The organism is Streptomyces antibioticus (assembly GCF_002019855.1).
Taxonomy (GTDB): domain Bacteria; phylum Actinomycetota; class Actinomycetes; order Streptomycetales; family Streptomycetaceae; genus Streptomyces; species Streptomyces antibioticus_B.
The window spans coordinates 2,617,077-2,732,419 of record NZ_CM007717.1 but is presented as its reverse complement, the minus strand read 5'-3'; the positions used below and the strand labels follow the sequence as shown (position 1 = coordinate 2,732,419).

Genomic DNA, 115,343 nt, shown 5'->3' with positions numbered 1-115,343 from the left:
CGTTCGGCGAGGTCCGCGAGCGCCACCCGGAGGACCTGAACCGCTGGCTCGCCGACCCGGAGGCCGAACCCACCGGCGGCGGCGAGAGCTTCGCGGCCACCGCGGCCCGGATCTCCGCCACCCGCGACAAGCTGACCTCGGCCTACGCGGGCCGCACGGTCCTGCTCGTCACCCACGTGACCCCGATCAAGACCCTGGTGCGGCTGGCCCTGGGCGCGCCGCCGGAGTCGCTGTTCCGGATGGAGCTGTCGGCGGCCTCGCTGTCGGCGGTGGCGTACTACGCCGACGGCAACGCCAGCGTCCGGCTGTTCAACGACACGTCCCATCTGCGGCCCTGACACCAGGAGTTCCGGGAGTTCCTGAGCCCCCGGCCCCGTCGGCGAGCGCGGCGGCACTCCGGGCCAGCTCCTCGACCCGCCCCCAGTCCCGCGCCGCCACGGCCTCCGCCGGGACCATCCAACTGCCGCCGACGCAGCCGACGTTGGGCAGGGACAGATATTCGGGCGCGTTGTCCGGGCCGACCCCGCCGGTCGGGCAGAAGCGGGCCTGGGGCAGGGGCCCGACGAGGGAGCGCAGATAGGCCGTGCCGCCCGCCGCCTGGGCCGGGAAGAACTTCATCTCGCGCACCCCGCGCTCCAGCAGCGCCACCACCTCCGTGGCGGTCGACACCCCCGGCAGGAACGGCACCCCCGAAGCCCGCATCGCCGCCAGCAGACCGTCCGTCCAGCCGGGGCTCACCAGGAACCGCGCGCCCGCCGCCACGCACGCCGTCACCTGCTCCGGCGTGATGACCGTCCCGGCGCCGACCACCGCCTCCGGCACCTCGGCGGAGATCCGCCGTACGGCATCCAGGGCGGCCGGGGTCCGCAGCGTCACCTCGATCGCGGGCAGCCCGCCCGCCACCAGCGCCCGCGCCAGCGGTACGGCGTCGTCGGCGTCCCGGACGACCACCACGGGCAGCACGGGCGCGAGATCCAGCACGGACGCGCCCGCGGCGGACGAGGGCAGGGGAGAGGCCATGCGCCTCATCCTGCCCGCGGCCCGCAGCATGCGCAAAGCTCATTGCGCATGCTGCAACACCCCTGCTCCAGGGGTGTCAGTGCACCTCTGTTCCAAGGGTGTCAGTGGACCTCTGTTCCAGGGGTGTCAGTGCACCTCGTCCACCAGCACGTCCACCGACCACGGAGCCCCCGCCCGTGCCGGCGGCTCCGTCTCCACCACATACCGGAGGTCCCGCAACGCCTCCACCAGCTCCGCCGGGCCCTTCGGCGCGATCCCGGCCGTCAGCAGGCTCCGTACGATCCGCCCCTTCGTCGCCTTGTTGAAGTGGCTGACGACCTTCCGGGTCGGCGCGTGCAGCACCCGCACGGTCGCCGTACGCCCAGCCGTCCCGCCCTTCGGCTTCCACGCCGCCGCGTACGCCGCCGACCGCAGGTCCAGGACCAGCCCGTCCCCGGCGGCCTCGGGCAGCACGGCCGCCATCGGCGCCCGCCAGTGCGCGCCCAGCGCCCCGAGACCGGGCAGCCGCACCCCCATCGAGCAGCGGTACGACGGGATGCGGTCCGTCACCCGGACGGCGCCCCACAGCCCCGAGAACACCAGCAGCGAACGGGCGGCGCGCCTCTTCGCGGCCGCGTCCAGGGAGGCCAGGCCCAGGGCGTCGTACAGGACACCCGTGTAGATCTCGCCGGCCGGACGCGCGCCCGCCGTGCGCAGGGCGGCGTTCTTGCCGACCTCGCCGCGCAGCCCCTCGCTCAGCCCGAGCACCTCGCGCGCCTTGTCCTCGTCGCCCGCGCACAGCTCGACCAGCTCGTCGAGCACCGCCTCGCGCGCGGCGGCCAGCCCCGGCAGCGACAGGGACTCGGGCTTCAACGGGGCACCGCGACCCGAGGCGGCCTTGCCTTCGGACGGGGGCAGCAGGACGAGCACGGGACATCTCCTCAGGACACTCAGGACACGGCTCCACGGCGGGCGACCGGGGCACGGAACAGCGTACGGCGTGCCCCTTCGCCGCCCGCGCCCTACGCTCGCCCTATGCCCCGCCGCCCCCTCCGCGTGACCGGTGCCCCCGAAGCGCCCCTGCGGGTCGCCCTCGCCGCGCTGCGCTCCGGACTCGGCGTGCCCCTCGCCTTCCCGCTCGGCGTACTGGCCGAGGCGGAACGCGCCGCCAAGGCGCCCGCCCTGCCGGAGCGCGACGCGACCGACATCCCGTTCGTCACCGTCGACCCGCCCACCGCCACCGACCTCGACCAGGCGCTGCACCTGTCCCGGCGGGGCACCGGCTACCGCGTCCGGTACGCCGTCGCGGACGTCGCCGCCTTCGTCGTACCCGGAGGCCCGGTGGACGCCGAGGCGCACCGCCGGGTGACGACCCTCTACTTCCCCGACGGCAAGGTCCCGCTGCACCCGGCCGTGCTCAGCGAGGGCGCCGCCAGCCTGCTGCCCGGCCAGGACCGGCCCGCCGCGCTGTGGACCGTCGACCTGGACGCGGACGGCGCCACCGTCGCCGTCGACGTCCACCGCGCGCTCGTCCGCAGCCGCGCCAAGCTCGACTACGCGGGCGTACAGCGGCGGATCGACGACGGGACGGCCGAGGAACCGCTGCGGCTCCTCGCCACCGTCGGACGGCTGCGGGAGCTGAGGGAGGAGGAGCGCGGCGGGATCTCGCTGAACGTGCCCGAGCAGGAGGTCGTGGAGCACGACCACACCTACCGGCTCGACTACCGCGCCCCGCTGCCCGCCGAGGGCTGGAACGCCCAGCTCTCCCTGCTCACCGGGATGGCCGCCGCCGACCTGATGCTGGCCTCCGGCACCGGCGTCCTGCGCACCCTGCCCGCCGCTCCCGACGGCGCCGTCGGCCGGCTGCGGAACACCGCGCGCGCACTGCGCGTCGACTGGCCGCACCACGTCTCGTACGCCACGCTCATCCGCTCCCTCGACCCGCGCGAGCCCCGGCACGCGGCCTTCCTCCAGGAGTGCACGACCCTGCTGCGCGGCGCCGGCTACACCGTCTTCCGGGACGGACGGCTCCCCGCGATCACCACCCACTCCGCGGTCGCCGCCCCGTACACCCACTGCACGGCCCCGCTGCGCCGGCTCGCCGACCGCTACGCCACGGAGCTGTGCCTGGCCGCCGTCGCCGGCGAGACCCCGCCCGACTGGGTGCTCGGCGCGCTGGACGCCCTGCCGGGGGAGATGGCCGAGGGCGGGCGGCGCGCCGCCGCGGTCGAACGGGCCTGCGTCGACACGGTGGAGGCCGCGCTGCTCGCCGACCGGGTGGGCGAGGAGTTCGACGGCTGTGTCGTCGATGTCGACGAACGCCGACCGGCCGTCGGCACCGTCCAGTTGGAGTCCCCGGCGGTCATCGGCCGGATCGACAGCGACGCCCTGCCCCTCGGCGAACGGCTGCGGGTCCGCCTCACCGAGGCCGATCCGGCCGTACCGAGGATCCGCTTCGTGCCCGCGTGACGGCGTCCGCCAGCGCGCGGTCGTCGTCGGCGTGCAGCCGGATCAGGGTGACGTCCCGGCGGCGGCCGAGGAGCGTGAAGTGGGCGATCGGCGCGGTGAGTTGGAGCGTCACGGTGGTCCGCGAGCCGACCGGCAGGTTCAGCTCGCCGTCGGCCCGCTCGTGCGTGGTGCGGGTCTCCCGGCGGACGGCCGCGATCCGGTCCAGCGGGACGCGCAGATCGACATGGGCGGCCTGGCGGACGCGCAGGACGTCGTCGTGGAGGAGATGCGGACGGACCGTCCACGCGGCGTACAGACCGGCCACGAACAGCAGGGTGTAGAGGTCCAGGACGAGCACCACCCGGTGCGCGGTGGGCCAGTTGCGCAGCAGCACGGCCATGGCGAAGGTCTCGACGGCGCAGACGAACCAGAAACCGGCCATCACGGCGCCCTGTCCCTGCGCATACCCGAACACCTGGACGCTGCCCTTCCCGTCGCCGCCGCTGTCCGGCCGCCGGGCCAGCCATCGCAACAGGCTGACCAGCAGGCGCAGTTCGTGCCGGGCGAGGACGGCGGCCGTTCTCACGTCTCCTCCGTGAGGAGGCGCAGCGCCCGGCGGATCGCCTCCGCCTGCGCGGGGGCGAAGTCGGCGTACAGTGCCCGCAGGAAGCTGTGGTCGTGGTCGATCGCGGGCGGATCCGGGAGCAGTTCGCGCGGCGTGCACTCGGCGAGCCGACGGGCGGCCGTCTCCACCCGGGGGTCGGCCGGATCGGCGTCGGCGAGCGCGTCCAGCAGCGCGTACGCCTCGTTGGCGCGGGCCACCGCCTCCGGCGAGGCCACGATCGCGCCGACCGCCGTCAGCAGCCGCTCCCGTTCCTCGGGCGCCGCGGCCGTGTCGATCAGCGCGAGCACCTCGCGGTCCCGGGCGGCCATGGGCGAGTCGGACAGCTCGGCCGAGGTCCGCGCGAACAGAGCGGTCAGCTCCGGCGACACCGGCCCCTCGGCGGGCAGCTCCTCCGCCGCCAGCAGCGCCCGCAGCCGGGCCCGGCGCGCCCGGATCGCCGCCTCCTGCCGGGCGAGGTCCGCGTCCAGCTCGGTCAGCGCCTCCACGAGGTCCTGGCCGGCGTCGTCAGCGAGCACGTCCCGCACCTCGGCCAGGCCGAGACCCAGCTCGGTGAGCCGCCGGATCCGGGCGAGGACGACGGCATGCCGCAGCGAGTAGTCGCGGTAGCCGTTGGCACGCCGCTCGGGCTCGGGCAGCAGCCCCAGGTGGTGGTAGTGCCGGACGGTCCGCGTGGTCACGCCGACGGCCTCGGCGAGTTCTCCGATCCGCATGGCACCAGTAGAAAGGCTGACGTCGGGGAGGGGTCAAGGGTGATGATCGTGGGGGGGAGGGGGAGGGGGAGGGCGGATCGTGCCGGTCGGGGCTGGGGGCGGCCGGGGGGTAAGGGCTGAGGTCGGCCGGGGGGCGAGGGCCTAAGGCCGCCCGGGGGTCGGGGGCGTGGCCCGGAAGGCGTGGCCGGGCCTGGAGCCGGGGCATGAAAGCGGGGTCGACGGTGTTGAACCCGCGAGAACGCGAGACGGAGGGCGGACGGACGATGAACGGTGGGACGGGCCGCACGGACCGCACGGACCGTGAACAGGCGTCGTGGACCCGGGCCCGGCTGGGCCGCTGCGGGCCGCCGCTCGACCTGCTGACCGCCTGCTTCGACCGGCACGTCTACGCCCCGCACGCCCACGACGAGTACACGGTCGGCGTCTGCGTCGGCGGCGCGGAGATCATCGACTACCGGGGCGGCCACATCCGCAACGGCCCCGGCGCCATCGTCGTCCTCGCCCCCGGCGAGATGCACACCGGCGGCCCCGCCAACGACACCGACGGCTACGCCTACCGCGCCCTGTACGCGGGCCCGGCCCTGCTCACCGAAGGCACCCTCGGGGGCCCGCCGCACTTCCGCGAGCCGCTGATCGACGATCCGGAACTCGCCGCCGCACTCCGCGCCGCCCACACCGACCTCAGCACCTGCCCCGACCCGCTGGAGGCCGAGTCCCGGCTGCCCTGGCTGCTCACCGCCCTGGCCCGCCGCCACTCCACCGCTCGCCCGGCCGACGACCCCGTCCCGGGCGCGCGCGGCATCGCCCTCGCGGTCCGTGACCGTCTCGCCGACGAACTCCTCGCCCCGCCCGCCCTCGCCGACCTCGCCGCGGACCTGGGCCTGTCCCGCTACCAACTGCTCCGCGCCTTCCGTACGACGATGGGGATCCCGCCGTACGCCTGGCTGGCCCAGCACCGGGTGGCCCGCGCCCGGGTGCTGCTGGAGTCCGGGCTGCGCCCCGCCGAGGTCGCCTCGCTGGTGGGCTTCGCGGACCAGGCGCATCTGACCCGCTGGTTCCGGAAGGTTCTGGCGGTGACGCCGGCGACGTACCGCAACAGCGTTCAAGACCCGGGGCGCTGACCGGCCCGACACTCGTCGTATGACTGCACGCGGCTGGTTCCTGTTCTCCCTGATGGGAGTGGTCTGGGGCATCCCCTACCTGCTGATCAAGGTGGCGGTGGACGCCGACCTCTCCACGTCCATGGTGGTGTTCACGCGCTGTGCGCTGGGCGCCCTGCTCCTGCTCCCCTTCGCGATCCGCCAGGGCGGCCTGGTACGCACCGTGCGGGCGCACTGGGCGCCGATGCTGGCCTTCGCGTGCATCGAGATCATCGGCCCGTGGTTCACCCTGACCGACGCCGAACGTCACCTCTCCAGCTCGACGGCGGGCCTGCTGATCGCGGGCGTCCCGATCGTCGGCGTCCAGGCGGCCCGGCTCCTCGGCGACACGGAGGCGCTCGGCGTACGCCGGATCGTGGGCCTGGCCCTCGGCCTGGGCGGGGTGGCCGTCCTGACCCTGCCGCACCTCACCGGCGGGGACGCCCGGTCGCTGGCGGAGGTGTTCGTTACGGTCGTCGGCTACGCCACGGCGCCCCTGATCGCGGCGCGCCGCCTCAAGAACGTGCCCACGCTCCAGCTCATCGTCCCCTGCCTGCTCCTGGCGGCCCTGGTCTACGCCCCCTCGGCGGCGGCCACCTGGCCGTCCGAAACCCCCGCCCCCTCCGTCCTGGGGGCCCTCGCCGCCCTCGGCGTCGTCTGCACGGCGGTGGCCTTCGTCGCCTTCCTCGAACTGATCAAGGAGATCGGCCCCACCCGCTCGACGGTCATCACGTACGTCAACCCGGCGGTGGCGGTGGCCGCGGGCGCCCTGTTCCTGGACGAACCCCTGACGGCCGGCATCCTGGCGGCCTTCGCGTTGATCCTGGCGGGCTCGGTCCTGGCGACGGCGGCGACGGGCCCCCGCAAGAAGCTCCACGCCCCTTCCCCTGCGCCCGCCACTTCGGACCTCTGCCCGGACCAGGGCGAGGCACGGACGGGCTGACGCCGGGCCGTGGGAGGGGCACGCGCCCGGTACCATGGTCGACACGGCAGACGAGCCGGGCGGACGGCCGCGTGGAGTCCCCCTGAGGGGCTTCCCGAGGAACGTCCGGACTCCATACGGCAGGGTGGTGGCTAACGGCCACCCGGGGTGACCCGCGGGACAGTGCCACAGAAAACAGACCGCCGGGGACCTCGGTCCTCGGTAAGGGTGAAACGGTGGTGTAAGAGACCACCAGTGCCCAGGGTGACCTGGGCAGCTAGGTAAACCCCACCCGGAGCAAGGTCAAAAGGAGCGCCGTAAAACGTGCTCTGCGCGGACGTTTGAGGGCTGCCCGCCCGAGTCCGCGGGTAGACCGCACGAGGCCAGCGGCAACGCTGGCCCTAGATGGATGGCCGTCTCCCCGGCCGCCGCGAGGCGACCGGGTGACAAAATCCGGCGTACAGCCCGACTCGTCTGCCGCCACCTGCGGCTTTGCCTTGGAAAGGGCCTCCGACCTGTGTCGGAGGCCCTTTCCGTGTGCATGCTGGCGGCCACTTCGACCGGACGACAGCCGGCGGTCATGCCTGCTGCCTGAGGTGTCGGGTGAGGCGTTGGAAGGTGGACCAGGAGCTGGGGTCGGTTCCATCCCCCAGGGGGTAGTGGAGGGCCGGTTCGGCCGGGGGGCCGAGTCGTGTGGGGGTGAGGCCGAGGGGTGGTTGCTCGGCGCGGGGCGGACGGCCGATGCGCCGGGCCTCTTCGTGGCCGAGCGTGAAGGTCATGGGGATCGGAGGGGGTTCGAGCCGTGGGGGGACGGTGAGGTCGCGGCGGGCGGCTCGGAGGGCCGTGAGCAGCGTGACGAGGCCATGCTCGGCGTCGAGTTCGGCCGCGAGAGCCTCGATGGTCTGCAGAGGCGGTGTTTCGTTCCTGCCGTAGCCGAGCGCGAGGGTGATGTCCTCTTCGACGCCGGCCGTCGTCCGGAGCACGCGGATGGTGGCGAGAGCGGGCCGGTCGGAGTGCCCGACGGCGATCAGCCAGCTCGGGCGGGGCGCACGGGCGCGGGCCAGGTCGGTCAACTGGCGGGTGGACCAGGGAAGATTGACCGGTTCGGCGGTGCTCCAGCCTGCTGGTGCGGAGCCGGTCAGATGCCGGAAGGCGGTCTCCAGGGCGCGGCCGAGGACGAGGTCCGCGGCCGCGGGCTGTCGGGTGCGCAGGGTGAGGAGAAGCTGGCGTTCACCGGTCTCGGAGGCTGTCCTGAACGCCTCGGCCACGGAGGCGGTCCCGTCCTGGTCGCGTACGGGGGTGAAGGTGCCGTTCTCCCAGTGGAGCACGGCCCCGGACAGACCGTCGTAGCAGCCGTGCTCGGGGTCCTGGACGACCCAGCGGTTGGGCAGGCCGCGCAGGGCGGTGCGGGTGGGCAGGGTGAGGCGCGCGGTGGGCGGAGTGACGATCTGCAGGGCACGGTCGGCGGCCGTCGCGGTGCGCAGGGCGTCGGACAGCCAGCTGGTCATGGCGACCAGGGGGCGGTCCTGGAGGACGACGGCCGTCGTTGCGGTGAGGACGTCCACCGCGGGGGTGCCGGTGGCCGGGACCGGGATCGCCGGGACGTCGGTGGTGAGGGGCACCACGTCCGTGGTGGCTGCCTCCGGCGGCCAGACCGTGCCGCCCAGCACGGTCACCAGCCGCCCGGCGAACGAGCCGGCCAGCCGTCCGGCCTCGGCCACGGCGGTGGAGGCGCGGGCCTCGGTCCACCACACCGGCCCTTCCCCGACCGCGCCACCCAGCAGACGGGCGGTCTCACCCGGGACCTGGACGAGGAGGGGTGCCTCCACCGAGACCAGGGGGCGGCCGTCGGGGGCGCAGAGCTGGACGACAGCGCCGTCGGCGGTGGTGTTCACGCCGAGGTCGGGGCCGCCGGCGTAGAGGCCCGCGAGGAGGGTGGGCAGATCCGGCATCTCGGGGGTGAGGGCGATGACGTCCTTGGTCACGGGGCCTCGTCGGTGAGGGCGGTCTGGATCAGCTGGTGGGGGCGTGCGCGGCGGACGAGAGTGCCTCGGCCGGGAGGCTGATGGGTGGCGTACAGGCCGGGGAAGAGCTGGCCCTCGGTGCGCTCTCCGCTCATGAGGAGAGTGGTGGCGCCGGTCTCGCGCAGGGCGGTCAGCAGCGGCTCGTACAGGGCACGGGAGGCGCCGGCGGTGCGGCGGGCGAGGACGAAGTGCAGGCCGATGTCCTGGGCGGAGGAGAGGTACGGCAGGAAGGGCGTCAGCGGTTGCTGCCCGGCCGTGGTGAGGATGTCGTAGTCGTCGACCAGGATGACGATCCGCGGTCCGGAGAAGGCGGGCTCGTCGGTCAGCAGCGCATCCGGGTCGGCCGTCTCCGGCAGACGCTTTTTCAGCTCCGTGGCGATGCCGGTGGACAGGGCGACGGCGAGCTTGGCGTTGTGGGCGTAGCCGCCGCGGTAGGGCTCGGGGATCGTGCCGCGCAGGCCGCGGCGCGGGTCGAAGACGCCGAAGACGAGTTCCTTGTCCCCGTAGCGCTCGACGAGCCGGGTGGCGATCAGCTTCAGCAGGTTGGTCTTGCCGCATTCGTTGTCGCCGAGGATCAGCAGGTGCTGGTCGGCGCCGAAGAGGTCGAGCATCACGGGCGAGAGGGTGTCCTGGTCGACGCCGACAGGTGTCCGCGTCGGCTCCGCTGCCGGGGTGGGCAGCTTGGTGACGGAGAGGCGGGTGGGCAGAACCCTTACGGGCGGGGCGAGTTCCCCGTGCCAGGAGGCGCGGACGGTGCGGGCCGTACGTTCCAGGGCCGGGCCCAGATCGTCGGTCGCCGGGTGGTTGTCGATCCGGGGCAGGGCCACCTGCGCGAACAGCTTGCCGTCGGTCAGCGCTCGGCCGGGGGTGTCAGGGGTGAGGGTCTCGGAGAGCTTACGGTCGACGGAGGAGTCGGCCGGGTCGTTCAGGCGCAGCTCGATGCGGGTGCCGAACATCGACTGGGTGGCGATGCGGACGTCGTTCCAGCGCAGCATGCCCGCCACGACGTGGATGCCGTAGCCGCCGCCGCGTCTGAGCAGGTCGGCCACCGCGTCGTCGAGATTGGCGAACTCCTCGCGCAGAGCGCCGAATCCGTCGATGAGCAGCACGATGTCGGTGGCGCCCAGGTCCGGGAGCTTGCCCTGGGCGCGCAGATGGCGCAGTTGGTCGACGGAGTCGATGCCCAGCTCGCGGTACGCCTCCTCGCGCCGGGCGAGCATGGCGCGCACCTCGGCGACGGTGCGGGCGGCGCGTTCGTGGTCGGCGCGGCCGGCGATGCCGCCGACGTGCGGCAGCCCGGCCAGCGCGGACAGGCCGCCGCCGACGAGGTCGAGGCCGTACACGGCGACGTCGTACGGGGTGTGGGTGAGGGCCAGCGACAGGGCGAGGGTGCGCAACAGAGTGGTCTTGCCGGACTGCGGGCCGCCGATGACCGCCGCGTGTCCGCCGGCGGTGGTCAGGTCCAGCAGCCATGGCTGCTGCCGTTGCCGGGCCGGGTCGTCGAGAGTGCCGAGCGGGATGTGCAGCGGGCCTCGGCCGTGGGCGAGGCGGAGACCGTCCGTACCGGCCCGGAGGGGGCCTGCGGCTGTGTCCAGGGTGGTGGCGTCGGGCAGCGGAGGCAGCCAGATCCGGCGTACCGGGGGTGCCGCGGTGGCGAGTTGGCCGACCATGACGGACATGACGCTCGGCCCGGTCTCGCGCCTGGTGGCGATGGGCTCCTCCACCGCCTCGGCTTCGTAGGGGGTGTTGTACGTCGGATACGGCCGGGCGTGCGGGGTGTCGTCCCGCTCCTCGCGCGCAACGGGGCCGTGGTGGGCGCCGGAGACGTACCCGGCCTTGAACCGCTCGTACGTGGACGTGTCGACCTTGAGGTAGCCGAAGCCGGGCAACGGCGGCAGGTTGAAGGCGTCGGTGGTGTCCAGGACGGTGCGGGACTCGTCGGCGGAGAAGGTGCGCAGGCCGAGACGGTAGGACAAGTAGGTGTCCAGGCCCTTGAGTCTGCCGCCCTCGATGCGCTGGCTGGACAGCAGCAGATGAACGCCGATGGAGCGGCCGATGCGGCCGATGGACAGGAACAGGTCGATGAAGTCCGGTTTGGCGGTGATGAGTTCGCCGAACTCGTCGATGACGACGAACAGATGCGGAAGGGGCTCGAGGTCGGGGCGGGTCGTGGCACGCAGCATGGCGTACTGGCCGATGTCGGCGATGTTCCCGGCGTCCTTGAGGACCTGCTGGCGGCGTTTGACCTCGCCGGCCAGGCTGGAATGGACGCGTTCGACGAGCCCGGCCTGGTTCTCCAGGTTGGTGATCACCCCGGCCACGTGCGGGAGTTCGGCGAACGGGGCGAAGGTGGCACCGCCCTTGTAGTCGATCAGGACCAGCGCCAGGTCCTGCGGGGAGTGGGTGGCCGCGAGTGCGAGGACGAGGGTGCGCAGCAGTTCGCTCTTGCCGGAGCCGGTGGCGCCCACGCACAGCCCGTGCGGGCCCATGCCGAGCTGAGAGGACTCCTTGAGGTCCAGCAGCACCGGCTCGTGGCGGTCGGTGAGTCCGATGGGGACGCGCAGGAAGTCGCGCTCACCGCGCGGGGCCCACAGCCGTGCCAGGTCGAGGGCGGCCGGGTCGTCGATCCCGAGCAGGGCGGGGAAGCCGACCGGGCCGGACACCGGCGTGCCCTCGGCCGCGGACTCCGCGGAGAGCCGCAGCGGGGCCAGCATGCGGGCGATGCCCTCCGCGCCGGGGACGGTCACCGGGTCGGAGATCCCGTGCGCCGGGGGCGCGTTCGGCGTGCGCAGGTCGTCGACGACGATCCGGTCGCCGTGGACGGTGATGCGCACACCGACCTGGTCGGGCTCGTGCACCTGCCGCTGAAGCAGGTGCAGCACCGTGACGCCCATGTCCGGCAGGCCGATCGCCGAGTCGGGACGGGGCAGTTCGGCCGCGGTGTCGCCGTAGGTGTCGCTGATCACGAGCATGCGCGACATCAGGCGCAGGGCATCCGCGCCCCGGCCGGACAGGCCACGGCGCACCTCGGCCGCGTACCCGGCGCGCCGGCGCAGTTCGGGGGCGCACAGCCGGGACAGTTCGGCCGGGTCCGGTGCGATCCGGCGGGCGGCGACGGCGCCGTCGTACACCTGGGTGTCGAGGACATGGGGCAGCCACTTCGCCCACGTCCACTCGGACTCGTCGGCCGTGGCGAGAGCGACGGCGACGTCGTCCGGCGCGTGCGTCACGGCCGTGTGCAGCAGGAGTGCGCGGGCGACGCGGAGGACACCGTCGCGGTCACCGACGACGCTGACGTTCCCGGCCCGGTCCAGCGGCACGGTGAGCGGGAAGTCGGTGGCCGTGCCGAAGCGCTTCCGCAGGGCGCGGGCCTCGTTGAGCATGAACGGATCCGGTGGGGTCAGCACCCCGCCCGTACTGTTCAGACCGATGGCCGGCTCCTGCGCCGGCATCTCCCCGGTGCCGGCCCGCACCCGCAGGAAGTCGGCGTCCTGCCGTCGCCGCTCCCACAGCCGGGCGGGATCGCGTACCAGGTCGTACAGAGCCTCCGGCGGGGGGTTGAGCAGCTTCGACCGTTGCCTGCGTTCCCGTTCGACCGCGCCCAGTTCCTCGCGCTGCTCCTCCAGATACTCCAGGTATCGCTCCCGCTGGACACGCCGGGTGCGCTGGGCCTTGCCCCGCTGGGACAGGAACAGCGCCACCGCGCCGAGCAGTGCCACGACGAGCACGATCGCGCCGATCGCGGCGAACCGGCTGTTGCGGACGACCGTCATCAGCACGACCGAGCTGAGCACGCCGGCCATGGGCAGCAGTGCGGTGGCCGCGTTGCCGATCTTGCCCTCGGGCAGGTTCGGGGGCGCCTCGATGGTGCGCGGCTCGGCGGGGACGAGCGGGCGGGAGGATCGTGCGGGCCGATGGACGATCTGCTGGGTCATCGGACGCGAACCGCCGACTGCATCACTTCGGCCGCCAGACGGACGGCCGCATCGCGGGTGGCTCGGCCCAGCATGGCGGTGTGCATGGGGCCTCCTTGGGCGAGATGACGGTCGTAGGGCAGCGGGACCACGGGCACGCCGGGTTCGCGAAGGTGGGCGGCGGCCGTCTTCGCGTCCAGCGTGGTGTCGGGCGAGGCGGCGCTGAGCACCACGACCGTGGAGGCCAGGGCGGAATGCGGCAACCTGCCGAGCCAGTCGAGAACTTGTCGGGTGCCGTGCACGCCCTCCGCGGTCATGGGGGCCACCACGACCCGCGCGTGGGCGGTGTCCATCGCGGTGCGGGCCACCTCGCCGGGCAGCGTCTCGCAGTCCACGACCGTCACCGCGAAATAGCGCCGGAGCGCCGTTGTCACCGTCAAGTAGGTGTGCGTGTCCAGCGGAGCGCCCACCCTGCCCTGGCCTGCGGGCAGCAGCCAGCCGCCGTCGGTCACGGGCACCAGATAGCCGGTGACATCGGTCAGTTGCATGGAGGGGGTGAGGATCCGGGCGAGGTCGGCGCAGGACCAGCGCACGGTGTTCGCGCCCATCCGCACCGGCAGGGTGCCCAGGGCGGCGTCCGCCTCCAGGGTGAGTACCGGGTCGTGCCGGTAGTGGTTGAACGTGCGGCCCAACAGGGCGGACACCGTGGATTTGCCGACCCCGCCGCGGATCGAGGTCACCGCGATCACCCGGCCGGTCGTGACCGGTTGCTGGAGCTCTTGGGCGAAGTGGGTCTGTTCGACGACGTCCTGGCCGGCGGCGGCGGTCAGCCGGCGCAGCGTGCGCCCGGTGCGTCGGCCGAGGGAATCGCCGTGCCGGGGGCTGCCGAGGGCGATGGCGAGGCGAGGGTCGACGGTGGGGAGGGATTCGGGAGGCGGGGCGGACACGGCCGGGCTGTGCACCTGGCGCGGTACCGGACGGGCGGTGGGGGACGGCTCGGGAACCGGTACCGCTTCCGCTCGTGCGGGCGAAGGCGGGAGCGCGTCAGGCTCGGCTGCGGAAGACCGGATCGACGTGTGACCAGGGTCGTCGCCGGGGGCCAGCTCGCGCAGCAGGTCGCGCTGCCAGTCTCCTCCTCCGGTCATGCCGATCCCCACGTTCCTGCGCCTACGCGAAGGTGCCCAGCAGTCGCCCGTACACCCCGAACGCGCCGATGACGAGCGGAAGCATGGCGATCACGGACACCGACTCCAGGACATCGCCGACCCGCCGCAGTCTCACCCGCACATGCTCGGCGGGATCCACGCTCAGCACCACGAGGGGGACGACCGCGAGCAGGGCGAGTGCGACGACGGGCCCAGCCGCCGCGGTCCGTTCCAGCCACACCACGACGAGCCGCACCGCGACGACGGACGCGGCGACGAGCAGCACCACGATCTCGGCGGTGAGCGGAAACGCACGCGCCCGCAGCCCGAGCGCCATCATGACGACGACACCGAGCAGCACCGTCCACACCGACACCGAGCGCAGCACCAGAATCCCGGCGGCGGCCGCGGAACCGGCCAGCACGGCGGTCGCGATCGCCAGCCCGCGATGGGTGGCCGCCAGGGCGGTGGCCACCTGGTACCGGCTCACCGACGCTCCGCCCGATCGGCGGTCGTCCAGCCCGGACAGCCCCGACGCCATCAGCGCGAGCCGCGGCAGCACACCCAGCGCGACGACGCAGACGACGGCGAGCAGCGCGCCGACCCGGGCCTGCCCGGTCGGGCTCCCGGCCCCGCCCTGAAGGGCGACGGCCGATTCCCACAACACCAGGCATCCGCCGACCGCGCCGGCCCCGATCAGAGCCCCGCGTCCCAGCGGCGTGAACCACCCGGCGAGCAACAACGCGACGGTGGCGGGCACCGCGAGCCCCGCCAGCCGCAGCGCGCCGGACCAGTCGTAGGCGTCGGCGCAGGTCCAGGTGGCGAGAACGGCCGTCGCACCGGCGGTGATGATCAACGTGGTGGCAAGCCCTGGCCGCCGCGCGCGTCCGCACAGCACCCCGGCGAGGGCACCCACGCCGGCGACGGCGAGCAGCCCGGCACCGACCGCCGACAGATCGAACTCCCGGCGCGCCACGATCCCGGCCGTCACCGCCCAGAACACCGTGGCGAGCCCGGCGACGACCCTGCGCACCGCGGGCCGCCACCGCCACGCCCGCACGTCCAGATCGTCGGCGACCTCGTCGCTCACGTCATGCACGACCGGGGCCGACGGCGCGTCCTCCACGCGTACCAGCCGCAGCACGGCCCCGTCCGGCACGCCCGCCGACTCCAACGAAGAGTCGTGCGCCAGCGCCGAGCCGTCCGCGGTGACCAGATGCCGTGCCTCGGGGCGCGAACCCACGCGGTCGTCCAACAGCCGCATGATCTCGGGCAGAAGAACCCCGACCGGCTCCCGCGAGGGCAGCACGAGGTCGACCCGGCGCCGCTCGCCGACCAAGGTGACCCGGCTGAGCACCGTACGGTCGCCGGTCGCCGAGCGGCTCAAAGTCCCCGTGGGTATCACGCGTTCGAACCTATCACCGGGTGGAAGAGGCCACGGACGGCGAGGGCGACGGTGATTCGGAGGGCCGGGACGACGTTACGGAAGCTCCGTACGGGCTCTTCCCGATGACCCGATGCGACACGAACGACCATCCCACACACCCCGCGCACACCACCGCCGCGATCACCACACCGACGAGCACCTTCCCCAACCGCTCGTCGAGCGAGCGCCGTTGGCGCTGCGCACCAAACAGGAGAGCGTCCCGCAACCGGCGGCGGCGTACTGACACCGACTCCAGCAGCTGGTCGTCGTAGTCCTGGGCTGTCACGGTTTTCGGCCGCCTGTCCTTGCAGAGAATTCAGCATCCGAGCTCATGCCGGCGTCAGGTCGGGAACTCGCCGAGCCAGCTGTGCTGGACGAGGTGCTCGGGGAGGTAGTCCGACTCCACGCCGAGGGCGACCTGCCCGTCAAAGGCCCAGCAGGCCATCGCCAGCGGGCCCAGCGCGATGCTGCCGTCGATGTCTGCGGCCCGTTCCTCGTTCAGGGTCCAGTACGCCTGGTGGAGCCTCAGTGCCTCGATCAGGCCCGAGGCGAAGCCGTCCCAGTCGTTCGTGATCAGGCGGGAGAAGAGGTGGATCGGCGGATAGAGGACGCCGTCGAGCAGGTCGCGGGGGGTGATACGGGCCACGTCGGGATGCGACATCTGGAGGGTGGTGGTGAGCTTCTCGACCAGCCCGGGCCGCCGGAGCCAGTACGTCTGCAGTGTGTCGACCCAGTGGTAGACGTACTCGTCGTACTGCCCCTGCGGCGACCGCAGGCGCTCCAGCGGGATCTCGCACAGCTGTGTCATGCGCCGGGGTTCGCGGCAGACGACCGCCAGCCAGAAGGCGGTGAGCCAGTTGCCGGCGTCGGCGGTGGAGAGGGGGCCGAGGGCGGAGAGGGCGCGGACCTTGTAATGGATGCGGCATTCGACAGTCCCCTCGCTCACCCCGGTCACGGCGAATAGCGCGGAACCCAACTGCATTGCGGCGACTGCGGCTTCCCAGGTCTCTGCCTTGGCTGCCCGCGGGTCGTTCACACAGTGGGCACGCAGTGCCATGACAGCGGTACTGAAGGCGAAGTCGATCCCGCTTGTCGACTCTTCCAGCCGGTCGATTCGCCTGGCCACCCGCTCGCTGAGCCGACCTGCGTCGGCTTCTGCAGGGAGCCCATGCCGCGGAAACTGTACAGTCATGGAAGAGTCCCTCTAGTAATGTCAAACCGTCGATATCGGTAACCAGTGTACGTTCCGGCGTTTCTCTCTCCCTTGACGACGACGTACTCCAGCCGCTTTTGGGCGAGCGCCTTTTCCAGGTCGTCGACGAGATCGTATTCACCTCGCCTTTCCATGGCGATCAGGATGTCGTCAAAATATTCCCTGCTGCCCTGGGAGACCTGCTTACCGCCTGGAAGGGTTCGTCGGCCCAGCTCGGTACCGGGGCTGCTCTTGGCCTCGATCACTACTATGCGACCGTCCTCATGCTTCCACACCTGGTCGAACTGGTCGTTGCCGTTCTTCGGTCCCAGCAACGTCTGCTTCTCGAAGTCCGGGTAATTCTCGGCTATGTAGTGATATTCGGCGACCGTCTCGCCGAACGCCTCGGTGGCCTCTCCCATGGCCGTATGCGATTCCTTGTACGCCCCCTTGGCCTCCCCCCACTGCGCGGCCGTGTCCACGGTCCCGTGAACCTCGTGGGCCTTGCCCGTTTCCGCCTTCCAGTCCGCGACGAGGTTGTCGTACTGAACAGCGGCATGACGATTCCACGTGGAGTCCTGCAGAACCCGGAGCCTGTCCGGACTCGTCACGGTGTCCGCGCCCACGCGGATGTAGTCGGCGTCGTAGTAATGAGGCGTGGGAGGTTCGGGAACGTCCTTGACGCGAACCCACGGACCGTTCTCCGACAGTCGCGTGAGCTGGGGCGGCGTGTACCCGCTCTCGTCGTGGAGTGCCAGGTCCAGGCGCGTGCCGTTCTTCCGGTAGTGCTGCCTGAGGTACCCGGGCTCGTGGTTGGCCCGGTAGACCTGGATCTCCTCGATCTGCTCCCGCGTGAGCGTTCCGCGGGGTCCGTACGGGTTGACCCCGTCCCGCATGAAGTCGGGGCGCGGGACCTGCGCGTGCCGACCGGGGAGGCCGCTGTCCGGGCCGGTCGCACCGCCCGAGCCGCTGCCGCCGGAGCCGGAACCGACATGACCGTCGCCGGCTGTCCCGACGCCGCCCGGACCGGACGGCTCGGAACCGGCGGCATGGGCACTTCCCGACCCGCCGGACGCCTCCCCCGATGCCCGCGACACTGCGCCGGCCTCGGCGAACTCCCGTTCCCTCGCCGGTGCGGTCCCTTCGGCGAGGGAGTGCTCCTGCCTCGGTGCCTCGCCGACGAGGTCGCCGTGTTTGTCGTAGGCGATGAACTTGCCGTCCTCGATGACGAGTCGGGAACCGTCGGAGAGCTCCAGGACGCTGTGCGGGGCGCGCAGGTCGGGGACGTTGTGCACGCCGCGCAGGTTCTCCGTCACCTGGGCGATGGTGGGTATGACGTGCCCTGTCGCCTTGACCGTGGCGCTGATCGGGTCGATCGCGTCGCCGACCTTCGCGATCGTGGCGGCGACCTTGGCGGCGGCGCCGGCCTTGCCCGCGGATGCGATCTTGAGCGGGCCGGCGCCCAGGGTGAGGCCGTTGAAGACGACGGTGGCGGCGGCGCGGGCCGGGTTTTCCTTCCACATGTCCCAGGCGACGAAGGACTTGCCGAACTCCTTGGCGTACGCCTTGCTTTCCTGGGCGAAGTCGGTCGCGAAGACACCGGTGGGCTTCTGGCCGCCGGACTCCATGAGGTAGGTCTCGGCCCCGACGATCGCCCGCACCACGCCTTCCCAGGCCTGTCCCGCCCTGTCCGAGCCGTGGACGCCGACCAGGGTCGCGAGGCCATCGACGGTGCCCCAGACGTTGTCGACGATGAACCCGTCCCAGACGAAGCTCTTGGTGTAGTAGCCGAGGTCGTTCAGGTCCCACCAGTCGTGGGACTGGGTGACCGGTGTACCCCAGGGGAGTTCCTCGGCCTGGTCCAGTACCTCGGCGCTGTAGCCGTAGAGTTCCGTACCGCGTGGCCTGAACTGCCTGGCGCCGGTGTTCATCACGTACTGGGTGCCGCCCACCAGTGCGGTGATCTTGTTGTTGCAGGCGATCTCGGCGGCCGTGAACGCGGCCTGCGCCACGTTCACGTCATGCATCAGCCCCTGGTGCACTTCGACCTTGTCCGCGTCGTCGGTCCAGTTCTCGTCGAACTCCCCGCCGGGCGTCCTGAGCCCCGCCACGAACGCGGTCGCCGTGCTGTGCAGGTGCTCCAACCGCGCGATGATCGGCGCGACTTCGGTCGCATACGTCGACAAGGCGTCCGCGACCGTGGCGACCTTGTCCGCGAAGGCGTCGGCGCCATCACGTGCCGGCGCGGTGGAAGCGAACAGCGTCTCCGCTTCCGGTGCCTCGTAGAAGGCCGACAGCCCCTGGAACCGGCGGTGGGCCTCCGCGCCGGCCTGGCGGATGCCGTCCGCGTCCACCCGGAGCGCACCGGTGTGCTGCTCCAACTGGCCGAGATCGCCGGTGAACAGCGGAATGGACTCCGGCTGAATCACAGACGGCCCGCCTTCCAGTCGGCCGGCATGTCCGGCATGACCACCCCGGACGCCCGCCGCTGCACCTCGGCCGCCATCTCCAGGTCGCCCTCCCGGTACGCGACGGTGGCCTCCACAGCGCCGTTGACCGTTTTGCCGACGCGTGTGCCGATGAACTGCAACTCGTCGGCCGTGGCCTCGATGAACTCCGCGAGGGCGGCGGCCACCAGACCGGTCTGCCCTTTGTGCTCCCCGGCCGCCCCGCCCGGCGCGAGCGTCCCGGCCGCGGTGGCCGCGCCCTCCACATCCTTGGCGTACGCCTGGACGATGTCGTCCAGGACTCTCATGACCTCTGCGACGTTCGAGACCACACTTCCGACCCCGGACGGAGATATGTCCCACCTCGGCATGCGTCAGCCCCCGCTTCCCTCTCCCCGTTGCCCCTGCTGTTGCCGCACGCCGGGTGTCAGCCGATGCTGTCGACGGCCGCCTTCGCTCTGGCCAGGGTCGACTGCGCGGTTCCGTCGTTCTGTTCCATCGTCGTGCGCACCAGCCGGATGATCTCGCGGACCTCGCCGGCGGCGCGGTGCCAGCGCATCTCCTTGCCGTGGTACTCGTCGGCGACGCCGTCCGCGGCGAAGTCGGCCATCGCGGCCTTCACCGCGCGCTCACGGTCGGTCAGCACGCGCTCCAACTGGCCGATGACGCTTTGCAAGCTGATCTGGACTTCGCCGGAGGCGCCGGTGTCGTAGGAACGGCGATCCTGGTTCTGAGGCATGGTCAAGTTCCCCTGGAAGGACGATGAAAGTGATTCCGGCGGACGAGCGGGTGCGCGCTCGTGCGGTCAGCGTGCGCCGAAGCGGGCCGCGTCGAAGTTGGCGGCACCCATGTTCTGGGTGGCGTTGTCCTCCAACTCCACGTCACCGGTGCCGAATGCGGAGTCCATGCCCGACTGACCGCCCAGGATCGCGCTCAGTGAACTGTTCAGCGCGTCCGTGATCTCATCGGCGTGGATCTTGAAGGTGTCGAACGCGGCCTTGCCCGCCCCGTTGAACTTCCCCTCCAGCGGCTCCGCCGCCTGGATCAGCCACGTGATCAGAGTGCCCAGGTCCTCATTGGACCCGGCGGTGCTCTTCCCCAGATCCGACAGGGTCGTCGACCCCATGTCGAACTTCATTCACCCACCCCCGTAAGTGTGTTGGGTCCTGCGGTTCGCTCGATCGCCACGGAGTCATCGCGTGTCACGCGCGACGTGCAGAACATCGAACATGTTCTCGCATCATGTGTTGCAGGCGCAACGCGGGAAGGGGCCCCTGGGGCGTGATTCAGCTCATGAACGGTCGCGATTCCGCTTCCTCTCCGCGCCGTCGCCGGTGATCCGGCCCGACGCATCCGGTGGCGCGCGTACGCCGTATCGACGACGACATCATCGGCGTCGAGCAACTCACGTGCGAGCCCTGGAGAGTTGCACCATGCAGATGCAATGCCGACGCAGCCCGGCAGTGAGAAGACCCAGAGGGCTGAACCAGCGGCCGGATCTCCGCGCACGGAATCCGGCGTTCATCGTCGTTCGGGTACGGCTGTGTCCAGGTGGCTGAGCAGCACGGTCTCGATCTCCGTGGCGTCACCCGCCGCAGGGAGGGACCAGGGCGTCTCGTCGCCGTTCTCCATGACGAAGCTGCTCAGGAAACGCACACTGCCCGGCGAGGGCACGTACGAGTCACGCAGCCACCGCGCGAACAGGGCCGCCGTGTGTGCGGTCACGTCGACGATGCTGACGTGGGCGTAGTCCGGGGCGGGCATGGCGGCCGTGCCCGCGACGAAGACGTCCGGCTCCACCTGTATCTCGAAGTCCATGACGACGACGGGTACATCGCGCAGCGCGGAGGCGTTGATCTCCAGGAATGCCTCGGGAAAGTCCCGCGTCAGCGCATGCCCGAAGCTCTCGGTACTGGCCTGCCACGCGGTCGGGTCGTCCGGGGGCGGAGCGAAGACGAAGTTCGACCGAAGGTTGTGCTCGACTGCCACAGAAGTCCTTCCCTCTCAGGGCACATACCGTACGGAGCCGGCGACGCCGCTCATGGCCATCGTCGACTCCCAGCAGGCCGCGTTGTCCTTGCCGACTACGCGGAGGGGGCGTCTACTCTCTGGCCTTGACCGAGCGTTCTGTCGCTGAAGGAGTCGTTGGGCGTGATGCGGGCGATGGCAGAGGACTTCGAACGTCGTAAGCCGTCCTACAGCGGCCCTGAAGAGGGGAGTTGCATGGGGTTGCCCGGCGGACACCTGACCGGTGTTCTTGTCCGAGGCTTCAAGTCGAGCTGGGACGTTCAAGCGTGACCCAGACGCGATACGACCAGCGGGTTCGTGTGTTCGTCGAGGTGTGTGGTGGGGAGCACGACTGGGGGGAGGCCGAGCGGGTTTTTGGGCGGCTTGGTTGGCCTGTGCGGGACGCTCATGCCGCGGGGGAAGGGCCGTTGGGGGCGGCGGTGGAGGCCGATCCTGACAGTCGGGTGTACGAGATAGAGGTTCGGCTCTTTGGTGTGGCCAAGGAGTGTGATCGGGGCGCCGCCGACCGGGTGCGGAAGGCGTTGCGTGGGGCCCGGCTGGAGGGGTATGTCCGGCGGGCTGAACACCTGGCGAGGGACCGGGAGTTGTACCCGTACTGGAGGGTCGTCCGGGTGTCCGGGGCGCGTCGTCGGCTCGCTCGTGTCGGGATGGTGTTGGGGCGGCACGACGTCGGGGTGTTCGTCTCCGGTGGGCCCCGGCAGGCGTTGCGGCTCGCGCGTGTGGGTGGGGTCGGTGGTCGGGAGCACGCGGTCAGGCCGTTGGACGGGCGGTGGCGGGAGGCTGCGCCGTACCAGGGGGAGGAGCAAGTCGAGGGGCGGGTGATCCGGCTGGTTCTGTGGGCCTTCCTCGCGGCCGAGGCCGTCGCCCTGGCGTTCGCTGCGTGGCCCTCCGCCTGGTGGTTCTTGATACCCCTCGCCATCGTCGGTGCGGGCGGGGCCCTGCGCGCGGGGTGGGAGTTGGGGGGTGAGGACCGGCGGGTTGTCGGGGTCGGGGCCGCCGGGCTGTGCCTGGTGGCGTTCGGCTGTCTGGGGGTGGGGGTGCTCGGCGAGGCGTGGAGTCCCGGGCAGACCCTCATGACCGCTGCCGTGTGCGCTGTCCTCGCCGGGCTCTGGCTGCTCGTGCGGCAGTGGACCTGGGGGGAGTGGGTCGCCTGGGCGGTTCCGCTGGTGGTGACGCTGGCCGTGTCCGCGTTCCTCGCCGCGGGATCCGTCCTGCACGCCCTGTACGCCGACGGCCTCGGGCTCACCCCGGACGACCTCGGTGTCCCGCCCGTCTGGCAGGCCGTGGCCGCGGTGAAGCTCCTGGTGATGCTGAGCCTGGTCATGGTGGTCCCCGCCTGGTGGGGGTTCGCCAAACACCGGCACCACCGGTACGCCACCCCGGGCGACGGCACCAACGTCCTCCTGAACATCGCGCTCTTCCTGGCGATGCTCCTCGGGGCGGGGATCCAGGCGTGGGACTCCGCCGAGACGGCCGTCAACCGGACGGTCGCGGCGGCCGAGCGCGGTGACGATCCGCCGTCGTACTTCGGTGTCGCGCCGGAGTGGACCTGCGTCCGGCCCGTCGTCCCCGACGGCGATCTGTCGGGGGCGGGTCCGCGGCTGCGGCCGGCCGCCCCCTATCTGCTGTTCGGCGTCTCGGGGGAGACCGCCGTCCTGTGGGACCCGGCGGCGGGGAAGCCGGTGAAGGTGCCGGCCGGGCAGGTGTGGCTGTCGCCCGCCGGGTCGGGTAAATCGGCATGCCCGGAGGGCAGTTAGCGCCGGGGCGGGCGTGAAATTCGCGTGCGGGCGTTCGATGCCCTGAGTTACGGTCCTGGTGTTTTCCAAGGGGGACCAAGTGACAAAGCTGAACCAGATCATCGCCGTTGAGAAGGGCGTCAAGAGCAAGTCGCTCCAGGACGTCACCGCCGCGCACCACAAGGTGCAGAAGCCCGCGCTGCTCGCCGGGATCTCGCGCACCTATCAGCCCAAGGACGAGGAGGGCGAGCAACTGCCGCCCGAGTCCACGCGCGTGCAGGTGCAGGCCGAGGACGTGCTGCGCGAGATGTCCGCGTCGCTGACCCGGCTGTTCGACGTGACCGCGACCAAGGACTGGGCCAACCGCACAGCCTGCGCGGACGTCACCGTCGACGGGCGGACGATCCTCACCGAGGTCCCGGTCGCCTACCTGCTCTTCCTGGAGAAGCAACTCACCGAGCTGCACGCCTTCGTGAAGAAGCTGCCCACGCTCGACGCCGCCGAGTCCTGGTCCCTCGACCCGTCCACGGACTGGTGGAAGACGGACGCGGTCCGCACGATCCGTACCAAGAAGGTGCCGCGCAACCACGTCAAGGCCGAGGCCACCGAGAAGCACCCGGCGCAGGTCGAGGTGTACTACGAGGACGTGCCGATCGGGTACTGGACGACCGTCAAGTTCTCCGGGGCGCTTCCGGCGCGGCGGGTGAACGAGCTGGTGGAGCGGGTCGAGAAGCTCCAGCAGGCGGTCAAGTTCGCCCGCGAGGAGGCCAACGGCGCCGAGGTCACCGACCGGCGCGCCGGGGAAGCGGTGTTCGGCTACCTGTTCGGCTGATGCCGGGCACGGTGGCCCCATGATCGCCCCCGCGTGCGAGCGCGGGGGTGCGCAACAGCGGCGGCCGGATTGAGGACCGGCCCTCGCGAAGGGCGCAAGCTGAAACTGACGTTCAGCCTGAAAGGCGTGGAGCCGCAGAGGATCCGCGCCGTCAAACTCAGACTCTCGCTCAAGCTTCAGCATCGCCGCCGATCGCCGGTGCGACCGGGGACGGACGAACGCCGTCGGATGCGAGTTCGACTCTCGCCTGCACCTCTGCACGGTGCGGTAGTTCAAAGGAAGAACACGACGGCCTGATGACTGATCCGTCCTCTTAAACGCCGTCGGCGTGCGCCATTGGGTGGCATCCCCAGGGGCCCGGGAGCTGGATACGACTCCCGGGCTCCGTCACTCCCGGGAGCGACCCCATTCTCAATGGCACCCTGACCACCTGACACCCCCCGCATGGGCGACCGCGCGGGCGTCCGGCCGTCGCGGTCACCCGCATGGATGTCAGCACCGCCAGGTACCCTCGGACACATCGTCAACGCGGCCCGACGGGCTTCCGCTCCACCCCGGTGGAGTCTCGAAGGACATGCCCCCACCCGCACGAGTCTCTTCGTGCTGCCTGGGGGAAGTCCTTGCTGTTCCGCGCGTCCGCCAAGACGGTCGCCGTCATGGCACTCGACGGTTCGCTGTTCCTGCGTCTCACCGACAAGTTCGTCCACTCGCACGGCTATCGGCCCGGCGCCTCGGAGGTGCGTTCCTGGGAGCGCAGCATCCCCGTCCTGGCCGCAGCGCTCAACGACGCCGGCCTGGGCGACGTGGAAGTCATGCTGGAGTACGCGCTCCCGCTGAACAGCAAGCGCGCGGACGTCGTCCTTGCGGGAGTGCACCCGGTCACGGGAGAGCCGTCCTATGTCGTGGTGGAGCTGAAGCAGTGGAGCCAGGCGCTGCCCCACGAGGACGACCCCACTCTGTGCCATGTCGACGCCTACGCGCAGCCGGTGCTCAACCCCATCGAGCAGGTGCGCCGCTACTGCGAATACCTCATCAACTTCAACGGCGCGGTGGCCGAACACGGGCATCGGGTGGCCGGGGTGGCCTATCTGCACAACGCCACCGAGTTCGGCGTGACCGGGCTGCGGGAGATCGAACGTGACGGCCACGGGCTGCTCTTCACCGAGGAACGTCGCGGCGCCTTCCTCGACCATCTCCGTACGAGGCTGAGCGACAAGCACCCGGGGGCCGCGGCGGCGGACGAGCTCCAGGCAGCCGCCAAGGTGCCGTCGAAGCAGCTCATGTCCGTGGCCGCCGAAGAAGTGCGCGAGCGTACACAGTTCGTCCTTCTGGACGAGCAGCAGGTCGCGTACCGCATGGTGCTCAACGCGGTGGAGAAGGCGAAGCACGCCGATCGCAAGGAGGTCGTCATCGTCACGGGCGGCCCTGGCACCGGCAAGAGCGTGATCGCTCTCCAACTTCTCGGCGAGCTCTACCGGCGCGGGATTCCGGCACTGCACGCCACCGGCTCACAGTCCTTCACGAAGACGATGCGGAAGGTCGCCGGAGCCCGCAAGCGTGAGGTCCAGGACCTGTTCAAGTACTTCAACAGCTTCATGACCGCCGAGAAGAACAGCCTGGGTGCCCTGATCTGCGACGAGGCCCACCGTATCCGGGAGACCTCGGCCAACCGCTTCACGCGCGCCGGGAACCGTACCGGCAAGGCACAGATCGACGAGCTGCTCGACGTCGCCTACGTACCCGTCTTCTTCCTCGACGAACATCAGGTGGTGCGCCCCGGCGAGCTGGGTACCGTGGACGACATCAGGGCAGCGGCGAACAAGCGGGACATTCCCTGCCATGTCGTCCCGCTCGACAGCCAGTTCCGCTGCGGCGGCAGCGACAGCTACCTGCGCTGGGTCGTCCGGCTTCTCGGCCTCGAGTCCGGTGGGCCGGTCGTCTGGGAACCCGACGGCCGGATGCAACTGCTGGTCGCCGACAGCCCGCAGGAGATGGAGGCGTTCCTCCAAGACCGCCGAGCACAGGGCTACGGTGCCCGGATGTCCGCCGGCTACTGCTGGCGTTGGTCCCCGGAGCCCAAGCCCGGTGACCCGCTGCCTCCCGACGTCGTGATCGGCGACTGGGCCCGCCCCTGGAACCTGCGCGGCGACCGCTCCGTCTCTGGCGCGCCCCCGGCCGCCCTGTGGGCCACCGACCCGGCCGGCTTCGGCCAGGTCGGCTGCGTCTACACGGCCCAGGGCTTCGAGTACGACTGGTCCGGCGTCATCATCGGCCCCGACATGGTCTGGCGCGGCGACCGTTGGATCACGGACCGCGCGGCGTCCAAGGACACGGTGTTCAAGAAGTCCACCTCGGACACCGACGTGGACCGCCTGATCCGCAACACCTACAAGGTGCTGCTCACCCGGGGAATGGTCGGCACGATCGTGTATTCGACGGACGCGGAGACACGGGAGAAGCTGAGGGAGCTGACGGGCGGAGTGGCACGGGAGGCCGTGCCGGCCTGACGGACAGGCCGGCTTCCGCGGGAGTGTTCTCCTGCCTACTTGCCCGTCAGCCTGTTGAGGTCGCACAGTGTCCGGTGGTAGCGCAGGTGTTCATCGTCGATCCGATGGCTGGCGTTTCGGTGGAGACGTCCCAAGGACTCGCCTCCGTGCGTCTTCTTCACGTAGCCGTCGACGTCGATGAAGATCTCGAGGCCGTCGAAGAGAACGTGGTGGTTGGGGCACAGGCAGAGCAGGTTCGCCAGCTCGTCCGGCCCGTCGTGCGGGGATCCGAGGCCGCGAATGTGCGCGGCCTCGCTGTAGGGCCTGCGCTTGTACCGCAGACGTGTCGTACACACCTGACAGGCGTTGCCGTAGAGGTCTTTGACCTGGTTGACGATGGCGGGATTGCGTACCGGCCGTGAGGAGTTGGAGGGCCGCCGCGGGACTGGGCCTGCAGCCCGCTCCTGATCGGTGCCTTCCTCGCCGCTGCCGTCCAGGTCGTCTTCGGGCAGGCCGTCGGCCGTCGCGTAGCCGGCGAGGCCCACTCGACTGAGCAACTCACGCTGGTCGACATCGTCGAGGTACGTGCTGCACAGCCTGACCACGGCCTGGAGGCGAGTGAGCGGATTCCGCAGCAACTCGGCGCTTTCGTGAGTGAGACCTGCTACGGGTTGGACCTTGTCGAGGACTCCTGTTCGCGGCGTGTCGCCGGCATCCCCCGGTATTCCGCGCACCTCCCACAGACCACTGCCCTGCAAGTGCCAGAAGGGGTACTCGGGCGTGACTTTGGAACTGGGCAATCCGAACTCGGCCAGGAGCGGACCGACTTCAGCACGGAAACAGGACCACGGTGCCAGTCGCGGCTTGTCCGCGGCTATGCGGGACACCGCCCACAGCAAGGCCAGTGGTTGGTGGCGGCTGGGAGCGTCACCCCCGGCACGGCGATGAGTCTTGAGGGAGCCGAAACGATCCAGCAGATCCGCTGGACGGAGCTGCGGCGACGCGACCGGATGAGAGGCGGGAGATGGTGCCGCAATCGGCTGCCGCTTCCTGGGCAGGAGTTGGGTCACATGACGGTAGTCCTCGGCGGACCGCAGGGTGAGGCTCCGGAGCGGCGCCCGAACGTTCAGACGCTGCAGGATGGGAGCCGCGAGCACGGGGGTGGAGAACTCTTCGACTTCACCCAGCGCCATGATGTGTTCCCACGTGGAGCCGTTCGCGTCGGTTCCCCAGACGGCCTGCGCCACCGCCGAACTCTCCAGCAGATGAAGAATGCGGGCGCGTGCGATGAAATGATTCTCCGCGTAGAAAAGAACATTGTCGCCGATACGGCGCTGCCGCAGGGCTCTGACTTTCTCGTTGTTGGACTGTGCCGTGGGAATGGACCCCCACAGGCGAGCCGTCCCATCGGGATACAAGGCGGTGAGCGCGTCCGCCTGCTCACCGAGCACATCTTTGATGTCCGCGATGCGGATGCCCTGTCGTATCGACCTGGCGAAGTTCTGCGGGCCGCGATCCCGAGCCCCGCCGCGAGGCTGAAGGACCACCTGCGGCGCCACCTGCTCCACCCCGTCCGTGGCGACGGATGCGGCCGTCACCGTGAAGCCGAGCGCACTCAGGCGACGTACCACTGTGTGCGCGCCCCCGCTGAAGTCGGCGGCCGACAATGGGCTGCCGACCGAGTACAGGTGCGCGACGCCCGCGATGGCCTTCGAGTCGAAGCGGTTCCCGTCCAGAACAAGCTCGTACGTGGTGGCCCGACCGAAGCCGTACCGGCGGCGAAATGCTTCACGCCCCAGGTGCTGACACTCCTCGACCGCGGCCAGCACTCCTGCGCGTGTGATGTCCCCAAGTCCCATGCTCGCGAGATTAGTACGACGGTATGACAAGACCGTTCTCCTCGACCCGGCGCATCGAGCGTGCAGTGCAGGTGCTGGAGGCGTTCGGTTTGCTCCGGGCCATGGCCCAGCATGCAGACCGGCAGCGCGGCCCGGCGGTGCGGGTTCGGGAGTGAGTACAGATGGAGGCAGCGGCGGTCGCCCTGTCGACGTGATCCATCTCCACGCGATCACGAGTACTGATTCCGATCGTGTAGGCCGTATGTCCTATAGTTCCGTCCTTCACTGCCTCTTTTCACGCCGTGGGTAGCCACTAGGATCTGCCTCAAGGGGCTGACCATGGGGAAGGGCGGTCCCTGAGGTACACGAGGAGCGGGGAACAGGCATGCGGGAAGGCCGGTGGGTCACGGTCACCGAGTCCGAGTTCGATCACGAACGCCGTGGCCTGGACGCGATCCGGGAGAAGCTGCCGGACTCCGATCCCTGGCGCGCCTGGTCGAACTTCACCTTCACCGCGAATACAGGCCACGTCCGTGAGGTGGACCTGCTGGTCGTCGCCCCCGGCGGCGTCTGCATGATCGAGCTGAAGGACTGGCACGGCTCGGTCACCTCCGAGAACGGCACCTGGGTGCAGACCACTCCTGGTGGCCGCCGCCGTACGCACGGCAACCCGCTGCACCTGGTCAACCGCAAGGCCAAGGAACTGGCCGGCCTGCTAGCCCTGCCCGGCAACAAGCGGGTCTGGGTCGCCGAGGCCGTCTGCTTCACGGACAACAGCCTCCGAGTACGCCTGCCCGCCCACGACCAGAACGGCGTATACACCGTCCACCAACTGGTCGAGATGCTCAAGCAGCCCCCGCGTGACGAGCGGCGCCGCATCACCGCGATCGGCTCGCGCGAGATCGAGGCGGCCCTCAAGCACATCGGCATCCGCAAGAGCGACGCGCAGTACAAGGTCGGCCCGTACGAGCTGGAGCGGAAGTCCTTCGACTCCGGCCCCACCTGGGCGGACTACCTCGCTCGGCACAGCGACCTGCCCGAGGCCGCCCGCGTCCGCATCTACCTCAGCGAGCGCGGCTCCGACGCCTCCCTGCGCCAGTCCGTCGAGAATGCCGCCCGGCGCGAGGCCGCGGTGCTGGGCCGCTTCAAGCACCCGGGTGCAGTCGAACTCAAGCAGTACTTCCCTTCCGGGCACGCCGCCGGCCCCGCGCTGATCTTCGACTACCACCCGGACACCCTGAAGCTGGACGAGTACCTGGTCCAGTACGGCGAGAAGCTCGACATCCTCGGCCGGATGGCGCTGGTCCGCCAACTCGCCGAGACCATGCGCTCCGCGCACTCCAGCCGCATCCACCACCGGGCACTCGCCGCCCGCTCCGTGCTTGTTGTCCCCCGGGCGCGCGGAAGGAAGGGCCGGGCCGTGGGGGAGGAGGCCGCGTGGCTCAGCCCGCACCTCCAGATCTCCGACTGGCAGATCGCCACCCAGCGCAGCGGCGACTCCTCCCAGGGCCAGGGCCAGGGCATGACCCGCTTCGCGCCGACCGCCCTGTCCGCGATGCACCTGGCCGACGACGCCGACGCCTACCTGGCCCCCGAGCTGACCGCCCTCAACCCCGACCCGGTCCACCTCGACGTGTACGGGCTCGGCGTCCTCACCTACCTGCTGGTCACCGGCAAGGCCCCCGCCGCCAGCCAGGCCGAGCTGCTGGCCCGCCTGGAGGCGGGGGAGGGACTGCGCCCCAGCTCCCTGGTGGACGGCCTGTCGGAGGACGTGGACGAGCTGGTGCAGGCCGCCACCGCCTACCGGCCCGGTCAGCGCCTCTCCAGCGTGGACGAGTTCCTGGAGCTGCTGGAGGTCGTCGAGGACTCCCTCACCGCCCCGGCCCCGGCGGCCACCGCCACGGAGGCGCCGGGCGACGGGGACGACGACACCGCCGCCGACAAGGACCCGCTGGAAGCCGTCGCCGGTGACGTGCTCGCCGACCGGTGGGAGATCCGTCGCCGCCTCGGCACTGGCTCCACCAGCCGCGCCTTCCTCGTCCGCGACCTTCAGGCCGAAGCCCGCAGGACCCGCCCGCTGGCCGTGCTGAAGGTAGCCCTCTCCGACAGCCGCAGCGAGATCCTCGCCCGCGAGGCCGAGGCCATGGGACGCCTGCGCCCCCACTCCGGCATCATCCGCCTCGTCGAACCCGAGCCGCTGCACCTCGGCGGCCGTACCGTCCTGGCCCTGGAGTACGTCGGCGACGAGCGCGACGACGGCGGACCGGGCACCGAGGGCGGCGCACGCCCGCGCCGCCGCGAGGAGACCGTCGCCCGCCAGCTCCGCGAGAACGGCCGCCTCCAGGTCGACCAGCTCGAGGCGTACGGCGACTACCTCTTCGGAGCCGTCGACTTCCTCGAGGGCGAGGGCGTCTGGCACCGCGACATCAAGCCCGACAACATCGCCATCCGCATCCGCCCCAACCGCACCCGCGAACTCGTCCTCATCGACTTCTCCCTCGCCGGCTACCCGGCGAGCAGCACCAACGCGGGCACCGACGGCTACCTCGACCCCTTCGTCGACGTCATCACCCGCGGCTCCTACGACTCGCACGCCGAGCGGTACGCCGTCGCCGTCACCCTGCACCAGATGGCCTCCGGCGAGCTGCCCAAGTGGGGCGACGGCAGCGTCCTGCCGCGCATGACCGACGCGAAGGAGTGGCCGTACCCGACCATCGCGGCCGAGGCCTTCGACCCGGCCGTCCGGGACGGGCTCGTCGCCTTCTTCCAGAAGGCCCTGCACCGTGACGCGGCCACCCGCTTCCCCGAGCTGAAGCCGATGCGGGACGCCTGGCGCAAGGTCTTCCTCGACGCCTCGCAGACCGTCCCGTCCAGCCACCGCTCCCGCCACCCGGCCGCCGAGACCACGGGAGCTGCTGAGCAGGCGCTGCCTGCCGGGGGGATCGCGGACGCCGAGCCGGAGACCGCCGAGCAGCAGCGCGACCGCCTGGCCGCCGAGGTCACCCGGGACACTCCACTGACGGTCTCCGGGCTCACGCCCGCCGCCCAGTCGTTCCTGTACGGCTTGGGCATCACGACGGTCGGTGGACTGCTCGACTACAGCCGCCGCAAGCTCGTCAACGCCCCCGGCCTCGGCGCCAAGACCCGCAACGAGGTCCAGCAGCGGCAGCGTGAATGGGGCGAGCGGCTGCGCGAGATCCCCGTCTCGCCGCTCACACCGAAGGGCCGCGCGGAGGCCAAGGAGGAGCTGGAGCAGCTGACGGCTGCCGAGTCGGCCCTCGTCGGGGAGCTGGCGACGGGCGAATCGGCGGGCGCACTGTCCCCGCGCACCCTCCGCTCCGTCAGCCTCGACACCCTCGCCACCGTCTTCGTGCCCGCCGTCAACAACAACGGCTCCAACCGCAACAAGGCGGAGATGGTCCGGCTGCTGCTGCGCCTGCCCGACGAGCATGGGGTCCTGCCGGACATCGGCGTCTGGCCGAAGCAGAAGGACGTCGCGGACGGCCTCGGGCTGAGCCACGGCCGCATCCCGCAGCTGCTCAAGGACGAGCGCAAGCGCTGGAAGGCGGAGCCCGCCGTCCAGGCCCTGCGCGCGGAGATCATCGACCTTTTGGTGAGCATGGGCCGGGTCGCCTCGGCCGTGGAGATCGCGGACGCCCTGGCGGTCCGGCGCGGCACCCACCTCGCGGGGCGCGAGCAGCGGCGCGCGATGGCGCTGGCGGCCGTACGGGCCGTGGTCGAGGTCGAGCAACTGCTGCCGCAGGAAGCCGAGTTCCAGCACCAGCCGAACCGCAAGGCCACGGATGAGTCCCTCGGCGCCGGCCTGCTCGCCCTCGACGTGCGGGAGAACGATGGCCCGGACACCCCCACCGCGCCGGGCCTGCTGGAGTACGCGACCCGTCTCGGCAAGACGGCCGACCGGCTGGCCAAGCTGGACACCCTGCCGACGGCGGCGACCGTGCTCGCCGACCTGGGCGCGCTGCCGCTGCCGCCGGGCACGGTCGACTGGGACGAGCGGCGCATGGTGGAACTGGCGGCGGCCGCGTCCGTGAACGCCGCCGCCACGCCGCGCCTGGAGATCTACCCGCGCGACCTGTCGCTGGTCAGGGCGCTGCGCCTCACCCAGGCCGGTCTCGTCCGCTGGATCCCGGGCATGCCGGGGGGGCAGCAGCCGGGCCTGACCGGCGAGGCCGTGCACGAGCGGGTCCGCGCCCGCTTCCCGGAGATGGTCGTTCCCGACGGGCGTGGCGGCACGCACCACGACCTGCCGACGGGCGGCCCTCTCACCAAGGCGTTGCGCGACGCCGGCTTCGAACTGTCGCTCAGCATGCGCGAGCGCGAGGGCGTGCTGCGCTATCTGCCGACGCGGGTGGACGACGCGTCGAGCTACTTGACGACGGGTGCGTGGCGGCAGTCGACGCGTACGGGCGCGGTGACGCGGTACGCCGACGACCCGCAGCTCGCGGGCGCGGTGCGCGCGGAGGAACGGCTGCTCGCCTCGGCCCGCCGGGACGGGTTCCGGGTGCTGACCGTCGGGCAGCGGTCGGTGCGCGAGGCGGTGGCCGGGCTGGGCGGCGAACGGCTGGGAGCGGAAGCGGTCTCGGTGACCGAGCTGTTCCTGGAGGCTCTGCACGCGCAGGTCACGCCGGGCACCAAGCCGACCTGGGAGACCCTGCTCAAGGCGGACGCCGCCGAGCCGGGCTCCAAGGGCGCGGTGCGGTTCGCGGAGTACGCGCGCACGGCGTGGGGCGCGGTGGAGCCCCGGATCGCGGAGCTGCTGGGCAACGGTGGCGGCGGTGACGAGGCCGGTCCTGTGCTGCTGACGGAGGCCGGGGCGTTCGCGCGGTACGACGCGATGGGAGTCCTGCACCGGCTGGCGTCGGCGGCCCGGCGGGGCGGGCGGGGGCTGTGGCTCCTGGTCCCGCAGGCCGACCCGTCGCGCGAGCCCCGGCTCGGGCAGGTGGCCGTGCCGTACCAGGCCGGCCTGGGGGAGTGGATTCAGCTTCCGGACACGTGGGTGGGCAACGCCCATCGTGGGTCCGGCGAGGGTATGGCTAGTGCCAGTGGTGTCGAGGGAGACGCGAAGTGATCGACCGCAAGGCTCTGTTGAACGACCTGAAGCAGCAGGTCAAGGCGGTCGAGACCGACCTCGGGCGCCAGGTGAAGGCGCTGGGGGATGTCAACGCGCGGCTCAGGGCCGAGTACGACCAGGCGCGCAAGCTGGGGCGTACGGCGGCGACGTGGACCTCGTGGCTGGACGAGCGGGTCACGCAGGTCGCGGTGGCGTGGGTGCTGGGGACCGTGTTCGTGCGGTTCTGCGAGGACAACCGGCTGATCCCCGAGCCTTACCTGACGGGGCCGGACGGGGACCGGCGGGAGTTGGCGGAGTCCCGGTACGACGCGTACGTGGAGTCGGACGAGGACCCGACGTACCGGGGCTGGTTGGAGAAGGCGTTCGAGGAACTGGGGCAGGGGCAGGCGGGGCGGCTGCTCTTCGACCAGCGGCACAACCCGCTGTACCAGGTTCCGCTGTCGCATGACGGTGCGCGGGAGTTGGTCGAGTTCTGGCGGGGGAGGGATGAGGCGGGCGTCCTCGTCCACGACTTCACCGACCCGCTGAACGAGGACGGCACGGAGGGCTGGGACACGCGGTTCCTGGGTGATCTGTACCAGGACCTGAGCGAGGCCGCTCGGAAGACGTATGCGCTGCTTCAGACGCCGGAGTTCGTGGAGGAGTTCATCCTCGACCGGACGATGAATCCGGCTGTGCGGGAGTTCGGGTACGAGGAACTGAAGATGATCGACCCTACGTGTGGGTCGGGGCACTTTGTGCTGGGGGCGTTTCGGCGGTTGGTGCGGCTTTGGGGAGAGGGACAGCCGGGGCGGGATGTGCATGAGCGGGTCCGGGCAGCGCTGGACTCGGTGCACGGGGTGGACATCAATCCGTTTGCGGTGGCTATTGCGCGGTTCCGGCTGTTGGTTGCAGCTATGGCTGCCAGTGGCACGCTGACCTTGGTGGAAGCTGCGAAGTACGAGTGGCCGGTGCATTTGGCGGTGGGTGACTCGCTCATCAAGGCTCGACAGTTGGAGCTGACGCTGGGTGGGGACGAGGATGACGTGGATGACCCACTGGCGTCGTTCGCTTACGCCACGGAGGACGTTCACGAGCATCCGGGAATCTTGGAGCAGGGGAGCTACCACGTGGTGGTGGGGAACCCGCCGTACATCACGGTCAAAGACAAGATGTTGAATGATCTATATCGGGAGCTATACGACGCCTGCGGCGGTACGTACGCGTTGTCGGTTCCGTTTGCTCAGCGTTTCTTCGGTCTCGCCAAGCGGGGGGACGCTGAGGGGCGTGGATATGGAATGGTTGGCCAGATCACGGCGAATTCTTTTATGAAGCGTGAGTTCGGCACGAAGCTAATTGAAAGCTACTTTGCCCATCAAGTTGAACTGACTGAGGTTATCGACACCTCGGGAGCTTATATTCCCGGGCATGGCACGCCCACAGTGATCTTGGTGGGTAAGCGACGTTCTGGGAGTGATCGTTCAGCCGTCATCCGCACGGTGCGGAGTGTTCAGGGGGAACCGTCGGCGCCCGAGAATGCTGAGGATGGTCTCGTATGGAGGGCAATTCAAAGCCAAATTGACGAACCTGGCTCGTATAGTCAGTGGGTTTCGACTGATGATCTAGAACGCAATCGGTATTTCGGCTCTCATCCCTGGATTTTGACAGCAGGAAGCCTTGAGCTTGTTGAGCAGATTGAAGGTGCCGCATCTCGCAAGTTGCGCTCTGTCGTTGAACCGCCTATCGGTCGAGGCGTTCGTGTGGGGGCAGATGAAGCATATATTCGGCCGCTCCGTGCAACTCTTCGCACTACGGCAGACAAGCGTGCATTGCGGCCACTCATGGTAGGCGAAGTGGTGCGTGATTGGCAGGGGAACCCCTCGGATGCGATTTGGTATCCCTACGCCAAAGAGGCTGATGACGTTAGGCTCTCGCAAGAGCTGTGGTTTCTGCGGAGGTTTCTGGAGGTTCGGCGTACCTTCCAGGGGAGCATGGCGGATGCTGGGCTTCGCTGGTGGGACTACATGCAGCACACGGCATCTGCGTATGAAGCGCCACTGTCGATCACGTTCGCGGATGTGACAACGCACAATCACTTTGCCATGGACTCTGGTAGCAGTGTGTACAACCGTACCGCGCCAGTTATCAAGCTTGCCACTTCTGCTACCCGAGAAGATCACCTGCCTTTGGTGGCGTTGCTGAACAGTTCAACGGCTGGCTTCTGGCTGAAGCAGGTGTGTTTCGACAAGGGGAACGGCGGGATCGGGGGTGGCATCTCTGACGAACTATGGGAGCATCGTTTCGCGTTCAACGGGACGAACGTTGAACAGTTCCCGCTTCCTGCTCGGTATCCCACTATGCTCGCCGCTACCCTCGACAGCCTCACTCAACGGCTATCTTCCGCTGCCCCCTCCGCCATGGCCAAAGCCTGCACTCCCACGGCTTCAACACTTCACGAGGCTCGCAAGACGTGGGAATTTACGCGCACCCGGATGGTCGCCTTGCAGGAGGAGTTGGACTGGCAGGTCTACTCTCTTTACAGCCTTCACCACGAAAGTCTCCGAGTCTCCGAAGACCCCGACGACCCGAACCTTCCCGAACTTTCCCTCGGTGAGCGGGCCTTCGAGATTGTCCTCGCCCGCCGTGTGGCCGCAGGCGAGGCCAGTGGCGAGTGGTTCAAGCGGCACAACTCCACCCCCGTCACGGAGATCCCAGCCCACTGGCCCACCCCCTACCGCGAGATCGTCCAAAAGCGAATCGACGCAATCGAGTCGAACCGCGCCATCGGCATGATCGAGCGCCCCGAGTACAAGCGGCGCTGGGCCACTGAAGGTTGGGATGCGCTCCAGGAGAAGGCGCTCCGGGCCTGGCTGCTCGACCGGATGGAGAGCCGCGACCACTGGTTCGACGAGAACGGGCAGCCCGCCATTCTCACCCTGGCCCGGCTCACCGACGCGCTCTCCCGCGACGAGGACTTCGTCTCCGTTGCCAAGCTCTACGCGCCCCGCAAGGAACTTGCGAAGGTTGTTGCCGAGCTGGTCACCGACGAGCACGTGCCATTCCTCTCCGCCCTGCGCTACAAGCCATCCGGCCTGAAGAAGCGCGCCGACTGGGAAGAGGTGTGGGACCTCCAGCGCAAGGAGGATGCCGCGCCTGACGAGCCCGCCAAGCGGAAGATCCGGGACTCCATCCCCGTGCCGCCGAAGTACACCTCGGCCGACTTCCTCCGCCCCTCCTACTGGCGGGCGCGCGGCAAGCTTGACGTGCCCAAGGAGCGGTTCGTCTCCTACGGACAGACCAACGCCGCCACCCCCGAGCTGTACGGGTGGGCCGGCTGGGACCATCGGGAGCAGGCGCAGGCCCTCGCCACGTACTTCACCAACACCGCGCTGTCCACCGAGGAGATCACGCCCTTCCTCGCTGGCCTGCTGGAACTCCAGCCGTGGCTGTCCCAGTGGCACAACGAGTTCGACATGCTCTACAGCGGCTCCCCGGCGGACTTCTTCGCTGGTTATCGCCAGCAGAAGCAGGGCGAGCACGGCCTCACGGACGACGATCTCCGTAACTGGCAGCCTCCGGCCGCAATCCGAGGTCGCCGCGCCGCAGTGAAGAAGTAGTCGGAAACGGCTCGGTGTCGTGCTTGTGCGCCGATGCCGAGTCCGCTGGACCGGGGGTCGCCGCGTGCGTGTGCGGGCGGCCTCCGGTCGGTACGCGCAGCTCCGCCCAGACCATCTTGCCGGGGGCGGTCGGACGAGGGGTGACGCCCCAGTCGTCCGCGAGGGCAGCGACGAGGAGCAGGCCACGGCCGGACTCGGATGCGAAGTCGGGGGCCGGGGGAGTCGACGGGGGCAGTTTCTCGGCCCGGGTGTCGGTCACCTCGATGCGGAACACGCCCTCGGTCAGGGTGAGTTGCACGTGGAAGTCCCGGCCGGGCACGTGACCGTGGCGTACGGCGTTAGCGGTGAACTCCGCCGCGATGAGGGTGAGTGTCTCGTTGACCGGCGTCGTGTACGGGTGACCCCAGTCGTTCAGTCGGTGTGAGACGAATCGGCGGGCGAGGCGGGCACCGCGCGGCGTTGAGGTGAAGCGCATGGTGAACTCGCGTTCGGGTGCGAGGTGCCGTGGCATATGCCCGTTCGGGGGAGTTGCTGCATTCATACGGTCAACGGTTGCGGACTCTGCGTAGCGTTGAACAGGAGCGACGCCCTGACGGGTACGGGCTGTACACGTCGGCTGTGCGCTTGTAAGAGGTGTCGGGCGTGACCGGTTTCCGGGCTGCGTGTTGGGCGGGTGGAGTCCGGTGGCCGTGGTGGTCGTACGGGAGGAGTCGCGGCGTGGACGACGAGGTTCAGCAGCCGGAGTACGAGGTCGGGACGGGCATTCTGTGTGTGTTCGGGCGGCAATTGAAGCTGTTCCGGGAACGGGCGGGGATGGACCGGGCGAGGTTCGGTTCGCTGACCGGATACTCGGCCTCGACGATCGCGGCGTTCGAGCAGGCGAGACGTATTCCGCCACCGAGGTTCATCGAGCAGGCTGATGAAGTGCTTGACGCGAGTGGGGTGTTGAGCGCGGGCAAGGAGGAGGTCGCTCGGGCTCAGTATCCGGCGTTCTTCCGGGACGCGGCAAAGCTGGAGACCGAGGCGGTTGTACTGCACGTGTACGCCACTCAGGCTATGCCAGGACTCCTGCAGACCGAAGGTTACGGGCGAGCGGTGTTCGCCATGTGGCGCCCGCAACTGGACGAACAAGTCATCGAGCAGCGGTTGGTCGCCAGGTTGGCGAGACAGGAGATCTTCGACCGGCGGCCCGCTCCGCACCTGAGCTTTGTGATCGAGGAGGCCGTACTCCTGCGTCCGCTGGGTGGTGAGGCGGTATGGCGGGGGCAGTTGGAGCAACTCCTGCTCGTCGAGGAGAAGCGGAACGTGGAGATTCAGGTGATGCCGCTCTCCCGTCAGGAACATGCGGGATTGGCCGGCCCGTTCACCTTGATGGAGATGAGGGATGGGCGCAGGATCGCCTATGCCGAGGTACAAGGCGACAGCCGGGTCCATACGGAGCGTCAGAGAGTCCGAGAGCTTGAGCGTACGTACGGGTCCCTGCGCGCACAGGCCCACACTCCGGCAGAATCACGTGCGTTGATCGAGAAGCTGTTGGGAGAGAGATGAGCGGGGAGAACGCCGGGCTTGGCCTGGACGGACTGGCGTGGTTCAAGAGCAGTTACAGCGCTGGTGACGGCGGCGAATGTGTAGAGGTCGCCACCTGCCCCGACAGGGTCCGCGTCCGCGACTCAAAGGACGCAACCCGAGTCGCGCTGGCCGTACAACCCAGGGCGTGGACCGCTTTCATCGAGTTCGCGGCACTCTGACAGTGGCGGCCCCGATGGCAGGGCCTTCCGGCGAGCGTGTGCTTGTCGAGGGCCCTGTGCATTCCGCCTCCGCAGCACCTTCAGCGGTCTCGGCGTCTTGCCCGCCGGGCGCCATGCCGGTGTCGGCTGTCATGACGGTCAACATCCGGCCAGAGGGCGCAGGTTCCCAGCGGAGGTCGCCTTCCCAGGGGCGATCGGCACCGTGATGGATCCAACCCGCACCCCACCGTCACGCATGTAACGAGGTCTCAACGGAGCAGGTCCGATCAGGCCCTTGGAGCCCGGAGCTACTGTAAGTTCTTGCCATGAAACCGGGTAAAGGGATCGAGAACCCCGAGTCGCGCTTCTCTACGGTGTTGGTGAGCGCAGCCAAGCTTCCGGGTGTGCGTATCAACAGGGAGGCGTACCTCCGAAGTGCGCTGGCTCGCCGCTGCTCGGAGGAGGAGATCCGGAAGGCGGTAGAGGAGACCCCCGCTGCGGCAGGCATATCCGTCGAGATTCTCGACAAGGTGGCCGGCGACTCCATTCGCTACGAGACCGCCAAGGTCAGTGCTCTCTCCGCCGCCGCCGGGATACCCGGTGCCCTCGCCCTTCCCGCCACCGTGCCCGCCGACCTGGCTCAGTATGTCGGCCATATGCTGCGTATCGCGCAGAAACTCGCGTACCTCTACAGTTGGCCCGATCTGTTCTCCGACGAGGGCGACGACGTCGACGACGCGACCATGGCGGTGCTCACGCTGTTCTTCGGTGTGATGTTCGGTACCCAGTCGGCGAACGCCGCCGTGGGGAAGGTCGCGGCGATGATGTCGGAGCAGGCCGTCAAGAAGCTGCCTCAGAAGGCGCTCACCAAGGGCCTCATCTATCCCATCGTCAAAAAGGTCGCAGCCTACCTCGGCGTCAAGATGACAAAGGATTCCTTCGCGAAGAGCGTCTCGAAGGCCATCCCCCTCGTCGGTGCCGCCGTCTCCGGCACCCTCACCTTCGCGACCTACCTTCCGATGGCCAAGAGGCTCAAGAAGCACCTTGCCGGCCTGTCGCTGGCAGATCCGTCGCATCGTATGGCGGACGGGGACGTCGTGGACGGCGAAGTAGTGGAAGACCACGAGGAACCTGTTGCCGCAGCACACGCTGACCAGCTCGACGCGGACACCACTGCCGTCAAGGTGGAGGAACCCCAGCATTGACGCTGCGAGCGCCCTACTGACTGCCGATGGTCAGCGTGCTGACATCCGCCGGAGTGGCACGTCGTGGGCACCGCCGCCTACCTGTATTTCGGGATTCTCCCCTACGATCTGGACCGGTGGCCGACCTCGGGCCGGGGCGGCGAACCGCCCCCCCGTGGGCCGGGCCTGCGTGGCACGTCCGAGCACTAAGGGGAGCGCGGGCACACCGAAGGAAGCGAGCTGCGAAGGGGGACGAGCCGTGATCGGCTCAGAGCTTCACGACCAGCACGCGGTCGGCGCACAGCTTGCGCATGTCGTCCTCGTCCGACGTGAACACGGTGACCGGGCCGGGCTGCCGCAGCGCGACGGCGGCGAGGGCCGCGTCGATGGCGTACTTGTGGCCGTGCAGGCCCGTCGCCTTCAAGAGGCCGGTCGCCTCCTTGGCGATCTCCTCGGTCACCGGCTCGATACGGATCTTGGAGAGGGCCCAGTGCCATTTGGGGAGCTGGCGCGTGGGGTCGTATGCCTCGATGAGAGTCATCGAGGTGGTGACGACCGGGATACCCGCGTCGTCGGCGTGCCTCAGGTAGGCGCCCATGCGGCGCTCCCCACGCACCCACTGCGAAAGCCCCTCGCTGTCGAGTACGTAGACCCGGTTTCCGGTCACGCGGCATCCCGCTTCGGCCCGCGCGGCTGCTCACCGGTCTCGGAGGCGCCGGTCCGCTCGGCGTGCTGCCGTTCCAGGTCGCGGTGCTCGGCCTCGACCTCGGCCAGTTCCGCCTCGGTGATCTCCCCGTACTCGGACTCCCACCACCCCACCGCCTCGTGCAGACGCTCCCGCTCCCGCTGGCGCTCTATGGCGTGCGTGACGTAGCGGCTGAAGCCGCCGGGGCCGACCTCGGCCCGGATGGCCTCGGCGAGCTCCTCGGGAAGCGTCACGGTGTACTTCTTGGTTGCCATACCATCGACCATACCGAGGGTCTGATCAGGCAGCCAACCAGCAGCAGACATCTCCACACGATTGAGTACGACCGGCGGCCGAGGCCGCCAGAAGGAGAGCGAGACAGGTAATGGCCCAGCCGCCCCTCCTCCGCGATGTCATCGACATCAAGAAGAAGATCTCCACTTCCGACTTCGTGCTGTCGCTCGCCGAGGCGACGACCCCGGAAGGCGCCCAGAACGCGCTCAAGGACTACGTCGTCACCGAGCGGCTGCTGGAGAACTTCGACGAGGCGCTGGCGCTCATCAAGTCCTCGCTCGACGGACACCGGTCCAAGGCGGCCTACCTGCACGGCTCGTTCGGTTCCGGTAAGTCGCACTTCATGGCGGTGCTCTACGCGCTGCTCAGCGGCGACTCGGCCGCCCGTGCCCGTACCGAGTTCGACCCGGTGCTGACCAAGCACGAGTGGCTCACCACGGACGGCAAGAAGTTCCTGCTCGTGCCGTACCACATGCTCGGCGCGAAGGCCCTCGAACAGCGAGTGCTCGGCGGGTACGTCACGCACGTCAAGAAGCTGCACCCGGACGCCCCGACCCCGCAGGTGTACCGGACCGACTCCCTCTTCGCTGACATCCGGGCCAACCGCTCCAACTTCGGCGACGAGGCAGTCATCCGCCGCCTGGGTGGCGGTGACGCGGGCGACGACGAGACGGACGAATGGGGCGAGGGCTTCGCCTGGACCCCGCAGCTCCTGGACACCGCCCTCGCCGCCGAGGAGGACCACGAGGGGGGCACCCCGCTCGACCTCCGCAACCCCTCCACCCCGGCCGAGCTGCGCGCCAAGCTGGTCAACGACGCCGCGACGAACCTCTTCCCCGGCTTCGCCCAGAACGCCGCCGAGAACGAGCACGGCTTCATCTCCCTGGACGCCGGGCTGTCCGTCATCGCCGAGCACGCCAAGTCGCTCGGCTACGACGGGCTGATCCTGTTCCTGGACGAGCTGATCCTCTGGCTCGCGACCCTCATCCACGAGCAGAAGTTCGTGGCCCGCGAGGCCAGCAAGATCACGAACTTCGTGGAGGGCGGCGACGCCCGACGCGCCATCCCCGTCGTGTCGTTCATCGCCCGCCAGCGCGACCTGCGCGAACTCGTCGGCGAGGAGGTGTCCGGCGCGGCGGAAGCCTCCATCCAGGACACCCTGAACCTGGCCTCCGGCCGCTTCGACAAGATCACCCTGGAGGACCGCAACCTCCCGCAGATCGCCCACGCGCGCATCCTCAAGCCGAAGGACGCCGAGGCGGAGCGGCTCGTCGACGCGGCCTTCGAGCAGACCAGGCGGGTCGGCACCCAGGTCTGGGACACCCTCCTCGGCTCGGAGAAGGGCACGACCGGCGCGGACGCGGAGTCGTTCCGCCTGACGTACCCCTTCTCGCCGGCGTTCATGGACACCCTCGTCCACATCTCGTCCGCGCTGCAGCGCTCCCGTACCGGTCTCAAGCTGATGGGCCAGCTGCTCGCCGACCACCGCGACGAGATCCGGCTCGGACAGCTCATCCCCGTCGGCGACCTCTACCCGGTGATCGCGGAGGGCGGCGACAAGCCGTTCACCGACAGCCTGAAGGTCGTCTTCGAGGCCGCCGACAAGCTCTACAAGACCAAACTGCGGCCCTACCTCCTCAGCTCGTACGACATCACCGAGGACGACGTCAGGCAGTACCGCACCAGCCCCGAGACCGTCACCGACCCGCAGCGCGCCAACCGCTGCCGCATGTTCATCGGCGACAACCGGCTCGTGTGCACGCTGCTGCTTTCGGCGCTCGCGCCCAGCGTGCCCTCGCTGGCCGAGCTGACCATCCGGCGGCTCGGCGCGCTCAACCACGGGTCCGTGCTCGCGCCCATCCCGGGCGCCGAGGTCGGCATCATCAAGAACAAGGTCGCCGAGTGGGCGGCCAGGTTCCCCGAGATCAAGGAGACCGGCACCGACGCCAACCCCGGCGTACGGCTGGAGCTGTCCGGCGTCGACGTCGACTCCGTCATCGCCAACGCCCAGGTCAACGACAACCCCGGCAACCGGGTCGCCCTCGCCCGGCGCCTGCTGTCCGAGGAACTGGGCGTCGAGCACGGGCAGTTGAGCGACCAGCTCGGCTTCGTGTGGCGCGGTACCACCCGCACCGCCGAGATCGTGTTCGGCAACGTCGCCGACGAGGACGAGCTGCCCGACCACGACCTGATGCCGCAGGAGGACGGCCGCTGGCGGATCGCCATAGACCTCCCCTTCGACGAGGGCGAGTGGGGGCCGGTCGACGACGTCAACCGGATCCAGCGACTGCGCGAGCGCCAGCAGGGCGAGCGGTCCCGGGTCGTCGCCTGGCTGCCCGCGCACCTGTCCGCCCAGCGCTTCGCCGACTTCAGGCGGCTCGTCGTCATCGACAAGGCCCTCGCCGACGAGCACCGCTTCGACACCCAGTACGCCGGCCACCTCAACGCCGACAACCGCAGCCGCGCCAAGGGCCTCCTCGAAACCCAGCGCGAGGCCCTGCTCAAGCAGATCAAGGGCGCCTTCAAGCAGGCATACGGGCTCGCTCAGAAGCAGCCGGCCGACGTCGTACCCGACTTCGACGACCACCTCGTCCCGCTGCCCGACGTGGATGGCCTCACCCTGGCCTTCGGGCAGAGTCTGCACGACGGCATCCGGCACGTGGCGGGCAAACTGCTCGCCCACCAGTACCCGGCGCACCCCGACCTCGACCCCGACGGGAGCGGTGTCGCCGTCAAGGCCGTCGACACCAAGAAGGTGTTCGGCCACGTCCGGGCCGCCGCCGAGGCTCGTGACGGGCGGGTGGAGGTCCCGGCCGCCGACCGCAAGCTCATGCAGCGGATCGCGGGGCCTCTACGCCTCGGGCAGCAGAAGGAGGCGTACTTCGAGCTGTCCCGTTACTGGGCCGACCACTTCCGGCAGCTCGCCAGCGCCCAGGGCGTCACCGGGGACCTGTCCCTGATCACCCTGACCGACTGGACGGACAAGCCCGACCCGCGCGGCCTGCCCGACTTCCTCGCCCGGCTCGTCGTCGCCGCGTTCGCCGAGATGGACGACCGGGTGTGGGTGCGCGGCGGCACCGTCCTCGACCCCGCGCCCGAAGTGTCCGCGATCAAGGACCACGACGCGCTGCGCAGCCAGCCGCTGCCCACCGAGACGGACTGGGACACCGCACGGCAGCGCTTCGAGACGGTCTTCGGGGCGAAGCCGCCGGCCCTGCGGCGCGGCCGGATGGTCAACCAGTTCGCCCGCCAGATCATCGAGGCCGCCCGTGCCCACCGCGACCACGCGGCCGACCTGGTGCACCAACTGGGCGCCCACGCCTCCTTCCTCGGCCTCGACCAGACCGCCGACACCGGACGCCTCGCCCTCGCCCGCCGCTCCCTGCAACTGCTGGACGCCGTCACGGCGGAGGCCGGCAAGGGCGCGGCCGGGGCGAAGAAGACCGTGGAGGCCCTCGCCTCCTTCGACCTGGGCCACACGAGTGCCGACCGATTTGGGACCTCCATCAAGCAGGCCCGCAGCGTTGCGGAAGCGGTCGCCTCCGCCCCCTGGAGCACCCTCGAACTCGCCGCCGGACTCGGCCCCGAGGGCGCGGCGCTGCTCGACTCGCTGCGCAACGTCGCCCGCGACGACCAGCGCACCGCGGACCTGCGCGACGCCCTGGCCCGCACCCAGCGTGAGGTCGTCGCCCTGGTGAAGCGCGCCCAGGCCGCCAGCACCCCGCCGCCCGCGCCTGCCGCGCCGCAGCCCACGGCCGACGACCTGTCCCTGAACACACCGACCAGCGACCCGCGCGTCCCGTACACCCCGCAGGGGCCCGCCGCCCCGGCCTCCTCCGGCAGCGGTTCCGCGCGAACGGCCGGTGGCCGCCGTACGACCGTGGCACGCGCCGCCGCCGACCTCCAGGCGGAACTGTCCGAACTGGCCGCCCGCCACCCCGACGCGACCATCGAGATCACCTGGAAGGTCGTCGAATGACGGACACCGTCGCCGCCGCGCCAGGCGCCGTCCGGCTGAACACCGCGACCGTCACCCAGTACCTGTCCTCGCAGTCCTCCCTCGCCGCCTCCCTGACCGGTGACGGCGGGGGCAGGCGCAGGGTGGTGCTGCTGCGGTCCGCGCCCCAGTGGGACGGGCCGGCCGAACCCGCCTGGGGCGAGGGCCGCACGGCCGGTGTCGCGGTGGCGTCCTCACCGCTGGCCGTCCATGAACTCGTCCTCGACCATCTGGGAGGACGCCGTCCCGGCCCCGCCGTACTGGTCGTCCTCACCGACCGGGAACAGAGCGAACTCGACCCGGCGATCCTCGCCCGCGTCCACAAGCTGCGTATCGACACCGTCGACAGCTGGGACGTCGTCCGCGAGGCGTTCGGCGCCCGGCAGATCGACCCCCGGCTCAAGGACGTCAACTGGGCCGCCGAGGCGCTCCTCGACGCCACCCCGCCCGGCGGCTGGCCGGCCGTTCCAGGCGGCTGGCTGTCCCGCCAGTACGCCCTCACCGCGCTCGCCCAGCGCCGCCTGCGCCTGGGCCGCTACGACACCGAGGACGGCCCGCGCCGCCCGGGCGACGACCGGCTCGATGCCGGGGCCCTGTTGCACTGGTCGACCAGGCCCGGCGCGCCCGAACGGTTCCTCGCCCTGCGCGGTCCCGAACGCGCCGGACTGGCCGCCTTCCTCGGTGAGGAGGACCAGGCCGGCCTCGCCGGACGCGCCTTGCTCGCCCTCGTCGACGCCGAACGCGGTGCGGACGCCGCCGCCTTCGGCCTGGTGTGCACGGCCCTGTGGCAGCATGCCGCCCCCGTCCCCGAGACGTACCAGGCCCGGGGGCGCGCCGAACGCTACTTCGGGGACCGGCCCCCGGCACTCGGTGAACAGCTCGATGCCCTGGTGACCGTCTTCGGGCAGACCGCTGAGGAGTACGTCACCGCGCTGCTGGCGACCGGACACCGTACCGCTGGCACCGAAGCTGACCGGGCCCGCGAGGCCCGCCGCACCACCGGCACCGTGCTGGACCGTGCGGCCGTGCTGGCCCGCCAGTTCGGCGCGGAACACGCCGTCGCGGCGAGCCCCGTCCTGCGTGGTGGTCTCGATGCCCGGTTCACCGCGGTCGGCCAGGCCCTCGCGGCGGGTGACACGCCCGCGGTCGCGGACGCCGTACGACTGCTCCAGGACCATCGGCTCGCGGTGGAACCCGAAGAGTCGGCTCGTGTCGAACGCGCCCGCATGGGAGAGCGCCTCGCCCGCTGGCTGGCCACCGACCCGTCCGCCGACGCCCCCACCGTCGCCGATGCCATACAGCGGCACGTCCACGAGACCGGCTGGGTGGATCTCGCCCTGGAGCACATCGAAGCGGGCGGCGACCGGGACCCCGTCCTCAAGGCCGCTTACGACACGCTCGGCACCCGCGTCAGGGACCGCCGTCGGCAGATCGACGCGTCCTTCGCCGTGAACCTGGCCTCCTGGACGCAGGCAGGTACCCAGCCGGGCAGCATGCTCACAGTGGAGACCTTCCTCCACCGTGTCGTCGGACCGCTCGTCACGCGCGGCGAAGAACGCCGGGTGCTGCTGCTCGTGCTCGACGGCATGAGCGCGGCCATAGCGAACGAACTCGGCGAGGAACTGCGCCGTTCCTGGGCGGAGTTCGACCCGCTTCCCACAGAGGGTGCACCGCTGCGGCGGGCCATGGCCGCCGCCCTGCCCACCGTGACGGCCGTGTCCCGCACCTCGCTCTTCGCGGGCACGCTGATGAAGGGCACCCAGGCCGACGAGAAGCGACTCTTCCCCACGCTGAAGCTGTGGGGCGGAGCCCCCGCCGCCGTCTTCCACAAGGACGACCTGCGCACCGAGACCGCGGGCGACACCTTCGGACCGGCGCTCACGGAGGCGCTTGCCGACGGCAGGACACATGTCGCCGTCGTCCTCAACGCCATCGACGACCGGCTCGCCAAGGAGCAGAAGCTCGGCGACGGCGCATGGCGGGTCGATGACGTACCCGGTCTGCGCGACCTGCTCCGGGTAGCGGCGGCTCAGGGCATGGCGGTCATCGTCACCAGCGACCATGGCCATGTTGTCGACCGACACGGGACCAAGGCCGACGCAGCCACCGAGCCGGCGTCCGCCCGGCACCGCTTGCCCGGCGGCCCGCTCGGCGAACGGGAGATCTCCCTGTCCGGGCCGCGCGTGGTCTGGCCCGAGTCCGGCGCGTCCATCGTTGCGCTCTGGGACGCGGACTCCCGCTACACCGCCCTCAAGGCCGGCTACCACGGCGGGGCCTCCCTCGCCGAGTTCACCATCCCGGTGCTCGCATTCCTGCCGTTCGGGGCGGAGCCGCCAAGGGGATGGCGGGAGTTGGGAGACCAGAGGCCGGTTTGGTGGGCTCCGGAGGAGGCTGGGAAGCCGGGATCGGGCGAGCGTCCGGCTCAGCCGGCGGACGCGGCCCTCAAGAAGGCGACGGCGAAAACCCGGAAGAAGCAACCCGACCCGGTCACGCTGCCCGACGCGCTCTTCGACGTGGCGCTGACTGCCGGAGGAGACGACGCATTGCTCACGCCTGTCGTTGTCTCCCGGACAGAGTCGCTCGTTACGGCGCTACTCGACTCGGAGATGTATGGGGTGCAGCTCGACGGCCTCGCCCGCAAGCCCCAGAAGGAGCAGGTCCACAGAGCCCTGGCTGCCCTGCTCGATGCAGGAGGTACCTTGCCCGTGACCGCGCTCGCCCAGCGCGCGGGCATGCCCACCACTCGCGGTGACGGCTTCGCCGCGGTCCTGCGCCAGCTCCTCAACTACGACGGTGTACAGGTGCTGGAGAACCTGCCGGACGGGCGCACGGTACGGATCCACGAGGGACTACTGCGCGAACAGTTCGCTCTTGGCGGGAGCTGACACGACAGGCACGCATGCGTCTGCGCGCAGGAAGTGTAGGTCGCAGGCGCTTTTGGGGGAGACAGACCGGGGGGCGGCCCTTCGCTTTGAAGCGGGGCCGCCCCCGAGACGCTAGGAGCCGCGCTTGACGTGCTGGAGCACGTTCATGCCCGCCGTGAGAACAGCCATGAACGTGGCACCACTGGACGTCAGAACTGCGAAGGGGCTCGCCTGAAGCGCCATGGTCACGACGGCAGTACCGAGGGAAACCAATCCGGACGCAAGCGTGACGATGGTGATGTCACGCGCCGGGTGGTGACAGGTCTGCTGGGCCGAGTTGGTCGACACCGTTCCTCCTGGAGAAACTCGCTCGCTGGAAACGGGCATGCCCGACCGAGGTCAGTCATGCCTCCAGCGCTGCGTGCACAGGCACTATGGAGCCCGCAACCAGCTGGTCGCTGATTGGTCCGCATGCAGCGAGAACGTCAAGGAGGTTCCTCCAGAAGCTCAGGGGTACACAACAGTATCCCCCAACTCGCTTACACAGCAAAGCCGTTCCCGGCTATCTGTCGCAGTTTCGGCGATCCCGTTCCAGCGCCCTCACGCATCCCCTACGACACGAACGCTCGCAACAGTTTCGCGAACGTCGTCAGCTCGTCGGTCATCTCCTGCGGAAGCGGCTTCTCGTCGAAGTGGGCGATCCGGTTGCGGATGTCCTTCACTCGTTTCAGACGGCCGATGAACTGTTCCCTGGGCATGTTGGGCCACTTCAGAGCTTCCCAGTTTGCGTTGGCGCGTTCGGCCATCGCTGTTTTGGTCTGGTTACCGTCCAGGAGTCTCAGATAGTCGCCGAACATGAGGTCGGAGACCTGGCCGGTGCGGTCCTCAGCCCTCTTGTTCGTCTGCACGGCCTTGATGGTCTCCCGGTCCAGTGCCGCGCCCAGGCAGCGCCGCAGCAGGGACTCGATCTCCCCGACGATGAAGAAGGGCCGTGCGGCGCCCTCGAAGCGTTCCGTGACGTCCGCGGCAGTGACGAGGCCGGAGAGACAGCCGTCGTCGCCGCGGACCAGGAGGTAGCCGTGTTCGCGGATGACCGGCAGGGCGGAGAAGAACTCCTGGCGGGTGTCCGCAACCGGCAGGGAGTCCTTCTCCATCGCGTTGTCCAGAGTCGGCTGCTTGCCGGCCTCGTACATCTTGGCTACGGACCCCCAGGTGACCACTCCATGGATCTGCGCCATGCCGGTGGTCACCGGGACCTGCGAGACGCCCTTCGTACGCATCAGAAACGTGGTCTGCGCGAGGGGAGTACCGGGACCGACGGACACCAGACCACGCCGCGCTGACGGAATGTCCCCGAGCAGCAGCCGCTGCGGAAGGGCGGCCGACGGCAGTGCCTCTTCCGTCTCGTCCTCCTCCGCGTCGGCGGGGGCGGCCTGTGCGGGGATGGACGCCAGCGGTACCACGTCGACATTGCTGCGCTGGCCGCAGACGGCGAAGTCCGGCAGTGTCGTCAGCCCGGCATCCGTGAGTGCCTGCGAGATGCGGTGCACCGTCCGGTGATCGCGGACCCTGACCTGGAACAGATCGAGGATGTCCTGCACGGGCACGGTTCTGCCCTTGAGCGCGGCGAGGTCCTGCCCAGTGGGTGCGGTCGTCATCGTGCGTCGCCCTCCGTGAGGTCACGGAGCATGGTCCGCTTGCCCATAGCAGCATGCACGAGGTCCTGCAACTGCCTGGAGCGGTCGTTGTAGAACCGTTCGTAGTCGTTGCCGCGGAGCGCTTCCGGATCCAAGAGGTGAGTGGCGAGTACGTCGTCGAACCACTCGGGACGCATGTCGGAGGCGGCAACCATCGTGGTCAGGTACGACGCCGGAGCCCCGGTCATGTCCATCGCCGCCCGGTAGGACAAGGGGGTCTTGTTCACGATGGAGTTCGTGGGCAGGCCGTTGCTGCTGCCTCGCCGGAACCAGGTCTTGGGGAAGATCTGCCGGACGTCTACGCCGTACTCGTCCAACCTGCCAGGGCTGAGTGGGGAGTCCGTGTGGTGCCAGTCCACCGCCCCCTGCTTGATCAGCAGGGCATAAATGCCCTTGTAGGCAGCGCTGTTGCGAGTGGTGAGACTGTCGAGGCGGTCGGTGAAGAAGAACGCGTCCGTGACAGTGTCGGGCGCCCGTTCGTCCTGCGCGATCCAGGGAACGAACTGCTCGACGTCCCGGGTGAAGCGGGTTTCGGTGGAGCCGCCGTACATCTCACCGAGAACTCCGCACCAGTACCACTGCTCGGTCTTCTCCTCCGCCTCCAGGCTGTCCAACGCCGTGTCGAGAATGGCGCGGACGGCTGCGAGCGGGACGAGTTGCGTCTTGTACGGCAGGTCGTTCGGGCGGACGATGCATTGCCGTTCCAGGAAGTCGCCCACCCAGGCGAAGGCGTCGGCGAGTTTCGGCGCCAGGCGGACGAAATCGGCCAACGGGAGGTCGAGCAGATCCCGACGCTTGCACGACACCGTTGCCCCGGTGCCTGCCTGCTTCCGTTCCCAGGTGCGCACCAGGGCGATGGCCTGCAGGAAGTCGATGCTGCTCAGGCCGTTCTCGATGCCGCTGTCCAAACGGCCGAAGACCGGGAACTTGCCGGCCAGTCCCTGCTTGATCTCCCGCCACACTTGCGGGAGTTGGTAGTAGTCCCCGGTGCGTTCCACGTACTCGCGGTCCCCGGCGTAGGTCGCGGTGAGCAGTTCGAAGACGTTCAGGGGCACCCCGCCCGTGTTGACACGCTCGAAGACCGCGCAGACGGCGTCCATGGAGGTGGCGGCCGCCAGCCGGATCATCGGGACCTGGAAGGCGCGAACCTGTTGGAGGACCGACTCGTCGAACTGGCCCCACAGGTCCCAGTTCCGGTCCTCGTCCGTCTTGACGTACGCCATCATCCACTGGTTTACACGCTGGGCGTCGAACACGAGGTGCAGAGGGAAGAGACCAGCCGCGCACTCGTTCTCCGTGGTGCTCAGGTCCAGCACCACCGTGCGGTTGAAGTCGGTGCGAAGGACTTTGTCCGCCGGGACGGACAGGATGGCCTCATCGCGGTCCGCGGACGGGCCGACGGCTTTCGCGATGTCGACGTAGTACCACCGTTCGATGGGCTTGCCGCGGGCATCTGCCGTTTCCACGGGTGCGTCCAACCACAGGGCCTGGAACAAGGAGGTCAGGCGCTGCTGTCCGTCCAGCAGCAGGAGGTCCGCGGACGGGTCCCCGTCAGGACGTGCCCCGGTGAGCGTCCGGGAACGGAACCGGGTGGCGCCGCCTGTCTGCAGTGTCATCACCACACCGAGCGGATAGTCCAGCGTGACCGTCGCGATGATCGCGCGGATACGGTCGTCGTCCCATTTCCAGTTTCGCTGGAAGTCAGGCAACTGTAGGGAGCCGGACGACACATCCGCGAGTACGTCCTTCAGCTTCACATTGTCGAGTGCCGCCACGTTTGTCCTACTCTCCACCTCGCTGTTTGTACGGAGAGTGATTCCAGCAGTGCCTCCGGGTGACCGTCAACCGATTCAACGAACTACGAGGGCTCGCCCGTACGAGCGCGCCTGTCGAATGGAAGACTGGTCCTTGTGAGCACCACCGGTTCCCAGCGCCCCGCACAGGTGAGCGCCGCCCGCCGGCGTACGGTCATTGACGCGCTGCGTCGCGGTGCCGTGCCCGACAGCGGGCTTGACCTGCTGGCCACCGGACTCGACCGCTTTGAGGCGGCCCTGGACGCGGAGCTGGACGCCGTGGCGTCCGGCGGTTCCGTGTTCAAGGCCGTGCGAGGCGAATACGGGTCCGGCAAGACGTTCTTCACCCGCTGGCTGGGGGAGCGGGTGAAGCGCCGCAACTTCGCCGTTGCCGAGATTCAGGTCTCGGAGAACGAGACCCCGCTGCACCGGCTGGAGACGGTCTACCGACGGCTCACCGAGCGGCTCACCACCTCCAGCTTCCCACCCAGTGCGCTACGGCCCGTGGTCGACGCCTGGTTCTACGCTTTGGAGGAAGACGCCCTCGCTGCCGGCGCGACCGAGGATGAGCTTCCGGGCAAGGTAGAGAAGTTGCTCGTCGCACGGCTCGCCGAGGTCTCTCGTCACGCTCCGTCCTTCGCCACCGCGCTACGCGGCTATCGGGCGGCCCTCAAGGAGGGTGACGAGGCGACCGCCGCTGCCGTTCTGGCGTGGCTCGGAGGCCAGCCGCACGTTGCGGCCTCCGCTCGCCGGGCCGCCGGGGTACGCGGCGACCTTGACCACTTCGGTGCCCTTGGCTTCTTGCAGGGGCTCCTCACCGTGCTGCGCGACTCGGGGCACACCGGACTGTTTGTCGTCCTCGACGAGGTGGAGACACTGCAGCGGGTCAGGTCGGACGCCCGTGACAAGGCACTCAACGCGTTGCGGCAGCTCATCGACGAGGTGCACTCCGGCCGTTTCCCCGGTCTCTACCTGGTCATCACAGGCACGCCGGCCTTCTACGACGGTCAACAGGGCGTGCAGCGTCTCGCTCCGCTTGCTCAGCGGCTGGCCACCGATTTCACCACCGACCCGCGCTTTGACAACCCTCGCGCCGTGCAGATCAGGCTCCCTGGCTTCGATCAGAAGTCGCTGGTCGGACTCGGCATCACCATCCGTGACCTGTATGCCGATGGCGCAGAGGCGCCCGGGCGGGTGCGGGACGTCGTCGACGACGCGTATGTCGCGGACCTCGCGCTGGCTGTCGGCGGGGCGCTGGGTGGGAAGGTCGGGGTCGCTCCTCGGCTGTTCCTGAAAAAGCTCGTCGGGGACGTGCTCGACCGTGTGGACCAGTTCGACGACTTCGACCCTCGGCAGCACTATCGACTCACTGTTGCCAGCAGCGAACTCACTGATGTCGAGCGGAATTTGGCCGCTGCTGCCTCCGGGGGAGCTGTGTCCGCCGACGACATCGACCTGGAGTTCTGATGGCGAACGCGGGATCTCCGGCAGGGCAGGACCAACCGGGTGGCGAGAGCACCGACGCACTCGATCGGCTCGACCCTGTCGTCCTGCACCACATCGTCAACACTCTCGGCTGGCCTGATCTGCGTCCTCTCCAACGCGCCGCGATTGCCCCACTCATGGACGGACAGGACGCCGTCCTGCTGGCTCCGACGGCTGGCGGCAAGACCGAGGCGGCTTGCTTCCCCCTGTTGTCGGCGATGACTGAGCAGAAGTGGGTCGGCACATCCGTGCTGTACCTGTGCCCGCTCAAGGCGCTGCTCAACAACCTCGTCGGCCGCGTCGACTCCTACGCCCAGTGGCTGGGGCGGAGCGCAGCGCTCTGGCACGGTGACACCAAGGAATCGCAACGGCAGCGCATCCGGACCGAAGCGCCGGACATCCTGCTGACCACGCCCGAGTCGCTCGAAGCGATGCTGATCGGTGTCAAGACCGACCACGCCCGCCTGTTGGGAAGCGTGCGGGCCGTCGTCGTCGACGAAGTGCACGCGTTCGCCGGGGATGACCGGGGATGGCACCTGCTGGCTGTGCTGGAACGGTTGGAGCGGGTCACCGGTCGGCCCATACAGCGCGTCGGACTCTCGGCGACCGTCGGCAACCCTGCCGAGTTGCTGCACTGGCTGCAGGGCGCGGGCGTCGGCAGTCGCACAGGGCAGGTCATTGCTCCGGGAGTTGGAGTACACCTGCCTGCTCCCCACGGAGACAGAGCGAGTCCTGAGCCGTCCCACATGCCTGCGGGTGAAGTGGAACTCGACTACGTCGGCTCCCTCGACAACGCGGCCAAACTCATTGCGGCGCTGCACAGGGGAGAGAAGCGGCTCGTCTTCTGCGATTCGCGCCGCCAGGTCGAGGAGTTGGGCGCGGCGCTTCGGGCGCGCGAGGTCACTGTCTTCCTGTCCCACGCCTCGCTCTCGGTCGATGAACGCACCCGCTCCGAGCGGGCGTTCGCCGAAGCGCGCGACTGTGTCATCGTCTCCACGTCAACCCTCGAGCTCGGCATTGACGTCGGTGACCTGGACCGCGTCATTCAGATCGACTCACCGGCCACCGTCGCCTCGTTCCTTCAACGCATCGGACGCACCGGGCGGCGGCACGGCACGGTACGAAACTGCCTGTTCCTGACCACCCGCAAGGACGCCCTGCTCCAGGCGGCAGGGTTGCTGCTGCTGTGGTCGCGCAGCTGGGTGGAACCAGTCGTCCCCCCACCCGAGCCTCGTCACCTGGTGGCCCAGCAACTACTCGCCGTCACCCTGCAACAACACAAGCTCGGTGACCAGTTGTGGGACCGGCAATGGAACGGACTCGCCCCCTTCGACAAGTCGGCTGCACCCATCCTGCGCTTCCTCACGGAGGAGGGCTTCCTGGAGTGCGACGGCGGGATGCTGTTCGTCGGCCCTGAGGCGGAACGCCGCTTCGGCAAAAGGCACTTCATCGAACTCACCGCCTCCTTCACTGCACCTCCGCAGTTCACCGTCCTGTCCGGACGTATGGAGATCGGCCGTACCGATCCGAGCGTGCTCACAGAGGAACGCCCAGGTCCCAGGAGGCTGCTTCTCGGCGGACGCAGTTGGCAGGTCACATACATCGACTGGCTGCGCAAACGCGTCTTTGTCGAGCCGGCCGACGGTGGTGGCATCGCCAAGTGGATGAACGGCGGCGTCGCCGGTCTTTCGCACACCCTGACGCGTGCCATGCGCGAGGTGCTGCTGGGCGCGGCCCCGCCGGTCTCCCTCACGCGGCGTGCGGAGGCGTGTCTGGCCGAACAGCGCGAAACCGACGCACCCGGCACTGTCCACCCGGGTGGCACACTGATCACGCGCGTCGGCTCCGACGTCCGTTGGTGGACCTGGGCCGGTTACCGCGCCAACGCCACGCTGGCGGCGACCCTCCAGTCGGTCACCGACCCCCTGCAGCGGCCCACCGACAGCTGGCTGCGCCTGCGCGAGAACCTCACCCCGGCCGACTGGCGGGCGGCCCGTGCGAGCGTCGGCGCGAACCTCGTCCTGCCTGATGTCGATCGCCGGGCCGTACGCGGCCTGAAGTTCTCCGCCGCGCTCCCAGAACGCCTCGCAGTGGCCACAGTGGCGTCGCGCTTGGCCGACTTCGAGGGCGCCCGCTCGGTACTCGGCGAGCCGACGCGCTTTCAGTACGACGGCTCCTGAGTGGGTCGGGACTTGGCCACGCATCTGGGGTGGAGGCGTGCTAGGCCTGCTCCAGCCCAATCTTGGGCAGCTAGGAACACCTCAGGCTGAGCCGTCCAGATTCGAGGCTCTCGCGCGTGATGCCCTGGAGCGGCTCTGTCGGTTGACGTGCGGCGTTCCCCGACTGCGAACCTCCTGCGGCCGTGCATATTGTGCGGTTGGTCAGAGCTCGGAGGGCTGGTCCTCGCCGGTAAGACAGGAGGCCCGCGCAAGCCTGCCGCGTGAATGGTGTCAGCGCCTACTGCCACCATGCTCCCATGGACATAAAACACACCTACTTGCGGTTGGTCTTCAACCTCTGGTTTCTCATCACGCCGCCCACGCTGATTGGCTACTACTTTCCCTGGGTGAGCGGCACACGGATACCGGGCAGGCGCTTCGGGCAGGTGCCTCTGTTGAAAGGATTCGGACGACGCACCGCTGAAAAACGCCTCGATGCAATCACTGACTCGTTCAACTCTCGGTTGGACGCCCACTCGGATCTGGAGGTATGGGCTAGGAAATTCTTGGTGGACCAGGTGCAAGCGCACGCCACCTGGGCGCGTCTCAGTCGGCTCTTCTTGGCTGCACCCGGCATGCTTGCCACCGTTGCGCTGGCCCTCGTCGTCAGCCCCTTGACCTGGCGTACCTCGTCGCTCTGGGCGATCTGCGTATACCTCACGTTTGTCTATGTGTCGGCCACGCTGACCTGCATTGACATCTGGGCCGTCCGCAATGCCGATTCAGCAGGTGCGGTCTCCGTTGCCGCGGTGGGTGTCGCGGAATCCTTTACCACGCGTGCCGGAAAGGGGCCTGCCAAATTGACTCCTGTTGTCTGGCAGAGCGAGTTGATCGAGCAGCTCTGTACGGCCCTAGTACGCCGCGCATACAGGCAATCGGCCAAGGCTGTCCCGGGTAGCCGGATCACCATGATGCAGGAGACCGCAACTGTCGTACGTGCCCTGCGTTACCGTGCTGCCCTGGTCCATGGCCATGCTGAAGGCGAAGAACGGCAAGCTCACGAGCGTGAACTGTTCCTGCTCATCAGCAACATCGTCAAGTACAGCAGTCGTCCGCGAGCGCAGATCATCGACTTCCGCGTGATCGACACCGATAGACTCGGCCATGTGCCGGACGCTGTTCCCGACGTGACGGACATCCCCTCCTCGAAAGCTCTTGTGCTCGTTCCGCTCCTTTTCGTGTGTGTGCTTGTCGCCGTGTCTGTCGCACTCGGTATGACTGGGGCTGCAGGTGAGATCACCCAACCGATCGTTATCGGGCTGGCCTTGGCCGGCATACCTCTCATACGCCCGTTCGGGGTGACTGTGCTCGACGCCTTCATGCAACCCTCGGCATCGGCTTCCCGGCAGGCAGATCCATTGCCGATGCCCGAACCTGCCCAGTGAGCTGTATCGGGGACACATGGTTGGGGATGCAGTGGCCGGATGGGCGCCATTACGCAAGCGCGCTCGAAATCCGTCGACATGAGCAGGCCACTATCGGGGTGGTCGACAGCCGGGCTGTGCTCACAGCCCGGCACGAGCTTCCCGCGGACGACAACCCTCAAGTTCGGCAACAGACTTGGGTGATCTAGGCCTCGCGGAGGTTGTCTCCGTTGGTGACCGCACCGTTTCGGCTCCGCCCAGCGAGCGTTCCGCCACCCTCGCCAAATGCTCCGCGAACACCCGCTCCGGTTCCGGCGTCAGGGTGCGGAGAGCCACCAGCGCCGTGATCGCCGTGTCGCAGAGTTCGGACTGGACGTCGTCCCAGGTGTGGGTCGTGCCCTTGCGGGGGTTCTGGCCGGTGGCGCCGATGATCGCCTGGGCGACCTCGCCGACCTCCTCCGACAGTTTCAGCACGCGCAGCAGCAGGCCCTCGCGGCCGGAGACCGGCTGGTCGGACTCCAGCCAGGTCCACAGGGCGTCGATCGTGAGCCAGAGGTGGGTGTCAGGGGTGGCGGTCATGGGGCGCAGCCTGCCATGACCGACTGACACCTCCCCTTGTCGCCTACGTCCCGCCCACCCTCAGTCGAACAACGCCTCCTGCTCCCCCTCCTCCCGCTTCCGGAGCCTCCTGTTCCGCATGCCCACCACCGTCGCCGTGACCGCCGCCGTCACGCCGAGGGCGGTCGGGACCATCCAGTTCTGGTTGACCGTGTGGCCGAGGGCGTGGTCGAGGGAGAGGCGGCCCGGGCCCGTGATGGCGAGGCCGGCGGCGGTCAGGCCCAGGGTGGCGGCGTACTCGTAGCCGCCGCCCTGGTTGAAGAAGCCGTTCGGGGCGTGGACCGCGGAGGCGCCCGCCATCGCGCCGGCCGCCGCCGCGCCCGCCGCCGGGGTCGCCAGGCCCAGCGCCAGCAGGACGCCGCCGCCCGCCTCCGCGAGGCCCGCCGCGGTGGCGCTGGCCTTGCCGGGGGCGTAGCCGACGGACTCCATGAACTGGCCGGTCCCCTCCAGACCGTGTCCGCCGAACCAGCCGAACAGCTTCTGTGCGCCGTGCGCGGCCAGGACACCCCCGGCGCCCAGCCGGAGCAGCAGCAGGCCCAGATCACGTCGGTCGTAACAGGTCACGGTGACTCCCTGGCAGAGGTACGGACCCCCCACGTGTCCCCACCGTCCCACTCCCCACACCGGACCAGCCCCTTCTGGGCGCCGTTCGGGTGGCGGGCGCCGGGGCGCGGTGTGACGCTGGCCCGTATGACGATCCAGACCGGAAAACTCACCGACCCGGCCGTCCGGGCCTTCGTCAGTGCCGTCAACGCCCATGACGAGAGCGGCTTCAAGGAGCTGCTGACGCCGGACGCGACCATGTCGGACGACGGTTCCGACCGTGACCTCGACCAGTGGATCGACCGGGAGATCTTCGCCTCCCGGGGCCACATGGACGTCGTCAAGGAGTCCAACGCCGGCCGCGACCTGGTCGTGGACTACCGCAACGACACCTGGGGCGAGATGCGGACCCGGTGGCACTTCGACATCACGGACGACGGGCACATCTCCCGGTTCGAGACCGGGCAGGCGTAGCCACCGTCAGTGGTGCCGGGCGGCGCCGTACTCCGCGTACGGCTGCCGCCCCTGCTCGGTCAGGGTGATCCGGCCCGCCTCGATGGTGGCCAGCCGCGGCGCCCGCCGGGCGATCGACGAGTCGTGCGTGACCATGACGAACGTCAGCCGGTACTCGTGCCACAGGCCCTCCAGCAGGGCCATGATGTCGTCCCGGGTGCCCTCGTCGAGGTTGCCGGTGGGCTCGTCGGCGAGGAGCACCTTCGGCTTCTTCACCAGCGCGCGGGCGATCGCGACGCGCTGCTGCTGGCCGCCGGAGAGTTCGGCGGGGGCGTGGCCCAGGCGCTCGCCCAGGCCCACCGAGCGCAGCGCCTCCGCCGCCCGCTCGCGCCGTTCCGTCGGCTTCACGCCGAGCGGGACGAGGGCGGTCTCGACGTTCTCCTGCGCGGTGAGCGTCGGGATGAGGTTGAACGACTGGAAGATGATGCCGATCTTCTCGGCGCGCAGCCGGGTCAGCCTCGCCTCGCCGATCCGGGCCAGATCGACGCCGTCCAGCTCGACGCTGCCCTCGGTGGGGCGGTCCAGGCCGCCGATCATCTGGAGCAGGGTCGACTTGCCGCCGCCGGTGGGGCCCTGGATGACGAGCTGGTCACCGTCCTCGATGGTCAGGTCGACGCCGCGCAGCGCCTCGACGGTCTCCTTGCCGCGCGTGTAGCGCTTGGTGACGCCGGTCAGTCTGTACATAGGGGACTCCGTGGAGAGGTGAGGTAAAAAGACGCGGGGCAGGCGAGGTGTTACGACACGCTGCGCAGCGCGTCCGCCGGGCGCATCCGGGACGCCCGCCAGCCGCCCATCGCACCGGCGATCAGCCCGCCGGCCACCGCGAGGCCGACCGCGAGGGCGATGGTGGTGACGGAGACCGGCGCGGAGAGGGCGATCTCCATGGCGCCGGACGTCGACCGGCCGCCGCCGCCCGGACCGCCGCCCCCGCCGGGACCGCCGCCCATGCCGCCCCCGCCACCGCCGCCGGTGTTGCCGAGCTGGGCCGTGAGGGTGGGGCTGATCGCGGTCACCGTGTAGGCGGCCGCCAGGCCGAGGGCGATGCCGAGGGCGCCGCCGAGCAGGCCGTTGACCATGGACTCGCCGACGACCTGCCGGGTCACCCGGCGGCTCGGCCAGCCCAGCGCCTTCAGCGTGCCGAACTCGCGCACCCGGCGGGACACCGCGGAGGAGGTGAGCAGCGCGGCCACCAGGAACGCGGCGGCGAGCACGGCGACCGACAGCCACTTGCCAACGCTGGTGGCGAGGTTGGAGGCGGTGGACAGGGAGCCGGAGACGGTCTCGGCGAGGTCGGCGGAGGTCGTCACCGTCGTACCGGAGATGTTGTTCTGGATGGTCGCCTTGACGGTGTCGATCTGCTGGGAGTCGGTCGCCTTGACGTAGATCGTGGTGACCTTGTTCTTGGCGTCGGCGAGGGTCTGCGCCTGCTTCAGCGGCAGGTAGACGTCGGTGGTGGACTCGCTGCTGTCGGGCGTCGCGATGCCGATGACCTTGTACTTGGTGCCGGAGATCTTCAGGGTCGAGCCGACCTTGTACTCGTTCTCCTTGGCGTACGACGTGGAGACGACCGCGACCTTCGCGTTGGTTTGCGCGGAGGTGAAGGTCTCACCGGAGGTGATCTTCGAGCCGGCCAGCGGGCCGAGGTCCTGGTCGGTGACGTCGACGCCGGCGACGGAGTACGAGTTCACGTCGAAGGAGGCGCCGCCGCCCTGCACCTGCGGGGGTGCGGAGGAGCCGCCTCCGCCGGGGCCGCCGCCCTGGCCGCTGTCGCCGTTGCCGCTTCCGCTGCCGCTTCCGCTGGTGGAGCTTTCCGCGCGGCCCTGGGTGAAGGAGCCGTCGACCTTGGTGACGTTGAGGGTGAGGGCGCCGACCGCGTTCGCCACGCCCTTCTGCGCGCCGACCTGTGTCACCAGCGAGGACTTGAGGGTCTGGCCGCCCTGGGTCATCACCCGGTCCGAACTCTGCTCGGTGTCGTCGTCCTCCGCGGAGGCGTCGAACTCGAACCTCGGGCCGCCGGAGCTGTCGCCCGTGGGGGCCGTGCGGGCCTTGGTCACGGTCATGTCGGTGCCGAGGCCGTACAGCGACTGGAGGACCTTGTCCTGCGCCTGTGTCATGCCGGCCGACACCGAGTTGACGGTGATGACCAGGGCGATACCGAGCGCCAGACCCAGTGCGATGACCAGGGCCGCCTTCTTGCGCCGGCCCAGCTCGCGCTTGAGATAGATGCCAAACATCCCGTTCCTCGAAGGTTCTTGGCGCCCGCTGTGGGCGCGGCCCAAAACTAGGGATGAACCTTTGAACGGGACTGGGTAAGGGATGTGCGCGAACTGAGAATGTGAACGCCGGTGCGCGGATGCGCCGGTGTGGTGTGCGGCAGCCGTCCCACGGTCCCGGTGCGTACCCCGCGGTTCCTTGCGGTCCCGGCGAGGTCCACCCCCACCCGGTGCCGTGGGACGGCTGCCCCTCCCCCCTCGGTGTGGTCCGGTGGCCCGGTGGTCCGTTCAGCGGGGCTGAGCGGGCGCTTCCACTCCAAGTGTGAAGTTCTTGTGGAGAGAGTTGAGCATAAGTCCGCTACCGGCTGCAATGGTGCGGATGGGAAAATTCCGGTTGTGCAGGTTGAGCAGTTGACGACCTGTGGGCGCGGGACGGGTCCGGCTAGCCCCGGCCGACGTACGGCATCCCCGTCGCCAGCACCGTCGCGAACTGCACGTTCGCCTCCAACGGCAGCTCCGCCATGTGCCGTACCGTGCGCGCCACATCGGCGACGTCCATCACCGGTTCCGGGGCGATCTCGCCGTTGGCCTGGAGCGCGCCGGTCCGCATCCCGGCCGTCATCCCGGTGGCCGCGTTGCCGATGTCGATCTGCCCGACCGCGATGCCGTACGGCCGCCCGTCCAGGGAGAGGGCCTTGGTGAGGCCGGTCAGGGCGTGCTTGGTCGCGGTGTACGGCGCCGAGTGCGGGCGGGGCGTGTGGGCGGAGACGGAGCCGTTGTTGATGATGCGTCCGCCGCGCGGGTCCTGCTCCTTCATCTGCCGGAACGCCGCCTGCGCGCACAGGAACGCGCCGTTGAGGTTGGTGTCCACCACGTGCCGCCAGGCGTCGTAGGGGAGTTCCTCGAAGGGCACGCCGCCGGGTCCGAACGTCCCGGCGTTGTTGAACAGCAGGTCCAGCCGCCCGAACCGGTCGCGTACGGCGGTGAAGAGCGCGGTGACGTCGTCGGGCCGTGAGACGTCCGTCCGTACGACGAGACACGCGTCCTCGGGCGCGGTCGCGGCCGTCTCCTCCAGGGGCCCGGTGCGCCGGCCCGCGAGCGCCACCGACCAGCCCGTGCGCAGCAGTTCGGCGGCCACGGCGCGGCCGATGCCGGAACCCGCGCCGGTGACGACCGCGACCTTCGTTGTCCTCAAGGCATCCATGGGCCGCAGCGTAGAACCGACGCCGGTCTTCACATGGTGTCCGGCGGTGGCCAGGCGTCGCCCCAGTCCGCGTCCCGGGCGGCCCGGTACAGCAGGCCGTGCTTCTTCGTCACCGTCGTCCGCTCCAGCCGTTCGCCGGCCTCGCACAGGTCGAGCAGGACCTGCCCCTTGCGGATCTGCGGCCGCCGCACGACGCGGGACGCGGCGGGGGAGACGGGGAAGCGGGCGGCGGCGACGTAGGAGAACTTCTCGTCCTCGTACGGCAGGGAGCCGCCCTTGACCTGCCGGTGCAGGGACGAACGGCTGACCCGCGCCGAGAAGTGGCACCAGTCCGTGCCGGGCACGATCGGGCAGGCCGCGCTGTGCGGACAGGGCGCGGCGATTCGGAAGCCGGCCGCGATCAGCCGGTCGCGGGCCTCGATGATCCGGGCGTAGCCGTCCGGGGTACCGGGCTCCACGATCACCACGGCCCGGGCTGCGGCCGCCGCCGTGTCGACGAGGGCGGCGCGGTCGGGGGCGGCGAGTTCGTTGAGCACGTAGGAGACGGTGACGAGGTCGGTGCTCTCCAGGGCCAGGGCCGAGCCGATCCGGGCCCGCTGCCAGCGGACGTCCGCCAGGGCCGGGTTCGCGGCGGCGATCTCACGGCCCAGGGCCAGCGCGGGTTCCGCCCAGTCCAGGACCGTCACGGGGCGCGTCCCCGGCCAGGTCGCGCCGGCCGCCCAGGTCGCCGCGCCGGTCCCGCCGCCCACGTCCACATGGCTGCCCGGCGTCCACTCCGGCACCGCGTCCGCGAACGCCTCCAGCGCCGCCCGCACCGCCTCGAAGGTCGCCGGCATCCGGTACGCGGCGTACGCGGCCACGTCGGCGCGGTCGCGCAGGATCGGGGCGTCGGTCGGCGTCGCCCCCCGGTAGTTGGCGATGAGCCGCTCGACAGCCTGCGCGGCCTGCCGCGACGGCAGCCCGTCGAGCAACTCCGCCAGGGCGGCACGGAGGATCTCGGCGGCGGATACGGAGACGTTCACCTGGCGATTTTACGAGGCCCGCACCCCGGCTCGACGCCGACGGCGGCACCGCCCTCCGACGCACCCCTCACCGCACCCCCATGGCCACCCGAGTCCCCGCCAACGCCCGCGGGGCGCTGTCCGGGGCCCTGCGGACCGGGTGGACCGTGTTGGCCAGGAGGATCAGGAAGGTGTCCGTGGCCGGGTCGAGGACCAGGGATGTTCCCGTGAAGCCCGTGTGGCCTGCCGCGCCCTCGCCCGCCAGCTCGCCCATGAACCACGGCTGGTCCACCGCGAAGCCCAGGCCCGGGGCCGTCAGGAGGAGTTCCACGAAGTCGGGGCCGAGGATGCGGGCGGGGCCGTAGGAGCCGCCGGCGAGCAGGGTGCGGCAGAACACCGCGAGGTCGCGGCCGGTGGAGAACAGGCCCGCGTGCCCGGCGACGCCGCCCAGTGCCCAGGCGTTCTCGTCGTGCACCTCGCCCCGCAGCATCCCCCGGTCCGCCTTGGCCCACGGCCGCCGCTGGTCCTCGGTGGCCGCCGCGCCGGGGCAGGGGCCGAAGTCGGTGGCCGTCATGCCGAGCGGCCGGGTGATGCCGTCGTGCACCAGGACGTCCAGGGTGCGGCCCGTGAGGCGTTCCAGGAGCTGCTGGAGCAGGAGCATGTTCAGGTCCGAGTACCGGTAGGTGCCCGGGGCGGACTCCGGTGCCTCCGCGCGCAGCGCGTCCAGGCGTTCCGTGTCGTCCGCGTACGTGTAGAGGGGCAGCTCGGGGCGGAGTCCGGAGGTGTGGGTCAGGAGCTGCCGTACGGTGATGCCGGCGGCGGCCGCGGCCCGGAAGTCCGGCAGATACGCGCCGATCCGCGCGTCGATGCCGAGCGTGCCGCGCTCGATCTGCTGCACCGCCGCGACCGACGTGAACAGCTTGGTGAGGGAGGCCAGGTCGAACGGGGTGTCGACGGTCATCGGCACCCACTCCTCCTTCGGCAGCTCCACACCGGCGTCGGCCTCCGGGTCGTAGGCCGAATACCGCACGGCCCAGCCCACCGCCTCGCGCACGGCGATCACCGGGCCGCGCCCGGCCACCACCACGGCGCCCGGCGCCCAGGGCCGGTCGCCGGTCGTCAGGTCCGTCACGTCGCGCACCAGGAGGCGCATTTCCTCGGGGTCGAGCCCGGCCCGTTCCGGGGTGTCGACCCGTAGTTTCGGTGCGCTCAGTTCCCTGCTCCTTCCGCCCCCGACGCTGTCCAGGGACGGCACATAACCACGAAGAAGGCCAGCGCCACCAGTGCGGCCACCAGTTGGACCACGGCCATCGGCACGGCGGTGTGCTCCCCGGCGATCCCGACGAGCGGCGAGGCGATCGCGCCGACGAGGAACGACGACGTCCCGAGGAGCGCGGACGCGGACCCGGCCGAGTGCCGCACCCGCATCAGGGCGAGCGTCTGCGCGTTGGGCAGCGTCACGCCCATCGCGGACATCAGCACGAACAGCGCGACCGCCACCGGCGCCAGCCCCACCTCGCCGAACACCCCCGCCGACATCAGCAGCAGTGCCGCCGCGGCCAGCGTCACCACGGTCAGGCCCGCCGCCAGCACCCGGTCCAGGCGGACCCGGCCCACCAGCACCTTGCCGTTGATCTGCCCGACCACGACCAGCCCGACCGAGTTCGCGGCGAACAGCAGGCCGAACGTCTGCGGGGAGGCGCCGTAGATCTCCTGCACCACGAACGGCGAGGCCGAGATGTACGCGAAGAGCGCCGCGAAGGAGAAGCCGCCGGTCAGCATGTACCCGGTGAACCGGGCGTCGGACAGCAGGCGGCGCATCGCGCGCAGCGTCTCGCCGAACCCGCCCGCGTGCCGCTCCCCGGCGTCCAGGGTCTCCGGCAGCCGCGCCCACACCAGGGCGGCCAGCGCCAGCCCCACCGCCGTGAGCACCACGAACACGCCCCGCCAGTCCGTCGCCCGAAGGATCTGCGCGCCGATCAGCGGGGCCACGACGGGCGCGACGCCGGAGATCAGCATCAGCGTGGAGAAGAAGCGGGCCATCGCCACACCGTCGTAGAGATCACGGACGACGGCCCGCGCGATCACGATGCCCGCCGCGCCCGCGAGGCCCTGCACCAGCCGGCACGCGACGAGCAGCTCGACGGTCGGGGCGAGGGCGCACAGGGCGGTCGCCAGGACGTACACCAGCAGCCCGGCGAGCAGCGGCCGTCTGCGCCCCCACCGGTCGCTCAGCGGGCCCACCACGAGCTGGCCCAGCGCCATCCCGGCCAGACAGGCGGTCAGGGTGAGCTGGACGGTCGCGGCGGGGGCGTGCAGATGGCGGGTGACCTCGGGGAGCGCCGGGAGGTACATGTCCATCGACAGCGGGGGAGTGGCGGTCAGGCCGCCGAGGATCAGGGTGACCAGCAGCCCCGTCCGGCGTACGGCACGCGCGGGCGGTGCCACGGCGGCGCGGGTCGCGTCGCTCGCACCGGCCGTACCGGCCGTACCGGTCGCCTCGGGTATCACCCCACCGCCCTCGGGCATCCGCTCGCCCCTCCCTCTCTCTCCCTCTCCGACATCAGCGGCACCTATGCTCTCAGCTCGGACAGGGTGCTGGTACGGGCGGGAGGACGGGCGGGACATGACGACGGACACGGTGCGGTGGGGGATCCTGGCGACCGGCGGGATCGCCGCCGCGTTCACGGCGGACCTGGTCGACCTGCCGGACGCGGAGGTCGTCGCGGTCGCCTCGCGCACCGAGACCTCCGCGCGGGCGTTCGCCGAGCGGTTCGGGATACCCCGCGCGTACGGCGGCTGGGAGGCGCTGGCCGAGGACCCGGACATCGATGTCGTCTACGTCGCCACCCCGCACTCCGCGCACCGGGCCGCCGCCGGGCTCTGTCTGAAGGCCGGGCGGGGCGTGCTGTGCGAGAAGCCGTTCACGCTGAACGTGCGCGAGGCCGAGGAACTCGTCGCGCTGGCCCGGCAGGAGGGCCGCTTCCTGATGGAGGCGATGTGGATGTACTGCAACCCGGTCGTCCGTCGCCTCAAGTCCCTGATCGACGACGGCGCCATCGGCGACGTCCGCACCGTCCAGGCCGACTTCGGTCTGGAGGGCCCCTTCCCGCCCTCGCACCGCCTGCGCGACCCGGCGCAGGGCGGCGGCGCCCTCCTCGACCTGGGCGTCTACCCGGTGTCCTTCGCCCATCTGCTGCTCGGCGAGCCCGACCGGATCTCCGCGCAGGCCGTGCTCTCCGCCGAGGGTGTCGACCTCCAGACCGCGCTCGCCCTGTCCTGGGACTCCGGCGCGCTGGCCGCCCTGCACTGCTCGGTGACCGGCGGCACGGGCACCACGGCCTCCGTGACCGGCTCCCGCGGCCGTATCGACATCCCGGCCGGGTTCTTCCACCCCGACCGCTTCGTCCTGCACCGCACCGGCCACGACCCCGAAGAGTTCACCGCCGACCCGGCCGACGGCCCCCGCACCACCCTGCGCCACGAGGCCCACGAGGTCATGCGAGCCCTCCGCGCCGGCGAGACGGAGTCCCGCCTCGTCCCCCTGAACGGCACCCTCGCCGTCATGCGCACCCTCGACACGGCCCGCCACCAGACCGGCGTCCACTACCCGGGCGAACCGACCTGAGGTCAGGCGGGCGCCGCGGAGCAGCCCGGCTTCACCTGAGCCTGCCTGCCGAGCCCCGCCCAACCGAGCCTGTCGGGGGCCGATCCGACCTGGGCCCCGGGGGCAGGCGAGCGGACCTGAGCTCACTCAATCCTTCCGGCCCGGCCCGACCCCGTCGCCTGCTTCTCTCCGCCGAACCGGCCCTGCGTAGCGGCTGGTTCGTCCCGCCCCGCCACAACGGCCCGCCCCGCCACAACGGCCCGCCCCGCCACAACGGCCCGCCCCGCCACAACGGCCCGCCTCGCCGCACCGGCCTGCGGCCGGGCGCCTGCCGCGTGCCCGGTCGCGCTCACCCGGGATCACCCGATCCACCCGGGTCGGCGCCCTCCCCCCGAGCCTGCGGACCGCCTTCGACCTGCCGGTCCGGCCCGAGCCTTCGTCAAGGCTTCGACCTGGCGAGCCGGGATAGCGCCGCGGCGGCTTGCCCGTCCCGCCGAAGCGGTGCGCGCGCCCCCGCCCACCAGCCTTCTCACCCGAGCGCACCTGGGCCGCCCCGAGCCCGCGGACCGCCTCCGCCTGCCGGACCAGCCCGAGCCCGCGTCGGCTGTTTCGCCCTGCTGAGCCGGACCCCGCGTCGCCGCCGGTCTGCCCGCCCTGCCGAACGGGCCTGCGGCGTGCCAGGCCCGCCGTGCTCACCCGGGGTCGCCCGACCCACGCGAGCCCCGAGTCAGCCCCCCGCGGCCGGCTTGCCCACGCCCGCCGGACCGGCCTGCGAGCCCCGCCCCCCCCAGCTCCGCCCGAGGCGCCGCCTCCGCGAGACCCCGCGACACGCCTCGCACGCCAGGCAACGCATCGCGCGCGACATCGCACCCCACCGCCCGGACAGCCACCCCACGCGAGACGCCCCGTCTCATTCGCTTGGTACCGTCCTCCTATGGTCACCAAGCCGGCCAAGGCCGCCCCCGATACCGCGCGTCGTAGTGAGAGGTCACGGCGTGCGATCTACGACGCCGCGCTCGCTCTCGTGGGGGAGGTGGGGTATCCGCGGACCACCATCGAGGGGATCGCCGCGCGGGCCGGGGTCGGGAAGCAGACCATCTACCGGTGGTGGGGGTCCAAGGCCGACGTCCTGCTGGAGGCGTTCCTCGATCTCGCCGCCGCGCCCGCGGCGGAGCCGTACGCGATCCCGGACACCGGGGACCTCGCCGCCGACATCAAGGGCGTGCTGCGGGCCACCGTCGACCAGATGACGGACCCGCGGTTCGACGCGCCCGCGCGGGCCCTGGCCGCCGAGGGCGTGGTCGACGCCGAGGCCGGACGCAGATTCACCGCCGCGCTCATGGAACCGAACATCCAGCTCTACGTCGACCGGCTGCGCGCTGCCCAGGAGGCCGGCCAGGTCCGCGCCGGCATCGATCCGCGGATCGCCCTGGAGTTCTTCATCTCCCCGCTCGCCCAGCGCTGGCTCCAGCACACCGGGCCGATCTCCTACGAGTACACCGACACCCTCGTCGACTACGCGCTGTACGGGCTGGCTCCTCGGTGACCCGACCCGACCCGGCCCGGCCTCGTCCCGCCTGAGTGTTCCGTCCCACCTGCCCCGATTGGGTGCTCCCCACCCCCGATGCGCAGGAAGGTGGGACGATGAGGCATGCTGGCCGCATGACGGCGGGACGAGGGACAAGAGGGGACCGAGGGGACAGATGAGCGCGGAGTTCGGCGGCCCGAAAGACCCGAGCGGCCCGAGCGGCCATGGCGGCCCGACCGGTCCCGGTGGTCTGCGCGGCAGACTCACCCGGTGGCTGCGCGGCGGCGACCCGGCCGGACCCACCGCCGAGGACGACCGCGTGACCCTGCTCCTCGCCGCCGCCGAGGCCGGACTGCCGCTGGCGCCCGCCGCCCACCCGGCCGCCGGCTACGGCTGCTCCTGCGACCGGGTCGGCTGTCCGACCCCCGCCCGGCACCCGGTGTCGTTCGCCTGGCAGACGCAGTCCACCACCGACCGCGCCCAGATCGAGCGCTGGGCCCGCCACCAGCCGGGGGCCAACTTCATCACCGCGACCGGCATGACCCACGACGTCCTGGACGTGCCGCTGGAGGCCGGCCGTGAGGCCCTGGAGCGGCTCCTCGCCGCCGGTGTCGAGGTCGGCCCGGTCGCCGAGAGCGACGACGGCCGCATGCTGTTCTTCACCCTCACCCGGGGCACCCCCGAGGACGAGGACGAGTGGTGGCCCTGCGAGCTGGACTGCCACCCCGAGACCATGGACGAGCATCCCGGCCTGCGCTGGCACTGCCGGGGCTCCTACGTCCTCGTCCCCCCGGCCCGGCTCCCCGGCGGCGACGGCGACCGCCAGGTGCGCTGGGTACGCGGCCCCGAGCACCCCTTCCCCGAGCCCCTGACCCTCCTGGAGTCCCTCACCGACGCCTGCGCGCGGCACGCGGCCGAGCAGGGGCACGACCAGGACCACGCCACCGGTCCCGCCTGGCCCAGCCGCCGCTGAGGGGCCGGGTCACAGCCACAGGGACCCGCTGGCCACAGGGACCCGCTACTCGCCCTTCGCGCCCGTGAGCCCTTCGAGCCGGCTCAGGACCGTCACCTTGCCGCCCACCGTCGCCGGGTCCAGCGCGATGCCGTTCGCGACGAACTCCATCGTCAGCGACTGCTTGATCTCCCCGGTCGTCAGCGCCCGCACGCTCTGGTTCGGGGCCGGCACCGACGCCCCCGCCGCGGCCGTCTGCTTGACGTAGTGGTGCGTGGAGAAGAACACCAGCGCCCCGCCGTCCGCCGTGCGCAGCGCCAGCGGCGCGAAGTCGCCGTCGGTCAGCGACTCGTCGATGTACTGCTGCACCAGCCCCGGCTTCGTGGAGTTCTTCGCCCGGGTGGTCCGCAGCGTCGTGGTGTACGCGCCGTCCTTGAACGTGTCGCCGCCGGACTTGAGATAGGTGGCGTACTCCTTGCTCATGTCCCGCGGGGGAACGGCGAGTTCGGGGGCGTCGGCGGGCACGTCCCGCGCCCAGCCGTCGGCGTCCTCGGAGAACTCCGGCAGCGCGCCCGGCGCCACCAGCGTCAGATACGCCGCCTGCCACGGCTCGGACAGGTCGTCGCGGGTGAAGACCAGCACCCAGCGCGCCGAACCGCCCTTGTTGGACTTGGCGTCGGCGACGAACCAGCGCGGCCAGCCCGCCTTCTTCGGGATCGTGTACGTCACGTCCGACAGCACCAGCGGGGTGTGCTGGGGGTTGCCGCCGGGGTTGTTGGCCTTCCCGGCCTTCAGCCGCGCCGCGTCGATCGCCCCGAGGGCACCGGTGGTGTGCTCGGCGTCGAGCGAACCGTCGTACGCCGCGTCCGCCTCGTTGTACGCGGCGGTGAACTGCTCCAGCGCCTTCGCCGCCTCGGCCCGGGTCGCCGAGGGCAGCACCTCGCGCTCCCCGTGGACCACCACGCACCCGCTCGCCGTCAACGACAGGACGGCGGCCGCCGAGACGGCCAGCAGCGCGCCCCGGTCACGGCCGCGGAGTGTCCGAGGGCCGCGCCGCCCCCTGCTCCCCGGATGCGTCTCCACGTGCCTCATCAGGTGTCTTCACCTTCCCCTTCCCGGAGCCGAACCCTACCGGGGCGAGGAACAGGGCGAGTGTCGGGACCAGGTACAGCAGCCACACCGTGACCTGGACGACGGTCGGGTCGGGCTGGAAGTTGAACACGCCCTTGAGGAGCGTCCCGTACCAACTGTCGGGCGGGATCGTGCCGCTGACGTCGAACGCCTTGTCCGTCAGCCCCGGCACCCAGTCGGCCTCCTGGAGGTCGTGGACGCCGTACGCCAGCACGCCCGCGGCCACGACGACGAGCATGCCGCCCGTCCAGGTGAAGAACTTCGCCAGGTTGATCCGCAGGGCGCCGCGGTAGAACAGCCAGCCCAGCAGCACCGCCGTCGCGAGGCCGAGCGCCACGCCGATCAGCGGGCGCGGGGTGCCGTCGCCGGCCGCGTGCACGGACGCCCACACGAACAGGGCGGTCTCCAGCCCCTCCCGGCCGACGGCGAGGAAGGCGGTGGCCACCAGTGCGCCGGTGCCCATCGCGAGGGCCGCGTCGAGCCTGCCGTGCAGCTCGGACTTCAGATGCCGGGCGGTGCGCCGCATCCAGAACACCATCCACGTCACCAGGCCGACCGCGAGGATCGACAGCGAGCCGCCGAGCGCCTCCTGGGCCTTGAACGTCAGTTCCTGGGAGCCGAATTCGAGGACGGAGCCGAAGCCCAGCGCGAGCAGCACCGCGATGGCGATACCGCCCCACACGGGCCCCAGGGCGTCCCTGCGGTCGGTCTTGACCAGATAGGCGATGAGGATGCAGACGACGAGCGAGGCCTCCAGGCCCTCCCGCAGTCCGATCAGGTAGTTGGAGAACACGGGCTACGCCTCCTCGGAGAACAGCGTCCGGCCCCACCAGTCGTCCTGGTCGCGGACGCCGGGCGGGATCGCGAAGACCGCCGAACCCACGTGCTGGATGTACTCGTTGAGCGCGTCGGTGGCGAGGTTGCGCTGCACGCGCACGAACCCCTCGCGCACATCGCGCTGGTAGGCCAGGAAGAACAGGCCCGCCTCCAGCCTGCCGAGGCCGTCGGTGCCGTCGGTGAAGGAGTAGCCGCGCCGCAGGAGGGTGGCGCCGCCGTTGGAGTCGGGGTGGGCGAGCCGGACGTGCGCGTCGGGCAGCATGGCCTTCAGGAACGGCTCGTCGCGTTCCTTCGCCTTGCCGACCGGGGCGCCTTCGCCCTTGTCCCGGCCGAAGATGTCCTCCTGCTCCTGGAGCGAGGTGCGGTCCCAGGTCTCGATGTGCATCCGGATCCGCCGGGCGACCAGGTACGAGCCGCCGGTCATCCACGCCGGGCCGTCCTTCTCGCCGACCCACACGAACTTCTCCAGCCGGCCGGTCTCGGTGCCCGCGATGTTGCGGGTGCCGTCCTTGAAGCCCATGAGATTGCGGGGGGTCTGCGCGTCGGGCGTCGTGGACGAGGTCTTGCCGAAGCCGAGCTGCGACCAGCGGATGACGACCTTGCCCATGCCGATCCGGGCCAGGTTGCGGATCGCGTGCACGGCGACCTGCGGATCGTCCGCGCACGCCTGGACGCACAGATCGCCGTCGGAGCGGGTCGCGTCGAGCGCGTCCCCGGCGAACCGGGGCAGGTCGATCAGCGCGTCCGGCCGCCGCGCGTCGAGCCCGAACTTCCGGAACAGGGACGGTCCGAAGCCCACCGTCAGCGTCAGCCGGGACGGCTTGAGACCGAGCGCCTCGCCGGTGTCGTCCGGCGGGGCCTCGGGCAGACCGCCGAACGCGCCCTCTCCGACGGCCTTTCCGGCCGTCATCCGCCGGGCCGCGTCCGTCCAGTCCTTCAACAGCCGTACGAACTCGGCGCGATCGGTGGTCGTCACGTCGAACGCGGCGAAGTGCAGCCGGTCCTGGACCGGGGTGGCGATCCCGGCCTGGTGCGGGCCGTGGAAGGCGACGGCGGCGCCCGCCCCGGCGTCCGGGGGACCGGAGTCCTCGCCGCCGCGGGTCACCGCGACCGCGCCGCCCGCCGCGGCGGCACCGAGCGCGAGCCCGGCACCGCCCCAGCCGATCAGCGCCCGCCGCGACGGCCCGTCGCCCTGACTCTGCGTCATGTCGCTCATCCCTCGCTGCCCTTCGCCGCTTCTCGTCCCCGTCCCGCGCTACTTCGCGACGGCGGCGGCGAGCTTCGACAGCGGCTCCGCGAGCGCGTTGACCGCGTCCGACAGCTCCTTGCGGTCGGCCGCGCCGACCTTGTCGTAGGAGGTGAACTCGTACGACGTCGTGTTCGGGCGGTACTTGTCCAGCAGCGTGTTCAGCGCGGCGAACTGCTTGTCCAGCTCGGTGACCAGGGCCGCGTCGTTCTCCTTGGCGACCGGCTTGAGCAGCTCGTACGACTTCTGCGCGCCCTCGACGTTGGCCTTGAAGTCGACCAGGTCGGTGTGCGAGTAGCGCTCCTCCTCGCCGGTGACCTTGCCGGTGGCGACCTCGTCGAGCAGCTCCTTGGCGCCGTTGGCCATGGAGGTCGGGGTGATCTCGGCCTTGCCGACCCGGTTCTGCCAGTCGGTCAGGTCGGTGATGAGCTGGTCGGCGAGCTGCTTGTCCCGGTCGGTGATCTTCTTGTCCTGCCAGAGGGACTTCTCCAGCCGGTGCCAGCCGGTCCAGTCGGTGGCCGGGTCCTGGCCCTCCTCCAGACCGTCCGCGCGGACGTCGACCTTCGGGTCGATGTCACCGAAGGACTCGGCGACCGGCTCGGTGCGCTCCCAGCCGATCCGGGAGGGCGCGTACGCCTTCTTGGCGGCCTCCAGGTCACCGGCCTTGACCGCCTCGGCGAAGGTCTTGGCCAGCGGCAGGGTGGCGTCGGCCTGCTCCTGCGCGTACTTGCGGTAGGCGGCGACGGCCGCGTCGAGCCGCGGGTCGCGCGCGGCGGCCTTGCCGCCGGTGACCTTGAGGTCCTGGCGGATGCCGTCGCCCTTCATACCGGGCTTGCAGGCGATCTGGTAGGAACCGGCCTTCACCTCGGCGGTGACCCGCTGCTTGGTGCCGGGGCCGATGTTCTCGCGCTCGGTGACGACCCGGTCGTCCGGGAAGAGGATGTAGACCTCGGTGACCTTGGAACCCTTGTTCTCGATGGCCAGTTCGACGTGCCCGGCGGAGATCTCCTTCGCCGAGGTCTCGCACTCGCTGTCGGTCGCGGTCACCGTGATCACCCGGTCGCCGCTTTTCGCGTCGCTCTTCTCGGTGCAGCCGGTGACGGCGGTGAGGGCCGACACGACGGCGACGGCGGTGACGGCGGACAGTCTGGCGGCTCGCATGCGCGCTCCCGGCTGGCTGAAAATCGAGTGACAGGGCCCACCCGGGGTGAGTGAGGCTTGCCTAACTTATCCAAGCCTTACCTGCGAAGTACCCTGCCGTGCAGTGATTCAGCTCTCATAGACACCCGTATGGGAACGACCCGATCACGGTGACCGAAAGCGGACCCCAAGGGCAGGTCAAAGGAGATTCAAAGGTTCCGTTCGAGGTCCCTGTCGGGGTCCCTGTCGAGATCCTTGTCGGGGTCCCGTTCGGGGGTCACCAGGAGCGCTCCGGTCCGCGGGTGCGGAAGCACCTCCACCGGCTGGTCGTACACCTCCGACAGCAGCCGTCCGGTGAACACCTCGGCCGGCGGCCCGTCCGCCGCGACCCGTCCCTCGTGCAGGACGGCGACCCGGTGCGCGTAGGCGGCCGCGAGCCCCAGATCGTGCAGGACGACCACGACTGCGTCGCCCTCCCGGGCGCGTTCCCGGCACAGCCGCAGCACCAGCTCCTGGTGCTTGAGGTCGAGCGCGGCGGTCGGCTCGTCCAGCAGGAGCAGCGGCGCGCGCTGGGCGAGCACCCGGGCGAGGGCCACCCGGGCCCGCTCGCCGCCGCTCAGCGCGGAGAACGGCCGTGCGGCGAAGTCGGTCACCTCGGTCGCCGCCATCGCCTCGGCGATCACCGCCTCGTCCTCGGCGGGCGAGGAGTCGTGCGGCGCGCGTCCCATCCGGACCACGTCCGCCACGGTGAACGGGAACGACAGCACCGCCGCCTGAGGCAACACGGCCCGCCGCAGAGCGAGTTCCGGCGCGGACCACCCCCCGGCGGGCCGCCCGTGGATCCGCACGGTACCGCTCGACGCCGGCAGATCGGCCGCGAGCGCGGCGAGCAGCGTCGACTTCCCGGCCCCGTTGGGCCCGACGAGCGCAAGCACCTCCCCGGCCCGCACCCGCACATCGACCCCCCGCAACACCTCCCGCCCCCCGAGCCGCACCCACACCCCATCGGCCTCAGCGACGACATCCCCCCGGGCAACACCCTCCGGAGGCAGGGCCCGACCACGAAGAACTCTCATACAAGGACTCCTGAAAAGAGGGGGAGGGAGGGGACATCGGCAGATGGGGGCCAGGGCCCGAAGGGCCCGCCCCCCAGGGGCGCGGGGAACTGCGCGCCCGGCCACGACGCACCCGCACCCGCCGCCTGCCCCCGGGTGGCACCCCGTTCCGCGTGGCCCCGACGGATGGCTGGGGGCCGGAGGTCCCCTAGGGGCGCGGGGAACTGCGCGACCAGCCACCACGCACCCGCACCCGCCGTCCCACCCCCCGCCGCACGGCGAACCGCGCGAACCTGGACCGGGGTCACGCCCAACCCCCCTGCCGCCGCCGCGTCCTCCGCAGCAGCCAGAAGAAGAACGGGCTCCCCAGCAGCGCCGTGAGAACACCCAGCGGCAACTCCGCCGGAACGGCAACCGTCCGCGCCGCCAGATCCGCCGCCAACAGCACCAGCGCCCCCAGCAGCGCACTCCCCGGCACCAGGAACCGATGCCCCGGCCCCGCCGCCATCCGCAGCAGATGCGGGATCACCAGCCCCACGAAGCTGATGATCCCGGACACGCTCACCGCCGCCGCCGTCAGCAGAGCGATCACCAGGATCAGCACGATCCGCAGCCGCTCCACCTCGACCCCCAGATGCCGCGCCGGCCGCTCGCCGAGCGCCAGCAGGTCCAGCCGCCGGGAGTACAGCGGCGCCAGCCCGAGCCCGATCGCCGCGCACGGCAGCACCGCGAGGACCTTGGGCCAGGTCGCCTGGGAGAGCGAGCCGAGCTGCCAGAAGGTGATCTGCTGGATCGCCGCCGCGTCCGCGAAGAACAGGCACAGCCCGATCAACGCCCCCGCGAACGCGTTGACGGCGATCCCGGTGAGGATCAGCGTCACCACCTCCGACCGCCCCCCGGACCGCGACAGCGCGTACACGAGCAGCACCGTCCCGAGCCCGCTGAGAAACGCAAACGCGGGCACGCTCCAGTTGCCGAGGAAGGTGAAGCCGAACGCGATCGAGGCGACCGCCCCCACCGCCGCGCCCGAGGAGATGCCGATGACCCCCGGCTCGGCGAGCGGATTGCCGAACACGCCCTGCATGAGCGCCCCCGCACACCCCAGCGACGCGCCCACCAGCAGCGCGAGCACGATCCGCGGGAAGCGCACGTTCCACAGCACCGACTCGGCGACCCGGTCCAGCTCGCCGCCGCCCAGCCCGATCCGGTGCTGCACCGAGGACAGCACGTCCCCGACCGGGATCGGATACGCGCCCAGCGCACCGGCCACCGGCACCAGCACGGCCAGCGCCACCACCAGCCCGGCGGTGAGCAGCCAGGCGGTGCCGCGCGAGCCGCGGGGCACCGTCGCACGGGCCACGGATTCGACTTGCTTGTCCAGGACGGTCACGAGGGAACCTTAGGTGAGGCTTACCTACATCAAGACAGGTGGGCGGGCGGTGTTTCAATGCCCGGGTGACTGATTACGACGTGCTCCGCGTGTTCTGCGCGCCGAACCGGGGCTACGGCAACGAACTGGCCGTGGTCCGCGACGGTTCCGTCCTGCCCGACCGCCGGGACCGCCAGGAGTTCGCGGCGAAGCTCGGCTTCAGCGAGACGGTGTTCGTCGACGACCCCGAGCGGGGCGTCATCGACATCTACACGCCCACCCTGCGGCTGCCCTTCGCCGGCCACCCCTGCGTGGGCACGGCCTGGCTGCTCGACGTGCCCGAACTGGTCACCCCGGCCGGGGTGGTCGGCGTCCGGCTGGACGGCGAGTTCAGCTGGATCGAGGCGCGGGCGGAGTGGGCCCCGCCGCGCACCCTGCGCCAGTACGGCAGTGCCGCCGAGGTCGACGACCTGGCGGTGCCGCCGCCCGGCGAGTGGATCTACGCGTGGGCCTGGGAGGACGAGCCGGCCGGCCGGATCCGCGCCCGCGGCTTCCCCGGCCGCGACGACGGCGTCGAGGAGGACGAGGCGACCGGCGCGGCCGCCCTGCTGCTCACCGAGCGACTGGGCCGCGCCCTGAACATCACCCAGGGCGCCGGCTCCCAGATCCTCACCGCCCCGCAGCCGTACGGATGGGTGGAGATCGGCGGCCGCGTCTTCCTGGAACGCTGATCACGCCGACCACGCTGGTCACGCGGAGAGCGGGAACTCCTCGCCCAGCGCTCGGAAGACGGCCGTGTTCAGCGCGAAGGCGCGCTTGCACTCGGTCACGATCCGCTGCTTCTCCAGGTCGTCCGCCCGTACCCCGTCCAGCAGTTCGCGGTAGTCGCGCTTGAACGCGGCCGGGTTGCCGATCTCCTCGAAGACGTAGAAGCGGACGCCGTCGCCCTTCTTCTCGAACCCCCAGGTCTTCTCCGCCTTGTCGCGGATGATCTGGCCGCCGGAGAGGTCGCCGAGGTAGCGGGTGTAGTGGTGGGCTATGTAACCGGCGGGCCACTGCTCGGCGCACTCGCGCACCCGGTCGGCGTAGACCCGGGTGGCGGGCAGCGCCGACAGGCCCGCGCGCCAGTCGGGGCCCCGCAGATGGGCCAGGTCCCGTTCCAGCGCGGGCAGCCGGTACAGCCGGGGCTGGACGAAGGGGCCCGCCACCGGGTCCGACGCCAGCCGGCCGGCGCCGGCCTCCAGTGCCTCGTACACGAACCAGAGCTGCTCGGTGTAGCGCGCGTACGCGTCCACGCCGAGTCTGCCGCCGAGCAGGTCGCTCATGAACGTCGAGGTCTCCGCCTCCACGTGCTGTTCGTGGGACGCGGTGCGGATGAGTGTCGAGAACGAGTCCATGGGGCAGATTTTCTATGGTTAGGCTTACCTAAGTCAATGCCTTGCCGACCTTCTGTCGGTAACCTTTCCGACAAGCGGTCGGTAAAAACGTACCCGGACGCCGAAAGGCCCGCCCTCCGAGTGGAGAGCGGGCCTTCTTGCGGCAGGGGAGTGGGGTCAGGGCAGCGTGAGGATCTCCGCGCCGGTCTCCGTCACCACCAGCGTGTGCTCGAACTGGGCGGTCCGCCTGCGGTCCTTGGTGACCACGGTCCAGCCGTCGTCCCACATGTCGTACTCGTGCGTGCCCAGCGTCAGCATCGGCTCGATCGTGAACGTCATCCCGGGCTGGATGACCGTGGTCGCGTGCGGGCTGTCGTAGTGCGGGATGATCAGGCCCGAGTGGAACGACGAGTTGATGCCGTGACCGGTGAAGTCCCGCACCACGCCGTACCCGAAGCGCTTGGCGTACGACTCGATGACCCGCCCGATGATGTTGATCTGGCGGCCCGGCTTGACCGCCTTGATCGCACGGTCCAGGGACTCCCGGGTCCGCTCGACCAGCAGCCGGCTCTCCTCGTCGACGTCCCCCACGAGATACGTGGCGTTGTTGTCGCCGTGCACCCCGCCGATGTACGCGGTCACGTCCAGGTTGACGATGTCGCCGTCCCGCAGCACCGTCGAGTCCGGGATGCCGTGGCAGATCACCTCGTTGACGCTCGTGCACAGGGACTTCGGGAAGCCGCGGTAGCCGAGCGTGGAGGGGTAGGCGCCGTGGTCGCACATGTACGCGTGCGCCACCTTGTCCAGCTCGTCGGTGGTCACCCCCGGCGCGATCAGCTTCGCGGCCTCCGCCATGGCGCGCGCCGCGATCCGCCCGGCGCGGCGCATCGCCTCGATCGTCTCGGGCGTCTGCACCTCCGGACCGGTGTACGGCGTCGGCGCGGGCTTGCCCACGTACTCGGGACGGCGGATGTTTCCGGGCACGGAACGGGTGGGGGACAGCTCCCCTGGAACGAGCAGCGACTGGCCAGACATGCCGGCGAGTCTATCGAGCGGCGGTGGGGGAACATGTGGGGTGGCGAGAGGAGCAGGTCATGCCGCTGTTCAAGAAGCGCGTCACGGGAAAGCCGGGCGAGTGGTTCTACTGCCTGGAGCACAAGAAGGTGGAGGAGGGTCCGGACTGCCCCGGCAAGGACCGCTTCGGCCCCTACGCGTCCCGCGAGGAGGCCCAGCACGCGATGGACACCGCCCGCGAACGCAACCTCCAGTGGGAGAACGACCCCAAGTGGCACGACACCCCGACGGGCACCCAGGAGGAGGACTAGCCCCTTACCGGGGGCGAGGCGGCCCGCCAGGGCGGCGCGGCTGCCGGGCAGGGTCCGGCGGGCGCGGCCTGGCCCGGACGGGCACGGAGCCCCGCCGGGGCGCGGGGTGCGGTGCGCGGTCGGACTGTGGGGTTTCCACCGGCCGCCTCGCCGGTGGGTGGGGCCCCGGACAGGGGGAGTCCCGCCGGGGGCGCCCGGGGCGGCGTGTGGCTGGGTTGTGGGGTTCCTGTAGGCCGCCTCGGCGGTGGGCGGTGGACCCTGACAGGGGCTGAGCCCCCGCCGGGGCACTAGCCCTTTGACTGGGGCGCGGTGAGTCCGCCAGGGCGGTGCGGCTGCCGGGCAGGGTCTAGCGGGCGCGGCTGGGCCCGGACGGGCACTGAGCCCCGCCGGGGGCGTGCGGCGCGGCGCGCGGTCGGGCTGTGGGCCACTCGCCGGTCGCTTCGCCGATGGGCGGGGGCCCGGGGCTGAGCCCCGCCGGGGGCGTCCGGTGCGCGCGTGGCTGGGTTGTGGGTTCCCGTCGGCCGCCTCGGCGGTGGGCGGGGGACTCCGGCGGGGGCTGAGTCCCCGCGGCCGCCGCGGACGGAGAGCACCAGCTCCGCGCGCGGCCCGTCGTCGAGGGGGCGTCCGCCTGGCCTCCGTGTCGGTCGACCCGAACTGTCACCAGGGCGGTGGCGGTGGGGCCGTCAGGGATTCTGCCAGGGCGGCCAGGCGGGTGCGCAGGGTGTGGCGGGGGCGGCCGGGGTGGCCGGGGTGGGGGTTCTCGCCCGTTGCCGCGCTGACCAGGTGCTGGACCGTGTCCAGGTCCAGTTCCGAGCCGTCCGGCACCGGGAGCGACTCGTGGGCCAGGGACGTCAGGTCGGGCTCGGGCGGGCCGAGGGCGAGGACTGTCACGCCGGCGCGACGGGCGTCCGCCACCCGGTCCAGGAGCGGCGCGTCCGCGGCCGGTGAGGCCACCAGCAGGGTCTCGCCGCGCCGGGCCGCGCCGATCCGGCCGAGGCCCACCGCCAGGTGCGGGGGGTCCGAGGGGCGCGCGTGATGGCGTACCAGGGTCGGCGCCAGTTCCGGCGTACCGGACCAGGCCGCCTCGTCCACCAGATGCGCCGCGAGATGCCACGGCTCGTACTCCGCCGTGCCCACCAGCAGCAGCCCGCCCCCGTGCGAGACCACCGAGCCCCGCAGCACCGCGGCGAACCCGCGGGTGGCCCCCAGCCACTCGGTCCCGGCGAGCACCTCGCGCAGCAGCGCGACCCGTACGGCGTCCATGCCGCCGCATCCTGCCCCAATCGGACACCGGCCGTGGGCGGTTCGCCGCACCTTCACCCGGCACGGCGAAAGCGGCCCCGCGCGCCCCACGTAAAGTCGGCCCATGACCTCTACCGACAGTGCACAGAACGCTCCCGCGAAGGCCCCCGCCAAGGACCCCTGGGACCTGCCCGACGTCTCCGGACTGGTCGTCGGCGTGCTCGGCGGCACCGGCCCGCAGGGCAAGGGGCTCGCCTACCGCCTCGCCAAGGCCGGCCAGAAGGTGATCATCGGCTCGCGGGCCGCCGACCGCGCGCAGGCCGCCGCCGAGGAGATCGGTCACGGGGTCGAGGGCGCCGACAACGCCGAGACCGCCCGCCGCAGCGACGTCGTGATCGTCGCCGTACCGTGGGACGGGCACGGCAAGACGCTGGAGTCGCTGCGCGAGGAACTCACCGGCAAGATCGTCGTCGACTGCGTCAACCCGCTCGGCTTCGACAAGCAGGGCGCCTACGCCCTGAAGCCCGAGGAGGGCAGCGCCGCCCAGCAGGCCGCCGCCCTGCTCCCCGGCTCCCGGGTCACCGCCGCCTTCCACCACCTCTCGGCGGTCCTGCTCCAGGACCCGGAGATCGACGCGATCGACACCGATGTGATGGTGCTCGGCGAGGAGCGCGCGGACGTCGAGATCGTCCAGGCGCTCGCCGGCCGCATCCCCGGCATGCGCGGCGTCTTCGCGGGCCGGCTGCGCAACGCCCACCAGGTGGAGTCCCTGGTCGCCAACCTGATCTCCGTCAACCGCCGCTACAAGGCGCACGCGGGACTGCGCGTCACCGACGTCTGAGCGGACGGGGCGGATGGGGGACACTGGACGGCACCACCCAGTGTCCCCAGCAGGCACGACCGACAGGAGAGACCCCCATGCCCCGCCTCGCCCTCTTCACCCTCGTCGTCTGTCTCCTCGCCGTGACCGCCGCCGTGATCTCCTTCGCGCGGGGCAGCCTCCTGGGGATCGTGTGGGTGCTGCTGGCGGGCCTGTCGTCCAACATGACCTGGTACTACCTCAAGCGCGAGAAGGCCCGGAAGTCCGTCACCGGATGACCGCGCAGTACTCGTTCGACTCCTCCCAGAACCGGTAGAGGTTCTCGCCGCAGTAGCGGTGGACGTCGTCCACCCCCAGGCCGTCGAGGAGGGCGTAGATCGCCTGGAAGAACTCCCGGTTCACCGCCGGCACCATCAGCAGCGCGAACACGAACAGCAGCCCGAACGGCGCGAACGGCGCCACCTGACGGCGCACCGAGTACGACAGCCAGGGCTCGATCACGCCGTAGCCGTCCAGCCCCGGCACCGGCAGGAAGTTCAGCAGCGCCGCCGTCACCTGGAGCAGCGCGAGGAACGCGAGCGCGTACCGGAAGTCGCGCGGGACGCCGTCCAGCGCGTCCAGCCAGAACGGGGCCGTGCACACCGCCGCGAACAGCACGTTCGTCAGCGGGCCCGCCGCCGAGACCAGGCTCTGCCGCCAGCGGCCCTTGATCCGCCCGCGCTCGATGAACACCGCGCCGCCCGGCAGACCGATCCCGCCCATGATCACGAACACCACCGGTAGCACGATGCTCAGCAGCGCGTGCGTGTACTTCAGCGGGTTCAGCGTGAGATACCCCTTCGCGCCCACCGAGATGTCCCCGCTGTGCAGGGCGGTGCGCGCGTGCGCGTACTCGTGCAGACAGAGCGAGACGATCCAGGCGGCCGTCACGAACAGGAACACGGCGACCCCGGGCTGCTCGGCGAAGCCGGTCCAGGTCGCCCAGCCGGTGACCGCCGTGACGGCCAGGATCCCGAGGAAGACGGGACTGATCCGTCGCTCGCCGCGGCGGGTGATGGCGGTGGTCATGGGGCTCCCCCGGGGACTCGTGCGCACGCTCCGAACGGCCCGACCGTACCGGGCACCGGGCGCACCGGGAAAACGTCTCGCGGTGCCCCCCGGGTTCCATGGAAGGCTGGGGGACCGCCCGCACCGCACCGAACCGCTCGCCCCACCGGCGGATCCCCGTGACCGCCCGCCACGCCACCGGACAGAATGGACCCCGTGCGCTACCGCATCCTCGGCACCACCCAGGCGCTCCGCCCGGACGGCACCCCCGTCGCCGTCGGCGGGGCGCGGCTGCGTGCCCTGCTGACCGTGCTGGCGCTGCGGGCCGGACGCACCGTGCCCGCCGGCACCCTGGTGGACGAGGTGTGGGCCGGCGACCCGCCCGCCGACGCCACGGGCGCGCTCCAGGCCCTGGTCGGACGGCTGCGCCGGGCGCTGGGCCCGGACGCCGTGGACTCCACGGCCGGCGGCTACCGGCTCACCGCCGCGCCCGACGCGGTCGACCTGCACCGCTTCGAACGGCTCACCGCGGACGGGCTGCGCGCCCTCGCCGACGGCGACCCCGCCAAGGCGGCCGGCCTCCTCGACGACGCGCTCGCCCTCTGGCAGGGCCCGGCCCTCGCCGACCTGCCCGACCGCGCCGCGGAGGCGGCCCGCCACGAGACGCGCCGCCTCGACGCGGTACGGGCCCGGCACACCGCGGCGCTCGCCCTCGGCCACGCCGCGCAGTCGCTCCCCGAACTCACCGCCCTGTGCGACGCCCACCCCCTGGACGAGCCGCTCCAGACCCTGCGGCTGCGCGCCCTGCGCGACACCGGCCGCCCCGCCGAGGCCCTCGCCGCCTACGACGAGGTCCGCCGCCTCCTCGCCGACCGCCTGGGCTCCGACCCCGGCCCCGCACTCCGCGCCCTGCACGCGGAACTCCTCAGCCCCGAGGAACGGCCGCCGGCCGACACGAACGCCGGGACCGACACCGGCCTCACGGAGTCCGCCGCGGCCGTCGCCGTACGGGTCGATGCGCCCTCGGGGGAGCGGACCCCGGACCCGGCCGCGGACCTCCGGGTGCCGTCGGCCCCCGCCCCCGACGCCACCCCCGCCCCCGACACCACCCCCACCCCCGGCAACCTCCGTGCCCGGCTCACCTCCTTCGTCGGCCGGGAGGCCGATATCGAGGTGATCCAGGGTGATCTGGCGGGAGCCCGGCTCGTCACCCTGCTCGGCCCCGGCGGCGCGGGCAAGACGCGGCTGTCGCAGGAGGTCGGCGAGGCCGTGCGGCGGCATCTGCGGGACGGGGTGTGGCTCGCCGAGCTGGCCCCCGTGTCCGACCCGGACGCCGTGCCGCAGGCCGTCCTGACCGCCGTCGGAGCGCGCGAGACCGTGCTGTACGGCGCCGGTGCCGAGGAGATGCGGGCGGTGGCCGAGCGCCACGACGACCCCGTGGAACGGCTCGTGGAGCACTGCGCGCGCCGCCGCATGCTGATCGTCCTCGACAACTGCGAGCACGTCATCGAGGCCGCCGCCCGGCTCGTCGCCCGGCTCCTCGAACGCTGCCCCGGTCTCGTCGTCCTCGCCACCAGCCGCGAACCCCTCGGTGTGCCGGGCGAGTTGGTACGGCCCGTGGAGCCGCTCCCTGAGCCGGTCGCGCTGCGGCTGCTCGCCGACCGGGGCGCCGCCGCCCGGCCGGGGTTCCGTACCGAGGACGACCCGGAGGCGTGCGCCGAGATCTGCCGGCGGCTCGACGGTCTGCCGCTCGCCATCGAACTGGCCGCCGCCCGACTGCGGATACTGACCCCGCGGCAGATCGCCGACCGGCTGGACGACCGCTTCCGGCTGCTCACCTCCGGCAGCCGTACCGTCCTGCCCCGCCAGCAGACCCTGCGCGCGGTCGTCGACTGGTCCTGGGACCTGCTGGACGAGGACGAACGCGACGTCCTGGCCCGGCTGTCGGTCTTCGCCCGCGGCTGCGACCTCGCCGCCGTCGAGGCGGTCTGCGGCGGCGGCGACGCCCTCGACCCGCTCTCCTCCCTCGCCTCCCTGGTCGACAAGTCCCTGGTCGTCGCCGCACCCGCGGCCGACGGCGCCATGCGCTACCGGCTCCTGGAGACCGTCGCCGAGTACGCCGCCGAACGGCTCGACGAACGCGGCCACCGGATCGCCGCCGAGCGCGCCCATCTCACGTACTACCGTGAACTCGCCCGCACCACCGAGCCGTTGCTGCGCGGCTCCCGGCAACTCGAGGCCATCGAACGCTTCCAGGCCGAGTACGAGAACCTGCGCACCGCGCTGCGCCGGGCCGTCGACGCGCGCGACGAGCAGGAGGCGCTGGTGCTCGCGCTGTCCCTGGTCGGCTACTGGCAGATGCGTGATCTGCGCATCGAGGCCCGCAACTGGTCCCGCGCGGTGATGGAGCTGGGGCCCGACCCCTTCACCGATCCGGTCCGCCCCGCCGCCCCCGTGCGTGAACCCGTCATCGCCACCCCGCCGCCGCTGACCGGCGAGATCCTGCTGGAGGCCCGGCGCGGTATCCACCTCTCCCATCTGGCCTGTATGGACATGGAGTTGGACGCCTGGGACAACCCGGCCGCGCAGAACAAACTGCGGGTCGTCGGCGAGACCTACGCCCCCGGCCTGCCGCAGACCTGCCGCGCCCCCGGCCTGCTCTGGTTCTACGCCGTGATGCTGACCGGCGACATGGACCGCATCCGCGTCATCGTCGACGCCAACGTCGAGACCTGCCGCGCCACTCCCGGCTACGAGCACGAGCTGGCCACCTGCCTCCAGATGCGCGCCAACCTCCTCGCCAACCGGTCCGACTGGGCCGGGGACGCGGGCCGGGACGCCGACGAGGCCCTGGAGATCTTCGGCCGGCTGGGCGACTCCTGGGGCGCGGCCGAGGCGTACTCGGCGCGCGCCGAGGCGAGCGAGCGGCTCGGCGCCTACCGGGAGGCCGCCGTCGACTATCAGGCGGCCATGGACCACGCCGAACAGCTCGGCGCCCGCCACCAGTTGGCGGTCCTCGGCGCCCGGCTGGGCAGCGCGCTGGTCGAGGCGGGGGACACCGAGCGGGGCGAGCGGATGCTGCGCGATGTCATCGACAGCCGGTGGGGCATGGCCAACGAGGCGATGCCGGTCGCCCGGCTCTTCCTCGCCGGCTGGCTCGGCCTCACCGGCCGCCGGGCCGAGGCCCGCGAGCAACTCCTGCTGCTGCGGGAGGAGTTCGGCATCGCGCACTTCGTCGTCTTCGACGCCTTCATCCTCGGCGCGGAGGCATGGCTGGACGTCCTCGACGGCCGGTACGAGAGCGCGCTGGCCGCCGTCCGCAAGGCCCTGGAACGGGCGGCCGACAAGCTGTCCATGAACATCGCCCCGCATATGCGCGCCTTCTACCTCGTCATCGCCGCGGCCGCCCTCGCCGGGGCCGACGGCGGCCGCCGGGCCGTGGACGCCGCCCGCTGCCTGGGCACCGCCGACACCCTGCTCCCGCCCCACCACGTCGCCGTACGGCTGGAGCGCGAGGCGCACCGGCTGGCCACCGAGCGGGCCAGGACCGCGCTCGGCGATCCGGCGTTCGACGCCGCGTACGCCGAGGGCGGTGGCCTCTCGTACGAAGAGGCCACCGCCCTGGTGTGAGCGCGGAAGGGCACAACCGGCCCCGGACACTCAGGTCTTGGTGCGGAACTTGTGGATCGCGACCGGCGCCATCACCGCGGTGAGCCCCACCGACCAGGCCAGGGTCACCCACAGGCCGTGCGCGACCGGACCGCCGACCATCAGTCCGCGCGCCGCGTCGGCGAGCGAGGACAGCGGGTTGTACTCGGTGAAGTTCTGGAGCCAGCCCGGCATCGACGCGGTCGGCGCGAAGATCGACGAGCCGAACTGGAGCGGCATCAGCACCAGGAAGCCCATCGCCTGCACCGACTGCGCGTTCTTCATCGTCACACCGAGGGTGAGGAACACCCACATCAGCGCCGAGCCGAACACGGTCGCCAGGCCCACGGCGGCGAACAGCCCCGGCCAGTGGGTGATGTCGAAGCCCACCAGCACGCCCACGATCATGAGGATCACGCAGGCGACCAGCATGCGCATCAGCTCGACCACGATCTTGGCGAACAGCACCGAGCCGCGCCCGATCGGCAGCGACCGGAAGCGGTCCATCACACCGGAGTTGAAGTCGGTGTTGAAGCCGGTGCCCACGCCCTGGGCCATGTTCATCCCCATCATGGCCAGCAGACCGGGCACGACGTACTGCACGTACGCCTCCTGGCCGCCGCCCAGCGACTGCCCGATGGAGCCGCCGAAGACGTACACGAACAGCAGGGTGAAGATCACCGGGAACAGCACGGCGTCGAACATCGACTCCGGGTCCTGCCGTATCCACAGCAGGTTGCGGCGGATCAGCGCGCCGGTGTGGCGCAGATGGCTGCGCAGCGTGATGCGCGAGTCGGCGAGGGCGGTGGTCTCGGCGCCGGCGTCCGCGGGGGCGCTCGCGGGGGTGATCGTGGGGGCGCTCATACGGCGACCTCCTCGCGGGTCTCGGAGGGGACGGTGTCCTGCGGACCACTGGCGCGGTGGCCGGTCAGCGACAGGAACACCTCGTCCAGGCTGGGCAGTTCGGTGGTGAGGGAGGAGAGCGTGATGCCGCGCGCGGTGACCGCGCCGACGACGGCCGTCAACTGCTCGTCGCTGAGCACCGGCACCAGCACCGAGGCCCGCTCGGTGTCCACGACGGTCGCGGCCAGGCCCGTGATGCCCAGGTCGTCCAGCGCGCGGGCCAGCGGGCGGAGCTGGAGCGGGTCCGCCGGGCGGATGCGCAGCGTGCGGCCGCCGACCTTCGCCTTCAGCTCCTCGATGCCGCCCTTGGCGATGACCCGGCCGCGGTCCACGACGGTCAGCTCGGAGGCGAGCTGCTCGGCCTCCTCCATGTACTGGGTGGTGAGCAGGACGGTCACGCCGTCCCCGACCATCGCCTTGACCTCGTTCCACACCTCGTTGCGGGTGCGGGGGTCGAGGCCGGTGGTCGGCTCGTCCAGGAACAGCACGGCGGGCCGGCCGATCATGGAGGCGGCGAGGTCCAGCCGGCGCCGCATACCGCCGGAGTAGGTGCCGGCGGGACGGCGGGCCGCCTCGGTCAGCGAGAACCGCTCCAGCAGCTCGTCGGCGCGGGCCCGCGCGTCCTTGCGGGACAGGTCGAGCAGCCGCCCGATGAGGTACAGGTTCTCCCAGCCGGGGAGCTTCTCGTCGACGGAGGCGTACTGGCCGGTCAGGCCGATCACCCGGCGGAGCTGGCGGGGCTGGCGTACGACGTCGTAGCCGACGACGGTGGCCTGGCCCGAGGTGGGGGCGAGGAGGGTGGACAGGATGCGCACCAGGGTGGTCTTGCCGGCGCCGTTCGGGCCGAGCACGCCCATCACGGTGCCCTCCCGCACATCGAGGTCGACACCGTCCAGTGCCCTGGTCTCGCCGTAGTGCTTGACCAGCCCCCGAACGGTCACGGCGCTTCCGGCGCCACTGGGGTTCGTGTCGATTCGCTTCATGCCGACAACGATGCGGGGCCCCGCCGACAAACCACCGACATGCCGCCGACAGCCTCACCTACAGCCTGCCGACAGGCGGTGTCGGCGGGATGTCGGCGGGATGTCGGTGGAACGCGCGGCAGCCCGCCGACGGGGGAAGATCGGCGGGCTGCCCTGTGCGCGGAAAATGGCTCAGTGGGACGGGAACATCGGGGTACGGCTCAGTGGACGGAGTGCTCGTCCAGCGGGAACGTGCCGCCGACGACGTCCTCGGCGAACGCCTTCGCCGCGTCGCCCATGACCCGGCGCAGGTCGGCGTACTGCTTGACGAACTTCGGGACCCGCCCGCCGGTCAGACCGAGCATGTCGGTCCACACCAGCACCTGCGCGTCCGTCTCGGGCCCGGCGCCGATCCCGACCGTCGGGATGTGCAGCACCCGGGTGACCTCGGCGGCCAGCTCGGCCGGCACCAGCTCCAGGACCACCGCGAACGCGCCCGCGTCCTGCACGGCCTTGGCGTCCCGCAGAAGCTGCGCGGCCGCCTCCTCGCCCCGCCCCTGCACGCGGTAGCCCATCGCGTTCACGGACTGCGGGGTCAGACCGATGTGGGCCATGACCGGGATCCCGGACTCGACGAGCAGCTCGATCTGGCGGTGCGAGCGCTCCCCGCCCTCCAGCTTCACGGCGCCGACCCCGGCCTCCTTGACCAGCCGGGTCGCCGAGCGCAGCGCCTGCACCGGGCCCTCCTGGTAGGAGCCGAACGGCAGGTCGCCGACGATCAGGGCGCGCTGGGTGCCGCGCACGACGGCCGCCGCGAGCATGGTCATCTCGTCGAGGGTGACGGGGACGGTCGTCTCGTACCCCAGATGGCAGTTGCCCGCCGAGTCGCCGACGAGCATGACCGGGATCCCGGCCTCGTCGAACACGGACGCGGTCATCGCGTCGTAGGCGGTGAGCATGGGCCACTTCTCGCCGCGCTCCTTGGCGAGGGCGATGTCCCGGACGGTGATACGGCGTGTGCCCTTCCCCCCGTACAGCGCCTTGCTGCCGTCGGTGGGCGTCTGCGGTGCAGTCTGGGCAGCCGAAAGCTGCGTCATGGCAACGGCTCCTTCGTCATCTCGAGGCGCCCTCACGGCGTCCCCGGACCACCTCCCATGGTGGCACCTCGTGCCACCGGGGACCAGACCGCCCCCTGTGGCCAAGGTCTCGCCGGTCCCGCCCTCCGTGCGTCCGCACGGGTAAGGTCTCCGTAAAGGATTCCGATACGAGACGGTTCCGTATCGGAAGTGGCCTAGGCTCGCTGCCATGACTACTCCTGCCGTCCACCGGATCCCGGAAGAGGTGCACCGGCGCCGCTGGGCCATCCTCGGTGTGCTGATGCTGAGCCTGCTGATCGTGGTGCTGGACAACTCGATCCTGAACGTCGCGATCAAGACGATCTCCACCCCGGCTCCCACCGGCCTCGGCGCCACGCAGAGCGAGCTGGAGTGGGCCATAAACTCCTACACCCTCGTCTTCGCGGGCCTGCTGTTCTCCGCCGGTCTGCTCGGCGACCGCCTCGGCCGCAAGAAGGTGCTCCTCGGCGGTCTGGTCGTCTTCGGCATCGGCTCCGCGCTCGCCGCCGAGTCCGGCTCCCCGGCCCAGCTCATCGCCTTCCGCGCGCTGATGGCCGTCGGCGCCGCGTTCGTGATGCCGGCCACCCTCGCCGTCCTGATGAACGTCTTCGAGCGCGAGGAGCAGCCCAAGGCGATCGGCGTCTGGGCGGGCGGTGTGGGCATCGCCATCGCGATCGGCCCGATCACCGGCGGTCTGCTCCTGGACCACTTCTGGTGGGGCTCGGTCTTCCTGGTCAACGTCCCGATCGTGCTCATCGCCATCGCGCTGATGATCTGGCTGGTCCCCGACTCCCGCGACCCCAAGCCCGGCCGGATCGACCCGATCGGCGTCGTCCTGTCCGTCGTCGGCCTGGTCCTGCTGGTCTACGGCATCATCAAGGGCGGCGAGCTGGCCGACTTCACCGACCCGACGGTGCTGGTGACCATCGGCGCCGGTCTCGCGGTGCTCGCCGCGTTCGTCGTCTTCGAGGCGCGCAGCGACCATCCGTCCATCGACGTCACCTACTTCAAGAACAAGGTGTTCTCGGCCGCCATGGCCGTCATCACCCTGGTCTTCTTCGCGCTGATGGGCGTGACGTTCTTCTCGGTCTTCTACACCCAGAGCGTGCGCGGCTACTCGCCGCTGGAGACCGGTCTGCTCCTGCTGCCGCTGGCCATCGCCCAGATGATCTTCGCTCCGCGGGCCCGGCTGGTCGTCGACCGGATCGGCGTCCGGGCCACGACCACGGTCGCGATGCTGGTGCTGGCCGCGAGCCTGCTGGCGTTCGCCCTGTTCGACCGGGACACCCCGCTGTGGGTCCTGGAGATCGTCTTCTTCGCCATGGGCGCCGGCATGGCCCATGTGATGACGCCGACCAGCGTCGTCATCATGCAGGCGCTGCCCCGCGAGAAGGCCGGTTCCGCCTCCGCGCTCAGCAACACCTTCCGCCAGGTCGGCGGCGCGCTCGGCATCGCCGTCCTCGGCTCGGTGCTCTCCACGGCCTACCGCAACGGCATCGAGGACAAGCTCGGCGGTCTGCCGCCCGGTCTGCGGGACACCGCGGGCGAGTCCATCGAGGCCACCCTCGGGGTCGCGGCGAAGCTCGGCGACCGGGGCAAGGCCCTCGTCGGGCCCGCCGACGACGCGTTCCTGCACGCCATGCACATCACCGCCGTCTGGGGCGCCGCGATCGCGCTCGTCGGCGCGGTCGTCGTCGCCCTGTTCCTGCCGGGCCGCCCGAAGACCGGCCCGGAGACCGCAGGGGACACCGGGGACGCGGGGGAGGAGGAGGCGCTGGCGCGCGTGGAGTCGTAGCCGGAGCCGACGAAGGCCGCCGGCCGGCGTGGAGCCGCGGCGGCGGCCGGGCGACAATCACACCAGGGGACGACGGCGCGACGGCCGGTGTGCCGCGCCGACCGACGAAAGGACCGATGGACGTGAGCCTCGCCGACCGTGGAACCGCCGCGGAGCCCCCCACCCGGGGCCGCCCCCGCAGCGAGGCCGTGGAACGGGCCATCATCGAGGGCACGATGAAGCTCCTCGAGGACGGCGTCCCGCTCGCCGAGATCTCCATCGAGCGCATCGCCCGCACCGCCGGCGTCGGCAAGGCCACCATCTACCGGCGCTGGAGCGGCAAGGAGGAACTCTTCGTCGACGTCCTGCGCGCCGCCGAGCCCGACGACCCCGAACTCCCCGGCACCTCCCTGCGCGACGACCTCGTCGTCCTGCTGGAGGCCCTGCGGGTGCGCGGCCTCGCCAACCGTTCCTCGGCGATCCTGCACAACGTCCACGCCCAGATGAAGTCCAGCCCCAAGATCTGGGCGGCGTACGACAGTTCGGTGATAGCGCCCCGGCGCAGGATGGGCCTCGAAGTCCTGCGCCGCGGCCGGGAGAACGGCGAACTGCGCGCCGACGTCGACCTGGAGCTGGTCAACGACATCGTCGTCGGCCCCATGCTGGTGCGCAGCGTGCTGCGCCCCGACGCCGACCTCACCGACGACCGGCTCGCCGAGCGCATCGTCGACACGCTCCTCGAAGGGCTGCGGCCCGCCGACGGAACGGCCGGCCGCACCACGGCTTGAACGTGCGTGACCGGCCGTCCCGTCGGCGGGTCGCGCCACCGTCCGAATGTGCGCGTTCCGTCACAGAGCGCCCCTCCGCCGCCGGGGCCGGAACCCCCTGCGCCGCACCGCTCGTCCTCGTGCCCGTACGGCCGTCACGCGACGGCGAGAACCGAGCCGTTCATCCCCTAGGGTCGTACCCGCGGAGGACGTACGGTGTGCACGGCAGGCAGTGAGGCGACGGTATGGCGCAGCAGGCGTACATGACGGAGACGGACGGCGACGGCGGCTCGGGACCCGAGCGCCAAAGAGCCCGGCTCCGGCGCCTGGTGGGACGCCTGACCGCCCGGCTGTCGGCGGGCTGGCGCGGCGACCCGCGGATCTGGCGGCGCGGGCTGGTCCTGGCCGCCCTGGCGCTGCTGTTCTCGCTGGTGATGCTGGTGCACTCCCGCATCCCCAACCGGTTCGGCAACCTCGGCTCCCTGACCGAGACGTTCCTGCCCTGGATCGGGCTGTTCATCCCGCTGCTGCTTGTGCTCGCGCTGGTGCGTAAATCGGCGACGGCGCTGATCGCGGTCGTGCTGCCCGCGGTGGTGTGGCTGAACCTCTTCGGTGGGCTGCTCACCGAGAAGACCGGCGGCGGCGGGGACCTCACCGTCGCCACGCACAACGTCAACGCCGACAACCCCGACCCGTCCGGCACCGCCCGGGACGTGGCCGCGTCCGGCGCGGACGTGGTGGCGCTGGAGGAACTCACCGCGTCGGCCGTGCCGGTGTACGAGAAGGCACTCGCGACGACGTACCGGTACCACTCGGTGCAGGGCACGGTGGGGCTGTGGAGCAAGTACCCGCTGAGCGGCGTGAAGCCCGTCGACATCAAGCTCGGCTGGACGCGCGCGATGCGCGCCACGGCGGCCACGCCCGAGGGCGACGTCGCCTTCTACGTCGCGCATCTGCCGTCGGTCCGGGTCAAGCTCCAGGCCGGCTTCACCGCCCGCCAGCGGGACAAGAGCGCGGACGCGCTGGGCGAGGCCATCGCCGACGAGCGGATCGACCAGGTGGTGCTGCTCGGCGACCTCAACGGCACGATGAACGACCGCTCGCTCAACGCCGTGACGTCCCAGATGCGTTCCACGCAGGGCGCGGCGGGCCACGGCTTCGGTTTCAGCTGGCCGGCGTCGTTCCCGATGGCGCGGATCGACCAGATCATGGTGAAGGGCGTGGAGCCGGTCACCTCGTGGACCCTGCCGCAGACGGCCAGTGACCATCTGCCGGTCGCGGCGCGTGTGAAAGTCGCCACAACGGACTCCTGAACGAGGGCTCGGGCCGAGTTTGTTTCGCCAGTGAACATATGCTGGGGGACCCTCGACCCGAAAGCTGAGCCCCTCATGCCTCTGGCCCTGCTCGCCCTCGCCGTGGGCGCCTTCGGCATCGGCACCACCGAGTTCGTCATGATGGGCCTGCTGCCCGACGTGGCGGCCGACCTGCACACCTCGATCCCCACCGCCGGGCATCTGGTCTCCGCGTACGCGCTCGGCGTCGTCATCGGCGCCCCCGTACTGGCCGCGGTGACGGCACGCCGGTCCCGCCGTGCGGTCCTGATGGCGCTGATGGGCCTGTTCGTGGCCGGCAACGCCCTGTCGGCGCTGGCCCCCGACCACGGCTGGCTGCTCGCCGCCCGCTTCCTCAGCGGGCTGCCGCACGGCGCGTTCTTCGGCGTGGGCGCGGTCGTGGCCACCAACCTGGTGGCGCCGGAACGCAAGGCGCGGTCGGTGTCGCTGATGTTCCTCGGCCTGACCGTCGCCAACATCGCGGGCGTCCCCGCCGCCACGCTCGTGGGCCAGCACCTCGGCTGGCGGGCCGCCTTCCTCGGCGTGAGCGTGATCGGCGTCGCGGCGATCGTCTCGCTCGCCCTGCTGATCCCCCGCACCCTGCCGGGCGCGGCGGCCCCCGGCGGACTCCGCGGCGAACTGTCCGCCCTGCGCTCCCTCCCCGTCTGGCTGGCCCTGGGCACGACGGTCGCGGGCTTCGGCGCACTCTTCTCGGCGTACAGCTACATCGCGCCGATGCTGACAGACGCCGCCGGGTACGCCGACTCCAGCGTGACGCTGCTGCTCGCCCTGTTCGGCGTCGGCGCGACGGTCGGCAACCTGCTGGGCGGCCGCCTCGCCGACCACGCGATGCGCGCGACGCTCTTCGGCGGGCTCACCTCGCTGGCGGCGGTCCTCGCCCTCTTCCCGCTGCTGATGCGCACCCAGACGGGCGGCGCGCTCGCGGTCGTCCTCCTCGGCGTCGCGGCGTTCGTCGCGGGCAGCCCGCTCAACCTGATGGTCATGGAACGCGCCACCGCGGGCCCGTCCCTGGCCTCCTCCGCCAACCAGGCCGCCTTCAACCTCGCCAACGCGGGCGGCGCGTGGATCGGCGGCCTGGCCCTCGCAGCGGGCCTGGGCGCGACGTCGCCGGCCCTGGCGGGTGCGGGCCTCGCCCTCCTGGGCGTGGCGGTGGCGACGACGGCGTACGTCGTGGACCGCCGCCGGGTCGCGCCGTTGCCGGCGACACACGACCGCGTCATCGCGACGCACGTCCCGTCGATTCCGCAGCATCAGCCACAGGCCTGACGGGGGGCATGTGCGGGCCGGTGGGGGTTGATCGCGCAGTTCCCCGCGCCCCTGGTGGGCAGAGCGGAACGGCGCGATCAGCTCCCCCCCGGCCCCACGGGCTTATGGCCTGGGCGCAGACCAGCCGTCCAGGGGCGTGGGGTGCTGCGCGATCGGCCCTGCTGCGGGCGTGGTTGACGACTCTGCACCTGACGCCTCTTGACGGGCCGACCGATCCGATAGCCGACCAGGTAGCCCCGGTCGATGCAGTTGCACGAGCCTGCTGAGCCGGTCAGTCGAACTCGCGTAGGGCGGCGACGAGTTGATGTACCTCCGGAGCGCCCCGGCGCAGCAGCAAGGCGGCCGTGGAGTGGAGTTCGTTCCAGGCGTGCGGGCGGCCGACCGCGGAGGCGTCCGGGACGGCCTCCAACGCGACGGTGAGGGCTGGCGCCGCCTCGCCCGCTCCGGCGTACGCGTGCGCCAAGCACGCCCGGTACCAGGTCCGGTCGCGCCGGTACTCGTCCGGCAGGGCGGCCAGGCCGATGGTGAGATGGTCGACGGCGGCCCGCCAGTCCTTGAGATGCAGAGCGGCCATGCCCCGCTGGAGCGTGAACCAGGTCTCGCCGTAGAAGTACATCCAGACCGGCTCGTCCTCGGGATGGTCGGCGGCGGTGCTGATGAGCCCCTGCGCCTCGTCCAGGAGCCGCGCGGCGGAGTCACCGTCACCGTTCAGGGCGTGGCCCCGGGCGGCCATCTGCGCCGCCATGCCCTGCACCCCCAGCGAGGCGCCCGGCGCCGACCAGCGGGCAGCCTCGGCCAGCCGGACGGCCCGGTCACCCCGGCCGCCCGACCAGGCCATGTGCGCCTTCATGCTCAGCGTGGTGGCGGCCATGTTGGCGTCGCCGGCCTCCAACGCCCACTCGTGGCTGCGGTCGTACCAGGCGAGCGCGGCGGCCGTCTGCCCCTGGTCCTGCGACATCCAGGCCAGAAACTGCGCGTGCTCGGAGGCGAGCCGGACGACACGGTCGGCCAGCGGCCCCCGGGCCCCGGCGTAGAGATCGACCACGGTGCGCAGTTGCTGCCTCATCACGCCGACCAGCGGGCGGGAGCCGATCTCGTCCTCGGCACGGCGGTGCTCGGCGAGGAGCCGGTCGAGCCAGTCGAGCGTGGGGGTGTCGACACGGTGCTCGGACTCGATCACGCTCGTGACGCGGGTCAGGAGATCGTCGTCAGGGCCGGGGCCGGGGAGCACTAACCCGGCGACCGGAGCGGCCGGAGCCTCCGTGTGCCCCTGGAGGAGCCCGGCCGGGATACCGAGACCGGTCACGATGCGCTGGCGGACCTCGGTGGAAGTCACCTTGCGCTGGCCCCGTTCGATGGCGGACACGTCGGGCTGGACGAGGCCGACGCGCTCACCGAGCTTGGTCTGACTCAGTCCTGTGATCTTGCGGTACGCACGGAGAACCGCGCCCCAGTCCTCGGCGGCGACGGCGGCGATGAGCTGCGGATGAGACCAGAGGTCCGGTGCCAAATCCCCCACGTCATAAACGATATAGGGCCTCCCCATAGGGCGGCCCAATTGTGACGGATCGGGCGGCGCACAAGGGTTGACGCGTAAGGACCCCGGCGGCCTGGCAGGGCCCCGGGGCGTGGCCGACGCTTCAAGGGAGCGACGACATGACCGAGCGTACGACCCACCCGCCGACCGGGGCAGGGGCACTGCCGTTGGACCTGGACACGATGAGGGCCAGCGCGCGGAGACTGCTGGCGGAGGACGCGGAACCGCCCCGCCAGGAGGAGTTGGAGACGCTGACGCTCACCCTGCGGGGGCACATGATGCTGCTCATCCCGGCAGTGGAGGACGCGGCCAGGAAGTTCCCGAGGGACGACATCCCGGCCACATGCGCACGGGCGTGTGTGGGCGAGGCGCGCATGCGGCTCGGCCTGGAGCCGAGGAACGGGCTTCCCGCCGGGATCGCCCACGCCCAGCGGCTCTCGCGGTCGGTGAACGCCCTGTGCGACCACGTGATCAACCTGGTGGGGGAGAGCCGGTGACCGCCCGCGTCTGCCGTGCCTGCGACGAGCCGATCACCGACCCCGACCTGCTGAGGATCCTGCTGCGGATCTGGGCGACGCACACGGAGGTGTAGTCCCAACAGTACGAAGCCCGGCCAGTGTTGATACCCGGCCGGGCTTTGCCTCGCTGTCGTCGGTGCGCTCCGAGGGGTGGCCTAGTAAACCGAGGGCGGGGAAGCGGGCTCACCTGCGCGTGCCCCCACCAATGCGCAAGTGGAAGGAGATTCACGCACCAGACCCAGTCCGGCCGTGACCTGCCCGGGCAGACCCTTGTTCGTCGGGCAGCCGGGTGGATGAAGCGCCACCGCCTCCTTCTCGGCCCAGCCGCACGGCTGACGGGAGTTGGGGGCTTGGGCGCAGCCCAGCCATCCAGGAGCGCGGGGAACTGCGCGACCCACGCTCCCTACCCCCACCCCCCTCACACCTCGACCCGCTCCAGATCCCGCAACCACGCCTCCGCCGAGCTGTCCGACGGCGCCCGCCAATCCCCCCGAGGGGACAACGAACCCCCCGCCGACACCTTCGGCCCGTTCGGCATCGCGGAGCGTTTGAACTGGGCGAACGCGAAGAAGCGGCGGCAGAAGACCTCCAGCCAGCGTCGGATCTCCGGCAGGTCGTACGCCACCCGCTCCCCTTCGGGGAAGTTCGGCGGCCAGGCGCCGAGCTTCGGGTCGTGCCACGCGTGCCACGCCAGGAACGCGATCTTCGACGGGCGGAACCCGTACCGCAGCACATGGAACAGCGTGAAGTCGTGCAGCGCGTACGGCCCGATCCGCGACTCCGTGGACTGCATCTCCTCACCCGGCACCAGCTCGGGACTGATCTCCGTGTCGAGGATCGCCGCCAGCGTCCGCCCGGTCTCCGCGTCGAACTGCCCGCTGCTGATGACCCACCGGATCAGATGCTGCATCAGCGTCTTCGGCACACCGGAGTTGACGTTGTAGTGGCTCATCTGGTCGCCCACGCCGTACGTCGACCACCCGAGCGCCAGCTCGGACAGATCCCCCGTGCCGAGCACGATCCCGCCCCGCTGGTTGGCGAGCCGGAACAGATAGTCGGTGCGCAGCCCGGCCTGGACGTTCTCGAAGGTGACGTCGTACACCGGCTCGCCGGAGGCGAAGGGGTGGCCCATCTCCTGGAGCATCAGCCGCGCGGTCGGCGTGATGTCCAGCTCGGCCGCAGTGACCCCGAGGGAGTTCATCAGCTTGTGGGCGTTGCCCTTGGTGTGGTCGCTGGTGGCGAAGCCGGGCAGCGTCCAGGCCAGGATGTCGCTGCGCGGCCGCCCCGCCCGGTCCATCGCCCGCGCGGCGACGATCAGCGCGTGCGTGGAGTCCAGCCCGCCGGACACCCCGATGACCACCTTGGGCCCGCCGATCGCCGCCAGCCGCTGCTGAAGGCCCTCGACCTGGATGTTGTACGCCTCGAAGCAGTCCTGGGCGAGCCGCTCGGCGTCCGCCGGTACGAACGGGAAGCGTTCAAGGCGGCGTCGCAGCCCCAGATCCGTGGACGGCGGGGCGAGTTCGAAGGACACCGTCCGGAAGTCATCGGTGCGTGCCTTGTGCGTACGGCGGTTGTCGTCGAACGTGCCCATCCGCATCCGCTCCTGCCGCAGCAGGTCGAGGTCCACGTCGGCCACCGCGCGCTCGTCGTCCAGCGGGAAACGCTCGGTCTCCGCCAGCAGCGCGCCGTTCTCGTAGATCATGGCCTGCCCGTCCCAGGACAGGTCGGTCGTCGACTCGCCCAGCCCGGCCGCCGCGTACACGTACGCCGCGAGACAGCGCGAGGACGCCGAACGGCACAGCAGCTTGCGGTCCTCGGCCCGCCCGACGGTGATCGGACTGCCGGAGAGGTTGACCAGGACGGTCGCCCCGGCGAGCGCGGCCTCCGCGCTGGGCGGCACCGGCACCCACATGTCCTCGCAGATCTCGGCGTGCAGCACGAGACCCGGCACGTCGTCCGCGGCGAACAGCAGATCCACCCCGAACGGCACGGACGTACCGCCGACCCGGATCGACCCGCCGCGCTCGTCGGCGCCGTCGCCGATCTGCCGGCGCTCGTAGAACTCCCGGTAGTTCGGCGGATACGACTTGGGCACGACCCCGAGGATCCGGCCGCGGTGCACGATCACCGCGCAGTTGTAGAGCCGGTTGCGATGGCGCAGCGGGGCGCCGACGACCAGCACCGGCAGCAGGTCCGCCGAGCCGGCCACGACCTCCCGCAGCGCTGTCTCGACGTCGTCCAGGAGCGCGTCCTGGAGCAGCAGGTCCTCGATGGAGTAGCCGCACAGCCCCAGCTCCGGGAAGACGGCGACGGCCACCCCCTCCTCGGCGCACCGGCGCGCCTGGCGCAGGACCGCCTCGGCGTTGGCGGGCGGATCGGCGATGACGGTGTGACCGGTGCAGGCGGCGACGCGCGCGAAGCCGTGCTGATAGACCGACCAGAAGTTCGACGGAGGCACGCGCCCATTGTAATCGTCAGAGCGACGCGATGGGGGGCGCGGGGCTGCCGCGCCCCCCCCCACGCCCCCCCACGCCCCCCCACGCCCCCCACACCCAGCTCTACGGCTGCTCAGCGCCGCCGGTACGACTCGACATAACCGTTCCCCGGTGTCCCCACGCCGGTGACGTCGTCGTACCCCTTCACCGCGGACAGCGAACTGTCCTTGCCGAGGCCCCGGACGGAGGTCAGCAGACCCTCGGAGGCGTCGACGCCGTTGGCGAAGTCGACGCGGGCGACCGCGAGGCCGGACGCGCGCGTCGGACGGTCCGTGACGTCGTGGTAGACCCGCGAGCCCGCCTTCGCGTAGATCGCCGGGTTGGCGAACCCGATCGCCCTGCCGCCGCGCGCCTCCTGCGCCAGCGCCTGGACGGCCGCGATGACCGGCGCGGCCAGCGAGGTGCCGCCGATGCGGTACTCGGAGTACCGCTCGACCCCGTCCGGGAAGGTCTGGGTCTGGCCCACCCGGAACCCGGTGTTGGGGTCGGCGATCGCCGCGATGTCGGGCACGACCCGGTTGCCGGCCTTGCCGTTGGCCGTGGCCAGCGCCTTGGGGACGACACCCTTCTGGTAGTACGGCGCGGGCACGGTCCTGCTGGTGCCGCCGCCCGCACCGGAGGTGAACGCGCCGGGGAAGCCGGTCCAGCTCTTCCCGTCGTCCGACAGCGACGCCTTCTCGGTGCCCCAGCCGGTCTCCCACAGGTACCTGTCGCCCTTGCCGACCGCCAGCGAGGTGCCGCCGACCGCCGTCACCCACGCCGAGTTCGCCGGGGTGTCGACCTGCTTGGTGCCGGTGGCCGCGACCTCGTCGCCGTCGTCGCCGGAGGAGAAGTAGAAGCCGATGCCCTCGACCGCGCCGAACTGGAAGACCTGGTCGTAGGCGGCCGCGAGGTCCGGCGTCTGGTTGGCCTCGATGTCGCCCCAGGAGTTGGAGACGATGTCGGCCAGATGCCGGTCGACGATCTTGCTCAGCGCGTCGAGCAGATCGTCGTCGTAGCAGGAGGCGCCGCCCACGTACGTGACGTTCGCGTCCGGCGCGACCGCGTGCACGGCCTCGATGTCGAGAGTCTCCTCGCCGTACCAGCCGGCCGCCCCGCACTCCTCGGTCCTGGTGTACTCCGAGGGCAGCACCTGGGTGAGCTGGCCGGTCTTCCACGCCTTGTCGCCGTGCGCCTTGGCGTAGGTGGCCGCGTCGAAGGCGATCGTCGGCGAGGCGTACGCGTCGGTGATCGCGATGCGCACGCCCTTGCCGGTGCGCTTGCCGGCGCCGTAGGCGGCGCGGAGCTGCTTGCCGGTGTACCCCCGCACGGCGTACGGGATCTTCGCGCCGTACGCGGACGGCAGGGTCCGCGCGACGTTCGATCCGTAGTACGAGGAGAACGGCCCGGCATTCTTGAACACCGCATCCGGCGGCGGGAGTTGGTCCTTGGAGGCCGCCTTGTGCGGCGCGTTGTCCAGACCGGTCACGGTGAGGACGGCGCCGTCGAGACTCGCCGGTGCGGAGGCGGTCTTGGCGGGGGCGCGGTAAGTCCGGCCACCCTTGGCGTAGTTGTGGAGCTGGGTGCCGAACGCCCGCTCGGCGGAGGTCACATCACCGCTGACGGACACGTAGTGCGTCGTCGTGGCGGTGACCTTCAGCCCGGCCGCCGTCAGCCAGGACTTCACCGCCGCCACCTGGGCCGCGGTGGCGCCGAAGCGGGCCTGTGCCTGGCGCGCGGAGAGGTACTTCCCGTACGCGGCGGACCCCGGGTCGGAGACCGCCTTGGCGTAGGCGGCGAGGCCGGTGGCGTCCCGGCCCGCGAGGTAGACCCGGGCCCGTACCTGGGCGCCGTCCGCGGTCGCGCCCCGGTCCGCCGCGGCCGTGGCCCAGGCCGGCCGGGTCCCGGCCAGCGTGTCCCGGGCCGGGCCGTCCGCGGCGTGCGCCGCGGGTATGCCGAGCGCCAGCGCGCCGGCGATCATGGGCAGTGTCGCCGCCATGCTCACCGAGGCGCGCAATGCGGCACGGTTGGATCTCATAGGGCCCCCTGTGATTCGGCCTGTGAGTGATGTCGACGCGAGTGGATCACTCGCCCCGGCCACTCTGGCCCTGAACCGTTCATGTCAGGGGAATGGGGACCTCAAGAGGCCGCCAAGTAACTTCTAGGAATGGTGAACTGAGGATCCGTCACCGGGCCTCGGCCTGGCTCATGGCCTCGGCGCGGCACCCCGCTCCTTCAACATGTCCGTCATCAGCAGGATTTCGGACTCCTGCGCCTCGACCATCCCCTGCGCGAGCCGCTTCTCCACACCGACCGTGCACTTCTCGACGCACCCCTGGGCCATGTGGACGCCGCCCTTGTGATGGTCCGTCATCAACTGGAGGAAGAAGACCTCCGCCTGCTTGCCGTTGAGCGTGCCGAGCTTCTTCATCTCGGCATCGGTCGCCATACCGGGCATCAGCGCGCCGTCCTCGCCGCCGGCCATCCCGGCCATGCCCATCCAGCTCATGGGCCCGTCGGACGACACCTTCGGCAGCCCCCACAGATCGAGCCAACCCAGCATCATGCCGCGCTGGTTGGCCTGCGTCTGCGCGATGTCGTAGGCGAGCCGGCGGACGTCCTCGTCGTCGGTGCGGTCGCGCACGATGTACGCCATCTCCACGGCCTGCTGGTGGTGGACCGCCATGTCCCGGGCGAACCCGGCGTCGGCCGAGCCGGCGGCGGGCGGTTCGGTGCCCGACCGGCCGTCCTCGGCGACGGAGTACGTGACCGCCCCGGCCGCGACCAGCACTCCGGCCACGGCCACGGCGACGCCCGCATACCTCACTGCGGCAGACCGCCCGTGCAGGTCGCGCCCATCTCGGGCGTCTGCTCGCCCTGCACGAACTTCTCGAAGAACGCGTCCACGGCCGGGTCGTCGGCCCCGGTCACCGTCCGCTGGTGCCCCCAGGCGGTCAGCATGATCGGATCGGCCTGCCCGTCGTCGGGGCTCATCAGCGTGTACGGCGTCTTCTTCACCTTCGCCGCGAGCGCCTCGACGTCCGCCTTGGGGGCCTTGTCGGTGTACGTCACCCAGACCGCGCCGTGCTCCAGGGAGTGCACGGCGTTCATGTTGTTCAGGGGCTCGGTGTAGACGTCGCCGTCGCAGTTCATCCAGGCACGGTCGTGGTCGCCGCCGACCGGGGGCTCCACCGGGTAGTCCACGGTCTTGGTGACATGGGTGCGGCCCAGCGTGCCCTTCCAGGTCTTCACCCCGTCCGCGCCGGTGACGAACTTCCCCGCGGTCTTGCCGTCGGCCGCGGTGGACTTGTCGTCCGACTGCGACTTCACGACGAACACACCGCCGGCGACGAGTGCGGCCACGGCGACGACACTGCCGGTGATCACGAGGATCCGGTTGCGCCGCTCACGGGCCTTCTCGGTCCGTCGCATCTCCTCTATGCGCGCCTTGCGCGCCGCACTGCTGGTCCGGTCGGCGGAACCCATGGGGCCTGTCCTTCTGGGGAAAAGGTCGGAACGGTCGGGACGTTCGGGGTGTTCGGGTCCGCTGATCGTAATGGGGGAGAAGGGGAAGTCGTAGGCGGGTCACAGCCAAGGCCGTCGTCCTGGCCAAATTTGAAGGACAGATGCGTATTATCTACGCTTCTCCCATGCGGCTGCTGCGATCCACCGACCTGGCCCTGCGCGTCCTCATGCGGCTCGCGGTGGCGGACGGGACCACGCCCACGACGCGGGACGTGGCCGCCGCGATGGAGGTCCCCTACACGCACACGGCCAAGGTCGTCGCCGAGCTCCAGCACCTGGGCCTGCTGGAGGCCCGCCGGGGCCGGGGCGGCGGCCTCGCCCTGACCGAGAAGGGCCGTACGGCCTCCGTGGGCGGCATCGTCCGCACCTTCGAGGGCGACGGCGACGTGGTCGACTGCGAGGGCCCCACCCCCTGCCCCCTGAACTCCGCCTGCCGCCTGCGCGGAGCCCTCCGCCGGGCCCAGGAGGCGTTCTTCGCCACCCTGGACCCGATCACGGTCACCGACATCGCGGCCGCCCCGACGGGCCCGCTCCTCCTGGGCATCTCGAAACTCCCCTGACTCCGGGGACGGGCGAGCCGCTTCGCGCGCCGCCCCGGCAACACTGGGCGCGCCTGCCCCCGACGCAGGGCGGATCGGGTGGCCCTGCTCTGCAGGCGGCCCGTGTGGTCCCGCCCGGCCTGGCGTCCCCGTGCGGCTCTGCCCGGCGCCGCGCGCCCGCGCGTAGGGGGCGTGCGCCGTCGCGCCTCGGCCCGGTCCTTGCCTCGCTCCTGCCTGCCGCGCCTCGGCCCACGCCCGCCCGCCCGGCCTGCTTCGGCGCCGCTCGGTCCGCCCGCCCCGCCCTGGCTCGGCCCCCTCCTCCTGGGCATCCCCAAGCTGTCCTGACCCGGAAGCTTCCCTGACCCGGGGGACGGCCGCTGTCGGTCAGGCCGAGGCCAGCCACAGGTCCGGGCCGAAGACCTCGTAGTGAATGTCGGCCGGGGCGACGCCCTTGGTGAGGAGTTGGGCGCGGACCGCGCGCATGAAGGGCAGCGGGCCGCACAGGTACGCGCGCGTGCCGGGCCGTACCGGTACGTCGGTGAGGTCGGCGAGGCCCGTCGCCGCGCCCTCCGGGGCCTCACGTTCGTACCAGAGGTGGACGGACGCCTCCGGGAGCTTCGCCGCGTACGCCTCGTGGTCGGCCCGCAGGGCGTGGTCGGCGGGCGAGCGGTCGGCGTGCACGACGGTCACCGGGGTGCCGTGGCCGCGGTCCGCGAGGTGGGCCAGCATCGCGACGATCGGCGTGACACCGATGCCCGCCGAGGCCAGCAGCAGGGGCGCGCCGTCGGAGTCGTCGAGGACGAGGTCGCCGTAGGGCTCGGAGAGCTGGACCCTGTCGCCCACCCGTACGCGCGTGTGCAGGTGGTGCGAGACCTCGCCCGCCGGTGTGGCCGCGTCGCCGGGGATCCGCTTGACGCTGATCTGCCGTACGTCCGAACCCGGCGCCGCGGACAGGCTGTACTGGCGTGACTGGCGGGCGCCGTCGGGGAGTTCCACGCGTACGGAGACGTACTGCCCGGCCCGGAAGTCCCCTACGGGGAGGGGGTCGCCGTCGAGCGGGCGCAGCCGCAGGGTGACGACGTCCGCGGTCTCCGGGACGCGCTCCACGACCTGCCAGGTCCGCCAGCGCGGGCCGCCGCTCTCCTCGTAGAGCCGCCGCTCGATCGCGATGAGGGCGTTGGCCATCAGCCAGTAGACCTCCGTCCAGGCGGCCGCGACCTCGGGGGTGACCGCGTCGCCGAGGACGTCGGCGATGGCGGCGAAGAGGTGCTCGTGCACGACGCCGTACTGCTCGGGCGTGATGCCCAGGGAGGCGTGTTTGTGGGCGATGCGGCCGAGCATCGCGTCGGGCCGGGTGTCCGGGTGGTCGAGGAGGTGGACGGCGAACGCGGCGATGGAGCCGGCCAGGGCCTGCCGCTGGGTGCCGGCGGCCTGGTTGCCGCGGTTGAAGAGGTCCCGCAGCAGCTCGGGGTGGGCGGCGAAGAGACCGGCGTAGAAGCGCTCGGTGATCTCGCCGATGGCCGCGCCCACGGCGGGCAGCGTGGCGCGGACGGTGGCTGCGGACTGCTCGGACAGCATCGTGCCTCCTCAGGCTCGTCGGCGCACTCGGGCCGACGCTCGACTGGGCGGCACGCTAATAAAACTTGCATCTGAGATGCAAATTAAGTGGGCGAGAACGAGACGGAGGGGGGTCGGGCATTACGGATGTCAGTCCGAGCAGGCAAGATGGGCGCAGAGCTGTACATCGGCCGGACGCGATGCGTTCAGGCCGAGGTCGCAGAGGCGATCATGGTCCGCAACGCGCACGAAACGGTGTTGTGGTGGGATGCTCAGGTGCCCGACCGCCTCTCCGTGGGACGGGAAGCAGGCGGCCTGACCAGCAAGGATGGGGAAGCGGAAGATGGACAAGCAGCAGGAGTTCGTGCTCCGGACGTTGGAGGAGCGCGACATCCGGTTCGTACGCCTGTGGTTCACGGACGTGCTGGGCTTCCTGAAGTCCGTCGCCGTGGCCCCGGCCGAGCTTGAACAGGCGTTCGACGAGGGCATCGGCTTCGACGGCTCCGCGATCGAGGGCTTCGCCCGTGTCTACGAGTCCGACATGATCGCCAAGCCGGACCCGTCCACCTTCCAGGTCCTGCCCTGGCGCGCGGAGGCCCCCGGCACCGCCCGCATGTTCTGCGACATCCTCATGCCGGACGGCTCCCCGTCCTTCGCGGACCCGCGCTACGTCCTCAAGCGCGCCCTCGCCCGCGCCTCCGACCTGGGCTTCACCTTCTACACCCACCCCGAGATCGAGTTCTTCCTGCTGAAGGACAAGCCGGTCGACGGCTCCCGCCCCACCCCGGCCGACAACTCCGGCTACTTCGACCACACCCCGCACAACGTCGGCATGGACTTCCGCCGCCAGGCGATCACCATGCTGGAGTCCATGGGCATCTCGGTCGAGTTCTCCCACCACGAGGGCGCCCCCGGCCAGCAGGAGATCGACCTGCGCTACGCCGACGCGCTCTCCACCGCCGACAACATCATGACGTTCCGGCTGGTCATGAAGCAGGTCGCGCTGGAGCAGGGGGTCCAGGCGACCTTCATGCCCAAGCCGTTCTCCGAGCACCCCGGCTCCGGCATGCACACCCACCTCTCCCTCTTCGAGGGCGACCGCAACGCGTTCTACGAGTCGGGCTCGGAGTACCAGCTCTCCAAGGTCGGCCGCTCCTTCATCGCGGGCCTGCTCAAGCACGCCGCGGAGATCTCGGCCGTCACCAACCAGTGGGTCAACTCCTACAAGCGCATCTGGGGCGGCTCCGAGCGCACAGCGGGCGCCGGCGGCGAGGCCCCCTCGTACATCTGCTGGGGCCACAACAACCGCTCGGCCCTGGTCCGCGTCCCGATGTACAAGCCCGGCAAGACCGGCTCGGCCCGTATCGAGGTCCGCTCCCTCGACTCCGGCGCCAACCCCTACCTGGCCTACGCCATGCTCCTCGCCGCCGGCCTCAAGGGCGTCGAGGAGGGCTACGAGCTTCCCCCGGGCGCCGAGGACGACGTCTGGGCCCTCTCCGACGCCGAGCGCCGCGCCATGGGCATCGAGCCCCTCCCGCAGAACCTCGGCGAGGCCCTCACCCTCATGGAACGCAGCGACCTCGTCGCCGAGACCCTCGGCGAACACGTCTTCGACTTCTTCCTCCGCAACAAGCGCAGCGAGTGGGAGGAGTACCGCTCCGAGGTGACCGCCTTCGAGCTGCGGAAGAATCTGCCGGTGCTGTAGCGCGCGGCCGGGCCGTCACACCCCCGTGGGGGACGTGACGGCCCAGGTCGTTCACTGCGCCGCGAGGTCCGCCAGGACCTGGTGGAGCGGCTCTGTCGCGCGGCGGCGGTACTCCTGGACGGCCCAGCCGTTGCCGTCGGGGTCCTTGAAGTACATGAAGGTGGCGCCGTCGTCCGGGGTGTACTGGACCGGCTCGGAGACCTCCAGGCCGCGTTCGACCAGTTCGGCGTGGGCCGCCTTGATGTCGGTGACGCACAGTTGCAGGCCCTGGTAGGAGCCCGGGGCCGGGCGGGGGCCGTCCATCGCGTCCCAGATCGTGTCGCCGAGCGCGATCGAACAGCCGGAGCCCGGGGGCGTGAGCTGGACGATGCGCATGCCCGGCATGACCTCCTGGTCGATGTCCACATGGAAACCGACCCGGTCGCGGTAGAAGTCCCGCGCCCGGTCGATGTCGCTCACGGGCAGCGGGATCACTTCGAGCGTGTAGAGCATGTGCCGGTCCTCCCGGTCGTCTCCGAACCTGCCGAATCTGCTGAACCTACCGACCCACCGAAGCGGAAAACCGGCTGCGGCGCCACCGCGTGGACCCGGGTGTCGCCGGGCGAACTCGTCGGCGGCGCCCGCTCAGGAGCCGCACCCCCGTACTCCGGTTAGGCTCGGTCAGTACGACCTTGATCCGATGGGCCGACGGGAGGCCGGGGATGATGGCTCCGGGGCGCAGGAGCAGTACCTTCACACGGCTGCTGCGGCACGGCTTCACCGATCCCTCGGCCGCCGAGCGCCTCCTCGACGGGCCCGAGCTGTCCCTGGTCCGCGACGACCCCTTCCTGCTGGAGGCGCTGGGCGCCACCGCCGACCCCGACCTCGCGCTGCACGGACTCGTACGGCTCCTGGAGGCCCAGCCCGGCCCCACCACCGCCCGCCGTGAACTCCTCGACACGCTGATAGCGGCCAAGCCCCTGCGCGACCGGCTGCTCGGCGTCCTCGGGGCGTCGGCCGCGCTCGCCGACCATCTGGCCCGCCACCCCCGCGACTGGGAGGCGCTCGTCATGTACGAGCCCCGGGACCTCCACCCCGGGGTGGAGGAGTTCGAGCGGGGGCTCGCCGAGGCCGACGACCCGGTCGCGCTGCGGGTCGCCTACCGGCGCTGCCTGCTGTCCATCGCGGCCCGGGACGTGTGCGGCACCACCGACGTCGCCGACACCGCCGCAGAACTGGCCGACCTCGCCACCGCGACCCTGCGCGCCGCGCTCCGGCTGGCCGCCGCGGCCGCGCCGGACGACGCCGCGCTGTGCCGGCTCGCCGTCGTCGCCATGGGCAAGTGCGGCGGCCATGAACTCAACTACGTGTCCGACGTCGACGTCATCTTCGTCGCCGAGCCCGCCGACGGCGCCGACGAGGGGAAGGCGCTGCGCGCCGCCACCAAGCTGGCCTCGCACATGATGCGGGTCTGCTCGGAGACCACCGTCGAGGGCTCGATCTGGCCCGTCGACGCCAATCTGCGGCCCGAGGGACGCAACGGCCCGCTCGTGCGGACCCTGAGCAGCCATCTCGCCTACTACCAGCGGTGGGCCAAGACCTGGGAGTTCCAGGCGCTGCTCAAGGCGCGGCCGGTGGCCGGCGACCTGGAGCTGGGCGCCGCGTACATCGAGGCGGTGGAGCCGCTGGTCTGGCAGGCCGCCGAGCGCGAGAACTTCGTCGCCGACGTGCAGAAGATGCGGCGCCGCGTGGTGGAGAACATCCCCGTCTCCGAGGTCGAACGGGAGCTGAAGCTCGGGCCCGGCGGACTGCGGGACGTCGAATTCGCCGTACAGCTCCTCCAGTTGGTGCACGGGCGCACGGACGCCTCGCTGCGGAGCGGGACCACGCTCAACGCGCTCCAGGCGCTCGCCGCCGGCGGATACGTGGGCCGGGTCGACGCCGTCCAGCTCGACGACGCCTACCGCTTCCTGCGGTCCATGGAGCACCGCATCCAGCTCTACCGGCTGCGGCGCACGCATCTCGTGCCCGTCGCCGAGGAGGACCAGCGGCGCCTGGGACGGTCGTTGGGCCTGCGGGCCGATCCGATCACCGAGCTGAACCGCGAGTGGAAACGGCACGCGGCCGTCGTACGACGACTGCACGAGAAGATCTTCTACCGGCCGCTGCTCGACGCCGTCGCCCAACTCGCCCCCGGCGAAGCCCGGTTGAGCGCGAAGGCGGCCCGGGAACGGCTCGTCGCCCTCGGGTACGCCGACCCCGCCTCCGCGCTGCGCCACCTGGAGGCGCTCGCCTCCGGCGTCACCCGCAAGGCCGCCATCCAACGCACCCTGCTGCCCGTGCTGTTGGGCTGGTTCGCCGACTCCGCCGATCCGGACGCCGGACTGCTCAACTTCCGCAAGGTCTCCGACGCCCTCGGCAAGACCCCTTGGTACCTACGGCTGTTGAGGGACGAGGGGGCCGCCGCCGAGAACCTCGCCCGCGTGCTCTCCGCCGGACGCCTCGCCCCCGATCTGCTGCTGCGCGCCCCCGAGGCGGTCGCTCTCCTCGGCGACGGCGACGGCGGCGGTGACGGCGGCACCGGCGGAGGCGGCAGCGGCGGCCTCCAGCCGCGCGGCCGCGCCCAGCTCGAACAGGAGATCCTCGCCGCCGTCGGCCGGGCCGAGAGCGTGGAGAAGGCCGTCACCGCGGTGCGCGGCGTGCGGCGCCGCGAACTGTTCCGTACGGCCGCCGGGGACATCGTCGGCTCCTACGGCACCGAGGCGCGGCCCGCCGAGGCCGACCAGGGGGCGCTGGTGGACCGGGTGGGCGCCGCGGTGTCCGACCTGACCGCGGCGACCCTCGCCGGGACGCTGCGCGCCGTGGTGCGCGACGGATGGGGCGAGACGCTCCCGACCCGGTTCGCCGTGATCGCCATGGGCCGCTTCGGCGGGCACGAGCTGGGCTACGGCTCCGACGCGGACGTGCTCTTCGTCCACGAACCGCGCGACGGCGTGGACGAGCGGGAGGCCGCGCAGGCGGCCAACCGGGTCGTCAGCGAGATGCGGCGGCTGCTCCAGATCCCGAGCGCCGACCCACCGCTGCTGATCGACGCGGACCTGCGGCCCGAGGGGAAGTCCGGGCCACTGGTGCGGACCCTGAACTCGTACGCGGCCTACTACCGGCGGTGGTCGCTGGGATGGGAGTCGCAGGCGCTGCTGCGGGCCGAGGCGGTCGCCGGGGACGAGGAGCTGGGGCGCCGGTTCATCGAGCTGATCGACCCCCTGCGGTACCCGGCGGACGGGCTCGGCGAGGACGCCGTACGGGAGATCCGGCGGCTGAAGGCGCGGATGGAGTCGGAGCGGATGCCCCGCGGCGCCGATCCCAAGCTGCACACCAAGCTCGGGCCGGGCGGGCTGTCCGACGTCGAGTGGACCGTGCAGCTCCTCCAGCTCCGGCACGGGGCGGCGGAGCCGGGGCTGCGCACCACCCGCACCCGCGAGGCGCTGGCCGCGGCGCGAGAGGCCGGGCTGATTTCCGAGGAGGACGCGGCGACGCTGGACGAGGCGTGGGTGCTGGCCACCCGCGTGCGCAACGCGGTGATGCTGGTGCGCGGGCGGGCGGGGGACACGTTCCCCTCCGAGAGCCGGGAGCTGGCGGCGGTGGGCCGCTATCTCGGGTACGGCCCCGGACACGTCGGCGAGCTGCTCGACGGTTACCGGCGGACGGCCCGGCTGGCCCGGGGAGTCGTGGACGAGCTGTTCTACGGAGGGTGACAGCACCGAAGGCCACAAGGGCCAGAAAGATCTACGTCTTCCCAGGCACCGTCCGCGGCAACGCATACGGCTGCACCCCGTACCAGAGCCGCGCCACCGCGAAGCCGAAGGCGAGGCAGAGCAGACCGCCCACCGCGTCCAGCCAGAAGTGGTTGGCCGTGGCGACGATCACCACCAGCGTCGCCACCGGGTACAGCAGGCCCAGGATCCGCACCCACGGCAGACTGGCCAGCGCGAAGATCGTCAGACCGCACCACACCGACCAGCCGATGTGCATGGACGGCATCGCCGCGTACTGGTTCGACATGTGCTTCAGATCGCCCGAGGCCATCGAGCCCCAGGTCTGGTGGACCATCACGGTGTCGACGAAGTCGCCGCCGGTCATCAGGCGGGGTGGCGCGAGGGGATAGAGGTAGTAGCCGAGCAGGGCCACCGCCGTCGTCGCGAACAGGACAAGACGGGTGGCCGCGTACCGGCCCGGATGACTGCGGAAGAGCCACACCAGGACACCCAGTGTCACCACGAAGTGCAGGGTCGCGTAGTAGTAGTTCATGCCGACGATCAGCCAGGTCACCGAGTTCACGGCGTGGTTGACGGACTCCTCGAAGGCCATCCCGAGGTGGTGTTCCATCCGCCAGAGCCAGTCGGCGTTGTTCAGCGCGGCGGTGCGCTGCTCCGGGACCGCGTTGCGGACGAGGGAGTACGTCCAGTAACTCACCGCGATCAGCAGGATCTCGAACCACAGGCGCGGCCGGCGGGGGGTCCGCAGCCGGCCGAGGCGACGCGGGCGGGGCGGTGGAGCGACGTCCGCCCCGGCCGTGACGGAGGGCCGAACGACCTGGTCACGGCCTTCCCTCGGCGTCACGGTCTGCTCACCCATAGGCACAGAGTTTGCCAGAAAAGCCATCTCCCCCCGATCATCCCCCGGGCGGGTTCACCCCGCACGTTCTCCACCGGGTGGAGTCCATCGTCTCCTACCGGCGGTGGGGAGGAAAGCCCTGCTTCTCCGCCTCAGGGACGATTTCGGTCCCCGGGGGCCGAAGCGGTCGAACCGCGCACCACCAGTTCGGGCATGAACACGAACTCGCTGTGCGGGGCCGGGGTGCCGCCGATCTCCTCCAGCAGCGTGCGCACCGCGGCCTGGCCCATCGCCGGGACCGGCTTGCGGACGGTGGTCAGCGGCGGGTCGGTGAAGGCGATCAGCGGGGAGTCGTCGAAGCCCACGACCGAGATGTCCCGCGGGACGTCGAGGTCGCGCTGCCGGGCCGCCCTTATCGCGCCGAGCGCCATCATGTCGCTGGCGCACACGATCGCCGTGCAGCCGCGGTCGATCAGCGCGTTGGTGGCCGCCTGGCCGCCCTCCAGCGTGTACAGCGAGTGCTGGACCAGCTCGGACTCGATCACCTCCGCGCTCAGCCCGAGCTGCTCCTGCATGGTGCGCACGAAGCCCTCGATCTTGCGCTGCACGGGCACGAACCGCTTCGGACCGAGCGCGAGGCCGATCCGGGTGTGCCCCAGCGAGGAGAGGTGGGTCACCGCCAGGGTCATCGCGGCGCGGTCGTCCGGGGAGATGAAGGGCGCCTGGACCTTGGGGGAGAAGCCGTCGACGAGGACGAAGGGGACGCCCTGCGCGCGGAGCTGGTCGTAGCGCTGCATGTCGGCGGTGGTGTCCGCGTGCAGCCCGGAGACGTAGATGATGCCGGCGACCCCGCGGTCCACCAGCATCTCGGTCAGCTCGTCCTCCGTGGAGCCGCCCGGGGTCTGGGTGGCGAGGACCGGCGTATAGCCCTGGCGGGTCAGCGCCTGCCCGATGACCTGCGCCAGGGCGGGGAATATCGGGTTCTCCAGCTCGGGCGTGATGAGCCCGACGAGGCCCGCGCTGCGCTGGCGCAGACGGACGGGGCGCTCGTACCCGAGGACGTCCAGCGCGGCGAGCACGGACTGACGGGTGGTGGCGGCGACGCCAGGCTTGCCGTTGAGGACGCGGCTGACGGTCGCTTCGCTCACCCCCGCCTGGGCGGCGATGTCGGCAAGCCGTGTGGTCACAGGGGTGGACTGTACCGGCCAGGTCGCGCCTTGCACACCAATCGGGCGTCGTGGACGATTCTTCGGCCTGCCGCGCCCGGTCTGCTGTGTCATCGCGCTCCCTCGTGATCCCTCATGAAAGTGATGGCAAGAGCTTGCAGAGTCTTGCACAGGCGGTCGCCCCGTGTTCGACGGGCGTAAACAAGCGTCTCATGGCGGTCGCCTTCCGGTCACGCGCGGGTAACACCGGAGACCTCTTTCACTTTTTTTCTGCAAGGTCTTTCGCAACGCTTACATGGCTGTTACGTTCACGTCGCCCGGCGGCGGCAACGGCGCAGTCGGCACAAGTCGACAGGAACGGCGGACGGGGCCGTCTCCTGTAGCTATACGGGCTTTCACCCTCAAGGAGAAACTCATGCGGCGTGGCATAGCGGCCACTGCGCTGGTGGCGTCCCTCGCCCTCGCGGCGACGGCCTGCGGCGGAGACGACAGCGGCAGTGACAAGTCTGACGGCCCGGTGACCATCACCTGGTGGGACACCTCCAACGCCACGAATGAGGCGCCGACCTACCAGGCTCTGGTCAAGGAGTTCGAGGCCGCCAACAAGGACGTCAAGGTCAAGTACGTCAACGTCCCGTTCGACCAGGCGCAGAACAAGTTCGACACGGCCGCCGGTGCCTCCGGCGCCCCGGACATCCTGCGCTCCGAGGTCGGCTGGACGCCCGCCTTCGCCAAGAAGGGCTACTTCCTGCCGCTGGACGGCACCGAGGCCCTCGCCGACCAGGACAAGTTCAAGTCCAACCTGATCGAGCAGGCGAAGTACGAGGGCAAGACGTACGGCGTGCCGATCGTCACCGACACCCTCGCGCTCGTCTACAACAAGGCGCTCTTCGAGAAGGCCGGCATCGCCGAGGCCCCGAAGACCTGGGAGGACCTGAAGTCCGCCGCCGCCACCATCAAGGCGAAGACCGGCGTCGACGGCTACTGGGGCTCGACCCAGGCCTACTACGCCCAGTCCTTCCTCTACGGCGAGGGCACCGACACCGTCGACGCCGACGCCAAGAAGATCACGGTCAACTCGCCCGAGGCCAAGAAGGCGTACGGCACCTGGCTGGGGCTCTTCGACGGCAAGGGCCTGCACAAGGCCGACACCACCGCCGACGCGTACGCCCACATCCAGGACGCGTTCGTCAACGGCAAGGTCGCCGCGATCATCCAGGGTCCCTGGGAGATCACGAACTTCTACAAGGGCTCGGCCTTCGCCGACAAGAACAACCTCGGCATCGCCACCGTCCCGGCCGGCTCCGCCGGCACGGCGGGCGCCCCGACCGGCGGCCACAACCTCTCGGTCTACGCCGGCTCGGACAAGGCCCACCAGGCCGCCGCGCTGAAGTTCGTCAACTTCATGACCTCCGCGAAGTCCCAGGCCACGATCGCGCAGAAGAACTCCACCCTGCCGACCCGTGACGACGCCTACACCGACGCCGTCAAGGCCGACCCGGGCATCGCCGGCTACGGCACCGTCCTGGCCGCCGCGCAGCCGCGCCCCGCGCTGCCCGAGTACAGCTCCCTGTGGGGTCCGCTGGACACCGAACTGCCCAAGATCGCGGGCGGCAAGGTCTCCCTCGACAAGGGCCTGAGCACCGCTGAGACGTCCATCGCCAAGCTGGTGCCGGACTTCAGCAAGTAAGCCCGGTGTGGCCGTCGGATCTCCCTGATCATGGGGGGTGAGATCCGACGGCCACCCCGCTGTACCCCCTCAGCCCACCCTCGGTCTCCCTGATCTTCCAGAAGGTGTCGAACCATGACAGTCGCCATCGACCGCGCGACCGGCAAGCGCCGCGGTGACCGCGCGCCCCGGCCCGGGCTGGGGCAGCGCCTGAAGCACGGCTACCACAAGCACTGGTACGCGTACGCGATGATCGCCCCGGTGATCGTCGTGCTCGGCGTCCTCGTGCTGTACCCCCTGGCCTACGGCTTCTACCTCACCCTCACCGACGCCAACAGCCTCAACACCGCGCGCACGATCGGCGTCAACGAGATCGAGGCCACCTACAAGTTCATCGGTCTCGACAACTACGCGGACATCCTCTTCGGCGAGACCGCCTACGACCGCTTCTGGTCGCACTTCATCTGGACGATCGTCTGGACGGTCGCCTGTGTCGCCCTGCACTACACCATCGGCCTCGGCCTCGCCCTGCTGCTCAACCAGAAGCTGCGCGGCCGCACCTTCTACCGGCTGATCCTGGTCCTGCCCTGGGCGGTCCCCACCTTCGTCACCGTCTTCGGCTGGCGGTTCATGCTCGCCGACGGCGGCCTGATCAACTCCATGCTGGAGACCCTGCATCTGCCGACACCGCTGTGGCTGGAGGACACCTTCTGGCAGCGGTTCGCGGCGATCATGGTCAACACCTGGTGCGGTGTGCCGTTCATGATGGTCTCGCTCCTGGGCGGCCTGCAGTCCATCGACTCCTCGCTCTACGAGGCAGCCGAGATGGACGGCGCCAACGCCTGGCAGCGGTTCCGGTTCGTCACCCTGCCGGGTCTGCGGTCCGTCAGCTCCACCGTCGTGCTGCTCGGCATCATCTGGACCTTCAACCAGTTCGCCATCATCTTCCTGCTGTTCGGCGACACCGCCCCCGATGCCCAGATCCTGGTCACCTGGGCGTACTACCTCGGCTTCGGACAGCAACCGCGTGACTTCGCCCAGTCGGCGGCCTACGGCATCCTGCTGCTGGCCATCCTGATCGTCTTCACCTCGTTCTACCGCCGCTGGCTGAACCGCAACGAGCAGCAGCTCGCGATCTGAGGCAGGAGTTCCCATGAGTACGAGCACCGTCGAGACCTCCGCCGCAGTGACCGAGCCCGGCACCGCCGGCCCCCGCAAGAGCAAGGGCCGGCGCGGCCTGGCCACCGCCCTCGCCTCCCACGGCCTGCTGAGCGTCGCCAGCCTGATCGCGCTGTTCCCGATCGCCTGGCTGGTCTACCTCTCCCTCGGCCCCGACAAGGACGACTACCTCCACCCCGGACGCATCTGGTCCAAGATGACGTTCGACAACTACGCGTTCGTCCTCCAGAACACGAACTTCTTCGACTGGCTGAAGAGTTCGCTGATCGTCTCGCTGGGCACCACGGTCATCGGCGTACTGATCGCCGCGACCACCGGCTACGCGGTCTCCCGTATGCGCTTCCCGGGCTACCGGAAGTTCATGTGGGTGCTGCTGGTCACCCAGATGTTCCCGATCGCCGTCCTCATCGTGCCGATGTACCAGATCCTGTCGGAGCTCCAGCTCATCGACACCTACTTCGGCCTGATCCTCGTCTACTGCTCGACCGCGGTGCCGTACTGCGCCTGGCTGCTCAAGGGCTACTTCGACACCATCCCGTTCGAGATCGACGAGGCCGGACGCGTCGACGGCCTCACCCCCTTCGGCACCTTCGCGCGGCTGATCCTGCCGCTCGCCAAGCCGGGCCTCGCGGTCGCCGCGTTCTACAGCTTCATCACCGCCTTCGGTGAGGTCGCCTTCGCCACCACGTTCCTGCTGGACGACCAGAAGTACACGCTCGCCGTCGGCCTCCAGAGCTTCGTCAGCGAGCACGACGCCCAGCGCAACCTGATGGCCGCCACGGCGGTGCTCATCGCCATACCGGTCTCGGCGTTCTTCTACCTCGTGCAGAAGAACCTGGTCACCGGACTCACCGCCGGCGGCACCAAGGGGTGACCCCGGTGATCCGGTGACAACGACTCCCGCGCGCCTGACCGCGCGGGTGGCGGCCGCGGGTCCATCCGACCCCGCCGGCCCGCGGCCGCCTCGTCACTCCCCTCCGGACCCCATGAGCCCGGCCCCACCCGACAGCCCCCGAACACCACCTCGTCACGTATCAAGGACGCCATGAGCCAGCAGCACTCCGCAGCCCCGGCCCCGACCCCCACCTCCGCGTCGGCCGTCGCCACCGTCGCCAAGCGGCGCGACTGGTGGCGGGACGCGGTGATCTACCAGGTCTATCCGCGCAGCTTCGCCGACAGCAACGGCGACGGCATGGGCGACCTGGAAGGCGTGCGCTCCAGACTCCCCTACCTCCGGGACCTGGGCGTGGACGCCGTGTGGCTCAGCCCCTTCTACGCCTCCCCGCAGGCCGACGCCGGCTACGACGTCGCCGACTACCGGGCCGTCGACCCCATGTTCGGCAACCTGCTGGACGCCGACGCCCTGATCCGCGACGCCCGCGAACTGGGCCTGCGGATCATCGTCGACCTCGTCCCCAACCACTCCTCCGACCAGCACGAGTGGTTCAAGCGGGCGCTCGCCGACGGCCCCGGCTCGCCGCTCCGGGAGCGCTACCACTTCCGCCCCGGCAAGGGCGACGACGGCGAACTCCCGCCCAACGACTGGGAGTCCATCTTCGGCGGCCCCGCCTGGACCCGGGTCACCGAGCCCGACGGCACCCCCGGCGAGTGGTACCTGCACCTCTTCGCCCCCGAGCAGCCCGACTTCAATTGGGAACACCCGGCGGTCGGCGACGAGTTCCGCTCCATCCTGCGCTTCTGGCTGGACATGGGCGTCGACGGCTTCCGCATCGACGTGGCCCACGGCCTGGTCAAGGCGCCCGGTCTGCCCGACCTCGGCTCCCACGAACAGCTCAAACTGCTGGGCAACGATGTCATGCCGTTCTTCGACCAGGACGGCGTCCACGACATCTACCGCCAGTGGCGGCTCATCCTCGACGAGTACTCCGGCGAGCGCATCTTCGTCGCCGAGGCGTGGACCCCCACCGTCGAGCGCACCGCCAACTACGTCCGCCCCGACGAGCTGCACCAGGCGTTCAACTTCCAGTACCTGGGCACCGCGTGGGACGCCGAGGAGCTGCGCGCGGTCGTCGACCGCACCCTGGAGGCGATGCGCCCGGTGAACGCGCCCGCGACCTGGGTGCTGTCCAACCACGACGTCACCCGGCACGCCACCCGCTTCGCCAACCCGGCCGGCCTCGGCACCCAGATCCGCACCGCGGGCGACGTCGCACTCGGCCTGCGCCGGGCCCGCGCCGCCACCCTGCTGATGCTCGCCCTGCCCGGCTCGGCCTACGTCTACCAGGGCGAGGAACTCGGTCTGCCGGACGTCGTCGACCTGCCCGACGAGGTGCGCCAGGACCCGGCGTACTTCCGCGGCGCGGGCCAGGACGGCTTCCGCGACGGCTGCCGGGTGCCGATCCCGTGGACCCGCGAGGGTTCGTCGTACGGCTTCGGCGACGGCGGAAGCTGGCTGCCG

At 70.9% G+C, this 115,343-nt stretch carries 90 protein-coding genes and 1 other RNA gene (2 of these 91 cut by a window edge); 39 read left to right on the top strand and 52 right to left on the bottom strand.

Annotation, left to right across the window (positions count from 1 at the left end; all coding sequences use genetic code 11):
• On the top strand, positions 1–338 hold the end of the coding sequence (locus AFM16_RS12120) for a bifunctional RNase H/acid phosphatase (protein WP_078633308.1). The gene continues 1,045 nt to the left of window position 1, outside the view; only the last 338 of its 1,383 coding nucleotides appear in the window; its start codon lies beyond the left edge, outside the window; its stop codon occupies positions 336–338.
• Here the strand turns inward: AFM16_RS12120 and eda are convergent.
• Complete coding sequence (eda, locus tag AFM16_RS12115; protein ID WP_078636913.1) at positions 310–1,020, bottom strand: bifunctional 4-hydroxy-2-oxoglutarate aldolase/2-dehydro-3-deoxy-phosphogluconate aldolase; 711 nt, start codon at positions 1,018–1,020, stop codon at positions 310–312. The genes AFM16_RS12120 and eda overlap by 29 nt on opposite strands.
• 126 nt (positions 1,021–1,146) lie before the next feature.
• Positions 1,147–1,929, bottom strand: a complete 783-nt coding sequence (gene yaaA, locus AFM16_RS12110; protein ID WP_078633307.1) for a peroxide stress protein YaaA — start codon at positions 1,927–1,929, stop codon at positions 1,147–1,149.
• A gap of 105 nt (positions 1,930–2,034) precedes the next feature.
• Between yaaA and AFM16_RS12105 the strand changes: the two genes are divergently transcribed.
• Positions 2,035–3,468 carry an RNB domain-containing ribonuclease gene (locus AFM16_RS12105; RefSeq protein WP_078633306.1) on the top strand — a complete coding sequence of 478 codons (1,434 nt, stop codon included), beginning with the start codon at positions 2,035–2,037 and terminating at the stop codon, positions 3,466–3,468.
• Here AFM16_RS12105 and AFM16_RS12100 read toward each other — a convergent pair.
• Together AFM16_RS12100 and AFM16_RS12095 are read right to left on the bottom strand one after the other, a co-directional pair.
• Positions 3,419–4,033 carry a hypothetical protein gene (locus AFM16_RS12100; protein WP_078633305.1) on the bottom strand — a complete coding sequence of 205 codons (615 nt, stop codon included), beginning with the start codon at positions 4,031–4,033 and terminating at the stop codon, positions 3,419–3,421. The genes AFM16_RS12105 and AFM16_RS12100 overlap by 50 nt on opposite strands.
• A complete protein-coding gene (locus AFM16_RS12095) occupies positions 4,030–4,782 on the bottom strand; it encodes a MerR family transcriptional regulator (RefSeq protein ID WP_078633304.1) in 753 nt (250 codons plus the stop codon). The genes AFM16_RS12100 and AFM16_RS12095 overlap by 4 nt, the downstream gene beginning before the upstream one ends.
• Positions 4,783–5,045: 263 nt before the next feature.
• Between AFM16_RS12095 and AFM16_RS12090 the strand changes: the two genes are divergently transcribed.
• The 3 genes from AFM16_RS12090 to rnpB all read left to right on the top strand — a co-directional run bounded on the left by AFM16_RS12090 (position 5,046) and on the right by rnpB (position 7,320).
• Complete coding sequence (locus tag AFM16_RS12090) at positions 5,046–5,903, top strand: AraC family transcriptional regulator (RefSeq protein WP_078633303.1); 858 nt, start codon at positions 5,046–5,048, stop codon at positions 5,901–5,903.
• Positions 5,904–5,922: 19 nt separating this feature from the next.
• Entirely contained in the window at positions 5,923–6,864 is a 942-nt protein-coding gene (locus AFM16_RS12085) for a DMT family transporter (RefSeq protein ID WP_078633302.1), read from the top strand.
• Between the two features lie 51 nt (positions 6,865–6,915).
• Positions 6,916–7,320, top strand: an RNA gene (gene rnpB, locus AFM16_RS12080) — RNase P RNA component class A.
• 101 nt (positions 7,321–7,421) lie between these two features.
• Here rnpB and AFM16_RS12075 read toward each other — a convergent pair.
• From AFM16_RS12075 to AFM16_RS12025, 11 genes are all read right to left on the bottom strand, one after another.
• Positions 7,422–8,828 (bottom strand): DUF6177 family protein, encoded by a 1,407-nt coding sequence (locus AFM16_RS12075; RefSeq protein ID WP_078633301.1) that lies wholly within the window; start codon positions 8,826–8,828, stop codon positions 7,422–7,424.
• Positions 8,825–12,802, bottom strand: coding sequence for a type VII secretion protein EccCb (gene eccCb, locus AFM16_RS12070; RefSeq protein ID WP_078633300.1), 3,978 nt, complete (start codon positions 12,800–12,802; stop codon positions 8,825–8,827). Before eccCb ends, AFM16_RS12075 begins: the two co-directional genes overlap by 4 nt.
• Entirely contained in the window at positions 12,799–13,926 is a 1,128-nt protein-coding gene (locus AFM16_RS12065) for a CpaE/TadZ family protein (protein WP_167797180.1), read from the bottom strand. The genes eccCb and AFM16_RS12065 overlap by 4 nt, the downstream gene beginning before the upstream one ends.
• 22 nt (positions 13,927–13,948) lie before the next feature.
• A complete protein-coding gene (gene eccD, locus AFM16_RS12060; protein WP_167797179.1) occupies positions 13,949–15,313 on the bottom strand; it encodes a type VII secretion integral membrane protein EccD in 1,365 nt (454 codons plus the stop codon).
• Between the two features lie 31 nt (positions 15,314–15,344).
• The gene (locus AFM16_RS39960; protein ID WP_078633298.1) at positions 15,345–15,638 is read right to left on the bottom strand and encodes a hypothetical protein; all 294 of its coding nucleotides are present in this window, start codon (positions 15,636–15,638) and stop codon (positions 15,345–15,347) included.
• Positions 15,639–15,692: 54 nt separating this feature from the next.
• Positions 15,693–16,409: an immunity 49 family protein gene (locus AFM16_RS12050; RefSeq protein ID WP_256861277.1), complete on the bottom strand. Its 717-nt coding sequence runs from the start codon at positions 16,407–16,409 to the stop codon at positions 15,693–15,695.
• Positions 16,410–16,540: 131 nt separating this feature from the next.
• Positions 16,541–18,898 carry a hypothetical protein gene (locus AFM16_RS12045; RefSeq protein ID WP_245177678.1) on the bottom strand — a complete coding sequence of 786 codons (2,358 nt, stop codon included), beginning with the start codon at positions 18,896–18,898 and terminating at the stop codon, positions 16,541–16,543.
• Positions 18,899–18,969: 71 nt separating this feature from the next.
• Positions 18,970–19,362 (bottom strand): DUF6507 family protein, encoded by a 393-nt coding sequence (locus tag AFM16_RS12040; protein ID WP_245177677.1) that lies wholly within the window; start codon positions 19,360–19,362, stop codon positions 18,970–18,972.
• Between the two features lie 56 nt (positions 19,363–19,418).
• Complete coding sequence (locus tag AFM16_RS12035; RefSeq protein WP_078633295.1) at positions 19,419–19,730, bottom strand: pore-forming ESAT-6 family protein; 312 nt, start codon at positions 19,728–19,730, stop codon at positions 19,419–19,421.
• A gap of 66 nt (positions 19,731–19,796) precedes the next feature.
• Positions 19,797–20,129 (bottom strand): hypothetical protein, encoded by a 333-nt coding sequence (locus AFM16_RS12030; RefSeq protein WP_078633294.1) that lies wholly within the window; start codon positions 20,127–20,129, stop codon positions 19,797–19,799.
• 383 nt (positions 20,130–20,512) lie between these two features.
• The gene (locus AFM16_RS12025) at positions 20,513–20,980 is read right to left on the bottom strand and encodes a hypothetical protein (RefSeq protein WP_078633293.1); all 468 of its coding nucleotides are present in this window, start codon (positions 20,978–20,980) and stop codon (positions 20,513–20,515) included.
• 857 nt (positions 20,981–21,837) lie between these two features.
• Between AFM16_RS12025 and AFM16_RS39955 the strand changes: the two genes are divergently transcribed.
• From AFM16_RS39955 to AFM16_RS12010, 3 genes are all read left to right on the top strand, one after another.
• Positions 21,838–22,776 carry a hypothetical protein gene (locus tag AFM16_RS39955; protein WP_245177676.1) on the top strand — a complete coding sequence of 313 codons (939 nt, stop codon included), beginning with the start codon at positions 21,838–21,840 and terminating at the stop codon, positions 22,774–22,776.
• 79 nt (positions 22,777–22,855) lie between these two features.
• Complete coding sequence (locus tag AFM16_RS12015) at positions 22,856–23,587, top strand: DUF7873 family protein (protein WP_030794186.1); 732 nt, start codon at positions 22,856–22,858, stop codon at positions 23,585–23,587.
• A 620-nt stretch (positions 23,588–24,207) separates the two neighbouring features.
• Positions 24,208–26,094, top strand: a complete 1,887-nt coding sequence (locus AFM16_RS12010) for a DUF2075 domain-containing protein (RefSeq protein WP_078633291.1) — start codon at positions 24,208–24,210, stop codon at positions 26,092–26,094.
• A gap of 35 nt (positions 26,095–26,129) precedes the next feature.
• Here the strand turns inward: AFM16_RS12010 and AFM16_RS39950 are convergent, their stop codons facing one another.
• A complete protein-coding gene (locus AFM16_RS39950; protein ID WP_245177675.1) occupies positions 26,130–27,932 on the bottom strand; it encodes a phosphorothioated DNA-binding restriction endonuclease family protein in 1,803 nt (600 codons plus the stop codon).
• A gap of 364 nt (positions 27,933–28,296) precedes the next feature.
• On the opposite strand from AFM16_RS39950, the gene pglW reads away from it, so the two are divergent.
• Together pglW and pglX are read left to right on the top strand one after the other, a co-directional pair.
• Entirely contained in the window at positions 28,297–33,000 is a 4,704-nt protein-coding gene (gene pglW / locus AFM16_RS11995) for a BREX system serine/threonine kinase PglW (protein ID WP_078633290.1), read from the top strand.
• Entirely contained in the window at positions 32,997–36,599 is a 3,603-nt protein-coding gene (pglX, locus tag AFM16_RS11990; RefSeq protein ID WP_078633289.1) for a BREX-2 system adenine-specific DNA-methyltransferase PglX, read from the top strand. The genes pglW and pglX overlap by 4 nt, the downstream gene beginning before the upstream one ends.
• Here pglX and AFM16_RS11985 read toward each other — a convergent pair.
• The gene (locus AFM16_RS11985) at positions 36,526–37,110 is read right to left on the bottom strand and encodes an ATP-binding protein (RefSeq protein WP_167797178.1); all 585 of its coding nucleotides are present in this window, start codon (positions 37,108–37,110) and stop codon (positions 36,526–36,528) included. The genes pglX and AFM16_RS11985 overlap by 74 nt on opposite strands.
• A gap of 206 nt (positions 37,111–37,316) precedes the next feature.
• Here AFM16_RS11985 and AFM16_RS11980 point away from each other — a divergent pair, with 206 nt between their 5' ends.
• The 3 genes from AFM16_RS11980 to AFM16_RS11970 all read left to right on the top strand — a co-directional run bounded on the left by AFM16_RS11980 (position 37,317) and on the right by AFM16_RS11970 (position 39,531).
• Complete coding sequence (locus AFM16_RS11980; RefSeq protein ID WP_078633288.1) at positions 37,317–38,147, top strand: helix-turn-helix domain-containing protein; 831 nt, start codon at positions 37,317–37,319, stop codon at positions 38,145–38,147.
• A complete protein-coding gene (locus AFM16_RS11975) occupies positions 38,144–38,347 on the top strand; it encodes a DUF397 domain-containing protein (protein WP_078633287.1) in 204 nt (67 codons plus the stop codon). Before AFM16_RS11980 ends, AFM16_RS11975 begins: the two co-directional genes overlap by 4 nt.
• Positions 38,348–38,652: 305 nt before the next feature.
• On the top strand, positions 38,653–39,531 hold the full coding sequence (locus AFM16_RS11970; RefSeq protein WP_078633286.1) for a hypothetical protein: 879 nt from the start codon (positions 38,653–38,655) through the stop codon (positions 39,529–39,531).
• A 247-nt stretch (positions 39,532–39,778) separates the two neighbouring features.
• Here the strand turns inward: AFM16_RS11970 and AFM16_RS11965 are convergent, their stop codons facing one another.
• On the bottom strand, positions 39,779–40,177 hold the full coding sequence (locus AFM16_RS11965) for a PIN domain-containing protein (protein ID WP_078633285.1): 399 nt from the start codon (positions 40,175–40,177) through the stop codon (positions 39,779–39,781).
• A complete protein-coding gene (locus tag AFM16_RS11960) occupies positions 40,174–40,470 on the bottom strand; it encodes a hypothetical protein (protein WP_078633284.1) in 297 nt (98 codons plus the stop codon). The genes AFM16_RS11965 and AFM16_RS11960 overlap by 4 nt, the downstream gene beginning before the upstream one ends.
• Positions 40,471–40,580: 110 nt before the next feature.
• Here AFM16_RS11960 and pglY point away from each other — a divergent pair, with 110 nt between their 5' ends.
• Positions 40,581–44,468, top strand: coding sequence for a BREX-2 system ATPase PglY (gene pglY, locus AFM16_RS11955; RefSeq protein ID WP_078633283.1), 3,888 nt, complete (start codon positions 40,581–40,583; stop codon positions 44,466–44,468).
• Positions 44,465–47,371, top strand: coding sequence for a BREX-2 system phosphatase PglZ (pglZ, locus tag AFM16_RS11950; protein WP_078633282.1), 2,907 nt, complete (start codon positions 44,465–44,467; stop codon positions 47,369–47,371). The genes pglY and pglZ overlap by 4 nt, the downstream gene beginning before the upstream one ends.
• Positions 47,372–47,482: 111 nt before the next feature.
• Here the strand turns inward: pglZ and AFM16_RS11945 are convergent, their stop codons facing one another.
• From AFM16_RS11945 to AFM16_RS11935, 3 genes are all read right to left on the bottom strand, one after another.
• Complete coding sequence (locus tag AFM16_RS11945; RefSeq protein WP_078633281.1) at positions 47,483–47,698, bottom strand: hypothetical protein; 216 nt, start codon at positions 47,696–47,698, stop codon at positions 47,483–47,485.
• Positions 47,699–47,961: 263 nt separating this feature from the next.
• A complete protein-coding gene (locus AFM16_RS11940; protein ID WP_078633280.1) occupies positions 47,962–49,008 on the bottom strand; it encodes a CBS domain-containing protein in 1,047 nt (348 codons plus the stop codon).
• Positions 49,005–50,822 (bottom strand): DUF262 domain-containing protein, encoded by a 1,818-nt coding sequence (locus AFM16_RS11935; protein WP_078633279.1) that lies wholly within the window; start codon positions 50,820–50,822, stop codon positions 49,005–49,007. Before AFM16_RS11935 ends, AFM16_RS11940 begins: the two co-directional genes overlap by 4 nt.
• A gap of 135 nt (positions 50,823–50,957) precedes the next feature.
• Between AFM16_RS11935 and brxD the strand changes: the two genes are divergently transcribed.
• The 3 genes from brxD (at position 50,958) to AFM16_RS11920 (ending at position 55,929) form a co-directional block, all read left to right on the top strand.
• Positions 50,958–52,307 carry a BREX system ATP-binding protein BrxD gene (gene brxD / locus AFM16_RS11930; protein WP_078633278.1) on the top strand — a complete coding sequence of 450 codons (1,350 nt, stop codon included), beginning with the start codon at positions 50,958–50,960 and terminating at the stop codon, positions 52,305–52,307.
• Positions 52,307–54,505, top strand: a complete 2,199-nt coding sequence (locus AFM16_RS11925) for a DEAD/DEAH box helicase (protein ID WP_078633277.1) — start codon at positions 52,307–52,309, stop codon at positions 54,503–54,505. Before brxD ends, AFM16_RS11925 begins: the two co-directional genes overlap by 1 nt.
• Before the next feature lie 296 nt (positions 54,506–54,801).
• Positions 54,802–55,929, top strand: a complete 1,128-nt coding sequence (locus tag AFM16_RS11920) for a hypothetical protein (protein WP_078633276.1) — start codon at positions 54,802–54,804, stop codon at positions 55,927–55,929.
• A gap of 120 nt (positions 55,930–56,049) precedes the next feature.
• On the opposite strand, the gene AFM16_RS11915 is transcribed toward AFM16_RS11920, so the two are convergent.
• Positions 56,050–56,487 (bottom strand): MazG-like family protein, encoded by a 438-nt coding sequence (locus AFM16_RS11915; protein ID WP_245177674.1) that lies wholly within the window; start codon positions 56,485–56,487, stop codon positions 56,050–56,052.
• 60 nt (positions 56,488–56,547) lie between these two features.
• On the bottom strand, positions 56,548–57,090 hold the full coding sequence (locus tag AFM16_RS11910; RefSeq protein ID WP_030794199.1) for a DoxX family protein: 543 nt from the start codon (positions 57,088–57,090) through the stop codon (positions 56,548–56,550).
• A gap of 126 nt (positions 57,091–57,216) precedes the next feature.
• Here AFM16_RS11910 and AFM16_RS11905 point away from each other — a divergent pair, with 126 nt between their 5' ends.
• Complete coding sequence (locus AFM16_RS11905; RefSeq protein WP_030794202.1) at positions 57,217–57,543, top strand: hypothetical protein; 327 nt, start codon at positions 57,217–57,219, stop codon at positions 57,541–57,543.
• Positions 57,544–57,549: 6 nt separating this feature from the next.
• On the opposite strand, the gene AFM16_RS11900 is transcribed toward AFM16_RS11905, so the two are convergent.
• The 6 genes from AFM16_RS11900 to AFM16_RS11875 form a co-directional block, all read right to left on the bottom strand.
• A complete protein-coding gene (locus tag AFM16_RS11900) occupies positions 57,550–58,266 on the bottom strand; it encodes an ABC transporter ATP-binding protein (protein ID WP_078633275.1) in 717 nt (238 codons plus the stop codon).
• A gap of 50 nt (positions 58,267–58,316) precedes the next feature.
• A complete protein-coding gene (locus AFM16_RS11895) occupies positions 58,317–59,816 on the bottom strand; it encodes an ABC transporter permease (RefSeq protein ID WP_078633274.1) in 1,500 nt (499 codons plus the stop codon).
• A 421-nt stretch (positions 59,817–60,237) separates the two neighbouring features.
• Positions 60,238–60,999, bottom strand: a complete 762-nt coding sequence (locus AFM16_RS11890; protein ID WP_078636908.1) for an SDR family oxidoreductase — start codon at positions 60,997–60,999, stop codon at positions 60,238–60,240.
• 29 nt (positions 61,000–61,028) lie between these two features.
• The gene (locus AFM16_RS11885; protein WP_078633273.1) at positions 61,029–62,021 is read right to left on the bottom strand and encodes a small ribosomal subunit Rsm22 family protein; all 993 of its coding nucleotides are present in this window, start codon (positions 62,019–62,021) and stop codon (positions 61,029–61,031) included.
• A 67-nt stretch (positions 62,022–62,088) separates the two neighbouring features.
• Positions 62,089–63,255 (bottom strand): serine hydrolase domain-containing protein, encoded by a 1,167-nt coding sequence (locus AFM16_RS11880; protein ID WP_078633272.1) that lies wholly within the window; start codon positions 63,253–63,255, stop codon positions 62,089–62,091.
• Positions 63,210–64,529, bottom strand: a complete 1,320-nt coding sequence (locus AFM16_RS11875; protein WP_078633271.1) for a multidrug effflux MFS transporter — start codon at positions 64,527–64,529, stop codon at positions 63,210–63,212. The genes AFM16_RS11880 and AFM16_RS11875 overlap by 46 nt, the downstream gene beginning before the upstream one ends.
• A 97-nt stretch (positions 64,530–64,626) precedes the next feature.
• Between AFM16_RS11875 and AFM16_RS11870 the strand changes: the two genes are divergently transcribed.
• From AFM16_RS11870 to AFM16_RS11860, 3 genes are all read left to right on the top strand, one after another.
• Positions 64,627–65,628 carry a Gfo/Idh/MocA family protein gene (locus AFM16_RS11870; RefSeq protein ID WP_078633270.1) on the top strand — a complete coding sequence of 334 codons (1,002 nt, stop codon included), beginning with the start codon at positions 64,627–64,629 and terminating at the stop codon, positions 65,626–65,628.
• A gap of 913 nt (positions 65,629–66,541) precedes the next feature.
• The gene (locus tag AFM16_RS11865) at positions 66,542–67,153 is read left to right on the top strand and encodes a TetR/AcrR family transcriptional regulator (RefSeq protein ID WP_030794224.1); all 612 of its coding nucleotides are present in this window, start codon (positions 66,542–66,544) and stop codon (positions 67,151–67,153) included.
• Positions 67,154–67,310: 157 nt separating this feature from the next.
• Positions 67,311–68,108, top strand: a complete 798-nt coding sequence (locus AFM16_RS11860; RefSeq protein ID WP_078633269.1) for a bifunctional DNA primase/polymerase — start codon at positions 67,311–67,313, stop codon at positions 68,106–68,108.
• Positions 68,109–68,153: 45 nt separating this feature from the next.
• On the opposite strand, the gene AFM16_RS11855 is transcribed toward AFM16_RS11860, so the two are convergent.
• The 6 genes from AFM16_RS11855 to AFM16_RS11830 form a co-directional block, all read right to left on the bottom strand.
• Positions 68,154–69,179 (bottom strand): SCO2278 family lipoprotein, encoded by a 1,026-nt coding sequence (locus AFM16_RS11855; RefSeq protein ID WP_078633268.1) that lies wholly within the window; start codon positions 69,177–69,179, stop codon positions 68,154–68,156.
• Positions 69,112–70,011, bottom strand: a complete 900-nt coding sequence (gene efeU, locus AFM16_RS11850; RefSeq protein WP_030794231.1) for an iron uptake transporter permease EfeU — start codon at positions 70,009–70,011, stop codon at positions 69,112–69,114. Before efeU ends, AFM16_RS11855 begins: the two co-directional genes overlap by 68 nt.
• A gap of 3 nt (positions 70,012–70,014) precedes the next feature.
• A complete protein-coding gene (efeB, locus tag AFM16_RS11845) occupies positions 70,015–71,262 on the bottom strand; it encodes an iron uptake transporter deferrochelatase/peroxidase subunit (protein ID WP_030794234.1) in 1,248 nt (415 codons plus the stop codon).
• A gap of 48 nt (positions 71,263–71,310) precedes the next feature.
• Positions 71,311–72,462, bottom strand: coding sequence for an iron uptake system protein EfeO (gene efeO / locus AFM16_RS11840; protein ID WP_030794236.1), 1,152 nt, complete (start codon positions 72,460–72,462; stop codon positions 71,311–71,313).
• Positions 72,463–72,650: 188 nt separating this feature from the next.
• Entirely contained in the window at positions 72,651–73,517 is an 867-nt protein-coding gene (locus AFM16_RS11835) for a heme ABC transporter ATP-binding protein (RefSeq protein WP_078633267.1), read from the bottom strand.
• A 283-nt stretch (positions 73,518–73,800) separates the two neighbouring features.
• Positions 73,801–74,886 carry a FecCD family ABC transporter permease gene (locus AFM16_RS11830; protein ID WP_030794240.1) on the bottom strand — a complete coding sequence of 362 codons (1,086 nt, stop codon included), beginning with the start codon at positions 74,884–74,886 and terminating at the stop codon, positions 73,801–73,803.
• A gap of 65 nt (positions 74,887–74,951) precedes the next feature.
• Here AFM16_RS11830 and AFM16_RS11825 point away from each other — a divergent pair, with 65 nt between their 5' ends.
• Entirely contained in the window at positions 74,952–75,596 is a 645-nt protein-coding gene (locus tag AFM16_RS11825; RefSeq protein WP_030794243.1) for a PhzF family phenazine biosynthesis protein, read from the top strand.
• Positions 75,597–75,614: 18 nt separating this feature from the next.
• On the opposite strand, the gene AFM16_RS11820 is transcribed toward AFM16_RS11825, so the two are convergent.
• Positions 75,615–76,262, bottom strand: a complete 648-nt coding sequence (locus AFM16_RS11820) for a biliverdin-producing heme oxygenase (protein WP_078633266.1) — start codon at positions 76,260–76,262, stop codon at positions 75,615–75,617.
• A gap of 156 nt (positions 76,263–76,418) precedes the next feature.
• Positions 76,419–77,276, bottom strand: a complete 858-nt coding sequence (map, locus tag AFM16_RS11815; RefSeq protein ID WP_030794248.1) for a type I methionyl aminopeptidase — start codon at positions 77,274–77,276, stop codon at positions 76,419–76,421.
• A gap of 59 nt (positions 77,277–77,335) precedes the next feature.
• Between map and AFM16_RS11810 the strand changes: the two genes are divergently transcribed.
• On the top strand, positions 77,336–77,566 hold the full coding sequence (locus AFM16_RS11810) for a hypothetical protein (RefSeq protein WP_030794251.1): 231 nt from the start codon (positions 77,336–77,338) through the stop codon (positions 77,564–77,566).
• Between the two features lie 657 nt (positions 77,567–78,223).
• Here the strand turns inward: AFM16_RS11810 and AFM16_RS11805 are convergent.
• Complete coding sequence (locus tag AFM16_RS11805) at positions 78,224–78,829, bottom strand: hypothetical protein (RefSeq protein ID WP_078633265.1); 606 nt, start codon at positions 78,827–78,829, stop codon at positions 78,224–78,226.
• 103 nt (positions 78,830–78,932) lie between these two features.
• On the opposite strand from AFM16_RS11805, the gene npdG reads away from it, so the two are divergent.
• Both npdG and AFM16_RS11795 read left to right on the top strand, forming a co-directional pair.
• Complete coding sequence (gene npdG, locus AFM16_RS11800; protein ID WP_078633264.1) at positions 78,933–79,649, top strand: NADPH-dependent F420 reductase; 717 nt, start codon at positions 78,933–78,935, stop codon at positions 79,647–79,649.
• A 77-nt stretch (positions 79,650–79,726) separates the two neighbouring features.
• Complete coding sequence (locus tag AFM16_RS11795; RefSeq protein ID WP_030794259.1) at positions 79,727–79,906, top strand: hypothetical protein; 180 nt, start codon at positions 79,727–79,729, stop codon at positions 79,904–79,906.
• Here the strand turns inward: AFM16_RS11795 and AFM16_RS11790 are convergent.
• Positions 79,896–80,696 carry a site-2 protease family protein gene (locus AFM16_RS11790; protein WP_030794262.1) on the bottom strand — a complete coding sequence of 267 codons (801 nt, stop codon included), beginning with the start codon at positions 80,694–80,696 and terminating at the stop codon, positions 79,896–79,898. The genes AFM16_RS11795 and AFM16_RS11790 overlap by 11 nt on opposite strands.
• Positions 80,697–80,882: 186 nt before the next feature.
• On the opposite strand from AFM16_RS11790, the gene AFM16_RS11785 reads away from it, so the two are divergent.
• The gene (locus tag AFM16_RS11785) at positions 80,883–84,305 is read left to right on the top strand and encodes an AfsR/SARP family transcriptional regulator (protein WP_078633263.1); all 3,423 of its coding nucleotides are present in this window, start codon (positions 80,883–80,885) and stop codon (positions 84,303–84,305) included.
• A 30-nt stretch (positions 84,306–84,335) separates the two neighbouring features.
• On the opposite strand, the gene AFM16_RS11780 is transcribed toward AFM16_RS11785, so the two are convergent.
• The 3 genes from AFM16_RS11780 to panB all read right to left on the bottom strand — a co-directional run bounded on the left by AFM16_RS11780 (position 84,336) and on the right by panB (position 87,285).
• Positions 84,336–85,187 carry an ABC transporter permease gene (locus AFM16_RS11780; RefSeq protein WP_030794269.1) on the bottom strand — a complete coding sequence of 284 codons (852 nt, stop codon included), beginning with the start codon at positions 85,185–85,187 and terminating at the stop codon, positions 84,336–84,338.
• The gene (locus AFM16_RS11775) at positions 85,184–86,209 is read right to left on the bottom strand and encodes an ATP-binding cassette domain-containing protein (RefSeq protein WP_078633262.1); all 1,026 of its coding nucleotides are present in this window, start codon (positions 86,207–86,209) and stop codon (positions 85,184–85,186) included. Before AFM16_RS11775 ends, AFM16_RS11780 begins: the two co-directional genes overlap by 4 nt.
• Positions 86,210–86,409: 200 nt before the next feature.
• The gene (panB, locus tag AFM16_RS11770) at positions 86,410–87,285 is read right to left on the bottom strand and encodes a 3-methyl-2-oxobutanoate hydroxymethyltransferase (RefSeq protein WP_030794275.1); all 876 of its coding nucleotides are present in this window, start codon (positions 87,283–87,285) and stop codon (positions 86,410–86,412) included.
• A 208-nt stretch (positions 87,286–87,493) separates the two neighbouring features.
• Between panB and AFM16_RS11765 the strand changes: the two genes are divergently transcribed.
• The 4 genes from AFM16_RS11765 (at position 87,494) to AFM16_RS11750 (ending at position 92,462) form a co-directional block, all read left to right on the top strand.
• A complete protein-coding gene (locus AFM16_RS11765) occupies positions 87,494–89,098 on the top strand; it encodes an MFS transporter (protein ID WP_078633261.1) in 1,605 nt (534 codons plus the stop codon).
• Between the two features lie 122 nt (positions 89,099–89,220).
• Entirely contained in the window at positions 89,221–89,865 is a 645-nt protein-coding gene (locus tag AFM16_RS11760; RefSeq protein ID WP_245177673.1) for a TetR/AcrR family transcriptional regulator, read from the top strand.
• A 224-nt stretch (positions 89,866–90,089) separates the two neighbouring features.
• Complete coding sequence (locus AFM16_RS11755; RefSeq protein ID WP_030794286.1) at positions 90,090–91,157, top strand: endonuclease/exonuclease/phosphatase family protein; 1,068 nt, start codon at positions 90,090–90,092, stop codon at positions 91,155–91,157.
• A gap of 75 nt (positions 91,158–91,232) precedes the next feature.
• Positions 91,233–92,462: an MFS transporter gene (locus AFM16_RS11750; RefSeq protein ID WP_078633259.1), complete on the top strand. Its 1,230-nt coding sequence runs from the start codon at positions 91,233–91,235 to the stop codon at positions 92,460–92,462.
• 271 nt (positions 92,463–92,733) lie between these two features.
• On the opposite strand, the gene AFM16_RS11745 is transcribed toward AFM16_RS11750, so the two are convergent.
• Positions 92,734–94,008 carry an NsdA family TPR-like regulatory protein gene (locus AFM16_RS11745; RefSeq protein WP_078633258.1) on the bottom strand — a complete coding sequence of 425 codons (1,275 nt, stop codon included), beginning with the start codon at positions 94,006–94,008 and terminating at the stop codon, positions 92,734–92,736.
• A gap of 110 nt (positions 94,009–94,118) precedes the next feature.
• Between AFM16_RS11745 and AFM16_RS11740 the strand changes: the two genes are divergently transcribed.
• On the top strand, positions 94,119–94,496 hold the full coding sequence (locus AFM16_RS11740; RefSeq protein ID WP_078633257.1) for a DUF6415 family natural product biosynthesis protein: 378 nt from the start codon (positions 94,119–94,121) through the stop codon (positions 94,494–94,496).
• A 439-nt stretch (positions 94,497–94,935) separates the two neighbouring features.
• On the opposite strand, the gene AFM16_RS11735 is transcribed toward AFM16_RS11740, so the two are convergent.
• From AFM16_RS11735 to AFM16_RS11720, 4 genes are all read right to left on the bottom strand, one after another.
• Positions 94,936–96,975 (bottom strand): NAD(+) synthase, encoded by a 2,040-nt coding sequence (locus tag AFM16_RS11735; protein WP_078633256.1) that lies wholly within the window; start codon positions 96,973–96,975, stop codon positions 94,936–94,938.
• Positions 96,976–97,085: 110 nt separating this feature from the next.
• Positions 97,086–99,029 carry a S53 family peptidase gene (locus tag AFM16_RS11730; protein ID WP_078633255.1) on the bottom strand — a complete coding sequence of 648 codons (1,944 nt, stop codon included), beginning with the start codon at positions 99,027–99,029 and terminating at the stop codon, positions 97,086–97,088.
• A 168-nt stretch (positions 99,030–99,197) separates the two neighbouring features.
• Entirely contained in the window at positions 99,198–99,818 is a 621-nt protein-coding gene (locus tag AFM16_RS11725) for a DUF305 domain-containing protein (RefSeq protein WP_078633254.1), read from the bottom strand.
• Positions 99,815–100,477 (bottom strand): thioredoxin-like domain-containing protein, encoded by a 663-nt coding sequence (locus AFM16_RS11720; RefSeq protein ID WP_078633253.1) that lies wholly within the window; start codon positions 100,475–100,477, stop codon positions 99,815–99,817. The genes AFM16_RS11725 and AFM16_RS11720 overlap by 4 nt, the downstream gene beginning before the upstream one ends.
• 164 nt (positions 100,478–100,641) lie before the next feature.
• Between AFM16_RS11720 and AFM16_RS11715 the strand changes: the two genes are divergently transcribed.
• Complete coding sequence (locus AFM16_RS11715) at positions 100,642–101,076, top strand: RrF2 family transcriptional regulator (protein ID WP_078633252.1); 435 nt, start codon at positions 100,642–100,644, stop codon at positions 101,074–101,076.
• A gap of 363 nt (positions 101,077–101,439) precedes the next feature.
• Here the strand turns inward: AFM16_RS11715 and AFM16_RS11710 are convergent, their stop codons facing one another.
• Positions 101,440–102,633 (bottom strand): globin domain-containing protein, encoded by a 1,194-nt coding sequence (locus AFM16_RS11710; RefSeq protein WP_078633251.1) that lies wholly within the window; start codon positions 102,631–102,633, stop codon positions 101,440–101,442.
• 322 nt (positions 102,634–102,955) lie between these two features.
• On the opposite strand from AFM16_RS11710, the gene glnA2 reads away from it, so the two are divergent.
• Positions 102,956–104,317, top strand: a complete 1,362-nt coding sequence (gene glnA2, locus AFM16_RS11705) for a gamma-glutamylpolyamine synthetase GlnA2 (RefSeq protein WP_030794319.1) — start codon at positions 102,956–102,958, stop codon at positions 104,315–104,317.
• Between the two features lie 51 nt (positions 104,318–104,368).
• On the opposite strand, the gene AFM16_RS11700 is transcribed toward glnA2, so the two are convergent.
• Complete coding sequence (locus AFM16_RS11700; protein WP_078633250.1) at positions 104,369–104,809, bottom strand: VOC family protein; 441 nt, start codon at positions 104,807–104,809, stop codon at positions 104,369–104,371.
• Positions 104,810–105,018: 209 nt separating this feature from the next.
• Between AFM16_RS11700 and AFM16_RS11695 the strand changes: the two genes are divergently transcribed.
• On the top strand, positions 105,019–108,051 hold the full coding sequence (locus tag AFM16_RS11695) for a bifunctional [glutamine synthetase] adenylyltransferase/[glutamine synthetase]-adenylyl-L-tyrosine phosphorylase (RefSeq protein WP_030794326.1): 3,033 nt from the start codon (positions 105,019–105,021) through the stop codon (positions 108,049–108,051).
• 31 nt (positions 108,052–108,082) lie between these two features.
• Here the strand turns inward: AFM16_RS11695 and AFM16_RS11690 are convergent, their stop codons facing one another.
• Both AFM16_RS11690 and AFM16_RS11685 read right to left on the bottom strand, forming a co-directional pair.
• On the bottom strand, positions 108,083–108,931 hold the full coding sequence (locus AFM16_RS11690; RefSeq protein WP_030794328.1) for a phosphatase PAP2 family protein: 849 nt from the start codon (positions 108,929–108,931) through the stop codon (positions 108,083–108,085).
• 131 nt (positions 108,932–109,062) lie between these two features.
• Positions 109,063–110,097 carry a LacI family DNA-binding transcriptional regulator gene (locus AFM16_RS11685; RefSeq protein WP_030794338.1) on the bottom strand — a complete coding sequence of 345 codons (1,035 nt, stop codon included), beginning with the start codon at positions 110,095–110,097 and terminating at the stop codon, positions 109,063–109,065.
• Between the two features lie 394 nt (positions 110,098–110,491).
• Between AFM16_RS11685 and AFM16_RS11680 the strand changes: the two genes are divergently transcribed.
• From AFM16_RS11680 to AFM16_RS11665, 4 genes are all read left to right on the top strand, one after another.
• On the top strand, positions 110,492–111,766 hold the full coding sequence (locus AFM16_RS11680; RefSeq protein WP_030794341.1) for an extracellular solute-binding protein: 1,275 nt from the start codon (positions 110,492–110,494) through the stop codon (positions 111,764–111,766).
• Between the two features lie 114 nt (positions 111,767–111,880).
• Positions 111,881–112,885, top strand: coding sequence for a carbohydrate ABC transporter permease (locus AFM16_RS11675; RefSeq protein ID WP_030794344.1), 1,005 nt, complete (start codon positions 111,881–111,883; stop codon positions 112,883–112,885).
• Between the two features lie 13 nt (positions 112,886–112,898).
• Positions 112,899–113,798, top strand: a complete 900-nt coding sequence (locus tag AFM16_RS11670; protein WP_030794347.1) for a sugar ABC transporter permease — start codon at positions 112,899–112,901, stop codon at positions 113,796–113,798.
• A gap of 171 nt (positions 113,799–113,969) precedes the next feature.
• Positions 113,970–115,343 carry the 5' portion of a glycoside hydrolase family 13 protein gene (locus AFM16_RS11665; protein ID WP_078633249.1) on the top strand. It continues 321 nt past the right edge of the window, so 1,374 of the gene's 1,695 nt are visible here — the first part of the coding sequence; its start codon is at positions 113,970–113,972; the stop codon falls past the right edge of the window.

Bases quoted from the DNA above. Each gene is read 5' to 3' on its own strand.
- eda (WP_078636913.1), bottom strand. From the start codon at position 1,020: ATGGCCTCTCCCCTGCCCTCGTCCGCCGCGGGCGCGTCCGTGCTGGAT.
- AFM16_RS12105 (WP_078633306.1), top strand. From the start codon at position 2,035: ATGCCCCGCCGCCCCCTCCGCGTGACCGGTGCCCCCGAAGCGCCCCTG.
- AFM16_RS12095 (WP_078633304.1), bottom strand. From the start codon at position 4,782: ATGCGGATCGGAGAACTCGCCGAGGCCGTCGGCGTGACCACGCGGACC.
- AFM16_RS12090 (WP_078633303.1), top strand. From the start codon at position 5,046: ATGAACGGTGGGACGGGCCGCACGGACCGCACGGACCGTGAACAGGCG.
- AFM16_RS12085 (WP_078633302.1), top strand. From the start codon at position 5,923: ATGACTGCACGCGGCTGGTTCCTGTTCTCCCTGATGGGAGTGGTCTGG.
- eccCb (WP_078633300.1), bottom strand. From the start codon at position 12,802: ATGACCCAGCAGATCGTCCATCGGCCCGCACGATCCTCCCGCCCGCTC.
- AFM16_RS12065 (WP_167797180.1), bottom strand. From the start codon at position 13,926: ATGACCGGAGGAGGAGACTGGCAGCGCGACCTGCTGCGCGAGCTGGCC.
- AFM16_RS12050 (WP_256861277.1), bottom strand. From the start codon at position 16,409: ATGGCACTGCGTGCCCACTGTGTGAACGACCCGCGGGCAGCCAAGGCA.
- AFM16_RS12040 (WP_245177677.1), bottom strand. From the start codon at position 19,362: ATGCCGAGGTGGGACATATCTCCGTCCGGGGTCGGAAGTGTGGTCTCG.
- AFM16_RS12035 (WP_078633295.1), bottom strand. From the start codon at position 19,730: ATGCCTCAGAACCAGGATCGCCGTTCCTACGACACCGGCGCCTCCGGC.
- AFM16_RS12030 (WP_078633294.1), bottom strand. From the start codon at position 20,129: ATGAAGTTCGACATGGGGTCGACGACCCTGTCGGATCTGGGGAAGAGC.
- AFM16_RS39950 (WP_245177675.1), bottom strand. From the start codon at position 27,932: ATGGGACTTGGGGACATCACACGCGCAGGAGTGCTGGCCGCGGTCGAG.
- pglW (WP_078633290.1), top strand. From the start codon at position 28,297: ATGCGGGAAGGCCGGTGGGTCACGGTCACCGAGTCCGAGTTCGATCAC.
- AFM16_RS11985 (WP_167797178.1), bottom strand. From the start codon at position 37,110: ATGCCACGGCACCTCGCACCCGAACGCGAGTTCACCATGCGCTTCACC.
- AFM16_RS11975 (WP_078633287.1), top strand. From the start codon at position 38,144: ATGAGCGGGGAGAACGCCGGGCTTGGCCTGGACGGACTGGCGTGGTTC.
- AFM16_RS11970 (WP_078633286.1), top strand. From the start codon at position 38,653: ATGAAACCGGGTAAAGGGATCGAGAACCCCGAGTCGCGCTTCTCTACG.
- AFM16_RS11960 (WP_078633284.1), bottom strand. From the start codon at position 40,470: ATGGCAACCAAGAAGTACACCGTGACGCTTCCCGAGGAGCTCGCCGAG.
- pglY (WP_078633283.1), top strand. From the start codon at position 40,581: ATGGCCCAGCCGCCCCTCCTCCGCGATGTCATCGACATCAAGAAGAAG.
- pglZ (WP_078633282.1), top strand. From the start codon at position 44,465: ATGACGGACACCGTCGCCGCCGCGCCAGGCGCCGTCCGGCTGAACACC.
- AFM16_RS11940 (WP_078633280.1), bottom strand. From the start codon at position 49,008: ATGACGACCGCACCCACTGGGCAGGACCTCGCCGCGCTCAAGGGCAGA.
- AFM16_RS11925 (WP_078633277.1), top strand. From the start codon at position 52,307: ATGGCGAACGCGGGATCTCCGGCAGGGCAGGACCAACCGGGTGGCGAG.
- AFM16_RS11920 (WP_078633276.1), top strand. From the start codon at position 54,802: ATGGACATAAAACACACCTACTTGCGGTTGGTCTTCAACCTCTGGTTT.
- AFM16_RS11915 (WP_245177674.1), bottom strand. From the start codon at position 56,487: ATGACCGCCACCCCTGACACCCACCTCTGGCTCACGATCGACGCCCTG.
- AFM16_RS11905 (WP_030794202.1), top strand. From the start codon at position 57,217: ATGACGATCCAGACCGGAAAACTCACCGACCCGGCCGTCCGGGCCTTC.
- AFM16_RS11900 (WP_078633275.1), bottom strand. From the start codon at position 58,266: ATGTACAGACTGACCGGCGTCACCAAGCGCTACACGCGCGGCAAGGAG.
- AFM16_RS11895 (WP_078633274.1), bottom strand. From the start codon at position 59,816: ATGTTTGGCATCTATCTCAAGCGCGAGCTGGGCCGGCGCAAGAAGGCG.
- AFM16_RS11890 (WP_078636908.1), bottom strand. From the start codon at position 60,999: ATGGATGCCTTGAGGACAACGAAGGTCGCGGTCGTCACCGGCGCGGGT.
- AFM16_RS11875 (WP_078633271.1), bottom strand. From the start codon at position 64,529: ATGCCCGAGGGCGGTGGGGTGATACCCGAGGCGACCGGTACGGCCGGT.
- AFM16_RS11870 (WP_078633270.1), top strand. From the start codon at position 64,627: ATGACGACGGACACGGTGCGGTGGGGGATCCTGGCGACCGGCGGGATC.
- AFM16_RS11865 (WP_030794224.1), top strand. From the start codon at position 66,542: ATGGTCACCAAGCCGGCCAAGGCCGCCCCCGATACCGCGCGTCGTAGT.
- AFM16_RS11860 (WP_078633269.1), top strand. From the start codon at position 67,311: ATGAGCGCGGAGTTCGGCGGCCCGAAAGACCCGAGCGGCCCGAGCGGC.
- AFM16_RS11855 (WP_078633268.1), bottom strand. From the start codon at position 69,179: ATGAGGCACGTGGAGACGCATCCGGGGAGCAGGGGGCGGCGCGGCCCT.
- efeB (WP_030794234.1), bottom strand. From the start codon at position 71,262: ATGACGCAGAGTCAGGGCGACGGGCCGTCGCGGCGGGCGCTGATCGGC.
- efeO (WP_030794236.1), bottom strand. From the start codon at position 72,462: ATGCGAGCCGCCAGACTGTCCGCCGTCACCGCCGTCGCCGTCGTGTCG.
- AFM16_RS11835 (WP_078633267.1), bottom strand. From the start codon at position 73,517: ATGAGAGTTCTTCGTGGTCGGGCCCTGCCTCCGGAGGGTGTTGCCCGG.
- AFM16_RS11820 (WP_078633266.1), bottom strand. From the start codon at position 76,262: ATGGACTCGTTCTCGACACTCATCCGCACCGCGTCCCACGAACAGCAC.
- map (WP_030794248.1), bottom strand. From the start codon at position 77,276: ATGTCTGGCCAGTCGCTGCTCGTTCCAGGGGAGCTGTCCCCCACCCGT.
- AFM16_RS11810 (WP_030794251.1), top strand. From the start codon at position 77,336: ATGCCGCTGTTCAAGAAGCGCGTCACGGGAAAGCCGGGCGAGTGGTTC.
- AFM16_RS11805 (WP_078633265.1), bottom strand. From the start codon at position 78,829: ATGGACGCCGTACGGGTCGCGCTGCTGCGCGAGGTGCTCGCCGGGACC.
- npdG (WP_078633264.1), top strand. From the start codon at position 78,933: ATGACCTCTACCGACAGTGCACAGAACGCTCCCGCGAAGGCCCCCGCC.
- AFM16_RS11795 (WP_030794259.1), top strand. From the start codon at position 79,727: ATGCCCCGCCTCGCCCTCTTCACCCTCGTCGTCTGTCTCCTCGCCGTG.
- AFM16_RS11790 (WP_030794262.1), bottom strand. From the start codon at position 80,696: ATGACCACCGCCATCACCCGCCGCGGCGAGCGACGGATCAGTCCCGTC.
- AFM16_RS11785 (WP_078633263.1), top strand. From the start codon at position 80,883: ATGGACCCCGTGCGCTACCGCATCCTCGGCACCACCCAGGCGCTCCGC.
- AFM16_RS11780 (WP_030794269.1), bottom strand. From the start codon at position 85,187: ATGAGCGCCCCCACGATCACCCCCGCGAGCGCCCCCGCGGACGCCGGC.
- AFM16_RS11775 (WP_078633262.1), bottom strand. From the start codon at position 86,209: ATGAAGCGAATCGACACGAACCCCAGTGGCGCCGGAAGCGCCGTGACC.
- panB (WP_030794275.1), bottom strand. From the start codon at position 87,285: ATGACGCAGCTTTCGGCTGCCCAGACTGCACCGCAGACGCCCACCGAC.
- AFM16_RS11765 (WP_078633261.1), top strand. From the start codon at position 87,494: ATGACTACTCCTGCCGTCCACCGGATCCCGGAAGAGGTGCACCGGCGC.
- AFM16_RS11755 (WP_030794286.1), top strand. From the start codon at position 90,090: ATGGCGCAGCAGGCGTACATGACGGAGACGGACGGCGACGGCGGCTCG.
- AFM16_RS11750 (WP_078633259.1), top strand. From the start codon at position 91,233: ATGCCTCTGGCCCTGCTCGCCCTCGCCGTGGGCGCCTTCGGCATCGGC.
- AFM16_RS11745 (WP_078633258.1), bottom strand. From the start codon at position 94,008: ATGGGGAGGCCCTATATCGTTTATGACGTGGGGGATTTGGCACCGGAC.
- AFM16_RS11740 (WP_078633257.1), top strand. From the start codon at position 94,119: ATGACCGAGCGTACGACCCACCCGCCGACCGGGGCAGGGGCACTGCCG.
- AFM16_RS11730 (WP_078633255.1), bottom strand. From the start codon at position 99,029: ATGAGATCCAACCGTGCCGCATTGCGCGCCTCGGTGAGCATGGCGGCG.
- AFM16_RS11720 (WP_078633253.1), bottom strand. From the start codon at position 100,477: ATGGGTTCCGCCGACCGGACCAGCAGTGCGGCGCGCAAGGCGCGCATA.
- AFM16_RS11715 (WP_078633252.1), top strand. From the start codon at position 100,642: ATGCGGCTGCTGCGATCCACCGACCTGGCCCTGCGCGTCCTCATGCGG.
- AFM16_RS11710 (WP_078633251.1), bottom strand. From the start codon at position 102,633: ATGCTGTCCGAGCAGTCCGCAGCCACCGTCCGCGCCACGCTGCCCGCC.
- glnA2 (WP_030794319.1), top strand. From the start codon at position 102,956: ATGGACAAGCAGCAGGAGTTCGTGCTCCGGACGTTGGAGGAGCGCGAC.
- AFM16_RS11700 (WP_078633250.1), bottom strand. From the start codon at position 104,809: ATGCTCTACACGCTCGAAGTGATCCCGCTGCCCGTGAGCGACATCGAC.
- AFM16_RS11695 (WP_030794326.1), top strand. From the start codon at position 105,019: ATGATGGCTCCGGGGCGCAGGAGCAGTACCTTCACACGGCTGCTGCGG.
- AFM16_RS11690 (WP_030794328.1), bottom strand. From the start codon at position 108,931: ATGGGTGAGCAGACCGTGACGCCGAGGGAAGGCCGTGACCAGGTCGTT.
- AFM16_RS11680 (WP_030794341.1), top strand. From the start codon at position 110,492: ATGCGGCGTGGCATAGCGGCCACTGCGCTGGTGGCGTCCCTCGCCCTC.
- AFM16_RS11675 (WP_030794344.1), top strand. From the start codon at position 111,881: ATGACAGTCGCCATCGACCGCGCGACCGGCAAGCGCCGCGGTGACCGC.
- AFM16_RS11670 (WP_030794347.1), top strand. From the start codon at position 112,899: ATGAGTACGAGCACCGTCGAGACCTCCGCCGCAGTGACCGAGCCCGGC.